108 protein-coding genes (2 of these 108 running past the window's edge) are annotated in these 111,796 nt (G+C 69.7%); 39 read left to right on the plus strand and 69 right to left on the minus strand.

The window, feature by feature from the left end; all coding sequences use genetic code 11:
- The 4 genes in view from glgX to treY are tightly spaced (at most 8 nt apart) and all read left to right on the plus strand, a layout consistent with a single transcriptional unit that may run on beyond the window.
- On the plus strand, window positions 1-1,786 hold the 3' portion of the coding sequence (glgX, locus tag WJ12_RS16895; protein WP_059561168.1) for a glycogen debranching protein GlgX. The gene continues 329 nt to the left of window position 1, outside the view; 1,786 of the gene's 2,115 nt are visible here — the last part of the coding sequence; the start codon falls outside the window, past its left edge; the stop codon is at window positions 1,784-1,786.
- A gap of 8 nt (window positions 1,787-1,794) precedes the next feature.
- A complete protein-coding gene (gene treZ / locus WJ12_RS16900; RefSeq protein WP_059561171.1) occupies window positions 1,795-3,666 on the plus strand; it encodes a malto-oligosyltrehalose trehalohydrolase in 1,872 nt (623 codons plus the stop codon).
- Entirely contained in the window at window positions 3,663-5,906 is a 2,244-nt protein-coding gene (malQ, locus tag WJ12_RS16905; protein ID WP_059561174.1) for a 4-alpha-glucanotransferase, read from the plus strand. Before treZ ends, malQ begins: the two co-directional genes overlap by 4 nt.
- A complete protein-coding gene (gene treY / locus WJ12_RS16910; protein WP_059561177.1) occupies window positions 5,903-8,668 on the plus strand; it encodes a malto-oligosyltrehalose synthase in 2,766 nt (921 codons plus the stop codon). Before malQ ends, treY begins: the two co-directional genes overlap by 4 nt.
- Window positions 8,669-8,776: 108 nt before the next feature.
- Here the strand turns inward: treY and WJ12_RS16915 are convergent, their stop codons facing one another.
- A complete protein-coding gene (locus WJ12_RS16915) occupies window positions 8,777-9,025 on the minus strand; it encodes a hypothetical protein (RefSeq protein ID WP_059561180.1) in 249 nt (82 codons plus the stop codon).
- Between the two features lie 110 nt (window positions 9,026-9,135).
- Between WJ12_RS16915 and WJ12_RS16920 the strand changes: the two genes are divergently transcribed.
- Entirely contained in the window at window positions 9,136-10,386 is a 1,251-nt protein-coding gene (locus tag WJ12_RS16920) for a phosphatidylserine decarboxylase family protein (RefSeq protein WP_059561182.1), read from the plus strand.
- 30 nt (window positions 10,387-10,416) lie between these two features.
- On the opposite strand, the gene WJ12_RS16925 is transcribed toward WJ12_RS16920, so the two are convergent.
- The 5 genes from WJ12_RS16925 to WJ12_RS16945 all read right to left on the minus strand — a co-directional run bounded on the left by WJ12_RS16925 (window position 10,417) and on the right by WJ12_RS16945 (window position 12,880).
- Entirely contained in the window at window positions 10,417-10,662 is a 246-nt protein-coding gene (locus WJ12_RS16925) for a hypothetical protein (RefSeq protein ID WP_034190091.1), read from the minus strand.
- Between the two features lie 255 nt (window positions 10,663-10,917).
- A complete protein-coding gene (locus WJ12_RS16930) occupies window positions 10,918-11,250 on the minus strand; it encodes a DUF1488 family protein (RefSeq protein WP_059561185.1) in 333 nt (110 codons plus the stop codon).
- Window positions 11,251-11,254: 4 nt separating this feature from the next.
- Complete coding sequence (locus WJ12_RS16935) at window positions 11,255-11,803, minus strand: type 1 glutamine amidotransferase domain-containing protein (RefSeq protein ID WP_034189995.1); 549 nt, start codon at window positions 11,801-11,803, stop codon at window positions 11,255-11,257.
- A 198-nt stretch (window positions 11,804-12,001) separates the two neighbouring features.
- On the minus strand, window positions 12,002-12,367 hold the full coding sequence (locus WJ12_RS16940) for a DUF3022 domain-containing protein (protein ID WP_049029431.1): 366 nt from the start codon (window positions 12,365-12,367) through the stop codon (window positions 12,002-12,004).
- 96 nt (window positions 12,368-12,463) lie between these two features.
- Window positions 12,464-12,880 carry a hypothetical protein gene (locus WJ12_RS16945; RefSeq protein ID WP_059561187.1) on the minus strand — a complete coding sequence of 139 codons (417 nt, stop codon included), beginning with the start codon at window positions 12,878-12,880 and terminating at the stop codon, window positions 12,464-12,466.
- A gap of 157 nt (window positions 12,881-13,037) precedes the next feature.
- Between WJ12_RS16945 and WJ12_RS16950 the strand changes: the two genes are divergently transcribed.
- On the plus strand, window positions 13,038-13,394 hold the full coding sequence (locus WJ12_RS16950; RefSeq protein ID WP_034189992.1) for a DUF3175 domain-containing protein: 357 nt from the start codon (window positions 13,038-13,040) through the stop codon (window positions 13,392-13,394).
- Window positions 13,395-13,436: 42 nt separating this feature from the next.
- The gene (locus WJ12_RS16955) at window positions 13,437-14,756 is read left to right on the plus strand and encodes a cation:proton antiporter domain-containing protein (protein WP_059561189.1); all 1,320 of its coding nucleotides are present in this window, start codon (window positions 13,437-13,439) and stop codon (window positions 14,754-14,756) included.
- A 5-nt stretch (window positions 14,757-14,761) separates the two neighbouring features.
- Here the strand turns inward: WJ12_RS16955 and ligD are convergent, their stop codons facing one another.
- The 12 genes from ligD to WJ12_RS17015 all read right to left on the minus strand — a co-directional run bounded on the left by ligD (window position 14,762) and on the right by WJ12_RS17015 (window position 25,246).
- Complete coding sequence (gene ligD / locus WJ12_RS16960; RefSeq protein ID WP_059561192.1) at window positions 14,762-17,557, minus strand: DNA ligase D; 2,796 nt, start codon at window positions 17,555-17,557, stop codon at window positions 14,762-14,764.
- A 24-nt stretch (window positions 17,558-17,581) separates the two neighbouring features.
- The gene (ku, locus tag WJ12_RS16965) at window positions 17,582-18,577 is read right to left on the minus strand and encodes a non-homologous end joining protein Ku (RefSeq protein ID WP_059561195.1); all 996 of its coding nucleotides are present in this window, start codon (window positions 18,575-18,577) and stop codon (window positions 17,582-17,584) included.
- Between the two features lie 37 nt (window positions 18,578-18,614).
- A complete protein-coding gene (locus tag WJ12_RS16970) occupies window positions 18,615-19,118 on the minus strand; it encodes a DUF421 domain-containing protein (protein WP_049034872.1) in 504 nt (167 codons plus the stop codon).
- A 15-nt stretch (window positions 19,119-19,133) separates the two neighbouring features.
- Window positions 19,134-21,239: a catalase HPII gene (gene katE, locus WJ12_RS16975; protein ID WP_059561198.1), complete on the minus strand. Its 2,106-nt coding sequence runs from the start codon at window positions 21,237-21,239 to the stop codon at window positions 19,134-19,136.
- Between the two features lie 123 nt (window positions 21,240-21,362).
- The gene (locus WJ12_RS16980; protein ID WP_034189986.1) at window positions 21,363-21,749 is read right to left on the minus strand and encodes a DUF3022 domain-containing protein; all 387 of its coding nucleotides are present in this window, start codon (window positions 21,747-21,749) and stop codon (window positions 21,363-21,365) included.
- A complete protein-coding gene (locus WJ12_RS16985) occupies window positions 21,746-21,907 on the minus strand; it encodes a DUF1328 family protein (RefSeq protein ID WP_027792525.1) in 162 nt (53 codons plus the stop codon). Before WJ12_RS16985 ends, WJ12_RS16980 begins: the two co-directional genes overlap by 4 nt.
- Window positions 21,908-21,953: 46 nt before the next feature.
- A complete protein-coding gene (locus tag WJ12_RS16990) occupies window positions 21,954-22,142 on the minus strand; it encodes a DUF3008 family protein (protein ID WP_049028728.1) in 189 nt (62 codons plus the stop codon).
- 74 nt (window positions 22,143-22,216) lie between these two features.
- Window positions 22,217-23,650 carry an RNA polymerase factor sigma-54 gene (rpoN, locus tag WJ12_RS16995; RefSeq protein ID WP_059561202.1) on the minus strand — a complete coding sequence of 478 codons (1,434 nt, stop codon included), beginning with the start codon at window positions 23,648-23,650 and terminating at the stop codon, window positions 22,217-22,219.
- A gap of 212 nt (window positions 23,651-23,862) precedes the next feature.
- Complete coding sequence (locus WJ12_RS17000) at window positions 23,863-24,177, minus strand: hypothetical protein (protein WP_034189983.1); 315 nt, start codon at window positions 24,175-24,177, stop codon at window positions 23,863-23,865.
- 25 nt (window positions 24,178-24,202) lie between these two features.
- The gene (locus tag WJ12_RS17005) at window positions 24,203-24,514 is read right to left on the minus strand and encodes a hypothetical protein (protein WP_059561203.1); all 312 of its coding nucleotides are present in this window, start codon (window positions 24,512-24,514) and stop codon (window positions 24,203-24,205) included.
- Entirely contained in the window at window positions 24,511-24,753 is a 243-nt protein-coding gene (locus WJ12_RS17010; RefSeq protein ID WP_059561376.1) for a hypothetical protein, read from the minus strand. Before WJ12_RS17010 ends, WJ12_RS17005 begins: the two co-directional genes overlap by 4 nt.
- A gap of 187 nt (window positions 24,754-24,940) precedes the next feature.
- Window positions 24,941-25,246, minus strand: coding sequence for a hypothetical protein (locus tag WJ12_RS17015; protein WP_034189982.1), 306 nt, complete (start codon window positions 25,244-25,246; stop codon window positions 24,941-24,943).
- Window positions 25,247-25,412: 166 nt separating this feature from the next.
- Here WJ12_RS17015 and WJ12_RS17020 point away from each other — a divergent pair, with 166 nt between their 5' ends.
- From WJ12_RS17020 to WJ12_RS17030, 3 genes are all read left to right on the plus strand, one after another.
- Window positions 25,413-25,667, plus strand: a complete 255-nt coding sequence (locus tag WJ12_RS17020; protein ID WP_059561206.1) for a hypothetical protein — start codon at window positions 25,413-25,415, stop codon at window positions 25,665-25,667.
- 79 nt (window positions 25,668-25,746) lie between these two features.
- A complete protein-coding gene (locus tag WJ12_RS17025) occupies window positions 25,747-26,178 on the plus strand; it encodes a CBS domain-containing protein (protein WP_034189980.1) in 432 nt (143 codons plus the stop codon).
- 89 nt (window positions 26,179-26,267) lie between these two features.
- Window positions 26,268-26,750 carry a PRC-barrel domain-containing protein gene (locus WJ12_RS17030; RefSeq protein ID WP_034189979.1) on the plus strand — a complete coding sequence of 161 codons (483 nt, stop codon included), beginning with the start codon at window positions 26,268-26,270 and terminating at the stop codon, window positions 26,748-26,750.
- 212 nt (window positions 26,751-26,962) lie between these two features.
- Here the strand turns inward: WJ12_RS17030 and WJ12_RS17035 are convergent, their stop codons facing one another.
- The gene (locus WJ12_RS17035; protein ID WP_059561209.1) at window positions 26,963-27,451 is read right to left on the minus strand and encodes a response regulator; all 489 of its coding nucleotides are present in this window, start codon (window positions 27,449-27,451) and stop codon (window positions 26,963-26,965) included.
- 233 nt (window positions 27,452-27,684) lie between these two features.
- On the opposite strand from WJ12_RS17035, the gene WJ12_RS17040 reads away from it, so the two are divergent.
- Together WJ12_RS17040 and WJ12_RS17045 are read left to right on the plus strand one after the other, a co-directional pair.
- Entirely contained in the window at window positions 27,685-28,350 is a 666-nt protein-coding gene (locus tag WJ12_RS17040; protein ID WP_059561379.1) for a UdgX family uracil-DNA binding protein, read from the plus strand.
- Entirely contained in the window at window positions 28,347-29,657 is a 1,311-nt protein-coding gene (locus WJ12_RS17045) for an NRAMP family divalent metal transporter (protein WP_059561212.1), read from the plus strand. Before WJ12_RS17040 ends, WJ12_RS17045 begins: the two co-directional genes overlap by 4 nt.
- Window positions 29,658-29,724: 67 nt before the next feature.
- On the opposite strand, the gene WJ12_RS17050 is transcribed toward WJ12_RS17045, so the two are convergent.
- The 7 genes from WJ12_RS17050 to WJ12_RS17080 form a co-directional block, all read right to left on the minus strand.
- Window positions 29,725-30,333 (minus strand): DUF892 family protein, encoded by a 609-nt coding sequence (locus WJ12_RS17050; protein WP_034189977.1) that lies wholly within the window; start codon window positions 30,331-30,333, stop codon window positions 29,725-29,727.
- A gap of 58 nt (window positions 30,334-30,391) precedes the next feature.
- Complete coding sequence (locus WJ12_RS17055; RefSeq protein WP_059561215.1) at window positions 30,392-30,997, minus strand: DUF4142 domain-containing protein; 606 nt, start codon at window positions 30,995-30,997, stop codon at window positions 30,392-30,394.
- A 41-nt stretch (window positions 30,998-31,038) separates the two neighbouring features.
- Complete coding sequence (locus WJ12_RS17060) at window positions 31,039-31,896, minus strand: SDR family oxidoreductase (RefSeq protein WP_059561382.1); 858 nt, start codon at window positions 31,894-31,896, stop codon at window positions 31,039-31,041.
- 127 nt (window positions 31,897-32,023) lie between these two features.
- Complete coding sequence (locus WJ12_RS17065) at window positions 32,024-32,590, minus strand: hypothetical protein (protein WP_034189975.1); 567 nt, start codon at window positions 32,588-32,590, stop codon at window positions 32,024-32,026.
- Window positions 32,591-32,656: 66 nt separating this feature from the next.
- A complete protein-coding gene (locus WJ12_RS17070) occupies window positions 32,657-32,956 on the minus strand; it encodes a DUF2795 domain-containing protein (protein ID WP_049035074.1) in 300 nt (99 codons plus the stop codon).
- A gap of 27 nt (window positions 32,957-32,983) precedes the next feature.
- Window positions 32,984-34,012: an SDR family oxidoreductase gene (locus WJ12_RS17075; RefSeq protein WP_034189973.1), complete on the minus strand. Its 1,029-nt coding sequence runs from the start codon at window positions 34,010-34,012 to the stop codon at window positions 32,984-32,986.
- A gap of 27 nt (window positions 34,013-34,039) precedes the next feature.
- Window positions 34,040-34,435 carry a BON domain-containing protein gene (locus tag WJ12_RS17080; RefSeq protein WP_059561218.1) on the minus strand — a complete coding sequence of 132 codons (396 nt, stop codon included), beginning with the start codon at window positions 34,433-34,435 and terminating at the stop codon, window positions 34,040-34,042.
- A gap of 243 nt (window positions 34,436-34,678) precedes the next feature.
- Between WJ12_RS17080 and WJ12_RS17085 the strand changes: the two genes are divergently transcribed.
- Both WJ12_RS17085 and WJ12_RS17090 read left to right on the plus strand, forming a co-directional pair.
- On the plus strand, window positions 34,679-35,998 hold the full coding sequence (locus WJ12_RS17085) for a glycosyltransferase family 4 protein (RefSeq protein ID WP_049035078.1): 1,320 nt from the start codon (window positions 34,679-34,681) through the stop codon (window positions 35,996-35,998).
- The gene (locus tag WJ12_RS17090) at window positions 35,998-37,044 is read left to right on the plus strand and encodes a UDP-glucuronic acid decarboxylase family protein (protein WP_034189971.1); all 1,047 of its coding nucleotides are present in this window, start codon (window positions 35,998-36,000) and stop codon (window positions 37,042-37,044) included. The genes WJ12_RS17085 and WJ12_RS17090 overlap by 1 nt, the downstream gene beginning before the upstream one ends.
- Window positions 37,045-37,069: 25 nt before the next feature.
- Here WJ12_RS17090 and WJ12_RS17095 read toward each other — a convergent pair whose 3' ends face one another.
- Entirely contained in the window at window positions 37,070-39,382 is a 2,313-nt protein-coding gene (locus WJ12_RS17095; RefSeq protein ID WP_059561222.1) for a hybrid sensor histidine kinase/response regulator, read from the minus strand.
- Window positions 39,383-39,483: 101 nt separating this feature from the next.
- Here WJ12_RS17095 and WJ12_RS17100 point away from each other — a divergent pair, with 101 nt between their 5' ends.
- A complete protein-coding gene (locus WJ12_RS17100; RefSeq protein ID WP_059561225.1) occupies window positions 39,484-40,194 on the plus strand; it encodes a PIG-L family deacetylase in 711 nt (236 codons plus the stop codon).
- On the plus strand, window positions 40,173-41,096 hold the full coding sequence (locus WJ12_RS17105; protein WP_059561228.1) for a glycosyltransferase family 2 protein: 924 nt from the start codon (window positions 40,173-40,175) through the stop codon (window positions 41,094-41,096). Before WJ12_RS17100 ends, WJ12_RS17105 begins: the two co-directional genes overlap by 22 nt.
- Window positions 41,097-41,113: 17 nt before the next feature.
- Here WJ12_RS17105 and WJ12_RS17110 read toward each other — a convergent pair whose 3' ends face one another.
- The gene (locus WJ12_RS17110) at window positions 41,114-42,481 is read right to left on the minus strand and encodes a sigma-54-dependent transcriptional regulator (protein ID WP_034189967.1); all 1,368 of its coding nucleotides are present in this window, start codon (window positions 42,479-42,481) and stop codon (window positions 41,114-41,116) included.
- A gap of 351 nt (window positions 42,482-42,832) precedes the next feature.
- On the opposite strand from WJ12_RS17110, the gene WJ12_RS17115 reads away from it, so the two are divergent.
- Window positions 42,833-43,861 carry a sigma-54 interaction domain-containing protein gene (locus WJ12_RS17115; protein ID WP_034189966.1) on the plus strand — a complete coding sequence of 343 codons (1,029 nt, stop codon included), beginning with the start codon at window positions 42,833-42,835 and terminating at the stop codon, window positions 43,859-43,861.
- Window positions 43,862-43,871: 10 nt separating this feature from the next.
- Here the strand turns inward: WJ12_RS17115 and WJ12_RS17120 are convergent, their stop codons facing one another.
- The 11 genes from WJ12_RS17120 to WJ12_RS17170 all read right to left on the minus strand — a co-directional run bounded on the left by WJ12_RS17120 (window position 43,872) and on the right by WJ12_RS17170 (window position 56,030).
- Entirely contained in the window at window positions 43,872-44,822 is a 951-nt protein-coding gene (locus WJ12_RS17120; RefSeq protein ID WP_034189965.1) for a glycosyltransferase, read from the minus strand.
- Window positions 44,812-45,900, minus strand: coding sequence for a glycosyltransferase family 9 protein (locus WJ12_RS17125; protein ID WP_059561230.1), 1,089 nt, complete (start codon window positions 45,898-45,900; stop codon window positions 44,812-44,814). The genes WJ12_RS17120 and WJ12_RS17125 overlap by 11 nt, the downstream gene beginning before the upstream one ends.
- Window positions 45,897-46,898 (minus strand): glycosyltransferase family 2 protein, encoded by a 1,002-nt coding sequence (locus tag WJ12_RS17130; protein ID WP_034189963.1) that lies wholly within the window; start codon window positions 46,896-46,898, stop codon window positions 45,897-45,899. The genes WJ12_RS17125 and WJ12_RS17130 overlap by 4 nt, the downstream gene beginning before the upstream one ends.
- A complete protein-coding gene (locus WJ12_RS17135; protein ID WP_069245750.1) occupies window positions 46,895-48,640 on the minus strand; it encodes a carbamoyltransferase family protein in 1,746 nt (581 codons plus the stop codon). Before WJ12_RS17135 ends, WJ12_RS17130 begins: the two co-directional genes overlap by 4 nt.
- A gap of 3 nt (window positions 48,641-48,643) precedes the next feature.
- On the minus strand, window positions 48,644-49,846 hold the full coding sequence (locus WJ12_RS17140) for a glycosyltransferase family 9 protein (RefSeq protein ID WP_059561385.1): 1,203 nt from the start codon (window positions 49,844-49,846) through the stop codon (window positions 48,644-48,646).
- On the minus strand, window positions 49,843-50,454 hold the full coding sequence (locus WJ12_RS17145; protein WP_034189961.1) for a D-glycero-alpha-D-manno-heptose-1,7-bisphosphate 7-phosphatase: 612 nt from the start codon (window positions 50,452-50,454) through the stop codon (window positions 49,843-49,845). The genes WJ12_RS17140 and WJ12_RS17145 overlap by 4 nt, the downstream gene beginning before the upstream one ends.
- The gene (locus WJ12_RS17150) at window positions 50,445-51,224 is read right to left on the minus strand and encodes an SDR family oxidoreductase (RefSeq protein WP_156444822.1); all 780 of its coding nucleotides are present in this window, start codon (window positions 51,222-51,224) and stop codon (window positions 50,445-50,447) included. Before WJ12_RS17150 ends, WJ12_RS17145 begins: the two co-directional genes overlap by 10 nt.
- Before the next feature lie 154 nt (window positions 51,225-51,378).
- On the minus strand, window positions 51,379-51,903 hold the full coding sequence (locus WJ12_RS17155) for a hypothetical protein (RefSeq protein WP_167361882.1): 525 nt from the start codon (window positions 51,901-51,903) through the stop codon (window positions 51,379-51,381).
- Window positions 51,848-54,625 carry an ABC transporter transmembrane domain-containing protein gene (locus tag WJ12_RS17160; protein ID WP_059561237.1) on the minus strand — a complete coding sequence of 926 codons (2,778 nt, stop codon included), beginning with the start codon at window positions 54,623-54,625 and terminating at the stop codon, window positions 51,848-51,850. Before WJ12_RS17160 ends, WJ12_RS17155 begins: the two co-directional genes overlap by 56 nt.
- Before the next feature lie 46 nt (window positions 54,626-54,671).
- Window positions 54,672-55,451: a BON domain-containing protein gene (locus WJ12_RS17165; protein ID WP_059561239.1), complete on the minus strand. Its 780-nt coding sequence runs from the start codon at window positions 55,449-55,451 to the stop codon at window positions 54,672-54,674.
- A 210-nt stretch (window positions 55,452-55,661) separates the two neighbouring features.
- Entirely contained in the window at window positions 55,662-56,030 is a 369-nt protein-coding gene (locus tag WJ12_RS17170; protein ID WP_059561387.1) for a hypothetical protein, read from the minus strand.
- 282 nt (window positions 56,031-56,312) lie between these two features.
- On the opposite strand from WJ12_RS17170, the gene WJ12_RS17175 reads away from it, so the two are divergent.
- On the plus strand, window positions 56,313-57,905 hold the full coding sequence (locus WJ12_RS17175) for a PAS domain-containing hybrid sensor histidine kinase/response regulator (RefSeq protein WP_059561240.1): 1,593 nt from the start codon (window positions 56,313-56,315) through the stop codon (window positions 57,903-57,905).
- A gap of 10 nt (window positions 57,906-57,915) precedes the next feature.
- Here the strand turns inward: WJ12_RS17175 and WJ12_RS17180 are convergent, their stop codons facing one another.
- The 4 genes from WJ12_RS17180 to WJ12_RS17195 form a co-directional block, all read right to left on the minus strand.
- Window positions 57,916-58,239 carry a four-helix bundle copper-binding protein gene (locus WJ12_RS17180; RefSeq protein ID WP_059561243.1) on the minus strand — a complete coding sequence of 108 codons (324 nt, stop codon included), beginning with the start codon at window positions 58,237-58,239 and terminating at the stop codon, window positions 57,916-57,918.
- Between the two features lie 32 nt (window positions 58,240-58,271).
- Entirely contained in the window at window positions 58,272-59,477 is a 1,206-nt protein-coding gene (locus WJ12_RS17185; RefSeq protein WP_059561246.1) for an alcohol dehydrogenase catalytic domain-containing protein, read from the minus strand.
- Window positions 59,478-59,628: 151 nt separating this feature from the next.
- A complete protein-coding gene (locus WJ12_RS17190) occupies window positions 59,629-60,093 on the minus strand; it encodes a DUF1269 domain-containing protein (protein WP_059561390.1) in 465 nt (154 codons plus the stop codon).
- Between the two features lie 45 nt (window positions 60,094-60,138).
- Window positions 60,139-60,777, minus strand: coding sequence for a MarC family protein (locus WJ12_RS17195; protein ID WP_082744760.1), 639 nt, complete (start codon window positions 60,775-60,777; stop codon window positions 60,139-60,141).
- 122 nt (window positions 60,778-60,899) lie between these two features.
- Here WJ12_RS17195 and WJ12_RS17200 point away from each other — a divergent pair, with 122 nt between their 5' ends.
- Window positions 60,900-61,118, plus strand: a complete 219-nt coding sequence (locus WJ12_RS17200) for a DUF6566 family protein (protein ID WP_027792503.1) — start codon at window positions 60,900-60,902, stop codon at window positions 61,116-61,118.
- Between the two features lie 49 nt (window positions 61,119-61,167).
- On the opposite strand, the gene WJ12_RS17205 is transcribed toward WJ12_RS17200, so the two are convergent.
- Window positions 61,168-61,545, minus strand: a complete 378-nt coding sequence (locus WJ12_RS17205) for a DUF5594 family protein (protein ID WP_059561248.1) — start codon at window positions 61,543-61,545, stop codon at window positions 61,168-61,170.
- A 41-nt stretch (window positions 61,546-61,586) separates the two neighbouring features.
- Window positions 61,587-63,119 carry an FAD-dependent oxidoreductase gene (locus WJ12_RS17210; protein WP_034189951.1) on the minus strand — a complete coding sequence of 511 codons (1,533 nt, stop codon included), beginning with the start codon at window positions 63,117-63,119 and terminating at the stop codon, window positions 61,587-61,589.
- Between the two features lie 234 nt (window positions 63,120-63,353).
- On the opposite strand from WJ12_RS17210, the gene WJ12_RS17215 reads away from it, so the two are divergent.
- Window positions 63,354-64,514, plus strand: coding sequence for an NAD-dependent formate dehydrogenase (locus WJ12_RS17215; RefSeq protein ID WP_059561251.1), 1,161 nt, complete (start codon window positions 63,354-63,356; stop codon window positions 64,512-64,514).
- A gap of 34 nt (window positions 64,515-64,548) precedes the next feature.
- On the opposite strand, the gene WJ12_RS17220 is transcribed toward WJ12_RS17215, so the two are convergent.
- From WJ12_RS17220 to WJ12_RS17245, 6 genes are all read right to left on the minus strand, one after another.
- The gene (locus WJ12_RS17220; RefSeq protein ID WP_059561253.1) at window positions 64,549-65,973 is read right to left on the minus strand and encodes an aminotransferase-like domain-containing protein; all 1,425 of its coding nucleotides are present in this window, start codon (window positions 65,971-65,973) and stop codon (window positions 64,549-64,551) included.
- Window positions 65,974-66,263: 290 nt separating this feature from the next.
- Window positions 66,264-66,518, minus strand: a complete 255-nt coding sequence (locus WJ12_RS17225; RefSeq protein ID WP_059561257.1) for a hypothetical protein — start codon at window positions 66,516-66,518, stop codon at window positions 66,264-66,266.
- A gap of 34 nt (window positions 66,519-66,552) precedes the next feature.
- Window positions 66,553-67,008 (minus strand): DUF1269 domain-containing protein, encoded by a 456-nt coding sequence (locus WJ12_RS17230; protein WP_034190486.1) that lies wholly within the window; start codon window positions 67,006-67,008, stop codon window positions 66,553-66,555.
- A 68-nt stretch (window positions 67,009-67,076) separates the two neighbouring features.
- Window positions 67,077-67,274, minus strand: coding sequence for a hypothetical protein (locus tag WJ12_RS17235; RefSeq protein WP_059561260.1), 198 nt, complete (start codon window positions 67,272-67,274; stop codon window positions 67,077-67,079).
- Window positions 67,275-67,323: 49 nt separating this feature from the next.
- Window positions 67,324-67,773 carry a phosphate-starvation-inducible protein PsiE gene (locus tag WJ12_RS17240; protein ID WP_034190488.1) on the minus strand — a complete coding sequence of 150 codons (450 nt, stop codon included), beginning with the start codon at window positions 67,771-67,773 and terminating at the stop codon, window positions 67,324-67,326.
- On the minus strand, window positions 67,770-68,132 hold the full coding sequence (locus WJ12_RS17245; protein WP_034190489.1) for a LysR family transcriptional regulator: 363 nt from the start codon (window positions 68,130-68,132) through the stop codon (window positions 67,770-67,772). Before WJ12_RS17245 ends, WJ12_RS17240 begins: the two co-directional genes overlap by 4 nt.
- Window positions 68,133-68,508: 376 nt before the next feature.
- Between WJ12_RS17245 and WJ12_RS17250 the strand changes: the two genes are divergently transcribed.
- The 5 genes from WJ12_RS17250 to WJ12_RS17270 all read left to right on the plus strand — a co-directional run bounded on the left by WJ12_RS17250 (window position 68,509) and on the right by WJ12_RS17270 (window position 76,628).
- Window positions 68,509-69,579, plus strand: coding sequence for a Dyp-type peroxidase (locus tag WJ12_RS17250; RefSeq protein WP_034190490.1), 1,071 nt, complete (start codon window positions 68,509-68,511; stop codon window positions 69,577-69,579).
- Window positions 69,572-70,387, plus strand: coding sequence for a family 1 encapsulin nanocompartment shell protein (locus WJ12_RS17255; RefSeq protein ID WP_034190491.1), 816 nt, complete (start codon window positions 69,572-69,574; stop codon window positions 70,385-70,387). Before WJ12_RS17250 ends, WJ12_RS17255 begins: the two co-directional genes overlap by 8 nt.
- A 108-nt stretch (window positions 70,388-70,495) precedes the next feature.
- Window positions 70,496-70,765: a hypothetical protein gene (locus WJ12_RS17260; RefSeq protein WP_049031555.1), complete on the plus strand. Its 270-nt coding sequence runs from the start codon at window positions 70,496-70,498 to the stop codon at window positions 70,763-70,765.
- Window positions 70,766-71,385: 620 nt separating this feature from the next.
- Entirely contained in the window at window positions 71,386-74,226 is a 2,841-nt protein-coding gene (locus WJ12_RS17265; protein WP_059561263.1) for an ATP-dependent Clp protease ATP-binding subunit, read from the plus strand.
- Window positions 74,227-74,348: 122 nt separating this feature from the next.
- Window positions 74,349-76,628, plus strand: coding sequence for an FdhF/YdeP family oxidoreductase (locus WJ12_RS17270; RefSeq protein WP_034190493.1), 2,280 nt, complete (start codon window positions 74,349-74,351; stop codon window positions 76,626-76,628).
- Window positions 76,629-76,728: 100 nt separating this feature from the next.
- Here the strand turns inward: WJ12_RS17270 and WJ12_RS17275 are convergent, their stop codons facing one another.
- Window positions 76,729-78,150, minus strand: coding sequence for a purine-cytosine permease family protein (locus tag WJ12_RS17275; RefSeq protein ID WP_059561265.1), 1,422 nt, complete (start codon window positions 78,148-78,150; stop codon window positions 76,729-76,731).
- Window positions 78,151-78,553: 403 nt separating this feature from the next.
- Between WJ12_RS17275 and WJ12_RS17280 the strand changes: the two genes are divergently transcribed.
- Window positions 78,554-79,486 (plus strand): LysR substrate-binding domain-containing protein, encoded by a 933-nt coding sequence (locus WJ12_RS17280; RefSeq protein WP_034190495.1) that lies wholly within the window; start codon window positions 78,554-78,556, stop codon window positions 79,484-79,486.
- 45 nt (window positions 79,487-79,531) lie between these two features.
- Here the strand turns inward: WJ12_RS17280 and argE are convergent, their stop codons facing one another.
- From argE to WJ12_RS17300, 4 genes are all read right to left on the minus strand, one after another.
- Window positions 79,532-80,695 carry an acetylornithine deacetylase gene (argE, locus tag WJ12_RS17285; RefSeq protein WP_059561269.1) on the minus strand — a complete coding sequence of 388 codons (1,164 nt, stop codon included), beginning with the start codon at window positions 80,693-80,695 and terminating at the stop codon, window positions 79,532-79,534.
- Window positions 80,688-81,365, minus strand: a complete 678-nt coding sequence (locus tag WJ12_RS17290; protein ID WP_059561271.1) for a DUF1028 domain-containing protein — start codon at window positions 81,363-81,365, stop codon at window positions 80,688-80,690. The genes argE and WJ12_RS17290 overlap by 8 nt, the downstream gene beginning before the upstream one ends.
- A gap of 8 nt (window positions 81,366-81,373) precedes the next feature.
- On the minus strand, window positions 81,374-81,811 hold the full coding sequence (locus WJ12_RS17295) for a RidA family protein (protein ID WP_034190498.1): 438 nt from the start codon (window positions 81,809-81,811) through the stop codon (window positions 81,374-81,376).
- Between the two features lie 84 nt (window positions 81,812-81,895).
- A complete protein-coding gene (locus WJ12_RS17300) occupies window positions 81,896-83,218 on the minus strand; it encodes a flavin-containing monooxygenase (protein WP_059561273.1) in 1,323 nt (440 codons plus the stop codon).
- 703 nt (window positions 83,219-83,921) lie between these two features.
- Between WJ12_RS17300 and WJ12_RS36425 the strand changes: the two genes are divergently transcribed.
- Together WJ12_RS36425 and trpS are read left to right on the plus strand one after the other, a co-directional pair.
- Window positions 83,922-84,083 carry a hypothetical protein gene (locus tag WJ12_RS36425; RefSeq protein WP_167361883.1) on the plus strand — a complete coding sequence of 54 codons (162 nt, stop codon included), beginning with the start codon at window positions 83,922-83,924 and terminating at the stop codon, window positions 84,081-84,083.
- A gap of 214 nt (window positions 84,084-84,297) precedes the next feature.
- Window positions 84,298-85,311, plus strand: coding sequence for a tryptophan--tRNA ligase (gene trpS / locus WJ12_RS17305; protein ID WP_034190511.1), 1,014 nt, complete (start codon window positions 84,298-84,300; stop codon window positions 85,309-85,311).
- A gap of 9 nt (window positions 85,312-85,320) precedes the next feature.
- On the opposite strand, the gene WJ12_RS17310 is transcribed toward trpS, so the two are convergent.
- The 4 genes from WJ12_RS17310 to WJ12_RS17325 form a co-directional block, all read right to left on the minus strand.
- A complete protein-coding gene (locus WJ12_RS17310; RefSeq protein ID WP_059561276.1) occupies window positions 85,321-85,734 on the minus strand; it encodes a VOC family protein in 414 nt (137 codons plus the stop codon).
- 93 nt (window positions 85,735-85,827) lie between these two features.
- The gene (locus WJ12_RS17315; protein WP_034190501.1) at window positions 85,828-86,748 is read right to left on the minus strand and encodes a bestrophin family protein; all 921 of its coding nucleotides are present in this window, start codon (window positions 86,746-86,748) and stop codon (window positions 85,828-85,830) included.
- A 160-nt stretch (window positions 86,749-86,908) separates the two neighbouring features.
- On the minus strand, window positions 86,909-87,916 hold the full coding sequence (cydB, locus tag WJ12_RS17320; protein WP_059561279.1) for a cytochrome d ubiquinol oxidase subunit II: 1,008 nt from the start codon (window positions 87,914-87,916) through the stop codon (window positions 86,909-86,911).
- 3 nt (window positions 87,917-87,919) lie between these two features.
- A complete protein-coding gene (locus WJ12_RS17325) occupies window positions 87,920-89,320 on the minus strand; it encodes a cytochrome ubiquinol oxidase subunit I (RefSeq protein ID WP_034190503.1) in 1,401 nt (466 codons plus the stop codon).
- Window positions 89,321-89,726: 406 nt separating this feature from the next.
- Here WJ12_RS17325 and fdhD point away from each other — a divergent pair, with 406 nt between their 5' ends.
- The 5 genes from fdhD to moaD all read left to right on the plus strand — a co-directional run bounded on the left by fdhD (window position 89,727) and on the right by moaD (window position 94,064).
- Window positions 89,727-90,599, plus strand: a complete 873-nt coding sequence (gene fdhD / locus WJ12_RS17330) for a formate dehydrogenase accessory sulfurtransferase FdhD (protein WP_059561282.1) — start codon at window positions 89,727-89,729, stop codon at window positions 90,597-90,599.
- Window positions 90,596-91,810: a molybdopterin molybdotransferase MoeA gene (locus WJ12_RS17335; RefSeq protein ID WP_059561285.1), complete on the plus strand. Its 1,215-nt coding sequence runs from the start codon at window positions 90,596-90,598 to the stop codon at window positions 91,808-91,810. The genes fdhD and WJ12_RS17335 overlap by 4 nt, the downstream gene beginning before the upstream one ends.
- Before the next feature lie 199 nt (window positions 91,811-92,009).
- A complete protein-coding gene (gene moaA, locus WJ12_RS17340; protein ID WP_059561288.1) occupies window positions 92,010-93,134 on the plus strand; it encodes a GTP 3',8-cyclase MoaA in 1,125 nt (374 codons plus the stop codon).
- Window positions 93,135-93,181: 47 nt separating this feature from the next.
- Complete coding sequence (locus WJ12_RS17345; RefSeq protein ID WP_034190507.1) at window positions 93,182-93,754, plus strand: molybdenum cofactor biosynthesis protein MoaE; 573 nt, start codon at window positions 93,182-93,184, stop codon at window positions 93,752-93,754.
- 52 nt (window positions 93,755-93,806) lie between these two features.
- Window positions 93,807-94,064, plus strand: coding sequence for a molybdopterin converting factor subunit 1 (gene moaD, locus WJ12_RS17350; protein ID WP_034190508.1), 258 nt, complete (start codon window positions 93,807-93,809; stop codon window positions 94,062-94,064).
- Window positions 94,065-94,066: 2 nt separating this feature from the next.
- Here the strand turns inward: moaD and WJ12_RS37040 are convergent, their stop codons facing one another.
- Entirely contained in the window at window positions 94,067-94,201 is a 135-nt protein-coding gene (locus WJ12_RS37040) for a hypothetical protein (protein ID WP_257786233.1), read from the minus strand.
- Window positions 94,198-95,544, minus strand: coding sequence for an aminotransferase class III-fold pyridoxal phosphate-dependent enzyme (locus tag WJ12_RS17355; RefSeq protein ID WP_049035925.1), 1,347 nt, complete (start codon window positions 95,542-95,544; stop codon window positions 94,198-94,200). Before WJ12_RS17355 ends, WJ12_RS37040 begins: the two co-directional genes overlap by 4 nt.
- Window positions 95,545-95,669: 125 nt before the next feature.
- Here WJ12_RS17355 and gcvA point away from each other — a divergent pair, with 125 nt between their 5' ends.
- Window positions 95,670-96,590 (plus strand): transcriptional regulator GcvA, encoded by a 921-nt coding sequence (gcvA, locus tag WJ12_RS17360; protein WP_059561291.1) that lies wholly within the window; start codon window positions 95,670-95,672, stop codon window positions 96,588-96,590.
- Between the two features lie 58 nt (window positions 96,591-96,648).
- On the opposite strand, the gene WJ12_RS17365 is transcribed toward gcvA, so the two are convergent.
- Complete coding sequence (locus tag WJ12_RS17365; protein WP_059561294.1) at window positions 96,649-98,073, minus strand: aminotransferase-like domain-containing protein; 1,425 nt, start codon at window positions 98,071-98,073, stop codon at window positions 96,649-96,651.
- 579 nt (window positions 98,074-98,652) lie between these two features.
- Between WJ12_RS17365 and WJ12_RS17370 the strand changes: the two genes are divergently transcribed.
- Window positions 98,653-100,827: a DUF4132 domain-containing protein gene (locus tag WJ12_RS17370; protein WP_059561297.1), complete on the plus strand. Its 2,175-nt coding sequence runs from the start codon at window positions 98,653-98,655 to the stop codon at window positions 100,825-100,827.
- 25 nt (window positions 100,828-100,852) lie between these two features.
- Here WJ12_RS17370 and WJ12_RS17375 read toward each other — a convergent pair whose 3' ends face one another.
- Entirely contained in the window at window positions 100,853-102,265 is a 1,413-nt protein-coding gene (locus WJ12_RS17375; protein WP_059561300.1) for an aminotransferase-like domain-containing protein, read from the minus strand.
- Between the two features lie 231 nt (window positions 102,266-102,496).
- Between WJ12_RS17375 and WJ12_RS17380 the strand changes: the two genes are divergently transcribed.
- Both WJ12_RS17380 and WJ12_RS17385 read left to right on the plus strand, forming a co-directional pair.
- The gene (locus tag WJ12_RS17380; protein WP_059561303.1) at window positions 102,497-103,726 is read left to right on the plus strand and encodes an NAD(P)/FAD-dependent oxidoreductase; all 1,230 of its coding nucleotides are present in this window, start codon (window positions 102,497-102,499) and stop codon (window positions 103,724-103,726) included.
- Window positions 103,727-103,767: 41 nt separating this feature from the next.
- Complete coding sequence (locus WJ12_RS17385) at window positions 103,768-104,919, plus strand: branched-chain amino acid ABC transporter substrate-binding protein (protein WP_059561305.1); 1,152 nt, start codon at window positions 103,768-103,770, stop codon at window positions 104,917-104,919.
- 30 nt (window positions 104,920-104,949) lie between these two features.
- On the opposite strand, the gene WJ12_RS17390 is transcribed toward WJ12_RS17385, so the two are convergent.
- Window positions 104,950-105,867 carry a hypothetical protein gene (locus WJ12_RS17390; protein ID WP_059561308.1) on the minus strand — a complete coding sequence of 306 codons (918 nt, stop codon included), beginning with the start codon at window positions 105,865-105,867 and terminating at the stop codon, window positions 104,950-104,952.
- 71 nt (window positions 105,868-105,938) lie between these two features.
- The gene (locus WJ12_RS17395) at window positions 105,939-106,262 is read right to left on the minus strand and encodes a TfoX/Sxy family protein (RefSeq protein ID WP_034189565.1); all 324 of its coding nucleotides are present in this window, start codon (window positions 106,260-106,262) and stop codon (window positions 105,939-105,941) included.
- A gap of 284 nt (window positions 106,263-106,546) precedes the next feature.
- Between WJ12_RS17395 and WJ12_RS17400 the strand changes: the two genes are divergently transcribed.
- Complete coding sequence (locus WJ12_RS17400) at window positions 106,547-108,577, plus strand: SMI1/KNR4 family protein (protein WP_059561310.1); 2,031 nt, start codon at window positions 106,547-106,549, stop codon at window positions 108,575-108,577.
- A 52-nt stretch (window positions 108,578-108,629) separates the two neighbouring features.
- Here WJ12_RS17400 and WJ12_RS17405 read toward each other — a convergent pair whose 3' ends face one another.
- From WJ12_RS17405 to WJ12_RS17415, 3 genes are read right to left on the minus strand one after another with little or no spacing between them, the layout of a single operon-like run.
- On the minus strand, window positions 108,630-110,366 hold the full coding sequence (locus tag WJ12_RS17405; protein ID WP_069245751.1) for a phage integrase family protein: 1,737 nt from the start codon (window positions 110,364-110,366) through the stop codon (window positions 108,630-108,632).
- Between the two features lie 58 nt (window positions 110,367-110,424).
- Window positions 110,425-110,616, minus strand: coding sequence for a DUF2964 family protein (locus tag WJ12_RS17410; protein WP_034189563.1), 192 nt, complete (start codon window positions 110,614-110,616; stop codon window positions 110,425-110,427).
- Window positions 110,617-110,631: 15 nt separating this feature from the next.
- Window positions 110,632-111,111, minus strand: a complete 480-nt coding sequence (locus tag WJ12_RS17415; RefSeq protein WP_034189562.1) for a universal stress protein — start codon at window positions 111,109-111,111, stop codon at window positions 110,632-110,634.
- Window positions 111,112-111,407: 296 nt separating this feature from the next.
- On the opposite strand from WJ12_RS17415, the gene WJ12_RS17420 reads away from it, so the two are divergent.
- Window positions 111,408-111,796: the 5' portion of a 2-keto-4-pentenoate hydratase gene (locus tag WJ12_RS17420; RefSeq protein ID WP_034189561.1), read on the plus strand. The gene runs 373 nt beyond the window's last position; only the first 389 of its 762 coding nucleotides appear in the window; it begins with the start codon at window positions 111,408-111,410; its stop codon lies beyond the right edge, outside the window.

The raw sequence follows: 111,796 nt of genomic DNA on the forward strand, positions 1-111,796 counted from the left end.
GTTCCGCTGGTCGGACGCGCTGTTCGGCTATCGTGTGCATTCGAACCGCGCGGACCTGTCGATGGACCGCCGCGATTCGGCGCCCGCGATGCCCAAATGCGTGGTGGTGGACGAGGCATTCGACTGGAGCTCCGACCGGCGCCCGAGCGTGCCATGGCGCAACACGGTGATCTACGAGACGCACGTGCGCGGCGCGTCGATGCGGCGCGCCGGGTTGCGCGTGCCCGAGCGCGGCACGTTTTCGGCGTTCGCGCATCCCGCGTTCGTCGATCATCTGCTGTCGATCGGCGTGACGACGGTCGAACTGCTGCCGATCCACGCGTTCCTGCAGCAGCGCGCGCTCGTGAACCGCGGGCTGCGCAACTACTGGGGCTACGACACGGCCGCGTTCTTCGCGCCGGAGCCCGCGTATCTCGCGACGCGGCGGCTCGACGAGATGCGCATCGCGATCCGCCAGTTGCATGCGGCCGGCATCGAGGTCGTGCTCGACGTCGTCTACAACCACACCGCCGAAGGCAACCAGCTCGGCCCGACGCTGTCGTGGCGCGGCCTCGACAACGCGAGCTACTACCGGCTCGTGCCGGGCGACCAGCGGTTTCATGTCGACGAGACGGGCTGCGGCAACACGCTGAACCTGTCGCATCCGCGCGTGCTGCAGATGGTGATGGACTCGCTGCGCTACTGGGCCACCGCGTTCAACATCGACGGCTTCCGCTTCGATCTCGGCGTCACGCTCGGCCGCGAGGCGCACGGCTTCGATCCCGGCGCGGGATTCTTCGACGCGTTGCGGCAGGACCCGGTGCTCTCGCAGCGCAAGCTGATCACCGAACCGTGGGATCTCGGCCCCGGCGGCTACCAGCTCGGCCGCCACCCGCCCGGCTTCGCCGAATGGAACGACCGCTTTCGCGACACCGTGCGGCGCTTCTGGCGCGGCGACGCGGGGCAGCGGCCGGAACTCGCCGCGCGGCTCGCCGGCTCCGCCGACCTGTTCAACCACCACCGGCGCCATACGTGGGCGTCGGTCAATTTCGTCACCGCGCACGACGGCTTCACGCTCGCCGATCTCGTGTCGTACTCGGCCAAGCACAACGACGCGAACGGCGAGGACAACCGCGACGGCCGCGACGACAACTGCAGCGCGAACTGGGGCGTCGAGGGGCCGACCGACGATGCGGCGATTCGCGCGGTACGCTCGCGCGTCGCGCGCTCGATGCTCGCGACGCTGTTCACCGCGCTCGGCACGCCGATGCTGGTGGCCGGCGACGAATTCGGCCGCACGCAGCACGGCAACAACAACGCGTACTGCCAGGACAACGAACTGTCGTGGCTCGACTGGGATCTCGCGCGCGGCGACGAAGCCGTGACGCTGATGCGCTTCGTGTCGCGGCTCGCCGCGCTGCGGCGCATGTACCCGGTGATGTCGGCGCCGGGCTATCCGTCCGGCGATCGCGACGGCGCGCCGGGGATGGCCGAGATCGGCTGGTTCGACGAGCACGGCGATGCGCTGACCGTCCCCGCGTGGCAGGACCGCGAGCGCCGCGCGCTGACGATGCGGCGGGTCGGCACGGGCCGCACCGGGCGCACCGAGGCGCTGCTCGTGATGCTGAACGCGTCGTCCGAGACGATCGTGTTCGTGCCGCCCGCACCGGTGCTCGAGTATCGCGTGCTGGTCGATACGGCCACGCCCGACGCCGGCCCGCGCACCTGGCCGGCCGACGGTCTCGACGTCGCCGCGCATGCGGCCGCGATCGCGGTCGCGGCCGTGCCGCTCGACCCGCCTTCGTGAGGACCGCCATGACAACCCGTTCCGCCGGCCCGTCCGGCACGCATGCATTCGACCCGTCGTTCGGCGCCACCTGCATCGACGCCGGCCACACGCGCTTCAGGCTGTGGGCGCCCGCGAGCCGCGCGGCCGCCGTCGAGCTGCACGACGACAGCGAGCAGGTGATCCCGATGACACCCGTCGGCGACGGCTGGTTCGAGACAGTCGCGCCGTGCGGCCCCGGCGCACTGTATCGCTACCGGCTCGACGGCGGTCTCGTCGTGCCCGATCCCGCGTCGCGCTTCCAGCCCGGCGGCGTGGACGGCCCGAGCCAGGTCGTCGATCCGGGCGCCTATCGCTGGCGCCACGATGCATGGCGCGGCCGCCCGTGGCACGAGACGGTGCTGTACGAGCTGCACGTCGGCGCCTGCGGCGGTTATGCGAGCGTCGAACGGCGGCTGCCGTCGATCGCCGCGCTGGGCGTGACCGCGGTCGAGCTGATGCCCGTCAACGCGTTTCCCGGCGCGCGCAACTGGGGCTACGACGGCGTGCTGCCGTTCGCGCCCGACACGTCGTACGGGCGGCCCGAGGAACTGAAGGCGCTCGTCGATACCGCGCACGGGCTCGGTCTGCAGGTGTTCCTCGACGTCGTGTACAACCATTTCGGCCCCGAGGGCAACCTGCTGCCGCGCTACGCGCCCGCCTTCTTCCGCACGGACCGGCAGACCGCATGGGGGCCGGCGATCGACTTCTCGTGCCCGCAGACGAGCGCGTTCTTCATCGACAACGCGCTGTACTGGCTCGACGAATTTCGCGTCGACGGCTTGCGCATCGACGCCGCGCACGCGATCGACGACGATGCGTGGCTGCGCGAACTCGCGCGCCGCGTGCGCGCGTACGCGGGCGACGCACGCCACATCCATCTGGTGCTCGAGAACGAGCGCAACGCGGCGAGCCTGCTCGGCCCCGGCGGGTTCGACGCGCAGTGGAACGACGACTTCCACAACAGCGCGCACGTGCTGCTGACCGGCGAGCGCGACGGTTATTACCGCGCGTACGCCGACGCGCCGCTGCGCCATTTCGCCCGCACGCTCGCCGAAGGGTTCGCGTACCAGGGCGAGCCGTCGCCGCTGCACGACGGCGCCGCGCGCGGCGAGCCGAGCGCGCACCTGCCGCCCACCGCGTTCGTCACGTTCCTGCAGAACCACGACCAGATCGGCAACCGCGCGTTCGGCGAACGCCTGCGCGCGCTCGCGAACGACGACGCGGTACGCGCGGTCACCGCGCTGATGCTGCTCGCGCCGCCGATCCCGCTGCTGTTCATGGGCGAGGAAGACGGCAGCACGCAGCCGTTCCAGTTCTTCACCGACTATCGCGGCGCGCTTGCCGATGCCGTGCGCGAAGGCCGGCGCCGCGAATTCGCGGCGTTTCCCGCGTTCGCCGATCCCGCGCATCGCGACCGGATTCCCGATCCGAACGACATCGCGACCTTCGTCCGGTCGTCGCTGCACCACCCGCCCGACGACTCCTGGGCCGACGCGGCCGCCTGGCAGCGCTTCTACCGCAGCGCGCTGGCCGTGCGCATGGCGCTCGTGGCGCCGCATCTGCCCGGCGCGCACGTGCTCGGCGTCGACCTGCTCGCGGGCGACGACGAGCCGCAGGCACTCGTCGCGCGCTGGCGGCTCGGCGACGGCAGCACGCTGACGATCGCGCTGAACCTCGGCCCGCACGATGCGGTGCTGCCCGCGCTGCCGGTCGGCAAGCTCGTGTTCGAGACGCCGCCGCGCGCCCGCGACCGGCTGCGCGACTTGCGGATGCCGCCACGTGCCTGCATCGCGTGGCGCGACGGCGCGGTCAACCACGATGCGCGGCATCACCGCGCGAACGGACTGGGAGGATCATGACGACCGACGTCTCGATCGCGGTACTCGCACACGCGGCCGGCCTCGAAACCGACTGGACCGACGCCGGCGGCGTCGCGCGGCGGGTGGACGACGTCGCGCTCGCCGCGCTCGTCGAGGCGCTCGGCTGGCCGTGCGGCACCGCGGCCCAGCGGGTCGACAGCGCGGCGGCACTCGCCGACGGGAACGCGGCGCCGCCGCGCCTCGTGACCGGCGACGCCGGGCTGCCGCTCGCCCTGCCCGCGACGCTCGCGCCGCCCGGCGCGCGCTTCCGGATCTCGTTCGAGACCGGCGGGCACGTCGACGGCCGCGTCGGCGGTGCCGGCGAGCACGGCTTGCTGCCGCCCCTTTCGATGCCCGGCTATCACGCGCTCGACATCGGCGAGCAGCGCATCGGGCTCGCGATCGCACCGCAGCGGGCGCGCCCGTTCGACACCCTGGCGCACGCGCACGACACGGGCGGCCGCTGGGGCATCGCGGCCCAGCTCTACAGCCTGCGCCGCGGCGGCGACGACGGCGCGGGCGACTACACGGCCCTCGCACGGCTGGTCGCCCAGGTGGCGCGACACGGCGCGCAGGCGGTCGCAATCAGCCCGACGCACGCCGGTTATCCGGCCCTTCCCGCGCACGACAGCCCGTATTCGCCGTCGTCGCGGCGCTGGCACAACGTCGCGTATCTCGACTGCGACGCGGTGCCGGGCGCCGATGGCGCGCATCGCGCGCCCGCCGGCCCGGCCGACGCGCCGCTGATCGACTGGCCGCGCGTGCTGCCGATGAAGCTGCGCCGCCTGCGTGCGTGCTTCGACGCGTGGCGCGCCGGCAACGACCCGTCGCGCGACACATACCAGCGGTTTCGCGCGGCGGGCGGCGCGGCGCTCGACGCGCATGCGCGCTTCGATGCGCTGCAGGCGTTCTGCATCGAGCACGGGATCGGCGCGGACTGGCGGCAGTGGCCGGCGCCGTGGCGCACGCCGGGATCGGCGGAAGTCGAGGCGTTCGCGCACGAGCACGCCGACACGATCGCGTTCCACACGTTCCTGCAATGGTGCGCATCGCGCGCGCTCGGCGACGCGCAGCACGCCGCGCGCGGCGCGGGCATGGCGACGGGGCTGATCGCCGATCTCGCGGTCGGCTCCGATCGCGCGGGCAGCGACGCGTGGGCGCACGGCACGGCGCTGCTGCGCGGCGTGTCGCTCGGCGCGCCGCCCGACCTGTTCAACGCGGCCGGCCAGGCGTGGGGCGTGACGACGTGGACGCCCGCCGCGCTGCGCGCCGACGGCTTCGCGCCGTTCGTCGACCTGTTGCGCGCCGCCTTCGCGCACGCGGGCGGCATCCGCATCGATCACGTGCTCGGCTTCGCGCGGATGTGGATCGTCCCGGACGGCGGCTCGCCGCGCGACGGCGCCTACCTGCGCTATCCGCTGGACGATCTCGTGCGGCTCGTCGCGCTCGAGGCGGCCCGCCATCGCGCGATCGCGATCGGCGAGGATCTCGGCACCGTGCCGGCCGGATTCCGCGAACGACTCGGCGCACAGGGCATCGCGGGCATGCGCGTGCTGTGGTTCGAGCGCGACGCCGGCGGCGCATTCCGGCCGCCGTCCGCCTGGGACCGCGACGCCATCGCGACGACGTCGACGCACGATCTGCCGACCGTTGGCGGCTGGTGGCGCGGGGTCGACCTGGCGTGGCGACAGGCCGCGGCCGACGCCGCGAAGGCGCGCAGCGAAACGGACGCGCCCGCCGGGGGCGAGGTGGCCGCCCCCGCGCCGGACGATGCCAGCGCGCACGATGCCGACGAGATCGTGCAAAGCGCGCCGTCCGGGCATGACACCGTGCAGCCGCCGGAAAGCGGCGACGCCTTGCTGCCTCCCGCCCCGCCTTCCGTCCCGCCCCCCGGCCTCGCCGCCGCGCATGCGGCACGCGCGACCGAGCGCGCGGCGCTGTGGCACGCGATGCAGCAAGCCGGCTGTGCACCGGCCGGCACCGCCGTGCCGCCCGCCGCCGCGCCGCCGGTGAGCGCGATCCTCGCGTACGTCGCGCACGGCCCGTCGCCGCTCGCGATCGTGCCGCTCGAGGATCTGCTCGCGCTCGACGCGCAGCCGAACCTGCCGGGGCCGCCGTGCGGCCATCCGAACTGGCGGCAGCGGCTGCCGCGCACGATCGACACGCTGGTCGACGCCGACGTGCGCGAACGCATCGCGGCGATCGTACACGCGCGCCGTTCACCGAGGCGCGGCGCATGACACCGCGTGCGACGCTGCGGCTGCAGCTTCATGCGGGCTTCACGTTCGACGACGCCGCCGCGCACGCCGACTACTTCGCGCGGCTCGGCGTGAGCCACCTGTACCTGTCGCCGGTCGCGACGGCCGAGCCGGGCTCGCGGCACGGCTACGACACCGTCGACTACGGCGTGCTCAATCCCGAACTCGGCGGCGAAGCCGGTTTCGTCCGGCTCGTCGACGCGCTGCGCGCACGCGGCCTCGGCGTGATCGTCGACATCGTGCCGAACCACATGGGCGTCGGCGGATCGTCGAACGGCTGGTGGAACGACGTGCTCGAATGGGGACCGGCGAGCCCGTACGCGCACTACTTCGATATCGACTGGCACCCGCCCGATCCAGACCTCGACGGCAAGGTGCTGCTGCCGTGCCTCGGCGTGCCCTATGCCGACGCGCTCGCAGCCGGCGACATCACGCTCGGCGTCGACCCGGCCGCCGGACGTTTCTTCGTCGCATGCCCCGGACGGCGGCTGCCGGTGGCCGCCGCCACGTATGCGGAGATCCTGCGCCTCGCGAACCGCGCGGACCTGAACGCCCTCGCCGAACGCTTCGACGCCGCGCCGGCGCGCGACAGCGCGCGGCTGGCCGCCGCGCATGCGGCGCTGCGCGATCATGCGGCCGCGCACGGCCCGCACGCGTTCGACGCGGTGCTGCGCGGGGCCGACCCGCGCCTCGCGCGTTCGCGCATCCGCCTGCACCAGGTGCTCGAACGCCAGCACTACCGGCTCGCGTGGTGGCGCACGGCTGCCGACGAACTGAACTGGCGGCGCTTCTTCGACATCGCGACGCTCGCGGCCGTCCGCGTCGACGACGACGCGGTATTCGACGCCGTGCATGCGCTGCCGCTGCGCCTGCATGCGGCGGGGCTCGTCGACGGCTTGCGCGTCGATCACGTCGACGGCCTCGCCGATCCGCGGGCGTACTGCCGGCGACTGCATGAGCGGCTCGCCGCGCAGCGTCGGGCGCCGCCGTACGTCGTCGTCGAGAAGATCCTCGCGCCCGGCGAGGCGCTGCCCGCCGACTGGCCCGTCGCCGGCACGACCGGCTACGACTTCATGAACGATGTCGGCGCGCTGCTGCACGACCCCGCCGGCGCCGAGCCGCTCGCCGCGCACTGGGCCGCCGTGTCGGGCGCATCGCGCACGTTCGCGCAAGAGGTGCTCGACGGCAAGCGGCACGTGCTGATGCGCCAGCTCGCCGCCGAGCATGCGCGGGTCGCGCGGCTGCTGCACGGCGTCGCACGCGCGTCGCCCGCGACGCGGGACGTCAGCCGGATCGCGATTCAGCGCGTACTTGGCGAACTCGCGGTGCGGCTGCCCGTGTACCGCACCTATCCGTCACCGCGCAACGGGCTGGCCGACACCGATCTCCGCGTGCTCGCGCAAGCCTACGACAGCGCGCGGGCAGCCGTCGAGCCGGCCGACCGGTTCGCGCTCGACCGGGTCGCCGCATGGCTGGGCTTGCCGGTCGTGCGCGTGCCGCGGGCGGCGCCGGCCGAGCGCCATGCGGCGCGCATCGCGTTCGCGCAGCTCACCGCGCCGCTCGCCGCGAAAGGCGTCGAGGATACGGCCCACTACCGCTACGGCCGGCTGCTGTCGCGCAACGAGGTCGGCGCCGATGCCGGCGACTTCAGCCTGTCGCGCGGCGCGTTCCATGCGCGCAACCGGCGCCGCGCGCGCACCGTGCCGCACGGGCTCGTCGCGACGGCCACGCACGACCACAAGCGCGGCGAGGACGCGCGGGCGCGGCTCGCGGTGCTCAGCGAGCTCCCCGATGCGTGGCGCGCGGTGTCGCTCGACTGGTCGGCGCTGAACCTGCCGCACCGCGGCCGCGCGCATCGCGACCTCGCGTGGGCGCCGGGGCCGGCCGCCGAGGCGATGCTGTATCAGACGCTCGTCGGTTGCTGGCCGCCCGCACTCGCCCCCGACGATGCGGCCGGTCTCGACGCGCTCGCCGCACGCGTCGCGCAGTGGCAGACGAAGGCGCTGCGCGAAGCGAAGCGGCATACCGACTGGCTGGCGCCCGAGCAGCGCTACGAACGGGACTGCGACGCGTTCGTCCGCGCGATCCTGACGCCGCGCGGCCCCGGCGATTTCGCGCACCGGCTGCATGCGTTCGTCGCGCGGATCGCGCCGGCCGGTGTCGTCAACAGCCTGACGCAGACGGCGCTGCGGATCGCGTCGCCCGGCGTGCCGGACCTGTACCAAGGCACCGAATCCTGGGATCACTCGCTCGTCGATCCGGACAACCGGCGCGACGTGCCGTTCGCCACGCTGGCGGCCGAGCGCGTTGACGGACCGGTCGCGTCGTACCTGCCGGCGTGGCCCGATGCGCGCGTGAAGCGGGCGCTGGTCGAGCGGATGCTCGCGCTGCGTGCGCGCTGGCCGGCGACCTTCGCGGAGGGGGCGTACGTGCCGCTGCGCGTGCGCGGCAGGCTCGCACGTCACGCGATCGCGTTCGCGCGGTGCGACGACACGGCCGCCGTGGTGGTGGTCGCGACGCGGCTCGCGTGCCGGTTGCTCGGCGAAACGCCCGGCTTGCCGCGCGTGGAACCCGCGCAGTGGGGCGATACGGCGGTCATGCTGCCGCACGCGATGGAAGGGCCGTGGATGGACTGGCTCGACGGGCGCGCCGCGATCGACGCGACGGACGGCGTGCTGGCGCTCGAGCGCTGCCTGAGCGGGTTGCCGGTCGCGGTGCTCGTTGCGGCGCGTGCCGGACGCTGAAGCCGATTCACCCTGCCGGCGCGTGCCGCGCGCCGGCAGCACACGATCGTCCGCGTCAACGACCGAGCGCCGGCCCCGCCGTGCGGCGGCCGCTGCGCGATAACGACCTCACGACCCTTCTTCCGGCGGCATCGCCCCGCGGTCGTCTTCCCATAACGGCTTGTCCTCGCCGTGGCCGTCGTGCGCCGCCACCGGCCCGCTCGCGTCGTGCTCCGTCGGCCGTCGCGCATCGCGCGGCGCGGCCCGGGTGGCACGCACCCGCGGGCGCGTCGGCGTCACCGTATGCTGTCCGCCGCCGCGGCGCGTGTCGGTCGCCTCGGCCTCCTTCGTTTGTCGTGCCTTCGAAGTCGTGTTCATCTTTCTCTCCCGTGTCATGAAACAGTCGGCGAACGAGCGTCGCAATTCCGGTGCCGCCGCCGGGCAGGCATCTTGCTGCGCTTCACGCGAACCGACGTCCGGAGGAGACAATGTCCACTCATTCCAACCCGCCGCCCGCCACGCGCCGCCGGCTCGGCGACTGGATGGCGCGCGAAGAGGCTCATATGGCCGCGTTCCGCGAGAAAGTCGCGGCGCAAGCGCACGCGCATGCCGGCGACCGCCTGCGCACGCCGGCCGTGCAGGACCTCGCGCGGCTGTTCGACGATCACGCGGTGTTGCGCATGGGCCTGACCCGCGCGATCGACGAAGCGGTCGAATCGGGCCGCCGGCTGGGCTATGCGTCGATCGGCGAACTGATGACGGTGCTCGACCACCTGATGACCTACACGCCGCCGTTCAGCGAAGCGAGCCTGATCGTCTGCCCGATCAATGCGTTCCTGGACTGGCCGATGTGCATGCCGTCCGGCCACGCGGTGTTTCGCGACCAGACCGTCAACGCCCACCTGAAGCGCATGCTGACCGTGTGGTGCGACTTCCTCGGCGGCCCGCACTCGCGCGCGCATCTCGACACGTCGGCGCCCGACGGCTGGTTCTGCGACGAAGCGTACGAGCGCCTCGGCCTGTCGCAATTCCGGTATCGCGACGACCAGCCGCACTGGGGGTTCGATTCGTGGAACGATTTCTTCACGCGACGCTTTCGCGACGGCGCGCGGCCGGTCGCGGCGCCCGACGATCCGCACGTGATCGTCAGCGCGTGCGAGGCCGCGCCGTATCACACCGAAACGCACGTGAAGCTGCGCGACTCGTTCTGGATCAAGACGCAGCCGTATTCGCTGCGCGATCTCTTCACGCCCGCGCGGCTGTCGCTGGCCGAACGCTTCGTCGGCGGCGACGTCTACCAGGCCTATCCCAGCGCCTACAACTACCATCGCTGGCATGCGCCGGTGCGTGGTGTCGTCACGCATGCGTACCGGGTCGACGGCGCCTACTACTCGGTCGCCGAAGCCGAAGGCCCGGATCCTGCCGGACTCAACGATTCGCAAGGCTACATGACGTCCGTCGCCGCGCGTGCGGTGGTCGCCTTTTCCTGCGACGACCCCGGTATCGGCACCGTGGCGGCCGTGTTCGTCGGGATGGGCGACGTGTCGTCGTGCGTGATCGAGGTCGTGCCGGGGCAGCGCGTCGACAAGGGCGACGAGATCGGTTATTTCCAGTTCGGCGGGTCGACGTACTGCCTGCTGTTCGAAGCCGGCGTGATCGACCGCTTCCTGCATGCGCCGCCGTTCGACGGCCCGGCGCCCGTCGTGCGGGTCAACGCGGCCGTGGCGATTGCGCGGTGAGCGGCGCGCGCAGCGCGCAACCGCGAAACATTACGCGTCGGCGGTGTCGCTCAGGCCGATCGCGCCGGATTCGGCCGCGTCATGCCGCTGCACGCTGCGCAGCACCGACAGCCCGTCGGCCGTCAGCGCGGGACGGTGCTCGCCCGACGCGTCGTCGTGCTGCATCACGATCAGGTGTTGTTCGACGAGGGCGACGATGTCGTCGCGATCGATCTGGATCTGTTCCGGCGCGTGATGCGCCAGGAACAGCGCGGCAAATTCATGGGCGGTCAGCATGCTCGTTTCCCCGTTGACGGCTGCGCGCGACGCGCTCCCGGCGCCGCATCGGCGTGCGGCGCGCATCGTGCGCCGGCAACGGGATGAACATGCAGGGTCCGTGCCAGCCGGCGTGAGGCGATCGATGTCCGGGCGGCGTGCCTGCCCCGCGATGTGGCACCGGACGGCGGGTGCGCCGGGCTGGAAAGTTTTCAATCGCGTGTAAGGCCGGCGGGCCGGGTGCACCCGAACCCCGGCACGGGAACGGCATGCGGGTCAGCGCCGCCCGGAAGGGAACAGCCCTGCCCGCGCGGGGCCCGCCGGCGCCCGGAAATACCCGCTGTGCAGCACGACATCACCGTCATTGCCGTTCGCCAGCAGGTCCGCACATGCCGCCTCGATGCGCGCACGGCCGCGTTCGAACGCGTCGCGCAGGTCGGCCTCCAGCGCGGAGCGCGCGCCGAAATGATCTTCCAGCGCTTCGACCGTGATCGCCCAGGTCTGCGGCGCGCCATCGACCTCGACGACGAAACGCAACTGCAGCGCCGCCCCGTCGAACACGGGCGGCGCGGCGGTCAGCGTCACTTGGCGGGCGGAATCGGCCGGCATCGCGCTATGCGCCCCGCGCCGCGAGGCGATCGACCAATGCGCCGTTGAACGCGGGAAGGTCGGCCGGCTTGCGGCTCGTGATCAGGTTGCCGTCGCGCACCACCTCCTCGTCGACCCACTTGCCGCCCGCGTGCCGGATATCGTCCTGCAGGCTCGGCCAGCTCGTCATCGTGCGGCCCTCGACGAGTTCGGCCGACACGAGCAGCCAGCCGCCGTGGCAGATCGCCGCGATCGGCTTGCCGGCGCCGACGGCCGCCGTCACGAATTCGCGCGCGGCCGGCAGCATCCGGATCGCGTCGCCGTTCACCACGCCGCCGGGCAGCACGACCGCGTCGTAGTCGCCTTCGCGCGCTTCGTCGAACGTGCGGTCGACCTTCACGCGCTCGCCCTTGTCGACGTGCCGGAAACCCTGGATCTCGCCGCGCTGCTGCGAAATCACGTCGACCTGCGCGCCTTCGGCCGCGAGCGCGCGCTGCGGCTCGACGAGTTCGGCTTCCTCGAAACCGTCGACCGCGAGAATGGCTACCCTGCAATGATCCAGCCTGCCGCTCATGAATGCCTCCGTCGGAATGGCGGCACACGTCGTGCCGCGTCGATTGCGCCGCAATCGGCGTGCCGGCCGGGGAACCACCCCGCAATCACGCGAAGGCCGCCGCGCGCGTGCGTGCGGCCGGCCATTCGACGTCGCCACGTACCGGCTGCAAAGATTTCAACGGGATGTAATCCGATGCGGCAGGTCGATCCGCCACGGCTACTGCAGATGTCGCGCGGCGTCGAGCATCGCGTCGGTCAGTTCGACCGTCAGCGTCAGGTGCTCGTCGGTGTCGGGCAACTGGTCGAGCGTCTGCTGCACGGCCTCGTGCAGCATCGCGTGCACGCGCATCCGTGCGCCGTCGTCGAGATCCGCGTAACGCTCCATCGTGTCGCAGTCGAGTGCGAGCACGACCGCATGCCGCGCGGCCTCGGGCGGCGCTTCGGGCGTGAGCGCCCATGCCGCATGGAACATGATCCGGCCCGTTTCGACATCGACCTGGACGGTCGTGTCGAGATCGTCCGCGTCGATCGCGTCGCCGTCGATCTCTTCGTTCTCCAGCAAAATCCGGGAATTCGATTGCATGATGTCCTCCTGCGTGGTGGCGGTGCGCCGGTCCTGGAAACCGCGCCGCCATCGCGCCGTGCCGGCCGCGCCGGCACGACACCGTCGATTACCGCCTCAATATCCGCTCGAACCCGCGCCGCCGGCCCCGCCGCCGCCCGAGCCCATCGACCCCGGCGAGCCGCCGTTGCCCGCGCCCGTACCGCCACCGACACCGCCCCCCGCGGCACCGCTGCCGCCCGCACCCGCACCGTTGGGGCCGCCGCCCGGCTTCACGTGGCCTGCCGCCCCGCTGTGCGACGGCATGCCGTGCTTCGCGCCGTGCCGCTTCGGGCTGGCGGGCGGAGGCGGCGCGGCCGTATTGCCGTTGGTGTCCGGCGTCGACATGTCCATCGACGGATTCGGTGCGCCCGTTCCTTCGTCCGGACGCTGCGTGTTCTGGGCCCATGCGGCCGGCGCGGCCGCAACGATCGCGACAGCCGCGCAAGCGAGCACGCGCCGCGCGACGCACATCGATTCCAATACTGACTCCATGGTGTTGTCTCCCTGGTGGTGATGCGGTCATGGAAAAGCCTGCCCGTACCTTTCAGCAAGGCCCATGCCGTCGCCGGCACCGGCGCGCCGCGCGGCACGCGGTTTGCGGCGCCTCTCACCGTACGACCCTCCCCCGACCCCATATGGAGCCGCCTTCATGCCTTCCGCCTCCGCTTCCCATGCGCACGGCAAGCGCCTCACGCGCCGCGCCGGCCGCGCCCGCAGCGCCGACCCGAAACACCGCAAGCGCTGGTCGGGCGAAGTCACGCAAAAAAGCGATGCGCTCGACCTCGAGCCCGACATCTTCAAATCCGACGATCCGGCCGCGATCGCCGCCTCGCTGAAGCGTTCGGCCGAGCACAGCCGCCGCCGCAAGGCATCGCCGTTCCAGTCGGCGATGTCGATGCTGAACTTCTACGTGAACCGCGCGGGCCGCAACCTCCCGAAAACGCGCCGCACGACGCTCGAACGCGCGAAGCGGAAACTGCGCGAGGCGTTCGGCCGCAAGCCCTGACGGCTTGCGCGCCTGCGTTGCCCGCCAGCCACGAGCGCACCCATGCACGAGACGCTCTGGTACCTGATCATCGGCGCCGTGCTGCTGGGCATGGGCCTCGCGACGTCCGCGTTGCGCCACCTGCCCTGCAGCACCGCGATGATCTATCTCATCCTCGGCGTCGCGCTCGGCCCGGCCGGCGCCGGCCTGCTGCATCTCGACCTGGAACGCGACGGCCGGCTGCTGCGTGAAATCGTCGAAATCGCGCTGCTCGTGTCGCTGTTCGCGATCGGGCTGCGGCTGCGCGTGCCGCTGTCCGACCGGCTGTGGCTCGTGCCGTGCCGCCTCGGCCTGCTCGCGATGGTCGTCACCGTGCCGCTGCTCGCCGCCTGCGCGGTGCTCGCGCTCGGGCTCGGCTGGGGCCCCGCGTTGCTGCTCGCGGCGATCCTCGCGCCGACCGACCCCGTGCTCGCGCACGACGTGCAGGTGCACGATCCGGGCGATCGCGATCTCGTCCGCTTCGCGCTGTCGGGCGAAGGCGGAATGAACGACGGCATCGCGCTGCCGTTCGCGCTCGCGGGGCTCGCGCTGTGCGGCGCAAGCGACGCGACGCATGGCGTCGCGCCGCTGTCCGGCACGTTCGCGCTCGCCGCGCTGTGGGGCATCGCGGGTGCGGCCGCGATCGGCGGCGGCCTCGGCTGGGCGACGACCTGGACGATCGGCTGGCTGCGCACGCGCCATGCGCAGGCACTCGGCCTCGAAGGCTTCTTCGCGCTCGCGCTGATCGTGCTGTCGTTCGGCGCCGCGCAGCTCGCGCACACGTTCGGCTTCATCGCGACGTTCGCGGCCGGCGTCGCGATGCGGCGCGTCGAGCATCGCGCGAGCGGCGACCGCAAGCCGCGCGAAGTCATCGGCCAGATCGATTCGGAGGACGTCGTCGCGACCGAAAAGCATCCGGAGAAGGCCCACGCGTTCATGGCCGAATCGGTGCTCGGCTTCACGATCGAACTCGAACGGATCGCGGAAGCCGTCGTGATGACGATGGTCGGCAGCGTGCTCGCGACGTTGCCGGGCGCGCTGTTCACCTGGGGCGCCGCCGCGCTGGCCGCCGTGCTGTTCGTCGCCGTGCGGCCGCTCGCGGTGCTGCTCACGCTCGCCGGTTCACCCGCGACGCACCCGCAGCGGCGCCTGATGGCATGGTTCGGCATTCGCGGAATCGGCTCGTTCTACTACCTGCTGTTCGCGCTCGAGCACGGGCCGTCCGATGCGGTGCGCCCGCTCGCCGCGCCGGTGCTGGCCGTCGTCTGCGCATCGGTGGTCGCGCACGGGATCTCCGCGACGCCGCTGATGAACTGGTACTACCGGCTGCAGCACCGGCGCTGACGCGTTCACGTTTGCACGCCGAGCCGCGCACGCATCGCGGCGGTGACGCGCTGGCGCGTCTTCGCATAGTCTTCCCACGGATCGCGCTTCAGCGTATCGAGCCGTTCGTGCAGCGTGTCGATCGTCCATTGCGCGCCGCCCGTCGTCGCGGGCACCTCGTCCCAGTCGAGCGGCACCGACACGCCCATGCCGGGCCGCGCGCGCACCGAGTACGCGGCGATCGTGCTCGCGCCGCGGCCGTTGCGCAAGTAGTCGACGAAGATCTTGCCGCGCCGGTGGCGCGGCCCCATCGTCGCGGTGAAGCGCTCGGGCAACGTGCCGGCGACGTGCTGCGCGACGGCGCGCGAGAACGCCTTCACGTCGTCCCAGCCCGCGTGCCGCGTGAGCGGCACGACGACGTGCAGCCCCTTGCCGCCGCTGGTCTTGCAGAAGGACACGAGTCCCAGCGCATCGAGCAGCCCGCGCACGAGCTGCGCGGCGTCGATCATCTCGCGCCACGGCAATGCCGGATCGGGATCGAGGTCGAACACGATGCGGTCCGGCCGCTCGATGTTCGACGCATGCGCGTTCCACGTATGCAACTCGATCGTGCCCATCTGCGCGGCGCCGAGCAGCGCGTCGACGCTGTCGATCGACAGCAGCGGCCCGTGGCCGGGATCGAGTCCTTCATGCTGCGTGACGAACGGGATCTCGCGTCGCTCCGCATGCTTCTGGAAGAACAGTTCGCCGGCGATGTCGCCCGGCGCGCGCACGAGCGATACCGGTCGTCCTTTCAGGTCGGGCAGCAGCCACGGCGCGACCCGCTGCCAGTAATGCGCGAGGTCGATCTTGCGCGTGCCGCTTTGCGGATCGAGTACGCGATCGGGGTGAGTGATGCGAACCCGGCCGACCCGGGCGACACCGGATTCGTCTTGCATGCGGCCGGCCGACGCATCGGAGCGCGTACGCGGCGGGCGGCCGTGCGCGGTGTCGGCAGGCGCGGCGGGCGGGTGCCGGTCGTGCGTGGTGCGGGGTCCATCCATCGTCGTCTCCGTGTCGGTGTGGCGCGGCACCTCGCGGACGATCTGCCGCGCCGGCTTGTCTTCGCGCAGCGCAACGAACGCCGCCTGCCGCACGATCCCGTCGCCGGTCCATTCCGCGAATTCGCATTCGGCGACGAGCGTCGGCTCGACCCAGTAGACCCGCGTGCGCGACCGTTCGCGCGGCGGCGGGTCGAACGGCGTCGTGGCGCGTTCGTGCTTGCGCAAGGTGGCCGCGAGCCGGTCGAGCAGGCGCGTATCGAACCCGGTACCGACACGGCCGACATAACGCAGCGGCGGCGTGCCGCGCGGCCGCCTGCCGCCCGCGGCGGGCTCGTGGACGCCGAGCAGCAGCGCGCCGAAGCCATGCCGGCTGCCCGACGGCTCGGTATAACCGCCGATCACGAACTCCTGCCGCCGCCTGCATTTCAGCTTGATCCACGCGGGCGAGCGGCCGCCGCGATAGCGCGCATCCGCGCGCTTGCCGATCAGCCCCTCGAGCCCCGTGTCGCACGCGCTCGCGATCAGCGACGCGATATCGTCGCCGAGATCGGGCGAGTAGCGCAGCCGCGCGGGGTCGCTGCCGGCGAGCAGCGGTTCGAGCAGCCTGCGACGCGCGGCGAGCGGCGCGTCGCGCAGGTCGTATCCGTCCAGAAACGGCAGGTCGAACACGAACAGCGTCACCGCGTCCGAGCGCCCGGCGCCGAGCGCGTTCTGCAGCGCCTGGAAATCCGGCAGGCCGGTGTCGCGGAGCACGACGGCCTCGCCGTCGAGCCACGCGTTGTCGACGTCGAGCGCCGCGAGCGCATCGCGCTGCAAGCGCAGCTTCGCGGTCCAGTCGCGGCCTTCGCGCGTCATCAGCGTGACGTGCCGCCGTGCGCCGCGGCCCGCGATCCGCGCAAGGATCCGGTAGCCGTCGAATTTCACCTCGTAGCGCCAGTCGCCGTGCGTCGGCGGCGCATCGACCAGCGTCGCGAGTTGCGGCGCGACGCGCTCGGGCAACGCCGCACGCACGGCGCCGTCTACCTGCGACAGGTCGGTGGGCGGCCTTTCCAGCCCGGCGTCGTGCGCCGCGCCGCGCGTGTCCGACGCGTTGCGCCGGGCGCGGCGCGATGCACGCACGGAAGGCGCCGCGTCGGCCGGTGCCGGATCGCGCGCGGCCCGCGTGTGTCCGTCATGCACGCTGCCCGGCCGCTGGGCAACGACATCGAACGTCTCGGCGTCGCGCGCGTCGTCGTCGCGTTCCTTGATCAACAGCCATTGCGCCTGGCGGCCCTGCTGCCGCCCGCTGCGCACGAGCGCCCAGCCGCCGTGCAGCTTCGCGCCGTCGAGCCGGAACGTCAGCTTGCCGTCACGATAGCCGGCGCGTGCCTGTGCGACGCCGCCGTCGGGCGTCCACGTGCCCGCGTCCCAGACGACGACCGAACCCGCGCCGTAATGGCCGGCCGGAATCTCGCCTTCGAACGACGCATATTCGAGCGGATGATCCTCGACGTGCACGGCCAGCCGTTTCACCGACGGGTCGACGCTCGGCCCCTTCGGCACGGCCCACGACTTCAGCGTGCCGTCGAGCTCGAGACGGAAGTCGTAATGCAGGCGCCGTGCGTGGTGTTCCTGGATCACGAAGCGCAGCGGCCTGGCCGCGCGTGCGGCCGGTCGTGCCTTGCGCCCCGTGCGCGTAGTCGCATCGGCGGAAACGCGCCGCCGCCCGTGCGCGCCCTCGGGTTCCGGGCTCGCGTCGAAGCGGCGTTTGCGGCGATACGGATCGAGCTTGCCTGCCATCGCGTCATCCTCCGTCACGCGGCGTCATGCGGCGTGCTTGCGGCGCGCGGCGGCCTTCTTCGCCGAGTGCGCACCGGTGGCGCCGTGCTTCGCGGCCGTCCGTTTCGCGGGCGCCTTCGCCGCTCTTTTGGCGGGCGCTTTCGCCGCCGGTTTGCGACGCGCGCCGGCCGCACGCGAAGGCGCCGATGCTTCAGTATCCGCATCGTCGTCCCCACCGCCCGCGCGCCCGCCACCCTTCAGGCTGCGCTTGAGCAATTCGGTCAGATCGACGACGTTGGACGCCGCACGCCCAGTCTGCGCGGGCCGGTCCTCGATCTCCTCGATCCGGCCCGCGCGGACCTTGCGCTCGACCAGCTCGAGGATGTCGTCGCGGAACGTGTCGTGATACGCGTCGGGCGACCACGATCCGGACATGTCTTCGATCAGCTTCTTCGCCATCGCGAGTTCGCGCGCGCTGACGCCGGCACGTTTCGCGTCGTCGGCCGGCACCGACAGTTCGTCGAGCGGGCGCAGCTCCTCCTGCAAGCGCAGCGTGTCGAGCGCCAGCAGCGGCCCGACCGGAATCAGCGCGCCGAGATGCTGGCGGTCGCGCATCACGACGTGCGCGATGCCAATCTTGCCGCTGTCCTTCAGCGCGTCGCGCAGCAGCGCATAGACCTTCTCGCCCTTGCGGTCCGGCACGAGGTAGTACGGCGTGTCGAGATACAGGAACGACACGGCGTCCTCGTCGACGAACGTGACGATGTCGACCGTCTGCGTCGATTCGGGGTTCGCCGCGCGGATCTCGTCGTCGGTCAGCACGACGTAGCGCTCCTTCTCGTACTCGTAGCCGCGCACGATGTCCTCGCGCGTGACTTCCTTGCCGGTGCGCTTGTTGATCTGCCGGTAGCCGACCGGGTCCATCGAGCGCTTGTCGAGCAGCCGGAACGACGGCTTCACGGTGCGCGTGGCCGGGAACAGCTGCACGGGCACGTGAACGAGCCCGAAGCTGATCGCGCCTTTCCAGATCATCCGTGCCATCGATGTCCTCCTTGCCGCGTGTGGGGTCCGGCGCAAGTCACGGCCTGCGGCGACGGCTGCGCCGCACGATGCTGACGTGGCCGTTGCGCTCCAGGATCGCCGCGTCGACGTCGGACAGGTCGTTCGCGCCGAGCGCCTGCCGCACGCTCTCGCGGATGTCGGTCGGCGTGAGCAGCGCGGCACGCATCTGCGCGTCGTCGAAGCGGCCGTTGCGATACACCTCGCGCTCGACGCCCACCAGCAGCCGCTCGAGCCGGCGCGAGCGCACGCAGGCCCAGCCGATCGCGCGATGCAGCAGCGCGATCGCGAACGACGCCGCGACGGTCGCCACGAACGGCGACGCGCCGACCACCGCGCGGCTCAGGATCGCGCCGAGCAGGATCCCGACCACGTAGTCGAACGGCGAACGCTGGCCGAACGCCCGCCGCCCGGCGACGCGGATCAGCACGAGCGCGATCGCGGACACGACGATCGCGCGCAGCGCCATCTGGCCGGGGCCGAGCATCCGGCCCTGTCCGAACAGCGCGACGACGACGTCCATGATCGCGCGGCGGCGCTAGGCCGGCAACTCGGCCGCCTGCTGCTCGCGCGCCCAGACGCGATGCTGGCCGAGGTGGTCCGACAGCGCCTTCAGGACGGCGTCGAGATCGACGGCCTGCCCGACGCACACGCCTTCGGCCGGGTCCGGCAGGTGCGCGGCGCGCAGCAGTTGCCGCCCCGACCCGACGGCCGCGATCGGCTTCAGGTGCTTGAACGCCTCGCGCACGAAGTGCCGTGCGTCGGCGCTGTGCGCGAGGTCGCCGCCATCGTCGTCGCCGCCGCAGACGAATACCGCGTCGAACATCACCGACGGCATGCCGGCCAGCGTCGCCTCCGGCACGATGCCGCCGATCGGCGCGAGCGTCGGCGCGACGATCGTCGGCACTGCGTGCGCGGCCTGCAGCGTGTCGCGCACCTGCTCGACGAGCGCCGGGCTCGTACCCGGCGTCGCGATCAGCGCGATCTTGCGCGAGCGGACGACCGGCTTCGCGCGACCGATCAGGCTCAGTGCCGGCGAGCGCTGCGCGACGGCCGGCGTCGCGGCCGCGTGCGGCGCGGGGAGCCCGAGCCGTTCCGCGACCTGCGCGGCGAGCCCGCCATCGAAGCGCGCGATGATGTCGTTGACCACCCGCTCGCGAATCTTCGGCTGCGTCACCTTGCCCAGCTCGAAGCAGTACGCGTCGCGGATGTGCCGCTGCTCGATCCCGGTCATGCTCTGGTAGAACAGCGCGGCCTGCGAGAAATGATCGGCGAACGATTCGCTGCGCACGCGCACCTTCTCGCCCTCGAGCGGCTCGTGCACGGTCTCGAAGCCGCCGCCGGACGGCGCGGGCGGCGTCTCGCGCGGCCAGCCGCCGCTCGTCGAATTCGGCTCGTACGACGCCTGCCCGACGTTGATCGTCTGCCGGTGCATCGCGTCGCGCTGGTTGTTCGCGAACGGGCACACCGGACGGTTGATCGGAATCTCGTGGAAATTCGGGCCGCCGAGCCGGCTCAGCTGCGTATCGGTGTATGAGAACAGGCGCCCCTGCAACAGCGGATCGTTCGTGAAGTCGATGCCCGGCACCACGTGGCCCGGGTGAAACGCGACCTGCTCGGTTTCCGCGAAGAAGTTGTCGGGATTGCGGTTCAGCGTCATCCGGCCGATCGGCCGCACCGGCACGCGCTCTTCGGGCACCAGCTTGGTCGGATCGAGCAGATCGAAGTCGAACTGGTCCGCATCAGCCGGATCGATCATCTGCACGCCGAGCTCGAACTCCGGATAGTCGCCGCGCTCGATCGCCGTCCACAGGTCGCGCCGGTTGAAATCCGGGTCGTGGCCGGCAATCCGCTGCGCTTCGTCCCACAGCAGCGAATACGCGCCGCTCACGGGGCGCCAGTGGAACTTCACGAAGCGCACGTCGCCGGCCGCGTTCACGAAGCGGAACGTGTGCACGCCGAAGCCGTCCATCGCGCGAAAGCTCGCGGGCAGCGCGCGGTCCGACATCAGCCACAGCACCATGTGCGTGGCTTCCGGCACCAGCGACACGAAATCCCAGAACGTGTCGTGCGCGGAAGCGCCGGTCGGCATCTCGTTCGGCGCCTCGGGCTTCACCGCATGCACGAAGTCGGGAAACTTGATCGCGTCCTGGATGAAGAACACCGGCATGTTGTTGCCGACGAGGTCGTAGTTGCCTTCCTCCGTATAGAACTTCACCGCGAAGCCGCGCACGTCGCGCACGGTGTCGGCCGACCCGCGCGGCCCCTGCACCGTCGAGAAGCGCACGTATACCGGCGTCTCGGCGGCCGGATCCTGCAGGAACGCGGCCTTCGTGTAGTCGGCCATCGGCTCGTAGACGCGGAACACGCCGTGCGCGGCCGAGCCGCGCGCGTGCACCACGCGCTCCGGAATGCGCTCGTGATCGAAGTGCGTGATCTTCTCGCGCATGATGAAGTCTTCGAGCAATGACGGGCCGCGCGCGCCGCCGCGCAGCGTGTTCTGGTTGTCGGCGATCCGCACGCCCTGGTTGGTGCGCAGCGCCTCGCGGTCGGGCCGCGAACGGTTTTCTTCGAGCTGGCGCGACTTCGCGCTGTCGGGCGACGGCGCCAGCGGGGTCTTGCCGGCTGAGGGGGAATGGGTCATCGAGAGTCCTCGTGGCATGTGTGAGGCCGCCGCGACACGCGCCCTCGCGCTACGGCGCGCGCGTGCGGACAGCGGCGAAAGCCGGCGCGGGCGGAACCGCACCCGCGAACCGGCCGCGAAGCGTCAGGGCGCGCGTAGCGCCGCGTCGAATTCGGCGCGTGTCACGTCGAGCGCCACGCTGCATTCGATCGCGGCATCCTCGACGCGCGGCTTGTACTCGTCCACCGCGCGCCGCGCGCGATCGCACAGCTGCGTGCGCACGCGCAGCCGGTCGGCCGCATCGAGCGACGCATAGCGCGCGATCACGTCCGGATCGAACCGCAGGTCGACCGCGCAGCGCCATTCGCGCGCGTCCTGGTCGGACGGCACGCGCACCCATGACACGTGGATCGTCAGCCGGCCTGACGCGTCGTCCGCCTGCACGACGACGGTCGACTGCGACGGAAAACCGATCGCGAGCGCGTGTTCGAGTTCGGCCACGCGCTGCGACCGGTCGGGCGCATCGCTCATCGTCGCACGACACCCAGCAGCAGCGTGACCAGGAAGATCACGACGAAGATATAGAACAGGATCTTCGCGATCTCGGCCGCGCCGGCCGCGATGCCGCCGAAGCCGAACACGGCGGCGACGATCGCGATGATGAAGAAGATGATGGCGTATCGAAGCATGGAACCCTCCTGAAGGACAGCGGTCGTCACCAAACGTCGTCGTCGGTCACGCATCGTGCTTGTGTTTCGGTTTGCCGCGCACGGGCGTGGAAGCCATTTTCTCGAGCTCTTTCTCGCTCATCGATTTGGCCATCGACTTCGACGGCGGCTTGAGATCCTTCATTTTCGTTTCGCCGCGCTTGGCGGACAGCGCGGCGCCTGCGGCACGCTGCTGGGCCTGGGATTTTGCTGGCATGGTTGCGCTCCTGTCGTGAGTGCGCGGGCCGCTACGACGGGCAGCCTCGCGCGGTGGATTCGTCAGGCAAGCCGTCACGCGGCATCGCGACGCCGCAGGTCGGCCGGCGGAATCTTCATCGCCTGGCGATACTTCGTCACCGTGCGACGCGCAAGAATAATGCCGCGCCCCGCGAGGTACGCCGCGAGCGCGACGTCGGACAGCGGATCGGTGCGCCGCTCGGCCGCGATCATGTCGCGGATCAGCACCTTCGCCGCCGATGCCGAACACACGCCGCGGCCGGCCGCCTCGAGCTTGCGCGGGAAGAAATGCTTGAATTCGAACGTGCCGTGCGGCGTGGCCATGTACTTGTTGCCCGTCGCCCGCGACACGGTCGATTCGTGCAGGTCGAGTTCCTCGGCGATGTCGCGCAGCACGAGCGGCTTCATCGCGATCTCGCCGTAGCGGAAGAAATCGCGCTGGCGCGCGACGATGCATTCGCCGACGCGCTGGATCGTGTCGAAACGCTTCTGCACGTTGCGGATCAGCCAGCGCGCTTCCTGCAGCTGCTGGCCGAGCGGCGAATCGCGTTCGCCGCTCGACTGCGCGAACAGCATCGCGTAACGCTCGTGCAGGCGCGCGCGCGGCAGCACGGCCGGGTTGATCGTCACGATCCACTCGTCGCGCACCTGGCGCACGATCACGTCGGGCACCACGTAGTCGCCGCGCGTGCTGCCGTAGTGATTGCCGGGGCGCGGGTCGAGCCCGCGCACCAGTGCGCATGCGGCGTGCAGCGTCTCCTGATTGCAGCCCAGGCGCCGCTGGATTTCGGCCGTCTCGCGGCGGGCGAGCCGCTCGAGATGCTCGCGCGCGATCGCTTTTGCTTCCGCCAGGGCCGGCGTGCCGGCCGGAATCGCATCGAGCTGCAGCACGAGGCATTCGGACAGCGAACGCGCGGCGATCCCCGGGCGGTCGAGCATCTGCACGAGCCGCAGCGCGATCGCGAGATCCTGTTCGGACAACAGCAGCGCGGGATCGGCCGCGGCCAGCAGCTCGGCCAGCTCCTGGCGCAGGTAACCGTCGTCGTCGAGCGCGTCGATCACCATGCGTGCGGCTTCACGGTCGCGCCTGTTCAACGGATAGAGCCGCAGCGCATCGTGGAGTTGCTGATGCAGCGACGGTTCGGCGGCGATCCATTCGCCGGGCGACAGGCCGCCCCCGTCGTCGCCCTGACGATTGGTGCCGCGCGGCGCGGGCGCGGCCGTAAAGGGCACCTCGCCGTCCGGCGGGCGCCCTTCGTCGGGTTCGGGCGCCGGGTCGGGCGCGGCCGTTTCGGCCGGCTGCGCCGCCGTATCGGCGGCAGGTTCGTCGTCGCCTTGTCCGTCTTCGAGAAACGGATTCATGTCGAGCGCCTGCCGCAGTTCCTGTTGAAATTCGAGCGAGGACAACTGCAGCAGCCGCAGCGACTGCTGAAGCCTCGGCGTAAGTGCGAGATGCTGTCGCATCTGCAGCGCAAGCGAGACGGGCATCGAAAGCCTCCTGACGGTTCGGTTCGTGTTCAATCGTGTCCAGGATTCATGCAGCTTTCGTGCCAATCCGGCAAAGCGCGTGGCGCCGCGGCTCTCGCGGGTTCCTACCCCGGGTCGCCGCCGCTCGGGGCCGCTTTTTTACAAGCCGGCGGCAAGTTTGGGGCACGCATTTCGCTCATGCCGCCCCCTGCCTCACGTCATGCGTCGCCGGTTCAGTACTGCATCGGCGGCGGCGTGCCCGGCAACGGCTGGTCGCCCTGCGCGCCGTTCGGTCCCGGCGGCGGCACGTCGGCCGGTTCGCCGCCGGCCGCGCCTTGCGGCATCATGTTGCCCGGCGACGGACGCGTGTCGTAGCGCGTATTCGCGTCCGGCATCGTCGTGGTCGACTGCGCGCCGCGGCCGTCCGGCGGCGCGGGCGGCGCCGCATGGGCGCCGTAGGGGCCGTTCGTCGGCTGCGTGCAGGCGCCCAGCGCGCACACGGCGGCGAACGCACAGGCGCCCGCGCGGATCGTCTGGATCGTGTTCATCGAAATCCTCCCTCGGATCGGCGGCTCAAAGCCGGTTGAAATGGAAATCGCCCGCATAGGCGGTCGGTGCGCGGCGCGCCATCATCGCGTCGAATTCGGCCGCGACCCGCATGAGCGTGCCACGCTGCCGCTCGATGCCGGCCTGTTCGAGCGCCGCGAATGCGTGCGCGTCGAACGTCACGGTCAACGATGCCGGATGGCCGTCGACCCGGAAGCCGATATGCAACGCGCCCGCCGGCTGTTCCTCGACATGGAACGGCAGCGCACGCGCCTCGAAATAGCGGCCGAGCGTCTCGGCGATCTCGCGCAGCATGCCGGGTTTCACGCGGAGGCTCATCGCGGTGCCTCCCGATGGGTTCGTCGCACCCTGCTCACCGCCCAAGCACGCACCGGCGGCTCGCGCGACGGCGGGTCGCGTTCCGGCGGCGCGGTCCCGGGCGGGTCGCCCGCGGGCTGACGGTGCGGTTCCGGCATGTCGGGCGGCAGGTCGTCCGGATCGGGCGGTTCGGGGTCGGGCTCGATGTCGGGAATCGGCGGCTCGGGTCGCTGCAGCCACTGCACGGGATCGTGTTTCATCGGCATTCCATCGTTGCGGGTTCGGACCGTACTGCGGGTAGCGGCCGCATTCGGGTACAGCGGTCGCGCAATGCGCATGCCGTCGCGCGCGTCGCCCGCGGACCGGCATGAACGCGCATGCGAGCGGCTCCCCCCGACACGCCGTGCCTTCGCTACACCGTCCACTGCAAAACTTGCAAGCGCCACGCTACGCGTCATACGCGGCCATCACGAGCCACAGCTCGCGGCCGTCGTCCGTCACGCGTGCCGCGAGCGCATACGGGTCCGACGGCTCGCACGCGCGCTGCAGCGCGAAGCGCGCGGGCTCGGTCGCGCCGAATGTCTCGTCGCCGAGCGGCCGCACGTCGGCCTTGCCTTCGAACATCCGGCGCTCGGGCCGGTAGATCAGCGGTTCATGCTTCCATTCGTTGAAATGGTGCTTCACCGAATCGAATGCGCCGCCGCATACGTTGACCTCGTAGCGCACGCCAGGTCGTCGTTTCGGAATCGTCATCGTGCCTCCCGCTGGACACGCGCACGGCAGGCACCGGTTGCGCCGCGCATCGTCGTCGTGTCGTGTTCGTCGTCGCCGTTCACGCGGCAAGTCGCGTGCCTCGCGCGCGCCGGGAACGTCCGTTGCGGGAAGACCCGCGTCATCGTCACCGATACGGAGCCTCGCGATGAAGGATTCGACCCGGTCCGGCCACCACGCGCCGGCCCACGAGCGGCACGACGACCCGTCGCCGCCGCTGAAACACCAGGACCGCACGCACACTCGCCACTCGGAACGCCATATCGACAAACAGCTCGAGGACACCTTTCCGGCGAGCGACCCGCCGGCGACCGGCGGCGTCACGCGTATCGAACCCGACACGCCGCCCGGCACGCACGACGACGCGCCGCGGCAGGACAAGCGCGAACGCGGCGACACGTGAGCGGCCGCGCGCGCCGTGCGGCACGCGGCTTGCTGGTTCGGATGACCAACACACCGTACCCACCCGCAAGGAGGACTTCATGCATCGCGTCAACGAAATCATGTCGCAGGACGTCGTGCGCATCGCGCCGACCGATTCGATCCGTCATGCCGCGCAACTGATGGAGCGCTACGACATCGGCGCGCTGCCCGTATGCGACAACAACCGGCTGATCGGGATGGTGACGGACCGCGATCTGGCGGTGCGCGCGATCTCGGCCGGCAAGCCGCCGGAGACGCGGATCCACGAGGTCGCGTCCGGCCCGATCGAATGGTGCTTCGACGACGATTCGCTGGAGGAGATCCAGCACTACATGGCCGACGCGCAACTGCGCCGCCTGCCCGTCGTCGATCACGACAAGCGGCTGGTCGGCATGCTGTCGCTCGCGGACATCGCGACGCGCTCCGCGAGCCCCGAGCGCGACGACGTCGCGAACACGCTCGAAAGCGTGTCGCAACCGAAGCAGACGTGACGGCGCGATCCTCGCCCGTCCCGACAACCCGCGCGACCCGCAGGGCCCGCCCCGGGCACGGTCGCGCCCCACGCAGCCTGGAGGAAACCATGCAGACTTCCGATCAAGGTCAGACCCGCATCATCGGCAAGGGCGCCGCGACCGCGGCCGGCCCCGGCCCCGACGTGATGGCGGCCGATACGCTGGAAGGCAACAAGGTCTATACGACCGACGGCGACGACGTCGGCAAGATCAAGGACATCATGCTCGACGTACGCTCGGGCCGGATCGCCTACGCGGTACTGTCGAGCGGCGGCATCCTCGGCATCGGCGACAAGCTGCACGCGATTCCGTGGAGCGCGCTCACGCTCGACACCGAGCGCAAGTGCTTCCTGCTGTCGGTATCGTCCGAGCGGATCCGCAACGCGCCGGGGTTCGACAAGGACCACTGGCCGGCGATGGCCGACCCGCAATGGGCCGAGCCGCTGCACGAGTTCTACGGCAGCGCGCCGTACTGGAGCGCCGGCGACGAACTCGGGCTGACCGACCCGACCGAGGAACTGGACGATCCGCGCACGCGCGGCCGTCACTGATCGCAACGATGCGGCGCCGGTTCGCCGGCGTATCCGCTTGCGACACGCCCCGCCCCGCGCGGGGCGTTTTCGTGCGGGCCGCGGCCGCGCCGGACGCACGCGTGAACGCGCGGCAGCCTCGGCCGACGTCCTCGACCCATGTGATGCCGAACCCGTCGAGCGCCGCCTGGCGCCCTGTCCGGCTGCATGCGGCAGGCGATCCGGCCGCCTTTTTACAAGCGCCGTGTAACGTCCTCGTCGGGGCTCGCAGCGCCACCGCCAGCGCCGCTCGCCGATTCCAGATAGCCCAGCAACCGGTGCGGCGTCAGCGGTTTCGCGCAATGCGCATCGAAACCCGCAGCCTTCGCCTCCTCGCAATCGCGTCGCGACGCGAACCCGCTGCACGCGACGAGCAGCATGTCGGCCGTGCGCGGATCGGCGCGCAGCCGCGTCGCGAGCTGCAGCCCGTCGAGGCCCGGCATCGCGATGTCAAGCAGCACCGCGAACGGTTGCCAGTCGCGTGCGACGTCGCACACGGCGAACGGATCGTCGGCGATGCGGCATTCGAAGCCGCGCGTCTCGAGCAGCAGGCGCAACGCGTCGGCCGCGTCGCGATAGTCGTCGACGACCAGCACGCGGCGCGGGCGGCGCGGCACGCTGTCGGGCGCGCGCCACAGCAGCACGTCGGCGGCGGCCGGATCGTCGCCGGGATCGGGTTGCATCGCGTTTCTCCTGTCGTTGGACCGGACGGCCACGCAAGCCGCGCACCCGTCACGACCGCACGCGGCATGCCGGTTGCTGCGTCGTTCGCATCGTCGACACGGGAGTCCTTGATGCGAGCGATGCGGCTTTCTCCGTCCGGTCTGCACCCCGCTGCGCGGGCGACAGGCCGAGCGCCAGCCCGTTCCCCTCGATGGCGGCGCGATCCGGCGTCGACCCGCGCGGGGCGCGCCGCATGACCCGCCAGCCGCCGGGCCGCTCAACACCGTCGTCCGCCGAAGACGACGCGCCGCCGACGCTCGACGCGTGCCGCCGCTGCACGCTGTGGGAACACGCGACGCAGCCGGTACCCGGCGCGGGACCGCGCGACGCGTCGATCATGCTGGTCGGCGAGCAGCCGGGCGACCAGGAAGACCGCGCGGGCCTGCCGTTCGTCGGCGCGGCCGGCCGCCTGCTCGACCGCGCGCTCGGCGAAGCCGGGATCGAACGCACGCACGTGTACCTGACCAACGCGGTCAAGCACTTCAAATGGGAACCGCGCGGCAAGCGGCGGCTGCACAAGACGCCCGCGCAGCGGGAGGTGGCCGCGTGCCGCTACTGGCTCGAACGCGAACTCGATGCGGTGCGCCCGCGGGTGGTCGTCGCGCTCGGCGCCACGGCGCTGCGCGCGGTGCTGCAGGACCACGACGCGACGCTCGAGCGCACGCGCGCGCCGGTGCGTACCGCCGGCGGGCAGCTCGTCGTCGCGACCTATCATCCGTCGTACGTGCTGCGCACGCGCGGCGCCGATTCGCGCGAGCACGCGTACCGGACGCTCGTCGACGCGCTGCGCACCGCATCGGACCTCGCGCGCGACGCACGCCGCGGCGGCACGCGCGGCGCGCACGGCAACGCCGGATGAGTGCGCCGGACCCAGGCGCAGGGCCGGCGGCCGTGACCTCGCCCGCCGCCGCCACGGCGAAACCCTGGTACAAGCGGCTCGGCCCAGGACTGCTCGCGGGCGCATCCGATGCCGATCCGAGCAACATCGCGGTCTACGCGCAGGCCGGCAGCCAGTTCGGTTTCAACATGCTTTGGATGATCGTCGTCACGCTGCCGATGATGGTCGCCGTGCAGCTCGCGGCGGCCTTCGTCGGACGCCGCAACCGCGAAGGCCTCGTCGCCGGCATTCGCACGCACTTCTCCGACCGTCTCGCGAAGGCGCTGATCGTGATGGTCGCGGTGGTCAACGTCGTGAACGTCGGCGCCGATCTCGCGGCGATGGGCGACGCGACGGCGCTCGTCGCCGGCGGCCGCGGCTACTGGTATGCGCCGCTCTATGGAATCGCCTCGCTCGCGCTGCAGGTGATGCTGTCGTACGAACGCTATGCGCGCTGGCTGAAATGGATGACGCTCGGGCTGATCGCGTACGTGCTCGAACTCGGCTTCGTTCATGTCGACTGGCGCGGCGTGCTGCATGCGCTCGTGCTGCCGCAGATCGCGTTCACGCATGCGTATGCGACGACCGCGGTCGCCGTTCTCGGCACGACGCTGAGCCCGTACCTGTTCGTGTGGCAGGCCGCGCTCGAAGTCGAGGAAACCGCGGCCGAACAGCGCGACGAGGGGACCGGCACGCAGGCCGATACGCAGGCCGGCACCGAGGGGCGCGTCACGCTCGACACATGGACGGGCATGATCGTCACCAATGCGGTGTCGTTCTGCATCATGGTGATCGGTGCGGCCGTGTTCTTCGCGCACGGCCGGCACGATATCGGCACCACCGCGCAAGCGGCCGAGGCGCTGCGGCCGATCGCCGGCGAAGCCGCGTTCGTCGTGTTCGCGTTCGGCATCGTCGGCTGCGGGCTGCTCGCGATTCCGGCGTTCGCCGGCAGCGCCGCGTACGGCTGCGCGGAAGCCTGGCGGTTCCGCGAAGGGCTGAACGAACCCGTGCGGCGCGCGCCCGCGTTCTACGCGGTACTGGCGCTATGTGTGATCGTCGGCATCGCGATCTGCGTCGGCCCGATCGATCCGATCCGGGCGCTGTACTGGAGCGCCGTGCTCAACGGCGTCGCGGCGGTGCCGATGCTCGTGCTGGTGATGCTGCTCGCAAGGCAGCGCGACGCTGCCGGGCAGCCCGGGAGCGGTCCGGCAGCGCAAGCGTTCGGCTGGCTCGCGGTCGCGTTGATGGCCGCGGCCGTGGCCACGATGATCGTCGACCTGCTCACCTGAGCGCCACGAGACGGTTGCGTCGGCAACCGGGCAGCCGCGCGAACGGCTGCCCGCTCCGCATCGCGCGTCACATCATCTTGCCGCGCGAGCGTTCGGCGCGCGCCGCCTCGGCCGCCGATTCGACCTTCTTCACTTCCTCCGGCGGCGGCAGCACGGCCTTGAAGCCCATCGACTCGATCCACATCTCGCGCGCCCAGCCGCGCGTGTGATACAGATGGTGATCCTCGTCGGCCTCGACTTCGTCGTGCGCGTCCTTCAGCGTCTTCGCCGCATCGCCCGACAACTGGTCGGCCGCGTAGCCGATCAGCTCCCAGTTCAGGTGGTCCTTGGTTTCGGCGAGCACGACGCATTCCGCCGCGACGACCTGCGCGACGGCCGGATCGGCGTGCTTCTGCGCCTGCTCGATCACGTGGACCAGCGACTGGCCGGTGGCCGCGACCGCGCTGCGTCCGGGCGACTGCGCGTCGAGGTCCATGCCGAACGTCTCGAACACCTTGCGCAGCACCTCCTGGTGATGCAGCGTCTCGCGATGGTACTTCTCCCACTCCTTGTGCAGATCGTCGTCGGTCGCGCACTGCAGCGCGGCCTCGTAGATCTTCGCGCCGCCAAGCTCGGTTTCGTAGGCCTGACAGAGTAATTCGCGGATGCCTTCGTGTTTCGGTTGCCGATGGGCCATGACTCTCTCTCCGGAAAAAACGGGCCGCGCATACGGCCCGGGGTTGAACGGGCACGCGTTATCGCGCGCCCACCTTGCGTTCGAGCGCCTGCGCCATGCTCAGGTGATGCCGGAGCGTCGGCAGCGTGGCGCTCGCGAATTCGCGCAACTGCGGATCCCTGCCGTCGCGCGCCTCGCTTTCGAACAAGGCGACCGCCTTGCGGTGCGCGTCGGGGCCGACCGCCGCGACATACGCGACGTCGAAGTCGTGGCCGTTCTTGCCGCGCAGCGCCTCGACGTCGGGGTCCGAAATCTGTTCGACCTGCGGCTTCATGCCCTTGCGCGCGGCAAGCTCGGTGAGCCGTGCATTCGCCTTGCCGTGATCGCTCACCATCCGCTTCGCGAATGCGCGCACGCCCGGCGACTGCGCCTGCTTCAGCGCGAGCTGGCTCGCCTGCACCTCGGCCTTGCCGGCGAGCGCGGCCTTGTCGATGAATTCCGCGTCGCCGCCTTGCGGCGCCTTCGCGATCCGCGCATCGCCCGCGCCCGACGACGGATTGATCACGCCGCCCGGCGCGTGCGAATTCGATGCGGGCGGCTCGCTCGGCGCCTGCGCGCGGGCGAGCCCCGACACGGCGAGCGCGCCTGCGGCGAGCATCGCGATCGTCCAGTCCGGATGTCTCATCTGCTTTCTCCTAGTGCTTGCGTGGAAGCCGCCGGCGGCCGTCAGCCACCGACGATCGAGCCGCCGTTCGGGTGCAGCGTCTGCCCCGTCATGTAGCTCGCGCCGTCCGACGCGAGCAGCACGTAGCAGTCGATCAGTTCGTCCGGCTGCCCCGGCCGCTTGAGCGGCACGTTCGAGCCGAACTTCCCGACCTGTTCGGCGGTGAAGGTTGACGGGATCAGCGGCGTCCAGATCGGCCCCGGCGCAACTGCGTTGACGCGGATGTCGCGTTCGGCCAGCTCGATCGCCAGCGAACGCGTGAACGCGACGATCGCGCCCTTGGTCGCCGAGTAATCGGGCAGCCTCGGGCTGCCGTGATAGGCCGTCACCGACGCCGTATTGACGATCCGCCCGCCATGCTGCATATGCGGCAGCGCGGCCTGCGTGCAGAAGAACATGCCGTACACGTTCGTGCGGAAGGTGCGTTCGAGCTGTTCCTCGGTCACGTCCTCGATGCCCGGTTGCGGATGCTGCTCGCCCGCGTTGTTGACCAGCACGTCGAGCCGGCCGAGCCGCTCGACCGTGCGCGCCACCGCGTCGCGTGCCTGCCGGCGCTCGCCGACGTCGCACGCGATCGCCTCGCAACGCCGGCCGGCCTGCTCGACCAGCCGCTTCGTGTGCGCCGCATCGTCGGACTCCTTCAGATAAACGATCGCGACATCCGCGCCTTCCTTCGCGAAACCGACCGCGACCGCGCGGCCGATCCCGCTGTCGCCGCCCGTCACGAGCGCGACCTTGCCGGCCAGCTTGCCGCTGCCGACGTAGTCGGCCGCGTCGTCGCGCGGCTTCGGATGCATGTCGCGTTCGGTGCCCGGTTGATGGCTTTGCTGCTGGGGCGGGGGCGTCTGTGCGGTAGTCATCGGTTCCTCCTTGAACGGGTGCCATTCCTGTTGCGCAAGCGGCATGCCGCGCGCGACCCGCGGGCGCGCGGCGCTGCTGCCGCGTTTTCCCGGTCGGCGTTGCAAGCGCATGCAGGAAAGCGCGTACTCAGCGCGGGCCGCCCGACGCGGGTTCGTCCGGCCGGCGCACCGGGTCGAAATCGCGCCATTCGCCGTCCTGCCAGTCGCCTTCGACGCGCTCGATCGAGCGCGCGCCAGTCGCGCGCAGCACGTCTTCGGCCGTGCTCGCCGTGTCGGGCGTCACGCGCGCGGCGAGAATCACGCCCGTTTCGCTCCGCGCGAGCGTGCCCTTGCCTTCGGCCGGCTCGCCGCGCATCCGGCCGAGCGCGCCGCCGAACGCGCCGAGATACGCGCCGGCCAGCGCGCCGGCCGCGGGCACGAACCAGTAGCGCACGCCGACCGCATAGACGACCAGCCCCACCGCGGCGCCGATCAGCAACCCGCGCATCGCACCGATCATCGCGCCGCGGCCGCCCGGCTTCGCCGCCGTATCGGCATACACGTCGCCGCCGATCGGAAAGCGCGCATGCTGGCCGCCCGGATTCAGAAAGAAGATCGATACGTCGTCCGGGCCGAACGCGCGCTCGTAAAGGTGGCGCGCCCCACCTTCCGCTTCATCGAACGTCGTGAAGCGGCCTGCGACGATCATCGCCATGCTCGTCCTCCTCGTGACGGGTCAGGCGCCGCGCGCGGCAACCCGCGCGGCGCGACGCGGCGGCACTTACATCAGCCGCCCGAGTTCCTTCGATACCGACGCCGGCGTCGCGTACTCGCGATCGGGAATCCGGCGCAGCATGTCGAGCACACCGGCGTCCGCGTGCGAACGTTCCGCGCACTGGACGACTTCCGCCTTGCTCGCCGGATAGTCCATGCCCTTCAGCGCCTTCTGCACGTCGACCGGGCTCGGCGCCTTGCCGTGCCCAGTCTGGTGGCCGCCCTTGTCGTGGTCCTGCTGCACGCGCTCGCCTTCGTGCGCGCGCGAATGGCTGTATTCGTGGCCCGTGTGTTGTCGGGATGTCATGTCGAACTCCTTTGCAAATGAATGAAATCATGTGGATGTCCGGCGCGAACGCGCCAGCGCGGCGAACACGAGCGCCGCCGCGCCCAGCGCGACCGCGCCGGCCACCTTCGGCCGCTGCACCACCGCGTTGTACGCGCAGCCGCGCAGCACCGGGCCGTCCATCCCTTCGCGCTCGTGCAGCGCGTGGCGCGACTCGTACAACGCGTTGTCGTCGCGCGGCCGTGCCGGCCGCACCGTGCGCTGGCCGCGCGAGAACAGCGTGGCCGCCACGCGATCGAACAGGCGCGGCGCGTGATACGCGCTCGCCGACGTGAATTTCGCGGCACCGCCGACGAACAGCGTGCGGCGCGGGTGCGCGGCCGCGAACAGGATCGCGTCGGCGACGAGATCGGGGTCGTAGATCGGCGGCGGCAGCTTCGCCTCGACGTTCATGTAGTTCTTCGCGTGCATCACGAACATCGTGTCGATCGCGGCCGGCTTGATCAGCGTGATCGACACCGGCAGACGGTCCGACTCCATCTCGAGCCGCAGCGAATCGGTGAAACCCTTCACCGCATGCTTCGATGCGACGTACGCGCTCTGCAGCGGCACCGGCGCATCGGATGCCTCGCTGCCCATGTTGATGATCGCGCCGCCATGGAAATCGCGCTTGCGCCGGAAATGATCGGCCGCGACGAGCGAGCCGTGCACGACGCCCCAGTAGTTGGTGTCGAACAGCCGCCGCTGGTCCTCGAGCGGCACCGCGGCCGCCGTGCCGAAGATCGACACGCCCGCGTTGTTGACCCACGTGTCGAAGCCGCCGTAGGTGTCGGCCGCTTGCGCGGCCGCGCGCTGCAGATCCTCGACGTTGCCGACGTCGCCGGCGACCGGCACCGCCAGGCCGCCGTGCTGGCGGATTTCCTCGCACAGCGTGTTCAACGCGTCCTCGTTGCGCGCGAACAGCACGAGCTTCGCGCCGCGCCGTGCCGCCTTGCGCGCGGTGACGAGGCCGATGCCGCTCGTCGCGCCGGTGATCACGATCGTCTGTTCGCCGACCGGTTTGAGCATGCAGTTCATCACTGGACTCCCTGGGCGCGGCGCCCGTTACTTGGGCCGGATAGTCAATTGATCGCGCACGCCCTGCACGCCGTCGACCTGCTTCACGACGCTCACGGCCTGCGTGCGTTGCTGCTCGTCCGGCACGCTGCCGGTGAGCGTCACCGTGCCGTGCCGCGTCTTCACGTGGATGTCGCCGGCCGACAGGCCGCTCGTGCCGACGAGTTCGGCTTTCGCCTTGGTCGTGATCGTCGCGTCGCGAATCTTCGTGCCCGTGCTCGACTGCGATGACGACGAGGCGGCGGCGTCGTCGCCTGCCGCGATCGCGTTCGGCGCGATTACCGCGCACGCCGCGGCGGCGGCGATCGCGACCGCCATGCCGGCGCGCAACGCGTGCCGACGGCGGTTTCGGGGAGAGCGGGCTTGCAGCGGGAATGACTTCATCGTGACCTCCTTTTGTCAGGCCGGCCTGGCCGGCGGGTGCGTATTCCCCGCGCAAGTCGTGTGCCGTGCCGACAGCGGCGCAAGGACGCGGGAAACCGCGATCGGACGCCCTTTCATCCAACGCGTTGTAATTTTTTCGGCACGCCGGGAAGCGGTTTCCCCGGCAAAGCACCGGGCATGCCGTTTGCCGAACGAGCGACAACGGCGGCCCGTCTGCGCGGCCCCGATACCGGGAGCAATGCCATGCAAAGAATCGCGTTGATCAGTGAACATGCGTCGCCGCTGGGGGTGATCGGCGGTGTCGACGCCGGCGGCCAGAACATCTATGTCGCGAACGTCGCGAAGCAACTGGCCGAGCGCGGGCTCGACGTCGACGTCTACACGCGTTGCGACAATCCGCACCTGCCGGACGTCGTGCCGATCGGCACGCGCATGCGCGTGATCCACGTGCGGGCCGGACCGCCGTCGGACGTGCCCAAGGAGAAGCTGTTGCCGTACATGGTCGCGTTCGCGGACGCGATGATCGCGCGCATGCGGCGCGAACCCCACCCGGTCGACGTGATGCACGCGAACTTCTTCATGTCCGGCGACGTCGCGCTGCGCGTGAAGCGGCAGCTCGGCATTCCGTTCGTCACCACGTTCCACGCGCTCGGCCGCGTGCGGCGCCTGCACCAGGGCGCGGCCGACGGGTTCCCGGACGCGCGTTTCGCGATCGAGGACACGCTCGCGCGGCGCTCGGATCGCCTGATCGCCGAATGCCCGCAGGACGCGCTCGACCTGATCACGCACTATCGCGCCGACAAGACCCGCATCGAGATCGTGCCGTGCGGTTTCGATCTTCAGGAAATCCGGCCGGTGCCGCGCGTCGATGCGCGCGCGCGGCTCGGCTGGCGGCAGGACGCGTTCGTCGTGCTGCAGCTCGGCCGCCTCGTGCCGCGCAAGGGTATCGACACGGTGATCGACGCGCTCGCGCGCATGCCGCGCGATCCGCGGCGGCCGACGCACCTCTATGTCGTCGGCGGCAGCCAGGCGACGCCCGACCCCGCGCGCGATCCGGAACTCGCGCGGCTCGCCGCGTTCGCGCACGAACTGGGGATCGCCAACCGCGTGACCTTCGTCGGCCGGCGCGAGCGCGACGCGCTGCACCTGTACTACAGCGCCGCCGACGTGTTCGTGACGACGCCGTGGTACGAGCCGTTCGGCATCACCCCGGTCGAGGCGATGGCCTGCGCGACGCCGGTGATCGGCAGCGACGTGGGCGGCATCCGCACGACGGTCGACGACGGCACGACCGGCTACCTGGTGCCGCCGCGCGACCCGGCCGCGCTGGCCGCGCGCCTCGTGCAGTTGCGTGCGCAACCGGATCTGTGCGAGGCCCTCGGGCGCGCCGGCTACCTGCGCGCGCACCGGCACTACACGTGGCAAGGCGTGGCCGACCGGCTCGTCGACATCTACCGCGACGTCGCGCACCCGCAGCGCGCCGGCACCTCGGCCGGCACCGGCCGGCGCACGCCCGTGGCCGCCACGCCGGGCTTACTCGCCCACCGCAAGGAGAATACGTAATGAAGGGCTACGATCGAAAACGCGTGCTCGTGACCGGCGGCGCCGGCTTTCTCGGTTCGCATCTGTGCGAACGCCTCGTGACGGCCGGCGACGACGTGCTGTGCGTCGACAACTTCTACACGGGCACCCGCGACAACATCGCGCACCTGCTCGACGCCCCCAACTTCGAACTGATGCGGCACGACGTGACGTTTCCGCTCTATGTCGAGGTCGACGAGATCTACAACCTCGCGTGCCCCGCGTCGCCCGTCCACTACCAGCGCGATCCCGTGCAGACGACGAAAACCAGCGTACACGGCGCGATCAACCTGCTCGGCCTCGCGAAGCGCGTGAAGGCGCGCATCCTGCAGGCGTCGACGAGCGAGGTGTACGGCGACCCCGATGTCCATCCGCAGGACGAAGGATATTGCGGCCGCGTGAACCCGACCGGTGTCCGTGCGTGCTACGACGAAGGCAAGCGCTGCGCGGAAACGCTGTTCATGGACTATCACCGCCAGTACGGCGTCGACGTGCGGATCGCGCGGATCTTCAACACTTACGGCCCGCGCATGCATCCGGCCGACGGACGCGTCGTGTCGAACTTCGTCACGCAGGCGCTCGCCGAAGCGCCGCTGACCGTGTATGGCGACGGCCGGCAGACGCGCTCGTTCTGCTACGTGGACGACATGGTCGATGCGCTGATGCGGCTGATGGCGGAGCCGGGAGATGCGTGCGAGCCGGTCAATCTCGGCAGCGACGTCGAGATCGCGATGATCGACGTCGCGCGCGAGGTCGTGCGGATCGTCGGCACGACGGTGCCGATCGAGTTCCGGCCGCTGCCGTCCGACGATCCGCGCCAGCGGCGGCCGAACCTGGACGCCGCGCATCGGCGGCTCGGCTGGCGTGCGACGACGCCGCTGGCGAACGGGCTCGCGCACACCGCCCGGTATTTCATCCAGCGCCAGGTCACGCACCATGCGCCCGGCGACCTCGTGCGCAGCACGCGGATCGCGTCGCACCTGCTCGCGCAGGTGCATACGCAGAACCGGCCGGCTCCCGCGACGTGACGCCTTGTCGGCCCCGGCCGGCGCGTCAGCCGTCGCGCTTCGTCGCGTGCGCGATCTTGCTTGCCAGCTCGCGCACGTCGACCGGCTTGCACAGGTAACCGTCGAACCCCGCCTCCAGCGCGCGACGTTCGTCGGCGGGTCCCGCGTGCGCGGTGACGGCCAGCACGCACACGTCGGCCTGGCCGCCGCTGCCGTTCGTCGACCCGCGCCGCAACGCGTCGAGCAGCCAGAAGCCGTCGCCGTCGGGCATCGCGAGATCGGACAGCACCACGGTCGGCCGCATGTCGGCGGCCACCGCGAGCGCCTCGCGGCCCGACGACGCGATCGCGACGGCCGCGCCGAAGGTGGTCAGCGCGGCCGTGAGGCTCGCGCGCGTCGTCGCATCGTCGTCGACGATCAGGATCCGCTGCGCATCGAGCGCGAACGGCTCGCGCGGCTCCCTGACCGCCTGCGCGATGCCCCACGCCATCGCGCCAGCGGGTTGCCAGCCGGCAGGCAGCGTCACCGTGAAGGTCGTGCCGCGATTGCGGCCCGCGCTCGCCACGGTCACGCGGCCGCCGTGCAGTTCGGCGATATGCCGCACGATCGACAGGCCAAGTCCAAGCCCGCGCCGCGACGATGCGGGCGAATCGTCCGCGCGGCGGAACATGTCGAAAACGTACGGGACGAATTCCGGCGCGACGCCCTGCCCGGTATCGGCGACGGTCAATACCGCGCGCGTGTCGTCGCGCGCGAGCCGGACCGTCACGCTGCCGCCGCCCGGCGTGAATTTCAGCGCATTCGACGTGAGGTTCGACAGCATCTGCCGCAAGCGCTCGGCGTCACCCGACACGATGCACGACGCGGCGTCGCAATCGAATTCGAGCGCGATGCCGGCCGACGACGCGGCCGTCTGGAACGTGCCTACCGAATCGGAAAACAGCCGCACGAGGTCGACTGGCGTCGTGTCGAGCCGCAGCTTGCCGGTCGCGAGCGACGATGCATCGAGAATGTCGCCGACCATCCGCGTGAGCGAGCGCGCGCTGCGGTCGATCGCGTCGACGGCCTGGTGCTGCAGCGCGTGATCGCCGGAATTGCGCAGCACCTCGATCCAGCCGTAGATCACGTTCAGCGGCGTGCGCAGTTCGTGCGATACCGTCGCCAGCAGTTCGTCCTTCAGCCGGTTCGACGTGTCAGCTTGGTCGCGCGCATCGCGCGCGCCCTGCAGCGAACGCTGTGCGCGGAGGTCGCGACGGCGCTGCGCACCGGTTTCGCGCAATGTCAGCGACAGCGCGACGCATTCGCGCGCGTTGCCGCGTACCGGGCACGCCGACATGGTCGCGCGAAAACGCCGGCCGTCGCGCCGCACGCACAGCAACTCGAGCGGCCCGACCGGTTCGCGCATCGCGTCGAACGATGCGGTCAGCGGATTGCGCCGCAACCAGCGCATCGCGATCAACGTGTCGAACATGCGGCCGCGCGCGTCCGCCTCGTCGTAGCCGAAGATCCGCTGAGCGGCTGCATTCCAGCTGGCAATGCGACCGCTCGCGTCGATGCCGACGATCGCATCCGGCGACGCGTCGACGACCGCATGCTGCAACCGCGCCGCGTCGACGCGCGCGCGATCCGCGCCGGCGTCGCGCAGCAGCAGCACCGCGCCGCCGACGTTGCCGTCCGCGTCGCCGAGCGGCGACGCCACCTCGACGATCGGTACCGGCTCGCCAGCGCCATCCGGTTTCAGCCAGTGCCGGTCGGACACGGCGTCCGCGCCATCGAGCGCGCGGTCGAGCGGCGTCGTCTGCACGCGGCGCCCGTCACGGTCGACGATTTTCAGCACGTCGCGCACGGGCCGCCCCGCCGCGTCGTCCGGCCGGCAGCCCGCGAGTTCGGCCGCCGCTGCGTTGATGTAGGTCACCCGCCCTTTCGTATCGGTCGCGATCACGCCGTGCGGCAGCGCGCGCAGCACCGCTTCGAGCTGCCGGCGCGCGGCGGCCTCGTGGCGGCGCACGCGGTCGTTCGCGACCCGAGTGTGTCGCAACATCGACGCGATCGCGCAAACCAGCGCACCGACGAGCAAGAAAGTACCGAGCTGCACAAGCCGTTCGGGCAGCGGGGCGGGATAGGCGGCCGGATCGGACAGGAACAGCGTCCACACGAGCAATCCACTCACGACGGTCGACACGACGCCGAACAGGAAGGACGTCGCCCATGCGGCGCCGGCGAGCAGCGGGTAGTACAGAGCGAACGGCAGGTTCACGCCGCCGAAACGGATCGCGAGCGCCTGCAGCACGGTCGCGATCGCGACCAGCATCACCGCCGTTGCGTAGTTTCCGGCCGGCGGCCGGATCAAGTCGATCATCGAACACGCTCCTCGCGGGAACACCGACGACGGGCAGGCACGGCGCGTGCGGGCCCGTCGGAACCCGCGGCGCAGCCGCCCACCACGGGAACCGTCACGTCATGAACATTCCGACACGCTGGCTCGTCGTCTCGCCGCATCTCGACGATGCCGTCTTCAGTTGCGGTCAACTGCTCGCGCAAGCGCCCGGTTCGATCGTCGTCACCGTCTTCGCGGGCATTCCGCCGCGCGGCACGCCCGCACCGCCCTGGGATCGCCGCGCCGGCTTCGACTTCGCCGACGAAGCCGTGCGCGCGCGCCGCGCCGAGGACGCCCGCGCGCTCGCACTGCTCGGCGCGCACCCCGTCTGGCTCGACTTCCTCGACGACCAGTACGGCGTGCCGGCCGCCTCGACCGCCATCGCCGCGCGCGTGGCCGATGCGATCGATACCCACGACGGCTTCGGCGTGCTTGCGCCGGTTGGCCTGTTCCATCGCGATCACCTGAAGGTGCAGCAGGCCGTGCTGTCGCTGCTGCCGCACAACGCGGACATGCCGGAGCACGCGTCGCGCGTCTGGCGCTTCTACGAAGACGTGCCGTATCGCCGTATCCGCGGCCTGATGGCCCAACGCGTGATCGACTGGCGCGAACGCGGCTGGATCGCGCATCCGGTCGGCGCACCGGCCGGCAGCCAGTCGCGCGGCGCCGCCGCGAAAGCCGCCGCCGTCGCCGCGTACGCGAGCCAGGTTGCGCTGTTCGAGCCTCATATGCGCGCCGATCTCCACCAACCCGAAACGTACTGGCGGCTCGCATGCGACGTCACATCCGCGTAACGCCCGCGCGCGTCGCACTGCCGCCGGCCGAGCCGCGCGTGACCGCCGTCGTGCTGACCTGCCGGCGCACGGCCGAACTCGCGCGCACGCTGGCGCGACTCACCGCGCTGCCCGACCGGCCGGCGATCGTCGTCGTCGACAATGCGTCGGACCACGAGACGGCCGCGCTGATTCGCGACCGCTTCGCGCACGCGACGCTCGTGCATGCGCCGGCCAATCTCGGGGCCGCCGGCCGCAATCTCGGCGCGGCCGTCGCGCGCACGCGCCACGTCGCGTTCTGCGACGACGACACGTGGTGGGCGCCCGGTTCGATCGCCGAAGCCGCGAACCTGCTCGATGCGTATCCGCACGTCGCGGCCGTCACGGCGCGCGTGCTGGTTGGCCCCGCACAGCGCGAGGACCCGACCTGTCGGACGATGGCCGACAGCCCGCTCGACGCCCCCGTCGCGCTGCCCGGCCCCCCAATCCTCGGGCTGCTGGCCGGCGCGACCGCATTCCGGCGCGACGCGTTCGTGCAAGCCGGCGGCTATCACCCGCGCTACTTCCTCGGCGGCGAGGAAGCGCTGCTCGCGTTCGACCTGTACGGTGCCGGCCACTGGCTCGTGTATGCGTCTCATCTCACGGTGCATCACTACCCGTCGCCGCGCCGGGACGGGCCGGGACGCGCCAGCGTCGCCGCCCGCAACGCGGTGTGGACCGCATGGCTCCGGTGGCCGGCCGCGCCAGCATGGCTGCACACCGTGCGCCGGCTGCCGCTGCTGCGCCGCGAACGCGCGATCGCGCGCACGTTCGCCGGCCTGCCGTGGATCCTGCGCGAACGGCGTGCGATCGCGCCGCAGATCGAACGCATGCGCCGCCGTCTCGATCGCGAGACGCGTCGTGATACGGGAACGGGAGCATGAGCGCGATCGCGACGGCATCAGGAATCCGGTTTTTCCGCTTCGTCTTCCAGTTGCGCGAGCCGGTTGTAGATCGTCTTCAGGCTGACGTCGAGCACCTCGGCCGCCTGCGCCTTCACGCCGCCGCACTGGGCGATCGTGCCGAGGATCAGCTTGCGGTCGACTTCCTCGAGCGGCGTGCCGAACGGCACCGTCACGCGATCCTCGTGCGAATCGACCATGTTCGACAGCTCGTCCATGATCGGCGGCGGCAGCGTGTCGATCACGTCGCCATCGGTGAAGATGCTCGCGCGCTGCACGAAGTTGCGCAGCTCACGCACGTTGCCGGGCCACTCGTAGGTCTTCAGCGCTTCGCGCGCGGCCGGCGCGAAACGCAGGTTGCGGCCGCTTTCCTCGTTGTAGCGCTGCAGGAACGCATCCGCGAGCATCGGGATGTCGTCGCCGCGCTCGCGCAGCGACGGCAGCGGAATCGGGAACACGTTGATCCGGTGAAACAGGTCGGGCCGCAGTTTGCCGTCCGCCATCGCGGCTTCCGGATCGCGGTTCGTCGCGGCAACGATGCGCACGTCGACGTCGATCTCGCGCGTCGAGCCGAGTCGCGTGAGGCGGCCCGTTTCCAGCACGCGCAACAGCTTGACCTGCGACTCGAGCGGCATTTCGGTGATCTCGTCGAGAAACAGCGTGCCGCCGTCCGCGCGTTCGAAGAAGCCCTTGTGCTGGCGCTCCGCGCCGGTGAAGCTGCCGCGGTCGTGGCCGAACATCTCGCTCTCGACGAGGTTCGCGGCGATCGCGCCGCAGTTCACCGCGAGGAACGGACCGCGGCGGCGCAGGCTCAGGTCGTGCACGGTCTGCGCGGCGAGTTCCTTGCCGGTGCCCGATTCGCCGGTGAGCAGGACCGACGCCTCGGTGCGCGCCACACGCCCGATCGCGTCGTAGACGGCCTGCATCGCGGGCGAACTGCCGAGCATGCGGCCGAAGCGGCCGAGGCGCTTCAGCTCCGAGCGCAGCTCCGCGATTTCCTCGTGCAGCGCGGTCGTGCGCGGCACGCGCGCAAAGATGCTGTTCAGCCGCTGCATGTTGAGCGGCTTCACCAGATAGTCGGTCGCGCCGCGCCGCAATGCGTCGATCGCGGTTTCCAGGCTCGCGTGGCCGGTGGTCAACACCATTTCGCAATGCGCGCGCTTGGGCAACGCGTCGAACAGATCCATGCCGTTGCCGTCCGGCAGCACGAGATCGCACAGCACGAGATCGGGCGTATTCGTCGAGACCAGCGTACGCGCCTCTTCGAGCGTGGCCGCCGTATCGCACGCAAGCTGCTGCGTGCGCGCAAGCGTGGCCAGCATCGTTCGCGTATCGGCATCGTCTTCGACGATCAGGACATATGGCATCGAGGCTCCTTGAAATGCGGCCCGGCGCGATCGTCGGCCGGCACCGCGACAGGTACGGCGCAAAACGCGCCGCCGCGCAGGCCGCGGCGGCGCGTTTTGCGCCGTACGCGAACGGGCAGACAAGCTGTCCTGCACTGACAAACAAGTGCTTAGGCAGTATAGAAGAACGAGGTTGCGCATTCGTCGTTCATCTAATAAATCTATCTGTCGACGCTACCTGCATTGCCAGATTCAATGCCGCGAAATTGGCACAAAATGTATCCTCGATACATGAAAAACGACGTGTGCCACGTCATTTTTTCATCCAGCTTCGACGCATTCGGTCATATTTTCCCAATTCGATCTCACATCATGTCGAAATCAGTCGATGAGGGTGCACGTCTGTTCGGTCGCTCGCGTACGATTCAGGATCTGTTGTTGAAGGTATCGCGCGTGGCGGCGACGCGCATCAGCGTATTGATCGTCGGCGAAAGCGGTGCCGGAAAGGACATCGTCGCGCGGCTCATTCACGACATGAGCCCGCGCCGGCGCGGGCCATTCGTCCCCGTGAACTGCGGCGCGATACCGCACGACATCGCGGAATCGCAATTGTTCGGCCACGAAAAAGGCAGCTTCACGGGCGCCATTTCGCAGCACGTGGGCATGTTCGAAGCCGCACGCGGCGGCACGCTGTTTCTCGACGAGATCGCCGAAATGCCGGCCGAGCTGCAGGTCAAGCTGCTGCGCACGCTGGAGACGAACACGATCGTGCGCGTGGGCGGCCACGAGCCGGTTCCGCTCGACGTGCGGATCGTCGCGGCCACCCATCACGATCCCGTCGAGGCGCTGCGCACCGGGCGGCTGCGCGAGGACCTGTTCTACCGGATCGCGCCGGTCGCGCTGCATGTGCCCGCGCTCAGGCAGCGCGAGGACGATGTCGGCGATATCGCGCTGCAGATCGTCGAACGACTGAATGCGCGGCACCGTACGCGAAAGCGGCTGTCCACGCAGGCGATGAAGGCGTTGCGCGCGTATACGTGGCCCGGCAACGTGCGCGAGCTGCGCAACGCGCTGGAGCGCGCGTTCATCCTTGCCGACGAGCAGATCGAACTGCAGTTGCCGCGCCGCCAGCCGCCGCGCGAGGAGGTGCGTCACAACGCGATGACGCTGCATATCGGCACGACGCTCGCGCATACGCAGCAGCGCTTCATCGTCGCGTCGCTGCGGCACTTCAACGGCGACAAGCCGCGCACCGCGAAGGCGCTCGGCATCAGCCTGAAGACGCTGTACAACCGCCTCGCGCTGCTGCCCGAACACGAGCGCAATGCGGTCAGCGGCGGCGCATATCAGCCGAATCCAAACGGCAGCAGCGCGCCCGATTCGCCCGCCGCGAACCCGTAAGCGGCGCGCGTCACGCGGTCACATCGCGCAGCGCCGCGTCCCAGTCGCGCGCGAACCGTTCGATGCCGAAGCGTTCGCAGGCGTCGCGGCGCGCAGCCGCACCCCACTCGCGCGCGAGTTCCGGATCGCGGATCAGCATGCGCATCGCATCGACCAGCACGCTCAATCGCGTATCGGCCACGCCGTTGAAGCCGCTCCGGACGAGCTGCGCCATCTCGGTCGTCGCGAGCGCGACGATCGGCAGCCCGACCATCATCGCCTCGATCACCGCGAGCCCGAGGCTCGTGTAGCGGATCGGGTTGAAGAAGAACCGGTAGTGCGACAGGAACTGCGGCAGCGCCGGGTTCGGCACCTCGCCGATCCCGCCGAGTTCGGCCGACCCCATCCCGACCAGGTCGATCGGCACGCTGTGACGCACGGCCTCGAACAGGTCCGCGCCGAGGCGCCGGCCGCGCCGCGCGAGATGGTTCACCACCGTCACGCCCTTCGGCAGCGTGCCGCGATACTCGACGCCCTCGGGCGTCGGCACGCCATGCTCGATCACGCGCGTCGGCGTCACGCCGCTGTCCCACATCAGCGCGTTGAACGGTGTCACGTGCACGAGCAACACGTTCGGGTCCTGCACCGGGTGCAGCGTGTCGGTCGGATGCTCGCGCGGCGGATCGTGCTCGACGAACAGCGTCGGCAGCGCACGCTGCGCGTCGCTCAGCAGCCGCAGGCGGTCGTGCCGGTAATGATTCGCATGCTGGTACAGCACGCAGTCGAATTCGGTGTCGCGCACGCACTCGACCGGCACCTCGTGCACGTTGTCGCCCCACGGCAGGTGCCCCACCCGGCCCGCATAGCCGGGCGGATGCTGCGGCTTCGTCACGAGGTAGAAGTCGTGCGGCGCGTGCGACAGGTAATACAGGTAGTTGCCATGCACGTGCCAGGTCAGCACGCGCAACCGCTTACGTGACATGACGTCTCTCCTTCGCGAGCAGGTCGCCCGCCTGGCCGATCACGTCGCCGACGCCAATGGCCGTCGCGCATTCGTGCCCGTACGGGCAGGTGTCGAACATGCAGGGCCGGCACGCCGGATAATTGGCGAGCACGCGATGGCGCGCGCCGTCGAGCGGCGCCCAGCGTGCGGTATCGCTGCCGCACGCGACGACGACGCTCGGCGTGCCGAGCGCCGCCGCGATATGCGACACGCCCGTGTCGTTGCACAACAGCAGCCGCGCGCGGGCGATCAAGGCCGCGAGCGCACCGAGCGGCGTGCGCCCGCACAGGTTCACGCACGGCCGCGCGAGGCGCTCGGCGAATGCGCCGGCCAGCGCCATTTCCGCGCGCGTGCCGGTCAGCACGACCTGCCAGCCGTCGTCGGCAAGCTGCCGCGCGGCGAGCGCGAAGCGTTCGACCGGCCAGCGCCGCGACGCCATCCGCGCGCCGGGATGGACGATCACGTAGCGCCCCGGATCGAGTGCGTGTTCGTCGCTGAGTACCTGCCACAGCGCATGGTCGAGGCCGCCAAGCGGGAATTCGAGGTGGTCGCCGCGATCCGCGTAGCCGAGCTTGCGGGTGAGCGCCAGGTAGCGCGTCACTTCCGGTTCGTCGTCGCGCCACGCGAGCGCGCAATCGAGCGCGGTCGTGCCGCCGTCGGCCGGCACGAAACCGGCCGTGCGCATCGCGCCGAGCGACGCGACGATCGCGTTCGTGTGCGCGCCGCTGCCGTGCAGCTGAATCGCGAGGTCGAAGTCGCGCGAACGGCATTCGGCGACGAACGCCTCGCGCGTGGCCGCGTCGGGTTCGGGCTGCTCGGCGAGCCCGGGCGCGCCGGGAAACGCGATGAAGCCGTCGATGTAGTCCGAGAAGCGCGACGCGAACTCGCGCGCCCACGGCAGGCCGATCAGCGTGATGCGCGCATCGGGCTCGCCGTGCCGCAGCGCGCGCAACGCGGGCACCGCGCACAGCATGTCGCCGAGCTGCAGCGCGCGAAATACCGCGATCCGCCTCGGGCCGCGCGCGCTGCCGGCGTCGAAACCGTGGTCGAGCATCATAGGAAGAGCACCCGAAAATGCAGCGCCCCTCGCATGCGCCAGTACACCGACACCGGCGGAATCGCGATGGACGTGACGATCATCTCCGCGACGTGCGACGGCGTGAGCTGCGTGCCGCGCAATCGCTTCACGCAGAACGCCGCGGTGATCACGGCCCAGACGACGGCGCACGCCGCGCCCGGCGACGGCCATCCGGCCGCGAAACACGCGATCGCGGCGAGCGCCGCCAGCACGGCCGCGTAGTAGTGCCACGGCGGCACCGGCCGGATGTGGCGCCGGTAGGTCGCGCGATGCTTCTTGTACAGCAGCGCGTCGAAATACACCTTCGACTGCTGGCCGACGCTGGCCCCCCAGTGCGCGGGACGCACCGGATGCACGATGCGCGCGGCGTCGGCACCGACGATCGGCCCCGCATGCTCGCGCAGCGCGAACATCAGGTCCGCATCCTCGCGCCACGCGCGCGTGAAGCGTTCGTCGAAGCCGCCCACCCGCTCGAGCGCCGCGCGACGCACGAAGCAGTTCGCGGTCGCGAATTCCGCGTGCGCAAGGCCGGCCGCGTCGCGTTCGTAGTCGGTCGGACACGGCCGCAGCGGCACGTCGATGCGGCCGGCCGCGGCGGCCGCCGACGGCTCGGCGAGCAGCGCGGCCGCACCGTGGCGCAGCCACGTCGGGTCGGGAATCGTGTCGTCGTCGGTGAAGGCGATCAATGCGCCGCACGCGCTGCGCCAGCCGACGTTGCGCGCGCCGGCCGGCCCCTGCGTGTCTGGCGCGGTCATGTAGCGGATCACCGGCACGTCGGTCACGCGTGCGCGGCACGCGTCGACGACGGGGCGCGCGCTGCCGGCCGGATCGTCGTCCACGACGACGATCTCGTAGGTGGTCGGGTCGAACACCTGCACGCAAAGCGCGTCAAGGCAGCGTTCGAGCAGGTCGGGCCGCCGGTAGGTCGGCACGACGACCGACACCACGGGCGGCAGGTGCGTGGCGCGCGCGTTCATCTCGGCTTCTCCAGCAGGAACGGGCCGATCACGAGCGCGTCGAGCGGCGACGTCCAGAAGCATTCGATCGCATCGCGCGGCGTGCAGACGATCGGCTCGCCGTGCGTATTGAACGACGTGTTGACGAGCACCGGCACGCCGGTGAGCGCATCGAACTCGGTCAGCAGCGCATGCAGCAGCGGATGCTGCCGCTCGTCGACGGTCTGCACGCGCGCGGTGCCGTCGGTGTGACGCACGGCCGGAATCCGCGCGGCGCGTTCGGGCACGACGTCGTAGACGAACAGCATGAACGGCGCGCGCAGCGGCGTCTGCCGGCCGCCGGCGAACCAGTGATGCGCGCGGCTTTCGAGCACCACCGGCGCGACCGGCCGGAAGTCCTCGCGATCCTTGATCCGGTTCAGCTTGTGCTGCATGTCCGGGTCGATCGGCGACGCGAGGATCGAGCGTGCGCCGAGCGCGCGCGGGCCGAACTCCATGCGCCCCTGAAACCAGCCGATCACACGGTTCTCCGCGAGCAGCGCGGCCGTCTGCGCGGCGACGTCGGCGAGCCGCCGGTACGGCAGCTGCGCGTCCTTCAGGAACGCCTCGATCGCGTCGTCGCCGTACGACGGCCCGAGATACGCGTGATCCATCCGCCAGCCGCCGCGCTCGCCGCGCATCCGGAAGTCGGTCCACAACGCCGCGCCGAGCGCCGTGCCCGCATCGCCCGCGGCCGGTTGCACCCAGACCTCGTCGAACGGGCCGCGATCGCGGATCTTCGCGTTCATCACGCAGTTCAGCGCGACGCCGCCCGCCATCGCGAGCTGCCGCTCGCCCGTCTCGGCGGCCAGCCAGTCGACCGCCTGCAGCGTCGTTTCCTCGAGCACGAGCTGCAACGCATGCGCGATGTCGTAATGATGCGGCTCGATCGGGCCGCCGCGTTCACGCGGCGCGCCGAACAGCGCAACCAGATCGGCATCGGCCACGTCGTAGCGCCCTTCGCCGCGATACCGCACCAGTTGGCGCATCGCGTCGGCGAATACCGGCTTGCCGTACGACGCGAGCGCCATCACCTTGTGTTCGTCGGACGAGTGCAGGAAGCCGAGATGGCGGGTCAGGCGCTCGTACAGCAGCCCGAGCGAGTGCGGCAGGTTCACCTGCCCGAGCCGCCGGTAGCTGCGGCCGTCGAATACGCCGTAGCTGGTCGTCGCCCGCTCGCCGCGCCCGTCCATCGTCATCACCGCGCAGCGCCCGAACGGCGCCGCGAGAAACGCGCTCGCCTCGTGCGCGAGATGGTGCTCGACGAAATGCCAGCGAAACGGTCCGTCGTGCGTGACACCGCGAAAACGCCGCTGCAGATGATGCGGCGCGCCGCCCGCGAGCTGGCGCGGCGCGTTGACGATCGACGACAGGAACAGCGGATGCCAAGGCGACGCGCCGTCGTCGCGCGGCGCGTGCGCGGACGGCGACAGCGGCAACGTCAGCACCGGCGGGCCGCCCTCGCGGTCGAGTTCGAGCCACGGGTCGTACGAATACGCGACGTGATCGACGTCCGCCAGCGTGATGCCGGCCTCGTCCAGACAATAGTCGATCGCGTGGTAAGGCAGTTCCCAGGTCGAGAACGGCACCGGGCGCTTCGCGTGCTTCACGTGCGTGAAGCGTTCGTCCTCGGCCGCCGCGATCACGACGCCGTCGCGCACGATGCACGCGGCGCTGTCGTGGAACGCGGCATTGATGCCGAGCGTATGGATCGGGTCTGGCATGCGTCAGTTCCTCGTGATGACGTGCGCGAACGGAATCACGTTCGATGCGGACATCGCGACCGGCTCGGCGCCGCGTGCGGCGGCCCGTGCGGCCGTGCGTTGCGCATGGCGCGCGCGGTCGTGCAGCAGCGTGTGCACGGCGGCCACCACATCGTCGACCCGCACGCCGAGCAGGCATGGATGGCCCGGCTGGTTGCACGTGCTGCGGTAGCAGTTGCGGCACGGGACGTCGACGTTCAGCACGCGGTGCGGCACGCGCCACGGCGTGTGCTGCGGATTGGTCAGCGCGTACAGGTCGACGACCGGCGTGCCGAGCGCGGCCGCGAGATGCACGGGGCCGCTGTTGTTCGACAGCAGCAGGTCGGCCCTCTCGATCAGCGCGCCGAGCTCGCCGAGCGGCAATGCGCCCGCCAGCGGCACCGCGCGCGGCCCGGCGCGTTCGCACACCGTGTCGATCAGCGCGCGTTCGCCCGCACTGCCCGTCACCGCGATGCCGTCGAACAGCGGCGCGACGGCGGCAGCCGCTTCGCCGAACCGCTCGGCCGGCCAGCGCCGCGACGCCGCGCTCGCGCCCGGATGGACGACCAGCCAGCGCGCCCGGCCTGCCTCCGGCCGGCGCGCGCCGCCGATGCGCTGCAGCGCGGCCCGCAAACGCGCGTGGACCGCGCGCCGGGCCGCGTCGCCCGGCTCGAACGCCATCCGCCAGTCCGACGTCGTCGCGCCGACGGCCCGCACCAGCGCGAGCTGGCGCGCGACCTCGTGGCGCACATGGGCGTCCGGCTCGGTTTCCGGCACGCGGTCGGTCAGCAGCTCGTACGGATTCTCGCGGCAATGCGCGAGCCGCAGCGGGATGCCCGCGAGCCAGCACATCATCGCGGCGGGCAGCGGGTTCTGGCTGTATACGGTGAAGATCACGGCCGCGTCGAAGCGGCCGGCCAGCAGCCGGTCGATCATGTCGAGATCGGCCACCGGGTCGCCGCGCACGTCGGGATGCCGGACCCACGGCGCGTCGTAGCACCATACGTCGTCGACCATCGGCAGGTGCGGCGCAAGCGCGGCGCCCGTGCGCGACGTCAGCAGCGTGAGCCGGCGGCCGCTGCCGCCCTCCTTCAGCGCCCGCAGCGCGGGCGTCGTCATCAGCACGTCGCCCAGGCTGTCGAGCCGCACGCACAGGATGCGGCGCGCGCGGTGCCAGGCGGCGTTCATCGCCGCCCCCACGTGCCGTGCCGGCGCACGGCTTCGCGCACGACGATGTCGGCGGCCAGGTCGATCCGGTCGACGACATGGTGCGGCGTGCGCGCCGCGTCGACGCGCCACTCGGTCTCGTGACCGCAATCGACGAGAATCGTGCCGCACCGCGCGGTGCGGCCGGCCTCGACGTCGTCGAGGATGTCGCCGATCATCCAGCTCCATTCGGGAACGGCGCCGAGCGCGGCCAGCGCGCGGCGCACCATGCCGGGCCGCGGCTTGCGGCACAGGCAGTCGCAGGCATAGCGCGGCACGCTGCCCTGCGGGTGATGCGGGCAGTAAAAAAAATCCGCCAGCGTCGCACCGTTTGCTTCGAACAGCTCGGCGAGACGCTGGCGGACCGCGCCAAGCTCGTTTTCGGTAAAGCGGCCGAGCGCGACGCCCGGCTGGTTCGAGACGACCGCGAGCGGCATGCCGGTCGCGCCGAGCGCGCGCAACGCCCGGGCCGCTCCCGGCGCGAGACGCATGCGTGCTGGGTCGACGTTGTACGGCACGTCGTCGAGCAGCGTGCCGTCCTTGTCGAGCAGCACCGCGCCGGGCAGCCGCCGTTCGCGCGTCAGGGCCATGACGACTCCTTCATCGGCAGCACCATCACTTCCGGCACGACGGTACCCGGCGGCTGCGCGAGCACGAAGCGCACGGCGGCCGCGACGTTCTCCGGCGGCTGCAGCGTGTCCTCGTCGATGTCGGGAAAGCGGTCGAGCAGGAACGGCGTGCGCATCCCGCCCGCGACGATCGCCGACACGCGCACGCCGCTCGGGCGCAGCTCGGCATGCAGCGCATGCGACAGGCCGAGCAGCCCCCACTTCGTCGCGTGGTACGCGGACGCATTGGGCCACGCCCGCTTCGACGCGGTCGACGCGATATTGACGATATGGCCGCCGCCGCGCGCCTTCATCATCGGCACGGCCGCGTGACACATCAGGTACGGGCCGAACAGGTTCGTCATCAGCACCTGGCGCCAGGCGTCCACGCTCACGTCGTCGATCGGCGCGGTCACGTCGATCGCCGCGTTGTTGACGATCACGTCCAGATCGCCGAGCGATTCGCGCGCGTCGCGGACGACCTCCAGCACCGACGCCTCGTCGCGCACGTCGAGCGGGCGGCCGACCGCCTGTCCGCCGTGGCGTTCGAGCCGCTGCGCGACGGCCGCCGCGCGGTCGCCGTCGAGATCGGCGACGACCACGTGCGCGCCATGCCGCGCCAGGTCCTCGCATATCGCTTCGCCCAGACCGCGGCCACCGCCGGTCACGAGCGCGGTTCGTCCCGCGAGCGCGGGTCTGGCTGATTCGTGAGTCGCGTTCACCTGCACCTCCTGTCGACGTTCGAGCACCATGCTGCTGATGGGGGACGCTTGTCGTGACAAGCGTCGGTGCATGAGGTACAGCGAAAACCGTGCCGGGCCGCGTGCGCCCGCGCTGCATCGGGCGCCGGCGGGCGATCGCTGGCTTTTTTATAAGCGGCTGTAAAAACGGGCCGCGCGGCCGAACTCAGATCGCGAGCGCGTCGGGCGTCGCCTGCGCGCGGTGCTTCGCGAGCGCGCGCAGGCAGTGCGCGATGCAGCCCGCGAACGCTTCGTCGAACCACGGCTGCGCGCCCGACACGCCGACCACGATTCCGCCGAGCGCGACGCCGCCCCACAGATTCGTGTCGCCCGCGCGTAACCGGTACGGCTCCAGCGCCTGCACGACATGGCCGTCGCGGCCCGTCTCCCATGACAGCCGCGCCTTCGCGCGCGCGTAGGCACGGTAGTCGGCGTCCCAGTCCTTCGGGTCGGGCAGCGAGAACTCGTACAGGATCGCGTCCTCGAACGTCGTGTCGTGCGGCCCGAGCGCCGGGTCCATGATCACGATGTGCAGGCAGCCGCTGTCGCCGACGAAGTCGCTCTGCAGCGCGGCCGACAGGCTCGGCAGCAGCAGCTCGACGGCCGCCACCGCGGCCTGGCGGTCCGCGAACGCGCTACCCGCGCGTCGGTCGATCAGTGTGTCGGGCATCGGGCGGGGAAGGTTCGGCATGGGATTCTCCAGAGGAAAACGCGAGCGCACGCAACGCCGCGATCAGGTCGGCCGCTACCGCGGGCTTCGTCAGGTAGGCGTGGAAACCGGCCTCGACCGCGCGCGTGCGGTCGCGCTCGCGCGCGTGGCCGGACAGCGCGAGCGCCTCGAGCGGCGCACGGCCCGCGCGATCTCGCGCGGCATCGAGCTGGCGCACGCGCGACATCACCGCGTAGCCGTCATCCTCGTCGTCGCCGAGATCGATGTCGCAGACGAGCAGCGCCGGCCAGTCCGCCCGGCGCGCGCGCCACAGGTCGTCGAGCAAGGCCTGCCCGGACGCGTACGCATGCACGTGAGCGCCTGCGAGCTGCAGCAGCGCGGCGAGCGCGTCGCGCGCCTCGTCGTGATCGTCCACGTACGCGATGACGAGGCCGTCGAGCGGCCTGGCCGGCGCATCGGAGGGTGGCATGCTGCCGGCCGGTTGCACGGGCTCGGGCGCCACCACGTACATCGGCAGCGACAGGTGCAGCGTCACGCCCGTATCGTCGCGTTCGCGCACCACGTAGCCGCCGGCTTCCTCGATCGCACCCTGCAACCGTTCGAGGTCGAGCAGCGACAGCTCGAGCGCGTCGGCGTCCGCGCACGCGATCGTGATCCGCGCCTCCGGATCGTGACGCGCGGTACGCACCTCGAGGTGCCCGCCGCCGCTCGCGTCGATCCCGCCGCGGCACAGTTCCCATACGAAACGCCGCAACGCGGCCGGATCGGCGTTGACGACGAGGTCCTCGTCCGACAGGTGGCGAAACACCGGCACGCCGCGCCGCGCGGCTTCGTCCGCCAGCGAATCGAGCACCTGCGACACGAGCGGGTTGATCCTGACCGGCTGCCGCGCGAACTTCGCCTCCGTGCGCGCCAGTTCGCGCTGCTTCGCCTGCAGCGACCACATCTGCGCATAGACGCCGCCGCTGGCGAGCAGTGCGTCGTGCGTGCCGTGTTCGACGAGGCGGCCGTGCTCCATCACGAGAATGCGGTCGGCGTCGACGATCGTCGACAGCCGGTGCGCGATGATGAGCGTCGTGCGGTGCCGGGCGACGCGCATCAGCTCCTGCTGGATCGCGCGCTCCGCGCGCATGTCGAGCGCGGAGGTCGCCTCGTCGAACACGACGATCGGCGGCGCCTTCAGCAATGCGCGCGCGATCGCGACCCGCTGCCGCTCGCCGCCCGACAGCCGCACGCCGCGCTCGCCGACGCGCGTGTCGTACGCGTCGGGCAGCCGTTCGATGAACGCGTCGAGTTGCGCGCCGCGCGCGGCCGCGATCACGTCGCCGCGCGTCGCATCGCGCTTGCCGTACGCGATGTTGTAGGCGAGCGTGTCGTTGAACAGGATCGTGTCCTGCGGGACGATGCCGAGCGCGTCGCGCAGGCTGCGTTCGGTGACGAGCCGCAGGTCCTGGCCATCGATCCGGATCGTGCCCGCGTCGGGCTGGTACAGCCGGAACAGCAGCCGCGCGAGCGTCGACTTGCCCGAGCCGCTGCCGCCGACCACCGCGACCGTCTGCCCGGGCTCGATGCGAAACGACACGTCCGACAGGATCTGCCGGCCCGGCTCGTAGCCGAAGTCGACATGCGCGAACTCGATCGCGCCGCCGCGTACCGCGAGCGGCTGCGCCCCCGGCGCGTCGCCGTCCTCGCCCGGCTTGCCGCGTGCATCGAGCAGCCCGAACAGCCGCTCGACGTTCGTCATCGCGTCGTTCGCCTCGCGGAACACGAAACCGAGCGCGTTCAGCGGCAGGCTGATCTGGATGATGTATGCGTTGATCAGCACGAGATCGCCGACCGTCATCGCGCCGCGCGCCACCTGCTGGCCGGCGAGCAGCATCACCGCGGCGATCCCCGCGCCGATGCAGGCGCTCTGGCCGATATGCAGCGTCGACAGCGCGTACTGGTTGTCGATGCCCGCCTCGCGCCACGCGTCGAGCACGCGCTCGAGCCGGTCGCGCTCGACGTCCTCGCGCGCGAAGTACTTGACCGTATCGACGTTCAGCAGGCTGTCCACCACGCGTGCGTTCGACTCGGCCTCGAGCGCGTTCACGCGCCGCTGGACACGCATCCGCCGGCGCGTAAACACAACCGTACAGGCCGCGTAGACGCCGAACGTGACGACGATGATCGCGGTAAAGCCGCTGCCGTACTTGCCGATCACGATCGCGATCACCGAGCCGATCTCGATGGCCGTCGGCACGACCGTAAACACCGCGACACCGAGCAGATAGCCGATGCCGGCCGTGCCTTTCTCGAGGTCGCGCACGACCGCGCCCGTCTCGCGCTGCGCATGAAAACGCGCGCCGAGCCGGTGCAGGTGGCCGAACGTGCGTACGGTAAACGATGCGACCGTATGCTGCGTGACCTGCACGAAGGTCATGTCGCGCACTTCGTTCAGCGCATTCGACGCAAAGCGCACGACCGCGTACGCGAACAGCAGCAGCACCGGCCACGCGACAGGCTGGCCGGCCGCGCGGCCGAAGCCGTTGACGATGTCCTTGAGCAGCAGCGGCACCGCGACGGCCGCCGCCTTCGCGAGCATCAGCAGCGCGATCGCCGCCAGAACGCGGGCACGGTAATGCCAGATCGCGCGCCCCAGTTCGGCCGCAATCCGCAGCCGCAGGCCGCGCTCGTCGCGACGGTCGCGGCCCGCGGTGCCGCCGCGCCGCGCGGGCCGCGTATCGTCGATGCCGGCCGTCATGCGTAAGCGGCTCGCGGTCGGGATCGCGGCGCGGTGTGCACGGCCGTCAATGGTGCGGCTTGCGCTCGCGGCCGGGCACGACGGCGCCCGGTTCGGGATCGCGTGCGGCCGGCAGCGTCGGCGTGACGGTCCGCTGGTCGGGATGCAGCACCATGCCCGTATCGTGCTCGCCTTCGCGGCGCACGCGCACGCGATTATCGACGTCGCGCACGCTCATGCAGCCGTCAGCCAGATCCTCGATGTCGTGCTTCATCCAGCGCGCCGGGACCGTGCCGTCCAGGATGACGCAGCCGTCCTGCACCTGCACGGTGACATCGCTCACGTCGATGTCGAGCGCATGCGCCAGCCGCTCGCAGACGTCCTCGCGGATCCGCTCGTCGGAGCGCGTATAGCCTTTCGGCCCGTGGCGGTGTCGCAACGCATCGCGTTCGGCCGCGCTGCCGGCACGCGACCGGTCCGGCGCGCCGCCAGCGCGCGGGTCGCGCTCGTCGCCGTACCCGCCGATCCGGTCACGGCCGCGGAAATCGGCACGTTCGCCGCCGTAGCGGCCTTCGCGGCCCTCCGCGCGGGGGCCTGGTTCGCCGTAGCCGGGTTCGCCGCCCCGCGCCGGCGGGCGCGCGCCGCCCGGCCAGTCCGCATCGGCCGCGCCGCGCCGCTGGTCGGCCGGCCGCGCGGCGCGCTCGGTCCATTCGCTGCCCCAGTCTTCGGGGCCGACGTCCTCGCTCGCCAAGCGGCGGGAGGCCGATTCATGGTCTTCCTCCGGCCAGCGCGCCGGGTCGTCCGGGATGCCGCGCGCGCCGTACCGTCCGGGATATCGTCGTTGCATCGTGTCCCTCCTTGATCGCGCCTGCGCCGCGCACGGCCCCATGCCGGGTCGCGGCGCGCGTCGTCCGGGTCGAACGCAAGTCGCGTGCCGGTATCGCCGCCGATGCCCGATGCATCCATGCCGCATCGCCGCCCTGCCGCCGGACGCCGCGACCGGACGCATGCGGGCGCGCCAATCTGCAACGCGATTGCAGTTTTTGCGCGCCGGGCATCACGACGCGCCGCCGTCGTCCGGTTCGGCGGGGTCGTCCGCTTCCCGCGTGCCGCCGGGCTCGCTCAGCCGCTCGGTGCGGTCGGGTTCGATGTCGGCACCGTCGTCGAACGTCGAATCGCCGTCGGCCGACGCACGCTCGCCAGTGCCTGTGCGGTCCGTGTCGCTGTCGAGCGACGCGTCGCCGCGTTCGAGCGCATGCTCGTCGAGCGGCGAATCGATGTCGAACGGATGGCGCCGCGCGCCGGCCGTGTCGCTGCCGCTGTCGGACGAGTCGCTCGGCCCCAGCGCGCGGCCGTCGCGGCCGCGGGTGGCGTTGTCGTCGTCCGGGCCGGCCGGTTCGTTGTCGGGGTTCAGCGTGCTGTTCATGTCGATCTCCTTGCATGGCTTGCCGTCGCGTGCGACCACCCGGCCGCCGGCCAACCGGCAGACGGAACGGTCGTGCAACCGGCGTGCCGCGTCGGGCGGCCGGCCATCGTTCCGGCCGCCGCGGCGGCGGATGGCACAGCGGATGCGCGCCCATTGATCAGGTGAATCGAGTTCCCTTATGCTTTCCGGGGTGCCAATCCGATTCCTGTCGCCGCCGCCGGTTCGCCCGGCGGCGGCCGGGCAGCGTTTGCCTGCCCGCCTTCGATCCGCCGTAACGCAACGATGAATAGAGACGACGCTGATCCTCGCTCGCATCCCACGCCGCCCGCCTTGCCCGACGCGCGCGACCTGCTGCATCGCTTCGCCGAGTTCCGTTTCCAGACAGTGGTCAGCTCGATCACCGATTACGCGGTGTTCATGCTCGATCCGCACGGCAACGTCGCGACCTGGAATGCGGGTGCCGAGCGCATCAAGGGTTATCGCGCCGCCGAGATCGTCGGCCAGCACTTCTCGCGCTTCTATCCCCCCGACGCGATCGCGGCGGGCCGGCCGTCGCACGGGCTCGACCGGGCGGCCACGCAGGGCCGCTTCGAAGACGAGGGCTGGCGCGTGCGCCAGGACGGCTCGCAGTTCTGGGCGAGCGTGACAATCACGCCCGTGCACGATCACGGCAACCAGCTGTGCGGCTTCATCAAGATCACGCGCGACATGACCGAGCGCAAGCGGCTCGAGGAACTCGAAGCGTCAACGCACCGGCTCAGCGTGTTCATCGCGATGCTCGCGCACGAGCTGCGCAACCATCTCGCGCCGCTGCGCCATTCGGTCGGCATCTTGCAAAACCTGCCGGACCCGGCGCCCGCGCTCGCCCGCTGCCGCGACGCCGTGGATCGCCAGGTCGGACAACTGACGCGGCTCGTCGACGATCTGCTCGACGTCGGGCGCATCACGGCCGGCAAGGTCGCGCTCGACGATCGCCCCGTCACCGTGCGCGACATCGTGTGTCGCGGTGTCGAGAGCATCCAGCCGAAACTGGCCGCGCGCGGGCAGCACATCCACGTCGATCTGCCGCCCGAGGCCGTGCTGCTGCACGGCGACGACGCGCGGCTCGTCCAGGTGCTGCACAACCTGCTCGACAACGCGTCGAAGTTCTCGCCGCACGGCGGACGGATCGACGTCGGCGCGCGCACGGAAGGGCCGGTGGTCGCGATCCGCGTCACCGATCACGGCGTCGGCATCGCGCAGGGCGCGCTTGAAACGATCTTCGACCTGTTCGAGCAGGAAGGCGCGCCCGGGCGCCGGCCGGTCGACGGCTTCGGGCTGGGTCTCGCGATCTGCCGGACGTTCGTCGAACTGCATGGCGGACGGATTTCCGCTGAAAGCGCCGGGCCCGGCCGCGGCGCGACGTTCACGGTGCGCTTGCCGATCGACCGGATGGGGCGCACGGAACGCGAGGGCGAGCGCGAGCCGGCCGCCCTCGCGCAGCCGGTCGCCGCGCCGTTGCGTATCGTCGTCGTCGACGACAACCGCGATTCCGCAGACACGCTCGCGGTACTCCTGGAGATGAAGGGACACGCACCGCGCGTCGCCTACCGGGCGGACGCAGCGCTGGCGCTCGCCCGCGACTACGTCCCGCACCTGATGATCCTCGACCTGACGATGCCCGACGTCGACGGCTTCACGTTGCTGTACGAACTGCGCGCGATCGATGCGCTGCGCGACACGACCTGTGTCGCGCTGTCCGGCCATGCGCGTGCGTCGGATCTCGCGCGAACCGAACGCGCGGGCTTCGACGACCATCTCGTGAAGCCGGTCGAGATGGCCGTGCTCGACGCGCTGCTGCAGCGCGTCGCGCGCCGGGTTCAGCGGACGCCCTAGCCGCCCGCGCTCAGGCCATCTCGCGGCACATCGCCGCGCACGCTTCGCACGCGAGTGCGCAGCGGCGGCAATGGGCATGCGCATGCCGCTGGCACTCGGCCGCGCACAGGTCGCACGCGTGCGCGCACAGTGCGCAGACGCTTGGCGCGAGCACGCTGCGGCGCGCCATTGCACCCGACGCGAAGCGGCACAGCTGCGCGCATTCGATGTCGAGCGCAATGCAGTCGGCCAGCGCGTGCGTGTCGCGCTCCGCGAGGCACGCGGCCGTGCACGCGTCGCATGCATGCGCGCAGGCATCGCACGCGGCCATGCAGTTGTCGTATCGATCGTTCATCGCCGTCCTCCCGGTTTCGGTTCTCCGCGTCCTCATGGCGTCAGCTTCACCTTCATCCAGCCGGGCTCGCGCACGTCGAACGCGCGATACGCATCGATCGCGTTCGTCAGCGGTTCGCAACGCGTGAGCACCGACAGCGGATCGAACGCGCCGCTGCGTACCAGCTCGACGAGCGGCGGCGTGACCGTGCGGTGATTGCAGTTGCCCATCTTGATCGTCAGGTTCCGGTTCATCGCATCGCCCACCGGAAACACGCGCGACGCCGGCGGATACACGCCGATCACCGCGACGGTGCTGGCCTTCGCGACCGCGCGCACCGCCCACTGCAGCACCTGCGACGGCCCGTCGCCCGGTACCCAGTTGCGGCCGGTCGGGCGGCGGTGCGGCGCGATCGCCTCGACTTCCGCGTCGAACGCGCGCGCGGCGTCGCGATCGGCAGCGGCCGGCCCGTGCGTCGCGCGCATCGCGTCGACGCCCACCGCGTCGATCACGCGATCGACGCCAATCCCGCCCGTCAAGCGCAACACGGTGTCGACCGGATCGTCCTCGGAAAAATCGACGATCTCGGCCCCCTGCGCGCAGGCCATCTCCAGGCGCGACGCGATGCGGTCGACCGCGATCACGCGCCCGGCGCCCATCAGCTTGGCGCTCGCGATCGCGAACTGGCCGACCGGTCCCGCACCGAACACGGCGACCGTATCGCCCGGCTTCACCTCCGCGAGCTGCGCACCGAAATAGCCGGTCGGAAAAATGTCGGACATCAGGATCGCGCGGTCGTCGTCGATCGCGTCGGGCAGCCGGATCAGGCTCGCATGCGCAAGCGGCGTGCGTGCATATTCGGCCTGCAGCCCGTCGAACGCGCCGCTGTCGGCCGGTCCCCCGAAAAACGCGGTGCCCGCGCGCGGGCCGCCCGGGTTCGCGACATCGCATTGCGCGGTGTAGCCCGCGCGGCAGTACGCGCAGCTGCCGCACGCGATCGTCGACGGGATCAGCACGCGGTCGCCGTGCCGCAAGTTGCGCACGTCGCGCCCGACCGCCTCGACGATGCCGACGCCTTCGTGGCCGAGGATCGTGCCCGGTTTCATCCCGCCGAGCGTGCCGCGCACCATGTGCAGGTCGGTGCCGCAGATCGCGCTGGCCGTCAGGCGCACGACCGCGTCGGTCGCCGCGGAGACTTCGGGATCGGGCATCGTGTCGATGCGAATGTCGCCGATGCCGTGAAATACGACTGCTTTCATGTCTGGCCCTCCTTGTCGATAGCGGAAACGGTGCATTTCACCGTCGAGCTGATCGAGCAAGGTATGCGCCTGCGCAAGACGCGCACGGCACCCTGTCGTGCATCGACAAACGGGCTTCGAGTTTCCGGGGAGCGCCTGTCGGCGCGATGCGTCAGTCCGTCGCCGCGCCGCGGCCGCCGTCGCGCGCGTTCGAGATCGCTTCGACGAGTTTCAGTTCGTCGTCGATCGACAGCGTCGTGTCGGTCACTTCGCCGCCGAATGGCGCCAGCGCCGCACTCAGCGCATAGATGTCGAGCTGCGTCGCGGCGAGCCCGAGCGAGACGGCGCCGGGGCGCGCCTTGCGCGCGGCGCGATCGGTCAGCGCGTCGTCCACCGGCCGCTCGCGCCACGCGTCGAGCGACGATTCGATGTATCCGACCACGCTGTCGAGCAGCGATCCGGACGACACGCGGCCGGGATCGACCGAATGCGCGCGCAACTGTCCGTCGATCGTACATTCGACGACCACGACGCCCGACAGCGCGACGACGTGCCGGTCGCGCAACGTGCCGAGTTCCGCCAGCGCGCGACGGGCGGCCTCCAGGTCGGGATAGGACAACACGATCAGCGTGTTCATCGACAACTCCATGCAATCAAATGGTCGCGTGCCGGCAGCCCGCGCTCAATGCGGCAGCCCGAACGCGGCCTTCAGGCTCGCGACGATCATCTGCATCGCGATCGCCGCGAGGATCATCCCCATCAGCCGCTGCGTGACGGCCGTCACGCGCGGCGACAGGTAATGGCCGATCAGCGGCGCCGACAGCAGCGAGACGGCCAGCAGCACGAGAAACGCGGCCAGCCCGAGCGCGAATGCAAGCTCTTGTCCGGTCGTGAACGCGCTGTGCCCGAGCACGATCATCGTCGCGATCGTGCCGGGGCCGACCAGCAGCGGGATCGTCAGCGGATAGACCGCGACGCGCTCGGCTGCCACCGGATCCGCGCCTTCGTCGTCGCCCGGCGCATGCTGGCGGCTCGGCGAACCATGCAGCATCGACAGCGCGATCAGCAGCACCAGCAGCCCGCCCGCGAGGCGGAAATCGTCGATCGTCAGGCCGAACACGTGCAGGATCGCGCCGCCCGCGACGGCCGACACGATGCAGCCGATCGACACGCCGATCGCGGCCGTCAGCGCGACCTTGCGGCGCACGCCGTCCGCCGCGCCCTCGGTCAGCGACAGGAACACCGGAATGTTCGCGATCGGGTTCATGATCGCGAACAGCGCCGCGAACACCTTGATGGAAAAGGTCAGATCGAAGCCCACAGGCTTGCTCCCGTTTCGCAGGCCGAATCGAATGCGGAATCCGGCCGGTTTCCAGTGCGCGGCGCGCGCCATGCTGATACGATCGACGCACCGCGTTCACGCACGACGGAGGGCCCCGACCGATGCAAGCCACCGATACCTTCATGGATCACGAGATACGCGTCGAAGCGACGCGCAACGCAAACGGCGCGTGGGTCGCGCAGGTGCGGATCTTCCGCGACGGCGCGCCGGTCGACCTGCCCGCGCCCGAGCTCGTCACGCCCGAATGGCTCACGTGCGACGAGGCGCTGCGCGGCGGCATCGACCAGGGCCGCGTGATCATCAAGACGCGCGACCGGTAACGTCGCGCGGTTCGCCGGCGCGTCGTCGGCCGGCATCGCACCGCGCGGGTCACGCATCGAAATCGAGGTCGCCGATCAGGATCTCGCGATCGCGCTGGGTCCGTGAGCTGAAATCGACCGGCAGTTCCATCTGCCAGCGCTCGATCGTGACCGGCAGCGCCGCGAGATAACGGTCGAAGCGGCTGTGGTCGGGCTCGGCGAGCAGACCGGCGATCGCATCGTCGCGCCACGCGAGCCGCGCATTCAGCCGGTTCGGCAGCCCCACCGTCGACGTGAGGCCGACGACGTCGACGCAGGTCGGGCTGCCCTGCCCGTCATGCGGCACGACGTCGACCTTCACGTCGCCGGGCGGGTACAGGCCGCGCAGGCGCGCGGCGATGCGCGGCGCGAACTCGGTTTCGAAACGGGCACGGACATCGGAATTCATCTCTTCTCCACTCCAGGTTGGTTCGTGTCGTCACGCCGCCGTCACGCGGCTGCAATCTGCTGCTCGAATGCCGCTTCCGCCTTCAGGCTGTCGAGATCGCGGCCGACCGTCACGACCGCGAGCCGCGTGTTGCCGCGCCAGTACGCGATCGAGCAGTCGTGCGCGCCGAGGTCGCCGTCGATCTCGACGCGGTCCCATTGCTCCGCATGCCCGACATAGCGAATCGTCAGGTCGTAATGCTGGCTCCAGAAGAACGGAACCGCGTCGAACGGCCGTTGCTGGCCGAGCATGTTGCGCGCGGCGACGATCCCCTGCCGCTCGGCCACGACCCAGTGCTCGACGCGAATCCGCTCGCCGGTCAGCGGATCGGGCCAGCGCGCGATATCGCCGGCCGCGTAGATGCCGGGCGCGCTCGTCCGAAGGAACCGGTCGACCGTCACGCCGCGTTCGACGGCGAGCCCGGCGTCCTGCGCCAGCGCCACGTTCGGATGCACGCCGATGCCGACCACGACGACATCGGCCGGCAGCACGTCGCCGGTCGACAGCGTCACGCTGTCCTGCGTGATCCGCGCGGGTGTCGCGCCGAGATGGAACACGACGCCGTGCGATTCGTGCAGCGCCTTGATCGTATCGCCGAGCGCGTCGCCGAGCACACGCGCCATCGGACGCGCATCGGGCGCGACGACCTGCACGTCGAGCCCGCGCGTGCGCAACGCGGCCGCCGCCTCGAGACCGATGAAGCTCGCGCCGACCACCACGCAGCGGCGCGCCGTTTTCAGCCTGCCGATCAGCGCGTCGCAATCGGCACGCGAGCGCAGCACGCACACGTGCGGCAGGTCTGCGCCTGGCACCGTCAGCCGGTTCGGCTCGGCGCCCGTCGCGAGCAGCAGCGCACCGTATTCGACGCGGCTGCCGTCGGTCAGCTCGACCGCGTGCCGCGCGGGATCGATCCGCGCGACGCGCGTGCCGCACCGCACGTCGATGCGCCGGTCGGTATAGAACGACGGCGCGCGCAGCGGCAGCCAGTCGGCATCGGCCGTGCCCGCGAGGTAATCCTTCGACAGATTCGGCCGGTCGTACGGCGGATCGCGATCGGCGCTCAACAGCGTGACGGGATGCGGATAGCCTTCCTGCCGCAGCGTCACGGCCGCCGCGATCGCGGCGGCGCCGCCGCCGACGATCACGACCGACGCCGGCAGCCCGGCCGCTTCCGGCGCAGGCGGCACCGGTGCCGGCCGTGCATCGAGCACGACGGCGCGGCCATCGCGGCGTTCGACGCGCCAGCACGGCAGCCCGTCGAGCGCCGGTGCGCGCTGCAGCTCGCCCGTGCGCAGGCAGAACGCCGCGTGATGCCACGGGCAGCGGATCGTGTCGCCCACCAGCAGGCCGTCGGCCAGCGGGGCGCCGTAGTGCGGGCATTGCGCCCCCACGGCATACAGTTCGTCGGCACGGCGCACGAGCAGCACCGCCGCATCGCCGACATGGCCCTCGATCATCGCGCCGTCGGCGATATCGTCGAGCGCGATGCCTGCCGCGAGATCGGGGCGCGAAGACGAATCGTCGCTTGCGCTCATGACGTGGCTCCCGGAAAGTCAGGTAACGATCCCATTATCGACATCCCTCCTGAAAATAACAGGTACAGACGACCTCGCAGCGCACGCAAACGCAGACTGTAGCTTGTGCGCGATCCATGACGGGCGTAGAACGTCACCCACGTTGCGGCGCAACACATCCGCCACGCCGCACACGCGTCGCGCCACCTGCGCAATCCGCGTGCCGCCTCTCTTTCCTCATCAGGAGCGCTTCCGATGGCCACCGTTCTGTGCGTGCTCTACCCCGATCCCGTCGACGGCTATCCGCCGCGCTACGTGCGCGACACGATTCCGGTCGTGACGCGGTACGCGGACGGCCAGACCGCGCCAACGCCGGCCGGCCTGCTCGGCTTCCGGCCCGGCGAACTCGTTGGTTCGGTATCGGGCGCGCTCGGGTTGCGCGATTACATGGAAGCGCACGGTCACACGCTGATCGTCACGAGCGACAAGGACGGCCCCGATTCCGAATTCGAGCGCCGGCTCCCCGAAGCCGACGTGGTGATTTCGCAGCCGTTCTGGCCCGCGTACCTGACGGCCGACCGGATCGCCCGCGCGCCGAAGCTGAAGCTGGCGCTGACGGCCGGGATCGGCTCCGATCATGTCGACCTGGACGCCGCGGCGCGCGCGCACATCACCGTCGCCGAAGTCACCGGCTCGAACAGCATCAGCGTGGCCGAACACGTGGTGATGACGACGCTCGCGCTGGTGCGCAACTACCTGCCGTCGCACGCAGTCGCGCAGCAAGGCGGCTGGAACATCGCCGATTGCGTGTCGCGCAGCTACGACGTCGAGGGGATGCAGTTCGGCACGGTCGGCGCCGGGCGCATCGGGCTTGCGGTACTGCGCAGGCTGAAGCCGTTCGGCCTGCAGCTGCACTACACGCAGCGCCACCGGCTCGACCCGTCGATCGAACAGGAACTCGCGCTCACGTATCACGCCGATCCCGCGTCGCTGGCGAGCGCCGTCGACATCGTCAACCTGCAGATCCCGCTGTACCCGTCGACCGAGCACCTGTTCGACGCGGCGATGATCGCGCGGATGAAACGCGGCGCGTACCTGATCAACACCGCGCGCGCGAAGCTGGTCGACCGCGACGCGGTCGTGAATGCCGTCACGTCCGGGCATCTCGCCGGCTACGGCGGCGACGTGTGGTTTCCGCAGCCGGCGCCGGCCGACCATCCGTGGCGCGCGATGCCCTTCAACGGGATGACGCCGCATATCTCGGGCACGTCGCTGTCCGCGCAGGCGCGTTATGCGGCCGGCACGCTGGAAATCCTGCAATGCTGGTTCGACGGCAAGCCGATCCGCAATGAATACCTGATCGTCGACGGCGGCACGCTCGCGGGCACGGGCGCGCAGTCGTACCGCCTGACATGACGCCGGGCGCGGCGCGCAACGCACGGCGGTACGGTCAGTCGAGACAGTGCGCGGCGAGCTTGCCGACGGTCACGACCGCCTGTTCGATCTCCGGCGACCACGGGCTGCTGTAGTTCAGGCGGATGAAGTTCCGGTAGCTGTCCGCGATCGAGAACATGTAGCCGGGGCCGATCGTGATCCCCTGCTCCAGCGCGAGCTGGTACAGCCGCATCGCATCGACCTGCGCGGGCAGCTCGATCCACAGCACGTAGCCGCCCGCCGGGCTCGAGATGCGCGTGCCCTCCGGAAAGAACCGCGACACCATCGCCCGCATCAGGTTCGCCTGTTGCGCATACGCCTTGCGAATCCGCCGCAGGTGGTGCTCGTAGCCGTCGCGTTCGAGAAACTCCGCGATCGCCAGTTGCGGCAGCGACGGCGTCGCGAGCGTGTTCAGGAACTTCAGCTTCTCGACCTGTTCCCGATAGCGGCCCGGCAGCGCCCAGCCGATCCGGTACGCGGCCGTCAGGCTCTTCGAGAACGACGAGCAATGCAGCACGATGTCATGGCGGTCGAACGATTTCAGCGTGCTGGGATGCATGTTGCCGAAGTACAGTTCGTTGTACACGCCGTTCTCGATGATCGGCAGGTCGGCTTTCGTTGCGAACTCAACCAGTTCGCGCTTGCGCTCGTCGGGCATCTGAAAGCCGAGCGGGTTCTGGAAGTTCGGCATCACCATGCACGCCGCGATCGGCTGCGACTTCGCGATCGCGGCCAGCGCCGCGATGTCGATCCCGTACTCCGGATGCGTCGCGACCTCGATCGCCTTCATCCCCATCCGCTCGATCGCGTGCAGCATCGCGTAGAACGTCGGCGATTCCACCGCGATCGTGTCGCCCGGCTTCGCCACCGCCTGCAGGCACAGGTTGATCGCCTCCGTCGCGCCCACCGTCACGATGATCTCGTTCGGGTCCACCGACATCCCGTTTTCCAGGTAGCGGCGCGCGATCTGCCGAATCAGGCGCGGATGGCCGGGCGGCAGCCCGTCCGTCACGCCCCACAGCGACTTGTCGCGGCCGGCCGCATACGCGTAGCGGTTCAGCTTCTCGAACGGAAACAGGCTCGGGTCCGGATACGGCGAGCCCAGCGGCACCGCGTCGTCCGTGCCGATCGAACGCAGCGTCGACAGCACGAGCCGGCTCACGTCGACCGACGACGAGATCGCGATCGGCTTCGACGGCCGCAGCTCGCGCACCGGCGCGTGGCCGTCGTCGCGGCGCAGGTTCACGAAATAGCCCGACTGCGGCCGGCTTTCCAGCAGCCCGCGGCTTTCCAGCAGCAGATACGCGTGCAGCACGGTCGTGATGCTGATCCGGTGCTGCTGGCTCGCCTGCCGCACCGACGGCACACGATCGCCGTGTCGATATACGCCCTGCCGGATGAGTCGCTCTACGTCGTTTGCAAATTTCTCGTAGAGCTTCATCCGCCTCGCCCCGCCAGCGGTGAACCGGCCGGCGACGCATCGGCGGCATGGCCGCGCCGATGCACGAAGCCGGATAGCGGCGCCGGGGAGCGGGTATCCCGGTTCGAACCTCGTCCGTTATCGAAATTGAAGGCGGATAGCAATGCGAATCTCATCAAGACAAGGTTCGGCATGCTACTGCGTCATTTCGACGAATGTAAGTGACAGTTTGGCGAGGAAACGCCAAATCCGGCCGGCGTGGTGAACAGATTCACACGCGACGGCGCGGGCCCGCGCAGGCCCGCGTGCCCTCACGCGTCGTCGACGTTGTCCGCGTAGTGGTCGATCGCGACCTTGCACTCGTCGAACACCACCGTCAGCAGCGCGATGTCGTTCGACTCGACCCACTTGCGGATCTGCAGGAACTGGCCCGTGCCGAGATCGGCGAGGCGGGCCGGATCGTCGGTCGTCACGTCGACGGTCGCGATCGCGCGGTTGCCGTTGCCGGGCAGCGGCACGAGCGTCGCGGCGATGTCGAAGCGCCGGTAGGATTGATCGATGCGCATGCGGTTCTCCCGAATCGGTTCGAAAAAGGCGCGCTCAACCGAGCGCCTGACGGAAGACCTTGCCGCCGAATCCCGTCACGACGTTGTCGACCGAAAACGGCGTGTCTTCCTTCGCCTCGACGATGACCGCGACGCTGCCGGGCGCGAGCCGCGCGGCCACCGTCTCGACGAAGCTGCCGTCGAGCAGCGCATTGCCGGCCGCATCGGCGAGGATGCCAGCACCCGCGCCTGCGGCCATGCCCGTGACCACGCCGAGCGGCCCGGCAAGCAGGCCGAGCAGGCCGCCCGCGATCGCACCGATCACGCCGCCCTTGAACGGCCGGGATTCGGCCGCGAGCACCGCAAGCTTGCCGGCCGCGTCCTTCTCGACGACGACGCCGTTCTCGATGTGGAATCCTTCGTTCTTCTCCGACAGCGCCTCGAAATCGTTCGCGGCCTGGCGGGCCGTGTCGACGCTGCCGAACACGGCGACGATCAGTTGCCTGGTCATTCGAACCCTCGCTCGGTTGGATGATCGGAAATGGCCGCCGCCCCGCGTGCGGCACGCCGGAATTCGCTTCAGATGCCGGTTGCCGCGACGCGCGCACCAACTGCATCGGCGTACGCGTGCGCGGCCGCCTGCTGCAGCGCCGCGACGGCCGGCGCGCGCGCGCGTGCCGGGTCGGCATCGTACGCGTCGCGCGCCAGGCGGTACGCGTGCGACGCCGCGTGCTGCCGTTCGATCGCCTGTTTCGTGTCGACGTTCTGCGTGTTCATGCGGCGTCCTCCTGCGGAGACGGTGCGTTGATCGGTAGCTGGCGGCCCTTCACCTGCGCGCATGGACGTCGTCCTCGACATCGTCGACGTCGGCCGGGAAACGATGCTGACCGAAACTCAGGATCAGCACGCCGACCGCGAGCAGCACGATGCCGAAGGTCGTCATCAGCATCCGCTCGGGGCTGTCGGTCGCGCCGCGCAGGATCAGGTCGCGCGCGAGCGACGTCATCGCAATGAACAGCGGAAACCGCACGGGCAGCCGGCCGAGCCGCAGGTAACGCACGTCCATCGCGAGCACTTCGAGATACAGGAACATCAGCAGCAGGTCGGTCAGCGACACCTCGCCCGCGAGCACGACCTTCCACGCTTCCTGCACCATCGCGAATGCGGTCGCGAGGCCGATCACGATCAGCCCGGCCAGCTCGGCCGCGTGAAGAAAATGACCGAAGCGGCGGCGGATGCGCTCGGATGGCGAACGGGACAGGGCGGACGTATTCAAGGCGACAGTCGGTGTGATGAAGCGTGGGTGGCGCCGGGCGGCGGCAAATCGGAGCAACGCGCGGGGCGATGCGCGCCGTCACGCGCCTGCGGCGCCTGCGGCGGACGAGCCGCGCCGGTCGCCTGCTCGACCGCGGACAGCGTGCGGCGGCAGCACACGTGGAACGCGTCGCCCGCGTCGGTGCAGGCGACGTCGCCGGGTTCGCGGCACAGCAGCAGCCGGCAGCCGAGATAACGTTCGAGCGAGTCGAGCCGGTCGCGCACCTGCGCCTCGCGCAACTGCAGGTCGGCCGCGGCGCCGGACAGCCCGCCGTGCTCGACCACGGCGACAAACACGCGCATCGCTTCCAGCAGGTTCATGATGACGCTCCTCGTCGGCGGCGTAGCGGGACCTAATCTACTGCACGCGGCACGCACGCTCAAGAGCACAGCGCCGCGGGCGCCAGGAGTACAGCTGCGCGGGCAGCGCGCAAATTCCGTCCCCGTTTGACGCATTCGAATGACAGATTGTCGATACGTGTTCCAAAGACCCGCCGAAGCTGCTAGATTGCATGCTCGACGACGTTACGCGGTGCGGGCAGGTCACGCGCCGGGCGGCCGGCCGCCGCTGCCGCGGCCCGTTGCGCGATGCCCGCGCAACGTCCTTCATCCGCATGTCACACAGAGAACAGTCGCATGACACAGTTCAACCGTTCGCCTTCGCGCGCCGCGGCACCCGCGGCCCGTCCGTCCCGACATGACTGACCGGCAGGCCGCGATGCAGACTACCCCTCCCCCCCTCTCCCAGGCCGTTCACAGCACGGTCACGCGCAGCGCGATCTTCCTCGTGGCGACGGTCAACCCCGGTGCCGATCACGCCGACACGATCCGGTCGTGGTGCGGCGACATCGCCGCGCTCGTGCGCTCGGTCGGCAAGCGCGTGCCGGGCGGCAACCTCACGTGCGTCTGCGGTTTCGGCGCCGACGCATGGGATGCGCTGTTCGGCGATCCGCGTCCCGCGTCGCTGCATCCGTTCCGCGAATTCGGCGCCGGCCAGCGCGTCGCGGTCGCGACGCCCGGCGACATCCTGCTGCACATCCGCGCCGAAGCGATGGACCTGTGCTTCGAACTCGCGACGCAACTGCTCGGCGCGCTCGGCGATGCGGTGACCGTCGTCGACGAGGTGCACGGTTTCCGCAATTTCGACCAGCGCGCGATGATCGGCTTCGTCGACGGCACCGAGAACCCGGAGGGCCGCGAAGCGGTCGACTTCACGGTGATCGGCGACGAGGATGCCGAATTCACCGGCGGCAGCTACGTGATCGTGCAGAAGTACCTGCACGACATGGCCGGCTGGAACGCGCTCGCGGTCGAAACGCAGGAGCGCATCATCGGCCGCACCAAACTGGCCGACATCGAGCTCGCGCCGGACGTGAAGCCGTCGTGCTCGCACAGCTCGCTGACGACGCTCGACGAAAACGGCCAGGAAGTGAAGATCCTGCGCGACAACATGCCGTTCGGGCGCCCGGGCGCCGGCGAATTCGGCACTTATTTCATCGGCTATGCGCGCTCGCCGGCGCCGATCGAGCAGATGCTCGAGAATATGTTCGTCGGCCGCCCGCCCGGCAACTACGACCGCCTGCTCGACTACAGCCGCGCGGTCACCGGCTCGCTGTTCTTCGTGCCGTCGGCCGACCTGCTCGAGGCGCTCGCGGACCGCGCGGCCCCGGCCGCCGACGCCGCGCCGCCGGAATCCACGCCGTCCGCGCCGCGTCGCGACGGCTCGCTGAACATCGGCTCGCTGAAAGGAACCCCGACCTATGAATAACCTGCACCGCGAACTCGCCCCGATCTCGTCGTCCGCCTGGGAACAAATCGAGGAGGAAGTGGCGCGCACCTTCAAGCGATCGGTGGCCGGCCGCCGCGTGGTCGACGTCGACGGGCCCGAAGGCCCCGAGCTGTCGGCCGTCGGCACCGGGCACCTGCTGGAGGTCACCGCACCGCGCGAGCACGTGAATGCGCGGCTGCGCGAAGTGCGCACGATCGTCGAGCTGACGGTGCCGTTCGAACTGAGCCGCGCAGCGATCGACAGCGTCGAGCGCGGCGCGCGCGACGCCGACTGGCAACCGGCGAAGGAAGCCGCGCAGCGGCTCGCGTTCGCCGAAGACAACGCGATTTTCGACGGCTATCCGGCCGCCGGGATCGTCGGCATCCGCGAAGGCACGTCGAACCGCAAGCTCACGCTGCCGGCGGACGTCAGCGCGTATCCGGACGCGATCAGCGACGCGCTCGAGGCGCTGCGCCTCGCGGGCGTCGACGGCCCGTACTCGGTCGTGCTCGGCTCGGACGCCTATACCGCGCTCAGCGAGGCGCGCGACCAGGGCTATCCGGTCCTCGGCCATATCAAACGCATCGTCAGCGGCGAGATCATCTGGGCGCCGGCGATCAGCGGCGGCTGCGTGCTGTCCACGCGCGGCGGCGATTACGAGTTGCACCTCGGGGAAGACGTATCGATCGGCTACACGAGCCACACCGACAAGGCCGTCCGCCTGTACCTGCGCGAAACGTTCACGTTCCTGATGCTGACGAGCGAGGCATCGGTGGCCGTGGCGCCGCAGGGCAACACGGCGGCCTGAGCCCGGTTGCCCGCGCGCGACGGCCCGAGCCCGGGCGTTGCGCGCAACCGGCCGCGCCGCCGGCCGCATGTTCGTCGCCGATCGAGCCCATCCCGCATGGAGATTGTCATGAGCGATACGAATGATGCACTGCAGGCGCTGCAAGCGTCGGTCGATACGCTGAAGCAGGCCGTCGACGCGAACGCGGGCAGCCAGGCCGGCGACACCGCCGTGCTGTTTACCGTCGTCTCACTGATGCTGGCCGAGTTGCCGCCCGACACGCGCAACCTGATCGAGGATTCGTTCTCCGTCTGGGCCAATGGTCTGCCGAATGCGGCACTGTCGGCCGACGTGAAGCAGATCGCGCGGCAGCGACTTGCGATGAATCTGTCCGACTGATCGCGTTTCGACACGGTTGCGCCCTGTCCGGCGCGCCCCGTGCAACCCGCCCTCGTCCTCGGTTCCCGTGCACGCACCGGCTGCGGCGTGCGCGCGGTCGGCCGTAACCGGTTCGCGCACGCTCGCGCTGCGGCATCCGCGCTGCGTCCCGTCTTCCGTATCGCCGGCCGTTTGCCGGCCGCCAGCCCCCTGCGCGCCGATGTCGCACCGTGCGGCGTCCGCGCGCCCCCGCTTCCCGTGTCCGGCCATCGCGCGCTGCGCCCGCCGCGCACGCCCGTGCCGCCGTGCGCGCGCCCGTCTGTACTCCTTCCCGCCGACGCGCGCCGCCATGTGAGGGTGCAATTCACGGCCGGTCCGGCGTGGAACTGTGTCTTGGATGGCCCCCGCCGATTCGCTATTTTGAACGCAGTCGAAGCGATGCCGTGGGCTCCTCGCAGCACTCGCGTTTCCTGCCCCGACCGCGACCGTGCGCCACGCCGGCGCGCGCTGCGCGACCGCCCGGGCGCGGCACGCGCGCCGCCGCGCCGCGCGTCGTGCGAGCGCGGTCGGGACACGCGAGCGCCGCACCGCATCGGGACTTCACCCTTCGACCCACCTTCACAGACAGGAGCCAGACCACCATGCCCGCACTTTGCGATATCTGTCACGCCCGGCCGGCCGTCGCGCGCGCAACCGTGATGCAGGACGGCGAGCGCAAGACGATTTCGATCTGCGATTACCACTTCCGTCAGCTGATGCGGCATCAGAGCATGCTGAACCCGTTCGATTCGCTGCTGGGCGGTGGCGGCCCGTCTTCGCTGTTCGGCGGGCTCGGCGACGAATCGCCGCTCGCCGCCGAGATTCCGCGCGAATCGGTCGACCCGACCGACGCGTTCAGCGAACAGACGCTCGAACTGCTGCAGCGCGCGGCCGAGAAGGCACACGAGCTGCGCCGCAGCGAACTCGACTCCGAACACCTGCTGTACGCACTCGCGGACACCGACGTGTGCGCCGCGCTGCTGAAGGAACTGAAGCTGTCGCCGCAGGACATCCGGTCGTATATCGACGAGCATGCGCACACCGGCACGGCCGACCCCGATGCGCCGCTCGACAAGCTGTCGATCTCGCCGCGCGTGAAGAAAGCCGTGCAGTACGCGTTCCAGGCGTCGCGCGATCTCGGCCACTCGTACATCGGCCCCGAGCACCTGTTGATCGGGCTCGCATCGGTGCCGGACAGCGTCGCCGGCACGCTGCTGAAGAAATACGGCGTGACGCCCGAGGCGCTGCGCCAGAAAGTCGTGAAGGTGGTCGGCAAGGGCGCCGAGGACGGCCGCGTCGACGCGCCGACCGGCACGCCGAACCTCGACAAGTTCGGCCGCGACCTCACCGCGATCGCGCGCCAGGGCAAGCTCGACCCGGTGCTCGGCCGCGCGCAGGAAATCGAAAGCACGATCGAGGTGCTCGCGCGCCGCAAGAAGAACAATCCGGTGCTGATCGGCGAGCCGGGCGTCGGCAAGACGGCGATCGTCGAAGGGCTGGCGCAGCGGATCGTCAACGGCGACGTGCCCGAAGTGCTGCGCGACAAGCGGCTCGTCGAAGTCAACATCAACTCGATGGTGGCCGGCGCGAAGTACCGCGGCGAATTCGAGGAGCGCGCGAAGCAGCTGATCGACGAAGTGACTGCGAAGCAGGACGAACTGATCCTGTTCATCGACGAGCTGCACACGATCGTCGGCGCGGGCCAGGGCGGCGGCGAAGGCGGCCTCGACATCGCCAACGTGCTGAAGCCCGCGCTCGCGCGCGGCGAGCTGAGCCTGATCGGCGCGACGACGCTCAACGAATACCAGAAGTACATCGAAAAAGACGCCGCGCTGGAGCGGCGCTTCCAGCCCGTGTTCGTGCCGGAGCCGAGCGTCGAGCAGACGATCGTGATCCTGCGCGGGCTGCGCGACAGCCTCGAGGCGCACCACCAGGTGACGTTCGCCGACGACGCGTTCGTCGCGGCCGCCGAATTCGCCGACCGCTACATCACGTCGCGTTTCCTGCCCGACAAGGCGATCGACCTGATCGACCAGGCCGCCGCGCGCGTGCGGATCGGCGCGACATCGCGCCCGGTCGACATCCAGGAAGGCGAGGCGCAGATCGCGCAACTGAAGCGCGAGCAGGACTACGCGACGTCGCGCAAGCGCTTCGACGAAGCGAAGCAGTTCGAGGAGCAGATCAACGCGAAGCAGAAGTCCGTCGACGAGAAGATGGAGGCGTGGCAGCGCAAGACCGGCTCCGAGACGCTCGAAGTGACCGTCGAATCGGTAGCCGAGGTCGTGTCGCGGCTGACCGGCATCCCCGTATCCGAGCTGACGCAGGAAGAACGCCAGAAGCTGCTGAAGATAGAAGAACAGCTGCGCGAACGCGTGGTCGGCCAGAGCGATGCGGTCGTCGCCGTCAGCGACGCCGTGCGGCTGTCGCGCGCGGGGCTCGGCCAGACGCACCGGCCGATCGCGACGTTCCTGTTCCTCGGGCCGACGGGCGTCGGCAAGACCGAACTCGCGAAAGCGCTGGCCGAGACCGTGTTCGGCGACGAGCAGGCGATCATCCGCATCGACATGTCCGAGTACATGGAGCGGCACGCGGTTGCCCGGCTGATCGGCGCGCCGCCCGGCTACGTCGGCTACGACGAAGGCGGCCAGCTCACCGAGCGCGTGCGGCGGCGCCCGTACAGCGTGATCCTGCTCGACGAGATCGAGAAGGCGCATCCCGACGTCTACAACGTGCTGCTGCAGGTGTTCGACGACGGCCGGCTGACCGACGGCAAGGGCCGCGTGGTCGATTTCAGCAACACGATCATCATCGCGACCAGCAATCTCGGCGCGGCGATCATCATGGACAACCTCACGCAGCCGGAAGCCGCGCGCAAGACCGACAAGGCGATCCGCGAGGAACTGATGCAGGTGCTGAAGGGCCATTTCCGGCCCGAGTTCCTGAACCGGATCGACGAGGTGATCGTCTTCCACGCGCTGTCGAAGGACAACATCCGCGCGATCGTGCAGATCCAGCTCGACCGCGTGGTGCGTACGGCCGCCGCGCAGGACATCACGCTCGTGATGGGCGGCTCGCTCGTCGACCACCTGACCGAAGTCGGCTACCAGCCGGAATTCGGCGCGCGCGAGCTGAAGCGCCAGATCCGCCAGACCATCGAGACGCGGCTCGCGAAGGAGATCCTCGCCGACCGGCTGAAATCGGGCGACACCTGCGAGGTCGACTACGACAAGGACAGCGACGAAGTGAAGTTCAACAAGCTCGCCGCGCCGGAAGCGAAGGACAAGAAGGACGCCGGGAAGGACGCGGACGGCAAGGCCAGGCCGAACGGCAAGGCCGCCCAGGCATCCGGTGACGCGAAGGCGGACGACACGCCCGCCGACGCGCCGCCGCCCGCGGCGAAGTCGGGCAAGAAGTCGTCCGGCGCGAAGAAGGACGCACATTAAAAAAACGCGTACCCGGCAGACCGGGCACGCATGACCGGCTCCGTCCGCGGGACGGAGCCGCCCCACGCCGCGACACGGCGCAACCGAGCCACCCGTAGCGGGCCCGGCTCTTGGAGATTCACATGACAAATCGACGCGAAGTGCCAGGCATCAGGAAATACGATGGGCCCGCCGGCGGTTGGGGCGCGCTTCGCGCGACAGCCGATGCGGTGCGTACGCAGATGGAAACCATCGAGGCGCCGATCGTGCTGATGCGGACCAACCAGCCCGACGGCTTCGACTGCCCCGGCTGTGCGTGGCCCGACAAGGAACACAAGTCGACGTTCCAGTTCTGCGAGAACGGCGCGAAGGCCGTCACGTGGGAAGCGACGACCAAGCGCGTGACGCCCGAGTTCTTCGCGGCGAACACCGTATCGTCGCTGCTGCGCATGTCGGACTACGAACTGGAGGACATGGGGCGACTCACGCATCCGCTCGTCTACGACCGCGCGAGCGACACGTTCCGCGCGATCGAATGGGACGACGCGTTCGCGCGCATCGGCGAAGTGCTGCGCGCGCTGCCGCCCGAGCAGGTCGAGTTCTACACGTCGGGCCGCGCGTCGAACGAAGCCGCGTACCTGTACCAGCTGTTCGCGCGCGAGCTCGGCACCAACAACTTCCCCGACTGCTCGAACATGTGCCACGAGCCGACCAGCGTCGGCCTGCCGCAGTCGATCGGCATCGGCAAGGGCACGGTGTCGCTGGAGGATTTCGACCACTGCGAGCTGATCATCTCGATCGGCCACAACCCCGGCACGAACCACCCGCGGATGATGGGCACGCTGCACGAGTGCGCGCGCCGCAACGTACCGATCATCGTGTTCAACCCGCTGCGCGAACGCGCGCTCGAACGCTTCGCCGATCCGCAGGACATGATCGAGATGGCGTCGTTCGGCTCGACGCGTATCGCGTCGACGTACTACCAGGTCGACGCGGGCGGCGACGCGGCCGCGCTGAAGGGCATCATGAAGGCGCTGCTGAAGCTCGAAGCCGAGCAAGGCAACGTGCTCGACCGCGATTTCATCGCGCAGCACACCAACGGCTTCGACGCGTTCTCGGCCGACCTCGAGGCCACGTCGTGGGACGACATCGAACGCGCGAGCGGCCTCAGCCAGGCACAGCTCGAACAGGTCGCGCTCGCGTACGCGAAGTCGAACGCGACGATCGTCACGTACGGCATGGGCGTCACGCAGCACAACAAGGGCACCGCGACCGTCCGCCTGATCGCCGACCTGCTGCTGATGCGCGGCAACATCGGCAAGCCTGGCGCCGGCGTATGCCCGCTGCGCGGCCATTCGAACGTGCAGGGCAACCGCACGGTCGGCATCACCGAGAAGCCGTCGGCCGAGTTCCTGAAGAAGATCGAGGACGTGTGCGGCTTCACGCCGCCCGCGCATCACGGGCACGACGCCGTGCAGGCGATGCAGGCGATGATCGACGGCACCGCGAAGGCGCTGCTGTGCCTCGGCGGCAATTTCGCGGTCGCGCTGCCCGATCCCGAGCTGTCGTTCCCGGCGATGGCGAAGCTCGACCTGAGCGTGCATCTCGGGACGAAACTGAACCGTTCGCACCTGCTGGTCGGCAAGGAAACCTTCATCCTGCCGGTGCTCGGCCGCACCGAGCTCGACATGCAGGCGACCGGCCGCCAGTCGATCACCGTCGAGGATTCGATGTCGATGGTCCACGCGTCGGCCGGCAAGCTCAAGCCGGCATCCGACCAGTTGCGCTCGGAGCCCGCGATCGTCGCGGGAATCGCGCATGCGACGCTGCCGAACAGCAAGGTCGCATGGCTCGACCTGATCGCCGACTACGACCGCATCCGCGACCTGATCGACCGCACGGTGCCCGGCTTCGAGGCGTTCAACGAGCGCATCCGCACGCCGGGCGGCTTCCGCCTGCCGCTGCCGCCCACCGAGCGCGTGTGGCCGACGCCGACCGGCAAGGCGATGTTCTCGGTCTACAAGGGAGTGAAGGAGGACGCGGACGTGCTCGGCGCCGAGCAGGTGCTGCGGCTGATCACGCTGCGCAGCCACGACCAGTACAACACGACGATCTACGGGCTCGACGACCGCTATCGCGGCGTGTTCGGGCGACGCGACGTGCTGTTCATGAACGTGGCCGACCTCGCGAAGTACGGGCTCGAGCACGGCGACCTCGTCGACATCGAGACGATCACCGCGTCGGGCCGCACGCTGCGCCTCGAGAAGATCACCGCGATCGAGTACGACATCGCGCCGGGCTCGGTCGGCGCGTACTACCCGGAAGCGAACGTGCTCGTGCCGCTCGACTACATCGACAAGGAAAGCGGCACGCCGTCATACAAGTCGGTGCCGGTGCGCGTCGTGCGCTCGGCCGTCGTTTGACGGACCGGCAGGCGGGCGGTGCATCGTTCACCGCGCGCCTGCCCGATCCCTGCCACCGGCCGCCGCGCGCCGCAACCCGGGCGGCGGCCCTCCTCGCCTTTCAGCGCGCTGCCGTCGGCGGCAGGTGCGCCGCACCCTGCCGGCGCCGATACGCGCTGTCGCGCGTCGCGAGCCAGTAGTACAGCGGCGAGGTCAGCAGCAGCCCCACGAGCCACGACAGGTCCGCACCGCCCAGGTGCGCGGGAATCGGGCCCGCGTACATCGGCGTGTTCATGAACGGAATCTGCACGAGGATGCCGATCGCATACGCGAGCAGCGCCTGCGGATTGAAACGGCCGTAGATCCCGCCGTCCACCCTGAAGATCGACTGGATGTCGTACTTGCCCTTGTGGATCACGTAGAAGTCGATCAGGTTGATCGCCGTCCACGGCACCAGCACGACCAGCAGCGCGAGCACGAGATCGACGAGGTTGCCGACGAAGTTCGTCGACGCGCCGATCGCCGCGTAGCAGCAAGCGACGAAGATCACGACCGACACCACCGCGCGCGCCTTCGCGGTCGGAATCCACTTGTACGCGAACGTCTGCACCGACGTGATGACCGCGAGCACCGCGCCGTACAGGTTCAGCGCGTTGTGGCTGATCACGCTCAGCAGGAACAGCACGAGCATCAGCGGGCCGAGCGGGCCCGTCGCCTGCTTGACGGCGTCCATCGTGTCCGCGCCGGCCGGCACCGCGAGCACCGCGACCGCGCCGAAGATGAACGCGAGCGTCGAGCCGATCGTGCAGCCGAGATAGGTCGCCCAGAACGTCGACGCGACGCCGACGTTCTCCGGCAGATAACGCGAATAGTCCGACACGTACGGCGCGAACGCGATCTGCCACAACGCCGACAGCGACACCGTCGCGAGCCAGCCCGCGAAGTCGAAGCCGCCGCGCGTCAGGAAATCGTCGGTCGTCACGTGCGAGAGGATCATCCAGAAGCCGACGAAGATGCCGATGCCGAGCACCCACGTGCCGATGCGGTTCAGGATGTGGATGAACCGGTAGCCGACGATCCCGATCAGCCCGGAGCCCACCGCGCCGATCACGATGCCGACGGGCACCGGCACCGACGCCGCGATGCCGTGTACCGACTTGCCGGCCAGCACGATGTTCGACGCGAAGAAGCCGACGTACATCACGGCCGCGATCACCGTGACGAGCAGCGCGCCCCACGAGCCGAACTGCGCGCGGCTCTGGATCATCTGCGGGATGCCCATCTGCGGCCCCTGCGCCGAGTGCAGCGCCATCAGCACGCCGCCGACGGCCTGGCCGACGACGATCGCGACGATGGCCCACATCAGGTTCAGGTGGAACATCTGCACGCCGAGCGCACCCGTCACGATCGGCAGCGGCGCGATGTTGCCGCCGAACCAGAGCGTGAACAGGTCGCGCACCTTGCCGTGGCGCTCTGCGGGCGGCACATAGCCGATCGTGTGCTTCTCTATCATCGGGGACGCATTGCGTTCCGCGTTCGTCATGGTCAAGTCTCCTGTCCTGCGCGCCGATGCGCGCGTGCCGTTTCCGCCGGCGCGCGTCGGGGTGCGCGCCTGCAATCGGGTCCGGATACGCGAGCGGCGACGCGCCGCGTGCATGCGCGGCGGCATCGAACGAAGCGGACGAGGCACGCCTGCGGGGACGGATGACATGTCCCGCCGGCGTGGGCGCGGCCGCTTCGCGAGCGTCGTGATCCAGGTTGGAGACGATGGTGCGCCACGACCGTCGCGGCCGGAAAATACTAAAAATATTTCCGCGACATACGAAAAAGCTCTGCAGCGGAAATTCCGGCGCCGAACGACTTCGGGTAAGGTGCCAGGGTCTGTTTCCCCATGGAACGCGCATGCGCCCGCGGCGGCACGCCGGGGCCGGGCATCAGAGGTGCTTGTGGCTCACTACACTTTGCGGCAACTGAAATACTTCATCACGACGGTCGAATCCGGCAGCGTCGCCGAAGCCTCGCGTCAGCTCTTCATCGCGCAGCCGTCGATTTCCAGCGCGATCAAGGGGCTGGAGGAAAGCTTCGGCGTGAAGCTGTTCATCCGCCATCACGCGCAAGGCGTGTCGCTGACGCCGTCCGGCACGCGCTTCTACCGGAAAGCGCAGGAGCTGCTGCGCATCGCGCACGAATTCGAACAGAACGCACTCGCCGACAACGACGTGATTACCGGGCAGATCGACATCGGCTGCTTCGAGACGGTCGCGCCGCTCTACCTGCCGCAATTGATCGCGGGCTTTCGCGAGCGCTACCCGGGCGTGAACATCCGGCTGCGCGACGGCGACCAGCAGGAACTCGTGCAGGGCCTGACGTCCGGCACGTTCGATCTCGCCCTCATGTACGACCACGATCTCGACGGCACGATCGAGACCGAACCGTTGATGCCGCCGCAACAGCCGTACGTGCTGCTGCCGGAGAACCATCGGTTCGCCGGCCAGGCGCACGTGTCGCTGCGCGACCTGTGCGTCGAGCCGATGATCCTGCTCGACGTGCAGCCCAGCCGCACGTATTTCGTCAGCCTGTTCCATGAACTCGGCCTCACGCCGAACATCGTGTTCGGCTCGCCGTCGATCGAGATGGTGCGCGGCATGGTCGGCCAGGGATTCGGCTTCTCGCTGCTCGTCACGCGCCCGCATTCCGAATACACGTACGACGGCCAGCGCGTCGTGACGATCGGCCTCAGCGAAACGGTGAGCCCGTCGGGGCTCGTGAGCGCACGGCTGAAGCGGGGACAGCTCACGAAGCAGGCGCAGTCGTTCGTCGATTTCTGCCGTGAACGGCTCGCGCGAATCGTCGCGGAATCGGCGCGACAAGGAACGTGAAGCGCACGCGCTGCGGGACGCGGCGCATGCATACAGGCTGCAGGCTCAGGCCGCCGAGGAAAGATGCGCGGCCAGGCGGCCCAGCATCGCGTCGCAGCCGTGAAGTTGCTCGAGCGTGACGAACTCGTCGGGCTTGTGCCCCTGGTCCATGCTGCCGGGCCCGCACACCACCGTCGGAATGCCGGCCTGCCCGAACAGTCCGCCCTCGGTGCCGAACGCGACCGTGCCGAATGCGTCGGAACCGCTCAACATCGCGAGCAGGCGCGCAGCTTCACTGTCCGGCGCGGTGGCCAGCCCCGGATACGCGCCCAGCGCCTGCAAGCGAATGTCGGTATCGGGCTGCACCGCACGCATCTTCGGCAACAGCTCGGATTCCGCGTAGTCCCGCAGCGTCCTCGGCACGTCGTGCGCGTCGAAATCCGGCAGCGCACGCACCTCGAAATCGAACTCGCATTCGGCCGGCACGATGTTCAATGCGCGGCCGCCCTTGATCAGTCCCGTCTGCACGGTCGAGAACGGCGGATCGAAACGGCCGTCGTGCCGCTCGGGTCGCGCGAGCGCCGCGCCGATCTCGCCGAGCCGGCCGATCAGCTTCGCCGCATAGTCGATCGCGTTGACGCCCGACGGGGCGTACGCCGAGTGACACGCGGCGCCCTTCACGTGACAACGCATCGCGAGCTTGCCCTTGTGACCGAGCACCGGCTTCAGTTCGGTCGGCTCGCCGATCAGGCACAGCCGCGGCCGATGCTCGCGCGCGGCCAGCACGTCGAGCATCGGCCGCACGCCGAGGCAACCGACTTCCTCGTCATAGGAGAACGCGAAATGCACCGGCATGCTCAAAGGCCGCGACACGAACGCCGGAACGGCCGCGAGTGCCGACGCGATGAAGCCCTTCATGTCGGCCGTGCCGCGGCCATACAGGCGGCCGTCGCGCTCGGTCAGCCGGAACGGCTCGACCGTCCACGCCTGCCCGTCGACGGGCACCACGTCGGTGTGACCCGACAGCGCGATGCCGCCGCGATCGTGCGGGCCGATCGTCGCGTACAGGCTCGCCTTCGTGCGCTCGGCGTTGTAGAACAGCTCGCTCGCCACGCCGAAACCCGCGAGATGGTCGCGGATGAAGCCGATCATCTCGAGGTTCGAATCGCGGCTGACCGTGGCGAAACCGACCAGCCGTTCGAGCAGCGCACGGCTCGACGTGTCACTCATCGCCCGGCACTCCGTAGCTCGGCGCGGCGGTCGGGTTCAGCGCGCGCGTCTGGTAGTCCTGCATCTGCGGCCGATACGCGCGCCACAGCGCATCGAGTTGCCCGATCGGATCGGTATCGGCCCAGTCGACGCGCAGGTCGACGATCGGCCAGGTCACGTCGCCGGCCACCTTCAACGCGGCCGAATGTACCGGACCGGCTTCGCCGCCGGCCGCCATCGCGGCATGCATCGCGGCCAGCAGGCGATCGGCGAGCAGGCCGTGCGCCTGTTCGAACGCCCGCGCCATCGCGTCGATCACGGCCGGCGCGGCCAGCAGGTTGCCGGCCGCCACGCACTGCTCGCCCTGCACCGCGTGATGGGTGCCGAGCGCTTCCTTGCCGGTGAAACACGCCGTCTGCCCCTGCCCGTCGATCACCGTGACCTGCCGGTACTGGCTCCAGCCGTTCGCGCTGAGCGCGCGGTCGAGCGCCGCGGCCGGCGCAAGCTGGTCGTGCTCGATCAGATCGAGAATCTGCGGCCCGAGCGCCGGCAGCGTGATGTTCTGCGTCGCGACGGCGCCCACGCCCGCGCGCACCCACGGGCAGCGCGCGCCGACCGCGATGCTCGACGAACTGATCGCGATCCCGAGCTGGCCTGTCTCCGGGCAGCGCCCGACGATGGAGAAAGTCATGTCGCCTCCTATGCGCGGTTCGGCTGCCAGTTGTCGGGGACCACCGCGATCACGTCGATCTCCATCAGCCATTGCGGCTGGCCGAGCGCCGAGACGACGAGCCCCGTCGAGATCGGATAGACGCCCTTCAGCCACTTGCCGACTTCCTGGTACACCGGTTCGCGATAACGCGGATCGATCAGGTAGGTCGTCGTCTTCACGATATGCGTGAGGTCGCTGCCGGCTTCCTCCAGCAGCTGCTTGACGTTCTTCATCGCCTGCTCGGCCTGCGCGCGCGGATCGCCGAGACCGATCAGGTTGCCGTCGAAATCGGTGCCGACCTGGCCGCGCACGTAGACGGTGTTGCCGGCGCGCACGGCCTGGCACAGGTCGTTGTCGAGCGTCTGGTTCGGGTAGGTATCCTTGGTGTTGAACATGCGGATACGCGTATGGGTAGGCTGGCTCATCGAGGTCCTTCGAGTGTCGGTGGGTACGCCCGCCGCGCCGGGAGCGGCCGCGGCGCAGCGGATGCGTGTCGGTCCGTCAGGTGGTCAGTTCGTCGCTTCGGCGAGCGGGCGCGCGTCGGCCGGTGCCTGCTGGGCTGCCACGCGACGCTGCGACGCGTCGTGGTACGCGAGGTACTTGCGTTGCGTGACGATGTGATCGGCGATGTGTTTCGCGTCGTGCCACACGCCCCAGATGAAGCTGGAGCCGCGCCGCGACAGCCACGGCAACCCGAGGAAATAGATGCCGGGCTCCTTCGACACGCCGCGCTGGTGCTGCGGCTTGCCGTTCGGCGCGAACGCGTCGACGTTGAGCCAACCGTAGTCGACTGCGTAGCCAGTCGCCCAGACGATCGACGTGACGCCCGCGCCGGCGAGATCGAGCACGAGGATCGGATGCGCGACGCAGTCGGGGTTCGGCAGGATGCGCCGCGCTTCCGGCTCTTCCGGCAGGTCGAGGCCGTTGCGTGCCGCGTAGGCATCGGCCGCGTCGAGCAGCGACAGGTAGTTCTCGTCGCCGCGGGCGAGATTGACCGCGAGATCGCGTTCGAACACGGCCACGCCACCGTCGAACGACTTCGTCAGCCCGACGAGCGTCACGCCCTGGTTCGCGAGCGCGCGGAAATCGACCGTGTGGCCGCCGCGCGCCCCGCTCACCGCGATCGTCACGTGTTCGCGGCCGGGCGTCGCGATTTCCTTGTCCCATTCGCCGAGCACGCCGAGCCACCAGCAGAAGTCGCGGCCGCGATATGCGCGCGGCGGGCGATCGTGCGGCCCGACCGACAGATACACCTGCCGACCCGCGCGCTGCAGCTCGTCGGCGATCTGCACGCCCGACGAGCCGGCGCCGACCACCAGCACCGCGCCGTCCGGAAGCTGGCCCGGATTGCGATAGTCGGCGGAATGGATCTGCACGAGGCGCGCATCGTCCGGCGCGATCGGCGGAACGACCGGGCGCTGGAACGGCCCCGTCGCGACGACCACGCGGTTCGCCTCGATCGTGCCGTCGGACGTCTCGACGACGAAGCCCGGCTTGCCGGTGTTGCGCACGACGTTCGTCACGTCGACGCCCGTGCGGATCGGCGCGTTGAACTTGCGCGCATACGCTTCGAAGTAATCGGCGACCTGGTCTTTCGACGCGAACGCATCGGGATCGAGGCCGTCGAATTCGAGCCCCGGGAAACGGTCGTGCCACGCGGGGCCGTTCGCGACCAGTGAATCCCAGCGCCCGGTGCGCCAGCGCTCGGCGATGCGGCTGCGCTCCAGCACGAGATGGGGCACGCCCAGCTTGCCCAGATGCTCGCTCATGGCCACGCCGGCCTGCCCGGCGCCGACGACGAGCGTATCGATTGAGGTTGTTTCGACTGCCACGGCTGTCTCCTTCAGCTTCTGACGTGCGGCTCGCTGCGACGTTCGTGCTGTCGGGCGAGTGGGAATGGAGACATTCTGCGGACAGGCCGCCTGGCGCGAAATGATGTTTTTTGTTGGTGTTGACGAGAAAAAAGCTGGGGCGGGAGCGATGGGGGTACCGACGATGACCACGCTTGCAGCAGAGCCCATACGTCGTTCAGGTTGCGCGGGCAGAATCTCCGCATGTCGGGAAACGCAGCCTTCGGGTCCTACGCCAGCCGATCGATGACCTTCGCCCCACCCTTGTCGTTCCTGGCGTTCGAGAACGTCGCCACCGATCCGCCAGTACAGCGTCACCCACTCACGATTCACGCTTGCGACGGCGTATCCACGGGCAAGCTCGACCCACTGCTCGAGCTCCGTGAGCCCGCGGCGATAGTCTGCCTCGCCGGACCGACGGAGAGCCGATCGAGCCGCCCGACAATTCTTGACTGTGTCCGCATCGTCGAACTGGTAGCATGCGCGTCACATCGGCATGGAAGCGGATACGCGACACTCGATCGTTCCCTTTTATGTCCCACGACCGGCTAACCTCGCCAACGCACCCTCGGCGACCTGGTGTCTCAGACGGCACCCAGCCCCGTAGAACCCCGCAACACCCCGGCGTCGCCCCGCGCGACCCGTTGCAGTAACCGTTGGAGTGGCGCGCCCCGCGCCTGCAAGCATGAAAAATTCGAACCCGCCCACCCGCCCTGCCCCGCAGCGCGACAAAGACCGCACGCCGCTCGTCCGCGCCGGCGCGTGGCTGCTGATGGTCGGCCTGCTGTACCTGCTGTGGCCGTCCGCCGAAACCGCGTACCTCGCGATGGAGTCGATGATCCACTGACGCGCACGCCCGGCCGCGCACTACGCTATACTTGCGCGATGGAAACCCAACCCGCCTCGCCGATCGTGCATTGCTGGTGGCGCGCCTGACCCAGGCGGCCCGTTTCCTTTTGCATGTCCCAAACGTGATGCCGCCAGCCATGGCGGCATTTGCGTTTCTGCACCGCACCGACATCATGGCTGGCGCCTTCGACAACCCGGAGCCAACGACGACCATGACGCAACCCACCCGCCCGACCATCCTCACCGGCGACCGCACGACTGGCCCGCTGCATCTCGGCCACTACATCGGCTCGCTGCGCGCGCGCGTGCAGATGCAGCACGAAGCGAAGCAATTCCTGCTGCTCGCCGATACGCAGGCGCTGACCGACAACATGGGCCGCCGCCAGCGCGTCACCGAGAACGTGATCGAGGTCGCGCTCGACTACCTCGCCGTCGGTATCGACCCGGCGGTCTCGACGATCGTCGTGCAGTCGCAGGTGCCCGAACTCGCCGAGTTGTCGCAATACCTGCTCAACCTCGTCACGGTCGCGCGCCTCGAACGCAATCCGACCATCAAGGAAGAGATCCGCCTGCGCGGGTTCGAGCGCGACATCCCCGCCGGTTTCCTGACCTACCCGGTGAGCCAGGCAGCCGACATCACCGCGTTCAAGGCGACGCACGTGCCGGTCGGCGACGATCAGTTGCCGATGATCGAACAGACCAACGAACTCGTGCGCCGCTTCAACGCAACCGTCGAGCAGCCGGTGCTGGTCGAATGCGAGGCCGTGCTGTCGTCGGTCACGCGGCTGCCGGGCATCGACGGCAAGGCTAAGATGAGCAAGTCGCTCGGCAATGCGATCACGCTCGGCTCGACGCCGGACGAGATCGCGCAGGCCGTGAAGGACATGTACACCGATCCGAACCACCTGCGCGTGAGCGATCCCGGCCAGGTCGAGGGCAACGTCGTGTTCACGTTCCTCGATGCGTTCGAGCCGGACGTCGCGAAGGTCGACGAACTGAAGGCCCACTATCGCCGCGGCGGCCTCGGCGACAGCGTCGTCAAGCGCGTGCTGAACGAGCGGCTGCAGGCGTTGATCGAGCCGATCCGCGCGCGCCGCCGCGAGTTCGAGGCCGACAAGGCCGAGGTGATGGCGACGCTGAAGCGCGGCACGCTGCACGCACGGGAAGTGGCGGGTGCAACGATCGCGGAGGTGAAGCGCGCAATGGGACTCACGTATTTCGATTGAGCAGCGCCGTCACGGCCGCTCGCGCGCCGGCACCGCCGCATGACACACGGCCTCGACCCGGTTGCCGGCCGGATCGACCAGAAAGGCCGCGTAGTAGTCGCCGTGGTAGTGCGGCCGCAATCCGGGGTCGCCGTCGGACTGGCCGCCCGTGGCAAGGCCAGCCTCGAAGAACGCATGCACCTGCTCGCGGGACGCGGCCTTGAAACACCAGTGCCGCTTGCTCGTCCCGATTTCGGCGGGATCCAGATACACCGCCAGAAAAGTCGATGCAGGGTCGTTCGCGCTGCAACGTTCGCCATAGCCGAGCGCATTGGGCCGGTCATAGACCTTGGTCACGCCCAGCGCAGTCATGACGCCATCGTAGAAGGGGCGTGCCAGGTCGATGTCCGGAACGCCGATCGACACGTGATCAAGCAGTTGCATGGTGTAGGCTCCATTGAACGAGCACGAGTCTACACAACCCCTCCCGGTCGGACCGATCAACCTTACCGACGACTACACTACCGACCACGCTCCCTACGTGATCTGATACGTCGACGCCGGCACGAACTCCTCCGGCATCGGCCGATCCCCGAGTTCCAGCACCGACCGCTCGATCGTGCGCGTGATCGCGTCGAGCGCGAGTGCATTCGGCGCAAGGCCGAACGGTTCGGCCACTTCGTTCGCGATCGCTTCGAGCGCGATCAGCGTGTAGGCAATGAACACGCAGATCAGCGGCGTGAAGAACTCCGTCGAATCGACGAGCCCGAACGGCAGCAGCACGCAATACGCATAGACGGTGCGATGCAGCAGCACGCTGTATGAAAACGGGATCGGCGTCGACAGGATGCGCTCGCAACCGCCCACCGACTTGCCGAGCTCGTCGAGTTGCGTCTCGAACATCCAGCAGGTCGTGCCGCTGCCGGGCGCGGGGCCCAGCGCACGAACGATGCCGCCGCGCAGTTCGTCGAGGATCGCGACCGGCTTGTAGCATTTGCCGCCGAGCGCGGCCGTGCGCTCCGCCCCGAGAATGCGCAGCAGGTCCGCGGTCGGGTCGGTATGACGCAATTGATGCTTCAGCGCATACGCGAGCGCGATCAGCAGGTCGGCAAGCCGGTTGCGCTCGGCGTCGCTCACGCCGTCGGGCAGGTAGCGATGCAGTTGCGACGTCACGGCGCGCGCGGCGATCAGCAGGTTGCCCCACAGATGCCGCGCCTCCTTGAAACGCTCGAAGCTCGCGTTGTTGCGAAACCCGAGGAAGATCGCGAGCGCGAGCCCGAACAGCGTAAACGGCGCGGTGTTGAGCGGAATCTTCTCGCCGAAGATGCGCCCGTTCGTGAAGACCGCCAGCGTGCTGACGATCGCCATGAACACGAGCTGCGGAATGATCGATTGGAGCACGGAGCCGTTCCATACGAACAGCATCCTGAGCCAGTTCTGTCGTGGTCGGACGATCATGATGTTTTCTCGACTGCCAAAGGAATACGCAACCCGTTGCGCCCGCACCCGATGCGCAGCGGCCCGCGCATGGCGGGCCGCTTTCCGTCGGATGCCGTGCCGGGCGCCGCGCTGCGCGTGATGATACGCGCACGCCGCGCCCCGTCACCTCGCATGCCGCTCAGTGATAACCGATGTCGCCCTCGCGCACCTTGCCGCGGAACACGCGGTATTGCATCGCGTTGTACACGAGGATGATCGGCAGCACGATCACGGTGCCGACGAGCGCGAACAGCTGGCTCGAATGGCTCGACGACGCGTCCCAGATCGTCAGCGACGGCGGCACGATGTTCGGCCAGATGCTGATCACGAGCCCCGTGTAGCCGAGGAACACGAGCGCGAGCGTCAGCAGGAACGGCGTCGCCTCGTGCGCGCGCTTCACCGTGTGGAAGATGCCCCACACGCATGCTACGACGAGAACCGGTACCGGCAGGAACCAGACGAGGTTGCCGCTGCCGAACCAGCGGTGCGCGACGGCCGGCAGCCCGATCACGGTCCACAGGCTCACCACGCCCATCACGGCGAGCAGCACGCCCGCGAGCGGCTTCATCAGCAGCCGCATCTTGCGCTGCAGCTCGCCATCGACCTTCAGGATCAGCCAGCCGCAGCCGAGCGTCGCATACGTGACGAGCACGCCGATCCCGCACAGCAGGCTGAACGGCGACAGCCAGTCGAACGGCCCGCCCGCGAACTGGTTGTTCTCGATCTTGATGCCCTGCAGCAGCGAACCGAGCACGATCCCCTGGCAGAACGCGGCGAGCGCCGAGCCGCCGATAAACGCGAGATCCCACATGTGCTGCGTGCGGGTGGCCTTCGCGCGCAGCTCGAACGCCGCGCCCCGGAAGATCAGGCCGACCAGCATCAGCACCAGCGGCAGGTAGTTCGCCGGCAGCAGCGTCGAATACACGACCGGGAACGCGCCATAGAGGCCCGCGCCGCCGAGCACGAGGAACGTCTCGTTGCCGTCCCACACCGGCGCGACGGTGTCGAGCATCACCTGGCGCTCGGCCTTCGCGTCGAAGAACGGAAACAGCAGGCCGATCCCGAGATCGAAACCGTCCAGCATCACGTAGATGAATACGCCGAGGCCGATGATCGCGGCCCACACGACAGGAAGATCGATGTGCATGGCTTACTCCGCTTCGGTGACGTTCAGCGGCGTGGACAGCGCGCTCTTGCGCAGCCCCGGATGCCGGTGCAGCTCGATGTACCCGGCCTGGGCCGCCGGCCCGCGCCTCATCAGTTTCATCATGTAGTAGATACCTGTTCCGAATACCAGGAAATACACGACCACGAAGACCAGCAGCGACACGCCGACCTGCTGAGCGTTGAGCGGGGAGACCGAGTCGATGGTGCGTAGTACGCCATAGACGGTCCACGGCTGCCGCCCGACCTCGGTCGTGATCCAGCCGGCCAGCAGCGCGACGATGCCCGACGGCCCCATCGCCACCACGAACCACTGGAACCAGCGCGTCTCATAGAGGCGCCCGCCCTTTCTCAGCAGCAGCCCGAGCAGCGCGGTGAGCAGCATCAGCATCCCGAGGCCGGCCATGATCCGGAACGTCCAGAAGATGATCGGCGAATACGGGCGGTCCTGCGGCGGGAATTCCTTCAGCCCGCGAATCTCGCCATCCCAGCTGTGCGTGAGGATCAGGCTGCCGAGGTGCGGCACCTGGATCGCATAGCGCGTGGTTTCGGCCTGCATGTCGGGCAGCCCGACGAGGTTCAGCGCGGTGCCGCCCTTCTCGGTTTCCCACAGCCCCTCGATCGCGGCGATCTTCGCCGGCTGGTATTCACGCGTGTTCAGCCCGTGCGCGTCGCCGACGACGATCTGGATCGGCGCGAGCACCAGCAGCATCCACAGCGCCATCGAGAAGCTGCGCTTCACCGGCTCGTCGCGACGGCCCTTCAGCAGGTGCCACGCGCCGCACGCGGCGACGATGAAACCCGCGACGATGAACGCCGCGATCGTCATGTGCACGAGACGGTACGGGAACGACGGGTTGAAGACGATCTTGAACCAGTCGACCGGCACGACCAGGCCGTTTTCGATCTTGTAGCCCTGCGGCGTCTGCATGAAGCTGTTCGACGCGAGGATCCAGAACGTCGAGATCAGCGTGCCGACCGCGACCATCAGCGTCGCGAAGAAGTGCGCACGCGGGCTGACGCGCTGCCAGCCGAAAAGCATCACGCCGAGGAAGCCGGCCTCGAGGAAGAACGCAGTCAGCACTTCATACGTGAGCAGCGGCCCCGTGATGTTGCCCGCGACGCGCGAAAAGCCGGCCCAGTTGGTGCCGAACTCGTATGCCATCACGACGCCGGAGACCACGCCCATCCCGAAGCCGATCGCGAAGATCTTCGACCAGAACTGGAACATGGATTTGTAGGCGGCGTCGCCGGTGACGAGATAACGCCATTCCAGCACCGCCAGGAAGCTCGCCATGCCGATGCTGATCGCGGGAAACACGATGTGGAACGACACCGTGAATGCGAATTGCAATCGGGCGAGATGGAATGCATCGAAGATTTCCATGACCGTAATTTGCTCGTGGTTGTGAGGACGTACGCCCGAAGCAGGAAATCGCGCGACGGCTTGGCGACTACACATGCGAACGTCAACGGACCCTCGCACGGCATCGAAGCGTGAGTGACGATATCGCGTTTGCCACGATACTCGCAATCACTCGAACGTGCGCTGAAACTGTGCTGCTTCCGTCGCCGAAGATGTGTGCACGGAAAACACATTTCGTGCCTGCGGGATGGTCAGCTGTACTGCTTTCCGCGTGGCGGCGCTGTATCTCCGGCGCGCTGTTCACTCCACTTAACATGTTATGCAACGCCTGCCCGACGCGGTAGTGCGCCGCCCCCGGCGCCCGCCCGGCAGCACCGATTTCCGTCGTCCGGCGTACACGCCGGCCGATCCGACTGGAGAAACCCGCATGGCGTCCCGCCCCCCCATCGACGATCCGACCGGCAGCACCGCGTGTCAGGTGACGCGCCATCGTGCCGGCGAAACGCGCGACACCGTCGATCGCGTCGTCGACGAAACGCCGGTTGCACTCGTGTTCAACGGCATCTCGCACACGGTCATGATGGCGACGCCGATCGACCTCGATGCATTCGGCCTCGGCTTCGCGCTGAGCGAAGGCATCGTCGAGCGTGCGTCGGACGTCTTCGACATCGAGAGCGAATGCCGCCCCGGCAGCGCCGAGGTGCGGCTCACCGTGTCGCAGCAGGCGTTCATGGCGCTGAAGGCGCACCGGCGCGCGCTGGCCGGCCGCACCGGTTGCGGCGTCTGCGGGATCGAAAGCATCGCGCAGCTCGACCTGCACCCGCCGCGCATCGCGGCCGCCGGCGCGGCTGCCGGCATCGGCGCCGACGCGATTGCACGCGCAGCACGCACGCTGCCGGCCCACCAGACGCTGATGCGCGAGACGGGCGGCATCCACGCGGCCGCGTGGTGCGACCGCGACGGCGCCGTGCGCGCCGTGTTCGAGGACGTCGGCCGCCACAACGCGCTCGACAAGCTGATCGGGCATCTCGCGCGGCGCCGCGCCGACCTTGGCGCGGGCTTCGTGTTCCTGTCGAGCCGCGCGAGCTACGAGCTGGTACGCAAGGCCGCGCGGGTCGGCATCCCGATGATCGCGACGATCTCGGCGCCGACGTCGCTGGCGATCGACGTCGCTCGCGAAGCCGGCGTGCGCCTGCTCGGCTTCTGCCGCAACGACGGCTTCGTCGAATACGTGTCGCCCGACGCCGTTCACCCCGATCAACCGGCGCTTGCGCCCGCGCACCCGGCCCACTCGTCATGAAACACCTGTTCGATTTCGATACCGCGCAGCAGCAATTCGCCGGCGCATTTGCGCCGCTTGCGGCGAGCGCCTCGCTGCCGGTCGCCGAAGCGGCCGGCCATGTGCTGGCCGCGCCGCTGACCGCCGTGCTCGACCAGCCGCCGGCCGACCAGAGCGCGATGGACGGTTATGCCGTGCGTCACGCGGATCTCGCGCGTGGCGAGCCGCTGCGCGTCGCGCAACGCTGCTATGCGGGCGACACGCCGATGCCGCTGGCCGCCCGCACGGCTGCGCGCGTCTTCACCGGCAGCCTGATCCCGCCCGGCGCCGACACCGTCGTGATGCAGGAGCACGCGCACGAACGGGACGGCTGGGTCGCGTTCGATGCCCCGCCGCGCACCGGATCGCACATCCGCCGCCGGGGCGAGGAAGTGCGTACCGGCGACCTGCTCGTGCCGGCCGGCGTGCGGCTGGGCGCGATGCACGTCGGCGTGGCGGCCGCACAAGGTTTCGCGCGCATCGATGTGCGCCCGGCGCTGCGCGTCGGCCTCCTGACGACCGGCGACGAACTCGTCGCATGCGGCCAGCCGCGCGCGCCGCAGCAGATCTACAACAGCAATGCGCCGATGCTCGCCGCACTCGTGTCGGGCACCGGTGCCCGCGTCGCGATGAACGTGCATGCGGCCGATACGGCGGCGGCCGTCGATCGTGCGTTGCGCGACCTGCATGCGGGTTGCGACCTGGTGATCTGCGTCGGCGGCGCATCGGTCGGCGACAAGGATCTGCTGCGCCCCGCACTGACCGCGCTCGACGCATCGTTCATCGTCACCGGTGTGCGGATGAAGCCCGGCAAGCCGGTCGCGCTCGCGCGGCTCGACACGCGGCCCGTGGTGCTGCTGCCCGGCAATCCGGGGGCTGCCATGACCGCGTTCGCGCTGTTCGTCGCGCCGCTGATCCGCTGCCTGCAGGGGCGCGACGCGCGCCTGCAGGCCGTGCCGGCGCTGCCGATCGACACGGACTTCGAGCCGGATGCGCAGCGCGAACGCTTCGTACGGGTGCGCTGCACGGTCGGTGCCGCCGGCGCGCCCGTGCTCGATACGCTGCGCCAGCAAGGCGCCGGCACGCTGCAGTCGCTCGTGCAGGCGAGCGGGCTCGCACGGCTGCCGGCCGGGCGGGCCATCGCGCGCGGCGACGCGGTACCGTATTACGAATTCGCGCAGTGGCTCGCATGAGCGCGATGCCCATCACGCGCCCGATGCGACCCATGCGCCGCGCCCGCCGCACGGCGAACTGTATTCCTGCAATTCGGGCGCGATTGTGCCTCTGCCGGCCTAACCCGGCGGACTATGCTCACGCTGAGGCTCGTCACGACCTGTGCGCCGACACGTCGGTACACGCACGGCCGACCGGCGACGCCCCTCCGCTTACTTCATGCAGGCCGACGAACCGATCGTGAATGCCATCGTTTCAGCCGCGCCGGCCGCCGCCGCATCATCCGGCGGCGCAGCGCCCGGCGCCTTTCCCCGCCCGTCCGACACGCTCGGACGCCCGCTGCGCGACCTGCGCCTGTCCGTGATCGACCAATGCAACTTCCGCTGCGGCTACTGCATGCCGCGCGAAAGCTTCGGTTCGGACTATGCGTTCATGCCGTCGTCCGAGCGCCTGTCGTTCGCGCAACTGGAAAAGATCGCACGTGCGTTCACGTCGCTCGGCGTCGAGAAGATCCGCATCACGGGCGGCGAGCCGCTGCTGCGCCGCAACCTCGAGGCACTGATCGAACGGCTCGCCGCGCTGACGACCGTCGACGGCAATCCCGTCGAAATCGCGCTGACGACCAACGGCTCGCTGCTCGCCGCGAAGGCACGCGCGCTGCGCGACGCCGGATTGTCGCGCGTGACCGTGAGCCTCGACGCGCTCGACGACGCCGTATTCCGCCGGATGAGCGACGCCGACGTGCCCGTGTCGCGCGTGCTGGCCGGCATCGAAGCCGCACATGCTGCCGGGCTCGCGCCGGTCAAGGTCAACGCGGTGATCGAGCGCGGCGTGAACGACGACCAGATCCTGCCGCTCGTGCGCCACTTCCGGCAGTCGGGCGTGGCCGTGCGCTTCATCGAATACATGGACGTCGGCGGCGCGAGCTTCTGGTCCGGCGACAAGGTCGTGCCGGCCGCGCGCATGCGCGAACTGATCGAACAACACTATCCGCTCGTGCTCGTCGGCGAACCGGGGCACGACGCGACCGCGATCCGTTGCGCGCACATCGACGGTGCGGGCGAAGTCGGCTTCATCGCGAGCGTGTCGCATCCGTTCTGCGGCACCTGCTCGCGCGCCCGCGTGTCCGCCGACGGGCAGCTCTATACGTGCCTGTTCGCGACGCAGGGCACCGACCTGCGGCCGTGGCTCGACGATGCGGCATCGACCGCCGACCTCGCGACCGCCGTGCGCGATCGCTGGACGCGGCGCGACGACCGCTATTCCGAGCACCGGGCCGCGCGGCCGGCCCGCGCGCCGGGCAAGACCTATCCGACCGTGCGCATGTCGCTCGTCGGCGGCTGACGGGCCGCCGCGCGATACAGGATGCGCCGCCCACTGGAGAACCTGTCATGACGACCTTCACCGAATCCCGCGCCGGGCTGCCGGACGATCCGCTGCCAGCCGGCAGCGCCCCGCCGCCCGCCGACGCGACCGATCCGCCTCCCGAACCGGCGCCCGCCATTGCCGCCGGCTTCGAAGTACGCGTGCAGCATGCGCCGATCGATGCGGGCGCGGAGCTTGCACCGATCGTTCGCAATCCGAATGTCGGGGCGGTCGTGAATTTTCTCGGGGTCGTGCGCAAGGAAGGCGACGTCGACGACGTCGTCGCGCTGGAAGTCGAGCACTACCCGACGATGACCGAGCAGGCACTGTGGAGCATCGTCGAGGAGGCCACGGCACGCTGGCGGCTCGAAGCGGTCAGGATCGTGCACCGCGTCGGCCGCATTCCGCTCGGCCAGCCGGTCGTGCTGGTCGTCGTGGCCGCCGCGCATCGCGCATCCGCGTTCGATGCGTGCGAATTCCTGATGGATTTCCTGAAAACCCACGCACCGTTCTGGAAGAAGGAGATCCGGCACGACGGCGAATCCGGCTGGGTCGAGGCGAAGGCCCACGACGACCACGCGATGCGGCGCTGGGGCTGACCGCGTCCGCTTCGCGCTTTCCGATTCCGCCGCTCCTGCTCGAGACATCGCAATGAAACTGAAGATCAAATATTTCGCAAGCATTCGCGAACAACTGGCGCTCGACGAGGAAACCGTCGAGATCGATGCGCGCGAACTCACCGTCGACGCGCTGCGCGGCACGCTGGCCGCGCGCGACGCGCGCAGCGCGGACGCACTGCGGATGGACCGCCCCGTGCGGGCCGCCGTGAACCTCGAAATGGTGACCGGGGAATTCGTCGTGCGGGAGGATAGCGAGGTCGCGTTCTTTCCTCCGGTGACGGGTGGGTGAGCTCACCACGCACGCCGCCCGTTTCGACGGCGATCCTCGACCGTCCTGGCCGGGAACGCGTTGTACACCGACGGGCGGTCGATCGTGACGGTCGCCACGCCGCGCGCCTCGCGATACAGGATGTCCTCGTCGCTCATCGGGCAGCCTCCAGCACCGTCAGCGCCGCGTCGAGCGCGTCCAGCCCCTCGTTCAGCTCCGTGCGCGAGATGACCAGCGGCGGCGTCACGATCACCACGTTGTAGCGCCCGTACGCGTGGACGCCGCGCTTCAGCAGCTCGCCATAGAACGCCCGCATCGGCGCCGATCCCGCCGGGTGGTGCCACTCGACGAGCGGCTCGCGCGTGTCCCGGTCGCGCACCAGCTCGATGCCGAACTGGGCGCCCATGCCCCGCACGTCCCCGATCGACGGATGACGGTCTGCGAGATCGCCGAGACCGTCGCGCAACCAGCCTTCGATCTCGCGCGCCCGGTCGAACAAACCCTCTTCCAGATAGACCTTCAGTGCGGCGAGCCCGCCGGCGACCGCCAGCACGTGGCCCGCGTGCGTGTGGCCCACGTCGAAGAGTTCGGTATCGAAGTGGCGGGCCACGCCTTCGCGCACCAGGACACCGCCGAGGGGTGTATACGAAGAGCTGGCCCCCTTGGCGAACGAAATCAGGTCCGGCAATACGCCGACACGCTCGGCGCAGAACAATGCCCCCGTGCGCCCGAAGCCCGTCATGATCTCGTCGAAGATCAGCAGGATGCCGTGCCGGTCGCACAGGTTGCGAACGCCTTCGAGGTAGCCCGGTGGGTAGACGACCACACCGCTGGACCCGGTCATCGGCTCCATCAGGATCGCGGCGACGTTTTGCGCGCCTTCGTGCGACAGGACGCGCGCAAGGTGATCGAGGGCACGGCGCGTCTCCTCGACCGGATCCGACGTGTAAAAGGGGCTGCGGTACGGATACGGTGCAAAGAACTTCACCATGCCCGGGAGCGCCGGGAAAGGATCGCGCCAGCGGTCCACGCCCGTCATCGCGCTCGCGCCGATGGTGCTGCCGTGATACGACCGATGGGCAGTCAGCACCTTGGGCCTGCCTGTCACCAGCCGGGCGATCTTCACCGCGTCATCGTTCGCCTCGGCTCCGCCGCACGTAAAATGCACACGCAGTCCTTCCGGCCACGGCGAAACACTGTTCAGGAGTCCAGCGTATTCGGCACGCACGTCGTTGAAGTAGCTGGATGCGACCCAGCACATGCGCTCGGCCTGTGCCTGGATCGCCTGGACGACCTTCGGATGGCCATGGCCCAACGACACCGCGACATAACCGCTGGTGAGGTCCAGATAGCGCTTGCCGTTCGCATCGTGGAAGTAGCATCCCTGCGCATGCGTGATGACCGGCGGGTTGAGTCCGCCCTGGACCGCCCAGGGAACGAGCACCTTTCGAAACGACGGCGCGAGCGCGCGATCCGACTCGCCGTGAATGCGTAGATCCATGTTGACTCCGGAAATGGCATGGCTCACTATTTCTGAGCCTCGTGATGTGAGGCTGATAGATTAAGCACGCATTTCTCGCATAACAAATCAAACGTTTCGACACTGAGCCTTAATTTAACTGAGTCATGGCACGACAAATTCCGCCCCTGCTCTCCGTGCGCGCATTCGAGGCGGCGGCGCGCCATGGCGGCTTCGCCCGGGCGGGTGAAGAGCTATGCGTCACGTCCGGTGCGGTAGGGCATCAGGTACGGCTGCTGGAGGAATGGCTGGGAACGCCGCTGTTCATGCGCGGCGCCCGGTCCGTCCAGTTGACGGACATCGGACGGCGGTACTTCCTGGAAATCGAGCGCTTGATGGACGAGCTCGAACGCGCATCGCTCGGCATCCGCCAGGCCGCGGACGCCCCGGAGGTGACGGTCACCGCGATGCCATCGTTCGTGACCCGCTGGCTGATGCCGCGCCTGGGTGAGTTCAGGCGGCTGCATCCCGACATCGAGGTGCGCTTGCTGGCCTCGGTGCCCGCCGTCGACTTCAGCCGCGAGCGGGTGGACGTGGCGATCCGGCTGGGCTCGGGCCCCTATCCGGGGCTCGTCGCGGAAAAACTGATGTCGGAGACGTTCCTGGCGGTCGGTCAACCTCTGGTGTGCCGGGCGTTGCACACCGTGGACGATATCTTGCGGGTAACCTTGCTGCATGACGAATACGAGGCCCGCATTCCGGAGCAGGTGGACTGGGTGCGCTGGTGCCGCATGCAGAACGTACACGCGAGCGCGACCCGTTTGCGACAGGGCCCGAGCTTCTCGCACACCTATCTCACGCTCGATGCCGCGATCGCGGGCCAAGGCGTGGCGGTGGCGTCGGACGTCCTCGCCGCCGATGCGGTCAGGCAGGGGCTGTTGGCCATGGCGCCGGGCAAGCCGGTACAGGGACCCTACAGCTACCACCTGCTGACGACACGCGCGGCAACCGCACGGCCGCCAGTCGACGCCTTCTGCAGTTGGCTGCGATCGGCCGCACGGTCGTTTTCGGAAGCCGGCTGGGCTTGAACGACGCGAATCGCCGCGCGGCGGATACCGACACCCGCGTTCCACCTCGCCCGCCCGTTCACCGCATGCACGCGGCGGCCAGCTTCCCGACCGCGATCACCGCCTGCTCGATCTCCGGCGACCACGGGCTGCTGTAGTTCAAGCGGATGAAGTTCCGGTAGTTGTCGGTGATCGAGAACATGTAGCCGGGGCCGATCGTGATGCCCTGCTCCAGCGCGAGCTGGTACAGCCGCATCGCGTCGACCTGCGCGGGCAGCTCGACCCACAGCACGTACCCGCCCGCCGGGCTCGAGATGCGCGTGCCCTCCGGAAAGAACCGCGACACCATCGCCCGCATCAGGTTCGCCTGCTGCGCATACGCCTTGCGCAAGCGCCGCAGGTGATGCTCGTAGCCGTCGCGTTCGAGAAACTCCGCGATCGCCAGTTGCGGCAGCGACGGCGTCGCGAGCGTGTTCAGGAACTTCAGCTTCTCGACCTGATCGCGATAGCGGCCCGGCAGCGCCCAGCCGATCCGGTACGCGGCCGTCAGGCTCTTCGAGAACGACGAGCAATGCAGCACGATCCCGGTCCGGTCGTAGGACTTCAGCGAACTCGGATGCGTATCGCCGAAATACAGCTCGTTGTACACGCCGTTCTCGATGATCGGCATGCCGGTTTTCGTTGCAAACTCAACCAGTTCGCGCTTGCGCTCGTCGGGCATCTGGAACCCGAGCGGGTTCTGGAAGTTCGGCATCACCATGCACGCCGCGATCGGCTGCGACTTCGCGATCGCGGCCAGCGCCGCGATGTCGATCCCGTACTCCGGATGCGTCGCGACCTCGATCGCCTTCATCCCCATCCGCTCGATCGCGTGCAGCATCGCGTAGAACGTCGGCGATTCCACCGCGATCGTGTCGCCCGGCTTCGCCACCGCCTGCAGGCACAGGTTGATCGCCTCCGTCGCGCCCACCGTCACGATGATCTCGTTCGGGTCCACCGACATCCCGTTTTCCAGGTAGCGGCGCGCGATCTGCCGAATCAGGCGCGGATGGCCGGGCGGCAGCCCGTCCGTCACGCCCCACAGCGACTTGTCGCGGCCGGCCGCATACGCGTAGCGGTTCAGCTTCTCGAACGGAAACAGGCTCGGGTCCGGATACGGCGAGCCCAGCGGCACCGCGTCGTCCGTGCCGATCGAACGCAGCGTCGACAGCACGAGCCGGCTCACGTCGACCGACGACGAGATCGCGATCGGCTTCGACGGCCGCAGCTCGCGCACCGGCGCGTGGCCGTCGTCGCGGCGCAGGTTCACGAAATAGCCCGACTGCGGCCGGCTTTCCAGCAGCCCGCGGCTTTCCAGCAGCAGATACGCGTGCAGCACGGTCGTGATGCTGATCCGGTGCTGCTGGCTCGCCTGCCGCACCGACGGAATCCGGTCGCCGTGCCGGTACACGCCCTGGCGGATCAGGCGCTCGATGTCGTCCGCGAGTTTTTCGTAGAGTTTCATCTTGCGTCTCCCGCCCGCATGCGCAGCCGTGCCGCCCTCCCGTGTGCGTCCGGCACACACGTGTTTCGCCCGCCGACCGGGCCGTCGTGATTCCTGATCCTTCCCTCCGGTTTTGCCTTTTCCATCGCGGCTCTCTCTTGAAGATGCGCCGGCAGGGTTCCGGTACGACTGGATCCGCGGCACTGTGCACTTGATGGTGGAATCTTAAGAGCAGAACAGTTTGCGGCGAGTACACACATCGACCACGCGAACAAGAGTACAGTTCGGCGCGAATCGCGCATGGCGGGAGAACTGTACGTCTTATGAAATGGCCGGGCGGCCGGAAACCGCGCGCGGCGCGGCCGGATCGGCCTGGAACGACCGCGACACGGGCATTCGTCCGACCGTCTCGACGGGGGTGCAATACTGTGCGGCCGCACGGTTTTTCATGACCGGAGTCAGCCCCGCCGCGCATGCGATCGAACGGGCCGCCGCCCCCCGGCGCCTTGATCCGCAACGCCCGACCAGTACAGATGATGAAATGGTGTCAGAACGTAACGACTGCCCGCGCATCGCGCGCCGCCGGCCCGGAAAACGCCGATGACTGATCGCGACCTCGCCGCGCGGCTCGTCGCGCGACTGACCGGCAGCGCCGACCATCCGCGCTTCACCGGCGCGCCGATCGACCTGTCGACGCTCGATGCGCACACGCTCGGTACGGTCTGGCCGGCGCTGCGTCGCGCCGAGCACGACATCATGCTGCGCGACCACGCGTACGACGACCCACGCGCCGAATTCACGCGCTGGTTGCGCGGGCAGATCGACGCGCTCGGCCTCGTGCCGCTCGTCGACGCCGATGCCGCGCTCGAACTGTTCCGCGACATTCCGCCCGGCGGATGGAAACGTGCGCTGGAAGACCTGCCCTGTCTCGACGCGCTGCCGTCGCCCGCGCTGCAGGCCGAACTGGCGCGCATCGCGGGCGAACCGGAAGACGGCGAACCGCGGGCGAAATCCGCGTATGGCGCGTATGCGCTCGACTGGTTCGCTGGCCGCCGCGACTTCTCGGCGCGGCGCGATGCGTACGCGCAGGCGCTGGCGGATTCGCCGTTTCGCCTGCGCGAACTCGACGTGTTGCCCGAACTCGGGCCGGCCGCGCTGCTCGCGCTGGCCGCGACGAACGACGGCTATTTCGCGCCGAAACGGCTGTGGCTCGACTTCGGCGACCCTGCCGTCACGCTCGCGGAAGACGCCGCGTACGTCGCGTTCGCACGCGACGCGCTGACCGACGCCGCGCGACTGGTCGCCGCGCTGCACGCCGGCGCCGTGCCGTACGAGGCCGATCGCGCGTTCACGACCGACGACGCGCAGGTCGTCGCGCGCGCCGCGCGCGTGGCCGCCTATCGCGACGAAGCATGGCTACGCCCGCTGATCGGGCCGCTGCTGACCGGCGTATGCGTCGCGCCGACGACCGCGAAGACGGTGCCGTCGCAGTCGCTCGCGATTGCGCTCGGCCATGCGGTCGAGACGATCCCGACGCCGGAGAGCGTGCGCGCGCTGCGCGACGCGCTCGCCACGGTGCGTCATGCGGGCGTGCAGAAAAAGCTCGCGCGCAACCTGAAGCCCGCCGAACGTGCGCTCGGCGAGCGGCCGCACACCGCGCTGCGCATGACGCTCGACGCGAAACCGGACAAGAAGCAGCTCGCGATGCTTGCCACCTGCATGGAAGCCGGCTTCTGGCAGCCGATGTCGCTGGGTCATGCCGAATGGCGCGAGCGTCTCGTCGATACGCCGGCCGGCGCCGCGTTCTCCGCGCGGATGATCTGGCAAGCGTGCGGCCGCGATGGCTCGACGCAATCGTTCATCCCCGACATCGCGAAAGGCAAGGTCGTGCCGCGCGACGCGGCCGGGCACGCATGCGAGATCGCCGACGACTGCACGATCCGGCTATGGCATCCGCTACTGGCCGACGCGCACGAGCGGCTCGCGTGGCAGCGCACGATCGTCGACCGCACGCTCCGGCAGCCGGTGCGGCAGGCGTTCCGCGAGTACTACGTGCCGGCCGACGGCGACGCGTCGGCGAGCGATTCCGCGATGTTCGAAGGTCACGTGCTGTCGAGCCGGCCGCTGCTCGGCGTCGCGCGCCGCGAAGGCTGGTCGATCCGCGCGTACGACGACGGGCTCGCCCGTGAATTCGGCGACGTGCGCGCGACCTTCCTCGTCGATGCGCGGCTCTATCCCGGCACGGAGGGCCACGGCACGTCGCGCCGGCTGGTCTTCGAGCGCCGGCACGACCGGCGCTGGGTGCCGGTGCCGATCGGCGAGATCGACGCTGTCGTGTTCTCCGAAGTGGCGCGGGCGGTCGACCTGCTGGTGAGCGTGGCCGCGTTCGCGCTCGACGACCCCGCGACACGCGCGGCCGCCGCTTCGCTCGCGGCGGACCCGGCCCGCCAGCGCGACCTCGAAACCGAACGCCGGCAGCGCCTGAACCGGTTGTCGGCGCTGCCGCTCGGCGTGATGGCGCGGCATCGCAAACACGTGCTGTCGCTCGTGTTCGCCGAACCGGTCGCGCAAGGGAAGATCACGATCGACGATCGCCACGTGCACGTCGGCGCGTGGTCGGTGCATTGCGCGACCGGCCGCGTGACGCGCGACGGCGAGCCGGTCGACGCCCCGCTCGAGCCGCCGCCATCGCCGCTGCGCGCGGTGCCGTGGCTACCCTACGACGAGGCGCTGCTGCAGCGGATCGTCGACGTCGTCGCGCATCTGCTCGAGTAGGCCTTGCGAACGTGCGTGCCCGCCGTCAGATCGACCCGAACAGCGCGCGCGGCCGGTCCTTCAGCGTGCCCGCCAGGATCCGCAGCCCGTTGACGAGTTCGTCGCGCGTGGCCGGACACGCGAGGTTGATGCGCACGCCGTGCTCGATTTCCGCACGGTCGACCGCGAACGTCGACGACGGCATCACGATCACGCCGCGCGCCTTCGCATTCGCGGCGAAGTCGTCGGCACGCCACGGCGGCGGCAGCCGCAGCCACACGAACATGCACGCCGGGTCGGCCTTCAACTGCCCGGCCGGCAGCAGTTCGCGGGCGAGATCGACACGTGCGCGGATCTCCGCGAGTTGCGCGGCCATGATCCGCTCGGCGGTGCCGTCCTCGATCCACACCGTGGCGATCAGCATCGAGGTCGGCGCGGGCATCCATGCAGTCGTGCGCACGGCCTCCGCACACAGTGCGACGCTGTCGCGCGGGCAGCTCAGGTAGCCAAGGCGCAGCCCTGGCGCGAGGATCTTCGACGTCGCGCCGAGATGGAACGTCAGCTCGGGACACAGCCCCGCGATCGCCGGCAGCCGGTCGCGCACGAGCGGGCCGTACACGTCGTCCTCGATGATCGTCACGTGATGGCGGCGCGCGATGTCGACGAGCGCCATCCGGCGCGCGAGGCTCATCGTCGTCACGGTCGGGTTCTGCAGGTTCGGCACGACGAAGATCGCCTTGACCGGCATGCGCTGGCAGATCCGCTCGATCTCGTCGGGCAGCAGGCCGTCGTCGTCGGCCGGCGCGCTGACGATCTCGAACTGGAATACCGGCGCGAGCGCCTTGAGGCCGTAGTACGTGAGGCGATCGGCGACGATCACGCCGTCGGTGCCGATCAGGCTGTTCAGCACCGCATACAGCCCGTGCTGCGCGCCGCTCGTGACGACCACCTGGTCGCGCGACGGCGTGAAGCCGGGCGCGGCAAGCCACTGCGCACCGGCCGCCCGCGCCCAGTCCGGGCCCTGCGGCGGCTGGTACTCCTGCAGCGCGCCGAACCGCGGGTCGCTCGGCAGCGTGCCGAACGTCTGCGCGAGGCTTGCGAGAAACTCGCCGGTCGCCGGGCGGTTCACGGTCAGGTCGATCACGCCGTTGCCGGCCGCGAGCGCCGCGCGGGCCGGCGCGATGCTCGGCATCGCGCCGCCGGTGACGAGCGAGCCGCGCCGCTTGCTGCCGATCACGAGGCCGCGCAGCTGCAGTTCCTTGTACGCACGCGACACGGTCGACACGTTGATGCCGAGCTCCGTCGCGAGCTGGCGCTGCGGCGGCAGGCGACTGCCCGGCGGATACGTGCCGCTGCGGATTTCCTCCTCGATCGAGCTCGATACCTCGACATAAGTCGGCCGTTTCGCCTGCGCCGGCAGGCCGCCGTCACGCTCGCCGGAAAGTTTGTCTGATGCCATTTGTCGCCCGTGACCACACAAAAAGCGTTTGTCTGCCGTTTTGACTTGCCCAGCGATTGTATATGACATCCCCGCCCCGTCAAACGCTTAAGGAAAAGTCTGCGGATTCAGCGGTTTGAAATCGGGTAAACACCAACACCACACAATCTCTTTTTGATTGCACACAAAAAATTACTGTGTGATTCTTGATCGCAACTTTGTGTGAACCTTGTGGACCGGAGGGGAAGCGTCATGGCGAACGTCGCCATCGTGGGTGCGGGCTTCATCGGGCTCGGCGCGGCGGCATGGCTGCAGCGCGACGGGCATCGCGTGACGCTGTTCGATCCGGCCGGCGTCGGCGAGGGTGCATCGTTCGGCAATGCCGCGACGTTCGCGCCGTACGGCTGCGTGCCGGTGAACGGGCCGTCCGTGTTCCGCGAGCTGCCGCACTTCCTGTTCGCCGCCGACAGCCCGCTGCGTATCCGCTGGCCGTACCTGCTGCACGGCGCACCGTGGCTCGCGCGGTTCCTGCTCGCATCGACGCCCGCGCGCCACGCACGCAGCGCGAGCGCGCTGGCCGCCCTGTTGTCGCGCGCCGCCGACGGTTATGCGCCGCTGCTCGCCTCGCCGCGGCTCGCGGCGTTCGTGCGGCCGCGCGAATGCCTGTACCTGTATGCGCGGCAGGCGTCGTTCGATGCCGCGCAACCGTCGCTCGCGTTGCGACGCCGGCTCGGCGTGCCGTTCGAGACGCTCGACGCGGGCGCGATCCGCGCGCTCGAACCCGCGCTCGCGCCGATCTTCACGCGCGGCGTGCTGTTCGTCGGCAGTTGGCATTTCTCCGATCCGCACGGCTTTCTCGGCGCGTTGTTCGCGCACCTTTCCGCCGGCGGCGCGACGCTCGATCGCGCGCGCGTCGAGCGCATCACGCCTGCCGGCGATGCCGTGAACGTGCAGGCGGGCGGGACGGTCCGCGCGTTCGATCACGTCGTCGTCGCCGCGGGCGCCCGCTCGCGCGAATTCGCGGCCGCATGCGGCGATGCGGTGCCGCTCGACACCGAGCGCGGTTATCACGTGCAGTTCGGCGCGCCCGGAGAGCGCGTCACGCGGCCGGTCGGCTGGGCCGAACGCGGCTTCTATATGACGCCGCTCGACGAAGGGCTGCGCGCGGCCGGCACCGTCGAGCTCGGCGGCTTCGACGCGCCGATGAACCCGTCGCTCGTCGCGCTGCTCACGCGGTCCGCGCGCGAAGCCGTGCCGTCGCTCGGCGCGCCGACGCGCAACTGGCTCGGCTTCCGGCCGACGCTGCCCGACGGCGTGCCCGTCATCGGCCACGCACGCGGCAGTGCGCGCGTGATCCATGCATTCGGTCATCAGCATCTCGGCGTGACGCTCGCCGGCATCACCGGACAGCTCGTCGCCGACCTCGTCGCCCGGCGCGCCCCGCCGCTGGACCTCGCGCCGTACCGGGCCGCGCGATTCTGACGCGCGCCACGCCCCCTTCCACCCACGCAAGGAGAAGCATCATGAATCGTCGTCACTGGCTGGTATGGCTGGCCGTCTGCTCGATCGGCACGGTCGCGGGGTCGGCGCTCGCAGCCGACCCGGAAACCGTCAAGATCGGCTTCGCCGGCCCGCTGACGGGGCCGGTCGCGCGCGTCGGCAAGGATCTGCAATACGGGGCGCAGCTCGCCCTCGACGAGGAGAACGCGAAGCATCCGACCGTCGGCGGCAAGCCGGTACGCTTCGTGCTCGACGTGCAGGACGACCAGGCCGATCCGCGCATCGCGATCCAGGTCGCACAGAAGCTCGTCGACGACGGCGTGGTCGGCGTGATCGGCCACTACAATTCCGGCTGCAGCATTCCCGCGTCGGCCGTCTACAAGCAGGCGAACGTCGCGATGATCACTCCCGGCTCGACCAATCCGCAGCTGACGATGCAGGGCTTCAAGAACGTGTTCCGCACGATGGGGCACGACGGCGTCGGCGGCGTGGTGGCCGGCCGCTTCGCGGTCGAGCAGTTGAAGGCGAAGCGGATCGGCATCATCGACGATCGCACCGCGTTCGGCCAGGGCCTCGCCGACGCATTCGAGAAAGGCGTGAAGGACGCGCACGGCAGCATCGTCGGCCGCGAATACACGAACGACAAGGCCGTCGATTTCCGCGGCATCCTGACGACGATGAAGAGCAACAACGTCGACCTGCTGTTCTTCGGCGGGCTCGACGAACAGGGGGCGATGCTCGTCAAGCAGATGCGCTCGCTCGGCATCCGTGCGCAGCTGTTCGGCGCCGGCGCATTGAAAAGCAACGCATTCCTGAAGATCGCCGGCAACGCGGGCGAAGGCACGCAGGATCTGGAGCCCGGCCCCGCGCTCGACAAGCTGCCGTCGGCCGTCGCGTTCGCGCAGCGCTACAAGGCGCGCTTCAACCAGGACGTCGAGCTGTATGCGCCGTTCGCCTACGATGCGGCGCTCGCGATGATCGCGGCGGTCCGCAAGGCCGATTCGCTCGATCGCGGCAAGATCGTCGCGAGCCTGCCGGGTGTGGCGGTGACCGGGGTGACCGGCAAGATCTCGTTCGACGAGCGCGGCGACCTGATCAAGCCGCCATACACGCTGTTCCGCGTCGAACAGGGGCAGTGGCACAGCATTCGCACGGTCGGCGGCGCGTCGAACTGATCGACGCCGGGCAGCCGACGGCGGGCGGCGTCACCGCGCCGCCTGCTGCCGCTGCACCTCCTGCGCTTTCATCTGCAGATACGCGCTCCGCTCGACTTCGTGCAGTTGCTGCGGATACTGCTCGGTGGCATCGAACCAGCGCGCGAGGCGCTGGTCGAGCGGCTTGTCGAGCGTCGCGAGATACGTGTCGATCGCAAGGTAATAGCGCATCGTGTTGCGCTCCAGCAGCCCGCGCACGCCGCCGACGTATTGCGGCTGCGCGGCCGATGCACCGACGTTCGTGAACCCGACCTTGTCGCTGCCGACCGTCGCGAGGTAGGTCTTCATCGCCATCCGGCCGACCGTGCCGAAACCATACGAATACGTGAGGTGAAGGAACGTGCGCGACGCGCCGACCGGCACGGCCTCCAGCGCGATCCGGTAATCCTTCGTGCCCATCGGGCCGCTGTCGGCGGCCAGATCGACCTGGAAGTAGTCGGGCGTCGCGGCCGCCACGCGATAGCGGAACTGCACGCGATAGGTGTCCGACAGCTTCTGCTGGATCTTGCGGCCGAGGTTCACGTCGAGCACCGGCCCGTTGCCGCCGCTCGACGCATGACAGTATTTCGTGTTCAGGTGCAGGATCAGCACCGCGCACCAGTTCGCGGGGCCCTGCGCGGCATCGTCGAGCTGGCCGCTCACGACCGCGAACGGATAGTCGACCACCGCGTAGATGTCGCCCTTCAGCGACGACGACGCCTCCGCCGACTCGAGGTACAACGGCCGGTGAAACGCGTTGTCCTTCAGTTGCGCGCCGAGGCTGCGATAACGATCGAGCAACGCGGCCGCGCCGTTCGCGCCATCGGCGCCGAACGACAGCGCGCTCCAGCCGACGCACAGCGCCGCAACGCACGCGTGCCAGACGCGGCGGGCACGCCACGTGCCGCGCGAATGTCCGGATGTCTCCATTCTTGTACTCCCTGCCGCGCGATGGGCGCGCGCCTGTGTCACAGAATACGCCTGCATGCCGCGCGCTGCCGCTATCGGTTCCGCTTCACCGGCATCGGCAACTGCGCGGCGGTGATCCGGATCAGCGCGGCCAGCCACTCGCGATCGTCCCAGCGATCGCCGGGGATGACGAGGTGCGGCTTCGCGGCCGGATACGGCGGCGCCTCTTCGCAGGCGCCGAGATACGCGCGTCCTTCCGGTGTCGGCTTGACGAACAGCCGGTCGTCGCAGACGAGCGCGACCATCCTGCCGTCGCAATAGATGCCGTATTCCCCGAACATCTTGCGCGCCGATACCGTACCGGCCGCCGCGCTCTGCTCGACGATGAAATCGACCGTGCCCTGGCTCGATGCCATGCGCTGCTCCTTGCAAAAAAAATTATGACCGCAGCGTACACCGACCGTTCCGTTGCCTCGGCGGATACGCCGTGGCGCGTCATCCATTCGTCGACGGAAAGCGTGTTCGGTCATGGACCGGCGTTCCCGGCCGGCCGTCTCCTGACACACCTGACAGTTACATCGCGGCGCGATGAATCGTCCAATGGCGCTTCACGAAAATCCGGCCTCGATCGTATGTCGGGCGCGACGCGCCGGCGATCAGGCCGCACAATGAAGCATCACGAATCACGACGAGGATGTCGATGAGCGTACCCGCCAACCTTCCCGCATGGCTCGGGCAAGCCTACGAACGATGCCGGTCTCTCGTCCCCGGCGCGATGCGGCGCGAGACGGTTCCGGTCGACGACGCCGCATGGCGCGTCACGGCTGAAGACGTCATCGCCCCCGACGACGTTCCGTCCGTTCCGCTCGCCGCCTGCGACGGCTACGCGCTGCGCGCGGCCGATACCGCAGCGGCCTCCCGCCGCGAACCCGTCGAGCTCGATTGCGAACTCCGGCTGGCCCCGCTGGCGTCGCGAACGGCCAGCCCGGCCGCCCGCGCACTCGACGCACGGCAAGCGGCCGGCATTCCGGCCTACGTCGCGATGCCGGCGCACGCCGACGCGGTTGCGCCGAAGGCCGAGCATCGATGGATCGACGGGAACGCGGGCGCACGCCTGCGCTTCCATGCGCCGCTCGCGGCCGGACAGCACGTGATCGCCGTCGGCAGCGAATTCCGGAAAGGACAGGTGCTGCTCGCGAAAGGGATGCGGATCACGCCCGCACGGCTGGCGGGGCTGATAGCCGCGGGCGTGCGCGACGTCGTCGTCACGAAGCGGCCGCGGATCGGCGTCGTGATCGCGGGGTACGACGTGGTGCCGCCGGGCCATGCACGCGAGCCCTGGCAGCGATTCGACTCGCTGGGTCCGTATCTCCGCGCGGTACTGCGGCAATGGGGATACGCGGTGCCGGCCGCGGAAACCCTGCCGTTGCCCTCGTCGTTTCCGTGCTCGCCCGATACGGAACGCGACGAAAGCGCGTTCAAGCAACAGCTGGGCGCGCTTTCCGGGCGCTATGACCTGATTGTCGGCGCCGGATTGCCGGCGAGCGCGCCGTTCGAGATGCGAGGCCTGAATGCGCAGACGGTCTACGCGAACGATCGCGAGACGATCCGGATCAGGCAGACACCCGGCGAGCGGTTCAATGTCGGGCGAAGCGACGACCGTTCGCCGCCGACGAAGTGGACCGTGCAATCCACCCGGCCGGACGGCGTCGTCTACCGAACGGAAACATGCGTCGGTTACGACCAGGCCGTGCTGGTCAATCTGCCCGGCCATGCGAGCGGCGTCGCCGTGCTGATGCACACGATCGTTCCGCACGTGCTCGACCTGCTGGAACATGTTGCGGCGCCGGGCCCTTGCTGGGAAACCGCGCCGACCGCGCACGACATCGAACCCGATGCCGAATGCAACGGGATGCGATGGGGCAGCCTGTCCGCCACCGAGCGCGGCGAATCGCGAGTCCGCCTGCTGCCGTTCCAGGGCGACGGGCCGATTCGCGGTGTCGCCGAGGCCGATGCGCTCGTCGCGATCCCGGCGGGCGTCGAGGTGCTGCCGGCCGGAACGCTCGTTCTGTTTCTGCGGCTGGACGGCACGGGCGCGCGCGCCTCGCATACCGGTGTGACGCCGGACGAAACCGCGAACGTTCCGGCGCAACCGCGGCAGACCTCACCTTCTCCCGACGTACCGGTTGCCGGCCCCGCGACGCCTGATGTTCGCGAAGCGTGGCAACGCATCGAACGTGCGATCGCCGCTCATCCCGCCAGCTTGCCGGGCGGCCTGAACGGGCCGGCCGACGATCATGTGCTGGCCGAATTGCCTGCCGCACTGGGCGCGACGCTGCCCGATGACGTGATCGACAGCCTCCGGCTGCACGACGGGCAAGCCGATCCGGACGCCGTCTTCACCGAAAGCGATGCGCTGCTCGGCGCGCAGGAGATCGTCGCGCAATGGACGATCTGGCGGACACTCGTTTCCGGCGGCGATTTCGCCGGCATGACGTCGGAACCCGATGCCGGCGTCCGCGACGACTGGTACAACCTCAAGTGGATTCCGTTCACGCACGACGGCAGCGGCAATCATCTCTGCATCGACCTCGATCCCGCGCAAGGCGGCGTGAGCGGCCAGGTGATCCGCGTGTGGCACGACGACGAGCTGCGTGAGCGCGTCGCATCGAGTTACGCGGAATGGCTCGCACGCGTGGCGGCGGAACGCGACGGCCCGGCCGCCGACTGACCGGCTCGCGCAAACGGGTGCAAACGGGCGCGAGCGCCGCCGCGCCATCCGCTTACTTGTCGGCCGCAAACGCGCTCGACATCTGCCGCGCGCGCTTCACGTCGTCGCCGTGCAGATAAATCGACGTCGTCGAGATCGACGCATGCCGCAGGTTGTCGCGCACGGTCGTCAGCTCGGCCCCGCGCGCAAGCGCGTGCGTCGCATGCGTATGCCGCATCCAGTGCGGGCTCGCCTGCCGCAGCTTCTGCGCGAGCGCCGGGTTATCGGCTTCGACGGTATCCGCCGTCTGCGCAAAGAAGCGCTGCATCACCTTCCACAGCCGCACGCTCGTGATCGCGGCCGCCTCGTCTTCCGCGAGACTCGCGATCAGCGGCGTATCGGGCCGCCAGCGCACCGGTGTGACCGGCAGCCGGCGCGCGACCAGATAGCGGTCGAGCGCCGTGCGCGCGAGCGGCGGCAGCGCGACGCGGGCGGCCTTGCTCCCCTTGCCGATCACCTTCAGCCACGCGTCGCCGTGCGCATCCGTCTCGATGCCGCCGAGCGTCGCGCCGACTAGCTCGCTCGCGCGCAGCCCGGTCGCATAGCCGAAATCGAGAATGAAGCGCAGCCGTTGCGCGGCGGCCGGCGTCCAGCCCGACTGCGGCGCGCCGTCAGCCGTGCGCGTCCGGAACTCGAGGCCGTCGGCGATCGTGCGGACCAGCAGCCACTCGCCTTCGGTGAACGCATGCGACGTGTCGAGTGCGTTCGCGCCGCGCGTATCGCGCACCTTCACGCCCGCGAACGGGTTCGCGAGCAGGTAGCGCTGCTCGATCAGCCAGCGGAACAGCGCCCCGAGCACCGATAGCGTGTACGCCGCCGACCGCGCGGACAGCGCGCCCGAGAACGGCCGCCAGTCGGGCGCGCCGCGCGGCCGCACGGGCCCGACCCAGCGTTCGTGCGGCGTCGGGTGCCGGATGAACGCGCGATAGGCGACCGCATCCTCGGTCGTCAGCGACGACAGCGCGCGCCCGCGCTCGACGATGGCCCACAGGATCAGCCGCTCGGCTTCCTTGCGGTACGCACGCCGCGTCGCGGCCGATTCGTGCAGCGACAGCCATGCGTGCACGGCCGCGTAATCGTTGTCCGCGTCGAGCGTGCTGGTCGCGCGCGGCGCGCGGAACGTGCCGGCCGAGCCGTCGACCTCGTGCGGCAGCTTCAACTGCTCCCACGGCACGATGCTGCCGCGCGGCGTCGCGGCGATCAGCGCGCGCGCCCGCTCCGTCAGGTCGGGATGCTCGGCGAAAAATGCCTCGATGCGCCGCGCGCCGGCCACGCCGAGGCCCGCGATCGCGGTCCACCACTGGCGCCGGCGCGGAATGCGTACCGTCAGGTCGGCCAGCGTCGCGATGCCGTGCGCCCGCAGCGCGACGACCGCGCGCGCGGGCAGCCAGAGGCCGACGTCGTCGCTGATCTGCGGCAACGGCGCGCGCGCGTGACGCAGCAGGCCGATTGCTTCGGTCGCGGCCTTCGCCTCCCGCACACGCTCACCGTCGGGATGGCCGAGCCGTTCCGCGAGATCGGGGCGGCCGGCCTGCCGCGCGACGCGCACGAGGCGGCGGCGAATGGCGCCGATCACGCCGCGCGCCGACCGTCCTGCGCCGAGGCGATCGGGCAGGTAGCGTTCGACGGCCTGGCGCACGGTCATGCCCGCGTACCACGCGCGCAGCGCGGCCAGTTCGTCGGCGTCGGGAAAGCCTGCGGGCGCAGGCGCGGCATCGGAGGAAGGCGGTGAAATGAGGCGCGGTTTCATGGGCGCCAGTTTGACAGAAGCGTGCGCGGCCGGGTACACGCGGCCGCGCGTCCCGGCGTCACTCCTCGCCTTTCGGCCCGGGATTGAGCATCACGACGAAGCCGGCCACGCCGACGATCAACGCGATCGCGCCGCCGCGCAGCGCCGTCGGGGTATCGAACAGCAAGCCCGTCACGACGGCCATCATCCCGGCGAGCGACACGAACACGGCGATCGCCGCGACGACGATGCGGTACTGGCGACGTATCATCGCGCGTCGTCCGCGTTACGCTGCCGCAGCAGCCGCCGGCTCGTCGGCATCGTCGCCGCGAATCAGCAGCACCGGACATTTCGCGCCGCGCACGAAGTGCTCGGCGACGCTACCGAGCAGCACGCGGCGGATACCGCGCCGGCCGTGCGTGCCGACCACCGCGAGATCGATGCCGCGTTCCTTCACGTAGCGCTGCAGGCGTTCCGCGATATCCTCGCCGATGCTTTCGGTCTCGACGAGTTCGGCCTCGCCCTTCGCGCCGGCCAGCGCGATGACCTGTTCGGCTTCGCGCAGCACCTTGCGCCCGTCGTCGCGGATTTCCTCGATGAGCGCGTGCGGATCGAAACGGCCCGCATACGTGAACAACACCGACTTGTCGACCACGTACACGGCGCTGACGTGCGCGCCGGCCGCCAGCGCCACCTTCACGGCCTCGGCCAGCGCCCGTTTCGACGAAGCGCTGCCGTCGACGGCCACCATGATCTTTTCGTACATACGAACCTCGCTGGGGTGAACGCCGCGCGCCCCCTCGCACGCGGCCATGTCACCATCATCGGCCGACGCGGGGGCCGGATATTGACGATCGTCAACCCCGGCCGGAACCGTGCATGCGGCAAACCGACGCGACGCAGGACCGGCCTCTTGCGTCGTCGGCAGCGCGGCGAACCGGGCGGATGACCGGCCCGCCGAGGGGCTTTCGAGCGGCCATCGCGCCGAAGGCGCTATCATCGGATGTGCGACTTTCGTCCGGCCCTTTTTTGCCGGCCCCACTTTCAACTCGCTCAACCGACATGACAACGACTACCGAACGCGTGGACGGCGCCGCCCAGCATCTCGTCGCCGCCCGCCATGCCGGCTCGCCCGGCCCGCTGCTGCCCGATGCGCTGCGCCCCGAGGACGTCGACACCGCGCTCGCGATCCAGCAGCGCGTGGCCGACCTGCTCGGCGAACCCGTCGGCGGATGGAAATGCGCGCTGCCGCCGCCCGACCGCGTGATCCTCGCGCCGATCTTCGCGTCGACGATCCGCGAAGCCGATGCGCCGTACCGCGTCGTCGGCGGTCCGATCGTGCGGATCGAACCGGAAATCGCATTCGTGCTCGACCGCGACCTGCCCGCGCGCGCGCGGCCCTATGAAGAAAGCGACGTGCGCGCGGCGATCCGCGAAGTGCGCATCGTGCT

The sequence above is a fragment of the Burkholderia seminalis genome, from assembly GCF_001718535.1.
In the GTDB taxonomy this organism is placed as follows: Bacteria; Pseudomonadota; Gammaproteobacteria; order Burkholderiales; family Burkholderiaceae; genus Burkholderia; species Burkholderia seminalis.

Excerpts from the sequence above, each read along its gene's own strand:
- trpS (WP_034190511.1), top strand. The coding sequence starts at position 84,298 with ATGACGCAACCCACCCGCCCGACCATCCTCACCGGCGACCGCACGACT.
- WJ12_RS17220 (WP_059561253.1), bottom strand. The coding sequence starts at position 65,973 with ATGAAGCTCTACGAGAAATTTGCAAACGACGTAGAGCGACTCATCCGG.
- WJ12_RS17295 (WP_034190498.1), bottom strand. The coding sequence starts at position 81,811 with ATGAGCCAGCCTACCCATACGCGTATCCGCATGTTCAACACCAAGGAT.
- WJ12_RS17050 (WP_034189977.1), bottom strand. The coding sequence starts at position 30,333 with ATGGCCCATCGGCAACCGAAACACGAAGGCATCCGCGAATTACTCTGT.
- WJ12_RS17030 (WP_034189979.1), top strand. The coding sequence starts at position 26,268 with ATGCAGACTTCCGATCAAGGTCAGACCCGCATCATCGGCAAGGGCGCC.
- WJ12_RS17160 (WP_059561237.1), bottom strand. The coding sequence starts at position 54,625 with ATGACGGCCGGCATCGACGATACGCGGCCCGCGCGGCGCGGCGGCACC.
- WJ12_RS17370 (WP_059561297.1), top strand. The coding sequence starts at position 98,653 with ATGACTGATCGCGACCTCGCCGCGCGGCTCGTCGCGCGACTGACCGGC.
- WJ12_RS17175 (WP_059561240.1), top strand. The coding sequence starts at position 56,313 with ATGAATAGAGACGACGCTGATCCTCGCTCGCATCCCACGCCGCCCGCC.
- WJ12_RS17095 (WP_059561222.1), bottom strand. The coding sequence starts at position 39,382 with ATGATCGACTTGATCCGGCCGCCGGCCGGAAACTACGCAACGGCGGTG.
- WJ12_RS17085 (WP_049035078.1), top strand. The coding sequence starts at position 34,679 with ATGCAAAGAATCGCGTTGATCAGTGAACATGCGTCGCCGCTGGGGGTG.
- WJ12_RS17125 (WP_059561230.1), bottom strand. The coding sequence starts at position 45,900 with ATGATGCTCGACCACGGTTTCGACGCCGGCAGCGCGCGCGGCCCGAGG.
- WJ12_RS17110 (WP_034189967.1), bottom strand. The coding sequence starts at position 42,481 with ATGCCATATGTCCTGATCGTCGAAGACGATGCCGATACGCGAACGATG.
- WJ12_RS17260 (WP_049031555.1), top strand. The coding sequence starts at position 70,496 with ATGAGCGATACGAATGATGCACTGCAGGCGCTGCAAGCGTCGGTCGAT.
- WJ12_RS17390 (WP_059561308.1), bottom strand. The coding sequence starts at position 105,867 with ATGGAGACATCCGGACATTCGCGCGGCACGTGGCGTGCCCGCCGCGTC.
- WJ12_RS17405 (WP_069245751.1), bottom strand. The coding sequence starts at position 110,366 with ATGAAACCGCGCCTCATTTCACCGCCTTCCTCCGATGCCGCGCCTGCG.
- WJ12_RS37040 (WP_257786233.1), bottom strand. The coding sequence starts at position 94,201 with ATGAGCGACGAGGACATCCTGTATCGCGAGGCGCGCGGCGTGGCGACC.
- treZ (WP_059561171.1), top strand. The coding sequence starts at position 1,795 with ATGACAACCCGTTCCGCCGGCCCGTCCGGCACGCATGCATTCGACCCG.
- WJ12_RS16985 (WP_027792525.1), bottom strand. The coding sequence starts at position 21,907 with ATGCTTCGATACGCCATCATCTTCTTCATCATCGCGATCGTCGCCGCC.
- WJ12_RS17080 (WP_059561218.1), bottom strand. The coding sequence starts at position 34,435 with ATGAAGTCATTCCCGCTGCAAGCCCGCTCTCCCCGAAACCGCCGTCGG.
- WJ12_RS17345 (WP_034190507.1), top strand. The coding sequence starts at position 93,182 with ATGACGACCTTCACCGAATCCCGCGCCGGGCTGCCGGACGATCCGCTG.
- WJ12_RS16950 (WP_034189992.1), top strand. The coding sequence starts at position 13,038 with ATGCCTTCCGCCTCCGCTTCCCATGCGCACGGCAAGCGCCTCACGCGC.
- WJ12_RS36425 (WP_167361883.1), top strand. The coding sequence starts at position 83,922 with ATGAAAAATTCGAACCCGCCCACCCGCCCTGCCCCGCAGCGCGACAAA.
- WJ12_RS17380 (WP_059561303.1), top strand. The coding sequence starts at position 102,497 with ATGGCGAACGTCGCCATCGTGGGTGCGGGCTTCATCGGGCTCGGCGCG.
- WJ12_RS17210 (WP_034189951.1), bottom strand. The coding sequence starts at position 63,119 with ATGAGCGCAAGCGACGATTCGTCTTCGCGCCCCGATCTCGCGGCAGGC.
- fdhD (WP_059561282.1), top strand. The coding sequence starts at position 89,727 with ATGGCGTCCCGCCCCCCCATCGACGATCCGACCGGCAGCACCGCGTGT.
- WJ12_RS17060 (WP_059561382.1), bottom strand. The coding sequence starts at position 31,896 with ATGACTACCGCACAGACGCCCCCGCCCCAGCAGCAAAGCCATCAACCG.
- WJ12_RS17410 (WP_034189563.1), bottom strand. The coding sequence starts at position 110,616 with ATGATACGTCGCCAGTACCGCATCGTCGTCGCGGCGATCGCCGTGTTC.
- WJ12_RS17010 (WP_059561376.1), bottom strand. The coding sequence starts at position 24,753 with ATGAAACACGATCCCGTGCAGTGGCTGCAGCGACCCGAGCCGCCGATT.
- WJ12_RS17065 (WP_034189975.1), bottom strand. The coding sequence starts at position 32,590 with ATGGCGATGATCGTCGCAGGCCGCTTCACGACGTTCGATGAAGCGGAA.
- WJ12_RS17180 (WP_059561243.1), bottom strand. The coding sequence starts at position 58,239 with ATGAACGATCGATACGACAACTGCATGGCCGCGTGCGATGCCTGCGCG.
- WJ12_RS17090 (WP_034189971.1), top strand. The coding sequence starts at position 35,998 with ATGAAGGGCTACGATCGAAAACGCGTGCTCGTGACCGGCGGCGCCGGC.
- WJ12_RS17150 (WP_156444822.1), bottom strand. The coding sequence starts at position 51,224 with ATGGTGCTCGAACGTCGACAGGAGGTGCAGGTGAACGCGACTCACGAA.
- WJ12_RS17005 (WP_059561203.1), bottom strand. The coding sequence starts at position 24,514 with ATGAGCCTCCGCGTGAAACCCGGCATGCTGCGCGAGATCGCCGAGACG.
- WJ12_RS17015 (WP_034189982.1), bottom strand. The coding sequence starts at position 25,246 with ATGACGATTCCGAAACGACGACCTGGCGTGCGCTACGAGGTCAACGTA.
- WJ12_RS17185 (WP_059561246.1), bottom strand. The coding sequence starts at position 59,477 with ATGAAAGCAGTCGTATTTCACGGCATCGGCGACATTCGCATCGACACG.
- rpoN (WP_059561202.1), bottom strand. The coding sequence starts at position 23,650 with ATGCCCGTCTCGCTTGCGCTGCAGATGCGACAGCATCTCGCACTTACG.
- WJ12_RS17365 (WP_059561294.1), bottom strand. The coding sequence starts at position 98,073 with ATGAAACTCTACGAAAAACTCGCGGACGACATCGAGCGCCTGATCCGC.
- WJ12_RS17225 (WP_059561257.1), bottom strand. The coding sequence starts at position 66,518 with ATGCGCATCGATCAATCCTACCGGCGCTTCGACATCGCCGCGACGCTC.
- WJ12_RS17120 (WP_034189965.1), bottom strand. The coding sequence starts at position 44,822 with ATGTCACGTAAGCGGTTGCGCGTGCTGACCTGGCACGTGCATGGCAAC.
- cydB (WP_059561279.1), bottom strand. The coding sequence starts at position 87,916 with ATGCACATCGATCTTCCTGTCGTGTGGGCCGCGATCATCGGCCTCGGC.
- WJ12_RS17105 (WP_059561228.1), top strand. The coding sequence starts at position 40,173 with ATGCGACGTCACATCCGCGTAACGCCCGCGCGCGTCGCACTGCCGCCG.
- WJ12_RS16980 (WP_034189986.1), bottom strand. The coding sequence starts at position 21,749 with ATGAGCGATGCGCCCGACCGGTCGCAGCGCGTGGCCGAACTCGAACAC.
- WJ12_RS17165 (WP_059561239.1), bottom strand. The coding sequence starts at position 55,451 with ATGCAACGACGATATCCCGGACGGTACGGCGCGCGCGGCATCCCGGAC.
- WJ12_RS17235 (WP_059561260.1), bottom strand. The coding sequence starts at position 67,274 with ATGAACACGCAGAACGTCGACACGAAACAGGCGATCGAACGGCAGCAC.
- argE (WP_059561269.1), bottom strand. The coding sequence starts at position 80,695 with ATGAGTGACACGTCGAGCCGTGCGCTGCTCGAACGGCTGGTCGGTTTC.
- WJ12_RS17355 (WP_049035925.1), bottom strand. The coding sequence starts at position 95,544 with ATGGATCTACGCATTCACGGCGAGTCGGATCGCGCGCTCGCGCCGTCG.
- moaA (WP_059561288.1), top strand. The coding sequence starts at position 92,010 with ATGCAGGCCGACGAACCGATCGTGAATGCCATCGTTTCAGCCGCGCCG.
- WJ12_RS17310 (WP_059561276.1), bottom strand. The coding sequence starts at position 85,734 with ATGCAACTGCTTGATCACGTGTCGATCGGCGTTCCGGACATCGACCTG.
- ku (WP_059561195.1), bottom strand. The coding sequence starts at position 18,577 with ATGGCACGGATGATCTGGAAAGGCGCGATCAGCTTCGGGCTCGTTCAC.
- WJ12_RS17020 (WP_059561206.1), top strand. The coding sequence starts at position 25,413 with ATGAAGGATTCGACCCGGTCCGGCCACCACGCGCCGGCCCACGAGCGG.
- WJ12_RS17265 (WP_059561263.1), top strand. The coding sequence starts at position 71,386 with ATGCCCGCACTTTGCGATATCTGTCACGCCCGGCCGGCCGTCGCGCGC.
- WJ12_RS16970 (WP_049034872.1), bottom strand. The coding sequence starts at position 19,118 with ATGGACGTCGTCGTCGCGCTGTTCGGACAGGGCCGGATGCTCGGCCCC.
- WJ12_RS17025 (WP_034189980.1), top strand. The coding sequence starts at position 25,747 with ATGCATCGCGTCAACGAAATCATGTCGCAGGACGTCGTGCGCATCGCG.
- WJ12_RS17385 (WP_059561305.1), top strand. The coding sequence starts at position 103,768 with ATGAATCGTCGTCACTGGCTGGTATGGCTGGCCGTCTGCTCGATCGGC.
- WJ12_RS16940 (WP_049029431.1), bottom strand. The coding sequence starts at position 12,367 with ATGCAATCGAATTCCCGGATTTTGCTGGAGAACGAAGAGATCGACGGC.
- WJ12_RS17115 (WP_034189966.1), top strand. The coding sequence starts at position 42,833 with ATGTCGAAATCAGTCGATGAGGGTGCACGTCTGTTCGGTCGCTCGCGT.
- WJ12_RS17045 (WP_059561212.1), top strand. The coding sequence starts at position 28,347 with ATGAGTGCGCCGGACCCAGGCGCAGGGCCGGCGGCCGTGACCTCGCCC.
- WJ12_RS17270 (WP_034190493.1), top strand. The coding sequence starts at position 74,349 with ATGACAAATCGACGCGAAGTGCCAGGCATCAGGAAATACGATGGGCCC.
- WJ12_RS17070 (WP_049035074.1), bottom strand. The coding sequence starts at position 32,956 with ATGACATCCCGACAACACACGGGCCACGAATACAGCCATTCGCGCGCG.
- WJ12_RS17255 (WP_034190491.1), top strand. The coding sequence starts at position 69,572 with ATGAATAACCTGCACCGCGAACTCGCCCCGATCTCGTCGTCCGCCTGG.
- WJ12_RS17075 (WP_034189973.1), bottom strand. The coding sequence starts at position 34,012 with ATGAACTGCATGCTCAAACCGGTCGGCGAACAGACGATCGTGATCACC.
- WJ12_RS17170 (WP_059561387.1), bottom strand. The coding sequence starts at position 56,030 with ATGAACAGCACGCTGAACCCCGACAACGAACCGGCCGGCCCGGACGAC.
- WJ12_RS16930 (WP_059561185.1), bottom strand. The coding sequence starts at position 11,250 with ATGCCGGCCGATTCCGCCCGCCAAGTGACGCTGACCGCCGCGCCGCCC.
- WJ12_RS17395 (WP_034189565.1), bottom strand. The coding sequence starts at position 106,262 with ATGGCATCGAGCCAGGGCACGGTCGATTTCATCGTCGAGCAGAGCGCG.
- WJ12_RS17250 (WP_034190490.1), top strand. The coding sequence starts at position 68,509 with ATGACTGACCGGCAGGCCGCGATGCAGACTACCCCTCCCCCCCTCTCC.
- WJ12_RS17130 (WP_034189963.1), bottom strand. The coding sequence starts at position 46,898 with ATGAACGCGCGCGCCACGCACCTGCCGCCCGTGGTGTCGGTCGTCGTG.
- WJ12_RS16935 (WP_034189995.1), bottom strand. The coding sequence starts at position 11,803 with ATGAGCGGCAGGCTGGATCATTGCAGGGTAGCCATTCTCGCGGTCGAC.
- WJ12_RS17140 (WP_059561385.1), bottom strand. The coding sequence starts at position 49,846 with ATGAACGCCGCCTGGCACCGCGCGCGCCGCATCCTGTGCGTGCGGCTC.
- malQ (WP_059561174.1), top strand. The coding sequence starts at position 3,663 with ATGACGACCGACGTCTCGATCGCGGTACTCGCACACGCGGCCGGCCTC.
- katE (WP_059561198.1), bottom strand. The coding sequence starts at position 21,239 with ATGACCCATTCCCCCTCAGCCGGCAAGACCCCGCTGGCGCCGTCGCCC.
- WJ12_RS17035 (WP_059561209.1), bottom strand. The coding sequence starts at position 27,451 with ATGCAACCCGATCCCGGCGACGATCCGGCCGCCGCCGACGTGCTGCTG.
- WJ12_RS17155 (WP_167361882.1), bottom strand. The coding sequence starts at position 51,903 with ATGCCGAACCTTCCCCGCCCGATGCCCGACACACTGATCGACCGACGC.
- WJ12_RS17325 (WP_034190503.1), bottom strand. The coding sequence starts at position 89,320 with ATGGAAATCTTCGATGCATTCCATCTCGCCCGATTGCAATTCGCATTC.
- WJ12_RS17400 (WP_059561310.1), top strand. The coding sequence starts at position 106,547 with ATGAGCGTACCCGCCAACCTTCCCGCATGGCTCGGGCAAGCCTACGAA.
- WJ12_RS16945 (WP_059561187.1), bottom strand. The coding sequence starts at position 12,880 with ATGGAGTCAGTATTGGAATCGATGTGCGTCGCGCGGCGCGTGCTCGCT.
- WJ12_RS17315 (WP_034190501.1), bottom strand. The coding sequence starts at position 86,748 with ATGATCGTCCGACCACGACAGAACTGGCTCAGGATGCTGTTCGTATGG.
- WJ12_RS16990 (WP_049028728.1), bottom strand. The coding sequence starts at position 22,142 with ATGCCAGCAAAATCCCAGGCCCAGCAGCGTGCCGCAGGCGCCGCGCTG.
- gcvA (WP_059561291.1), top strand. The coding sequence starts at position 95,670 with ATGGCACGACAAATTCCGCCCCTGCTCTCCGTGCGCGCATTCGAGGCG.
- treY (WP_059561177.1), top strand. The coding sequence starts at position 5,903 with ATGACACCGCGTGCGACGCTGCGGCTGCAGCTTCATGCGGGCTTCACG.
- WJ12_RS17205 (WP_059561248.1), bottom strand. The coding sequence starts at position 61,545 with ATGAATTCCGATGTCCGTGCCCGTTTCGAAACCGAGTTCGCGCCGCGC.
- WJ12_RS17290 (WP_059561271.1), bottom strand. The coding sequence starts at position 81,365 with ATGACTTTCTCCATCGTCGGGCGCTGCCCGGAGACAGGCCAGCTCGGG.
- WJ12_RS17375 (WP_059561300.1), bottom strand. The coding sequence starts at position 102,265 with ATGGCATCAGACAAACTTTCCGGCGAGCGTGACGGCGGCCTGCCGGCG.
- WJ12_RS17100 (WP_059561225.1), top strand. The coding sequence starts at position 39,484 with ATGAACATTCCGACACGCTGGCTCGTCGTCTCGCCGCATCTCGACGAT.
- moaD (WP_034190508.1), top strand. The coding sequence starts at position 93,807 with ATGAAACTGAAGATCAAATATTTCGCAAGCATTCGCGAACAACTGGCG.
- WJ12_RS17000 (WP_034189983.1), bottom strand. The coding sequence starts at position 24,177 with ATGAACACGATCCAGACGATCCGCGCGGGCGCCTGTGCGTTCGCCGCC.
- WJ12_RS17190 (WP_059561390.1), bottom strand. The coding sequence starts at position 60,093 with ATGAACACGCTGATCGTGTTGTCCTATCCCGACCTGGAGGCCGCCCGT.
- WJ12_RS17415 (WP_034189562.1), bottom strand. The coding sequence starts at position 111,111 with ATGTACGAAAAGATCATGGTGGCCGTCGACGGCAGCGCTTCGTCGAAA.
- WJ12_RS16955 (WP_059561189.1), top strand. The coding sequence starts at position 13,437 with ATGCACGAGACGCTCTGGTACCTGATCATCGGCGCCGTGCTGCTGGGC.
- WJ12_RS17135 (WP_069245750.1), bottom strand. The coding sequence starts at position 48,640 with ATGCCAGACCCGATCCATACGCTCGGCATCAATGCCGCGTTCCACGAC.
- WJ12_RS17040 (WP_059561379.1), top strand. The coding sequence starts at position 27,685 with ATGACCCGCCAGCCGCCGGGCCGCTCAACACCGTCGTCCGCCGAAGAC.
- WJ12_RS16925 (WP_034190091.1), bottom strand. The coding sequence starts at position 10,662 with ATGCTGACCGCCCATGAATTTGCCGCGCTGTTCCTGGCGCATCACGCG.
- WJ12_RS17215 (WP_059561251.1), top strand. The coding sequence starts at position 63,354 with ATGGCCACCGTTCTGTGCGTGCTCTACCCCGATCCCGTCGACGGCTAT.
- WJ12_RS17335 (WP_059561285.1), top strand. The coding sequence starts at position 90,596 with ATGAAACACCTGTTCGATTTCGATACCGCGCAGCAGCAATTCGCCGGC.
- WJ12_RS17275 (WP_059561265.1), bottom strand. The coding sequence starts at position 78,150 with ATGACGAACGCGGAACGCAATGCGTCCCCGATGATAGAGAAGCACACG.
- WJ12_RS16915 (WP_059561180.1), bottom strand. The coding sequence starts at position 9,025 with ATGAACACGACTTCGAAGGCACGACAAACGAAGGAGGCCGAGGCGACC.
- WJ12_RS16920 (WP_059561182.1), top strand. The coding sequence starts at position 9,136 with ATGTCCACTCATTCCAACCCGCCGCCCGCCACGCGCCGCCGGCTCGGC.
- WJ12_RS17245 (WP_034190489.1), bottom strand. The coding sequence starts at position 68,132 with ATGAACCTGCTGGAAGCGATGCGCGTGTTTGTCGCCGTGGTCGAGCAC.
- WJ12_RS17145 (WP_034189961.1), bottom strand. The coding sequence starts at position 50,454 with ATGGCCCTGACGCGCGAACGGCGGCTGCCCGGCGCGGTGCTGCTCGAC.
- WJ12_RS17230 (WP_034190486.1), bottom strand. The coding sequence starts at position 67,008 with ATGACCAGGCAACTGATCGTCGCCGTGTTCGGCAGCGTCGACACGGCC.
- ligD (WP_059561192.1), bottom strand. The coding sequence starts at position 17,557 with ATGGCAGGCAAGCTCGATCCGTATCGCCGCAAACGCCGCTTCGACGCG.
- WJ12_RS17200 (WP_027792503.1), top strand. The coding sequence starts at position 60,900 with ATGCAAGCCACCGATACCTTCATGGATCACGAGATACGCGTCGAAGCG.
- WJ12_RS17055 (WP_059561215.1), bottom strand. The coding sequence starts at position 30,997 with ATGAGACATCCGGACTGGACGATCGCGATGCTCGCCGCAGGCGCGCTC.